Source organism: Streptomyces sp. NBC_01525 (genome assembly GCF_045040405.1).
In the GTDB taxonomy this organism is placed as follows: domain Bacteria; phylum Actinomycetota; class Actinomycetes; order Streptomycetales; family Streptomycetaceae; genus Streptomyces; species Streptomyces benahoarensis.
In genome coordinates this window covers 3733096-3847461 of sequence record NZ_CP109397.1, presented here as the reverse complement: position 1 = coordinate 3847461, position 114366 = coordinate 3733096, and the positions used below count along the sequence as shown (strand labels likewise).

Genomic DNA, 114366 nt, shown 5'->3' with positions numbered 1-114366 from the left:
CCCGGCCGCCCGGCCACTCACCCGTACGCCGCCGGATCGGGCCGGCTGTCAGTGGCTCGCCCTAGGATCCGTCCCATGGCGATTCAGCGGATGGACAACGTCGGCATCGTCGTCGACGACCTGGAGGCCGCCACGGCGTTCTTCACCGAACTCGGCCTGGAGCTGGAGGGCACGGCGCCGATCGAGGGCCCCTGGGTGGACCGGATCCTCGGCCTCCCCGACGTCCGCACCGAGATCGCGATGCTCCGCACCCCCGATGGCCACAGCCGCCTCGAACTGACCGCATTCCACAACCCGCCGCCCCTCACCCCCGACCCGGCGAACCCCCCACCCCACACCCTGGGCTTCTGCCGCCTCATGTTCGCCGTCGACGACATCAAGGACACGGTGACCCGCCTGCACACGCACGGGGCCGAACTCATAGGGGAGATCACGCAGTTCGAGGATGCGTATCTGCTGTGCTACCTGCGGGGGCCGGGTGGGGTGATCGTGGCGTTGGCGGAGGCGCTGGGCTGAGGGGGCCGGGGGCGTGCGTCACTGTCGCCCCCTTCACCCCTTCACCCCTCCGCCCCCCGCCTCCCATCGATACGCCCGCACACGAACTCCCGCACAAACTCAGGCAGTTCCTCGACAATCAGCAGCGATGGCAACAGCTCCGCCTCCGACATCACCGCGCGGAATGTGTAAGCGACGCTCACCCCGTGTCCGGGCCGGTGCACGACCTCCCCCGGGTCACCGGCCCGGATCTCCCCCGGCGCGATCACCCGCAGATACCCACCCGGCAGCCCGGCGCGCGTGAACCGCCGGTTCCAGCCGCTCCGCCCCATCCATCCCTGAAACGTCCCGCACGGAATCCGCGGACACGACACCTCCAGCACCACGTCCGCCCCGACCCGCCACCGCCCCCTCCACCGGCCGCTTGTCGATCCCCGTCCGCCCACCCGTCTCCCGTCTGCTCTTCCACGGATTGGGACGGGGCCTGCCGACGTTGACGGAGAGCAGCTTCATACGCGCGACGGTACGGCCGGGGCCTGGCGCGAGCCAGCGATTTCCCTGGGCCCTGCCCCGCCCAGCGACTCACCGCGATGCGGTTGCCGTCATGGTCGCGGCGTGAGGTCGTCGGAGCGCCCGGCCTCGATGCGGGACCACTGAGGGATGGGGCGTCCGTTGCTCCGCAGGCCGACGTGGTCGACGGGTGTTCCCTGGACACGCGGCCGGCCGGGGGGCGAGTCCTCCCACAGCTCCTGGCGTCCGTACACGGTGAGGTCCATGAGCGCGTAGCTGTAGTCCATCGCCTCCACCCCGCGCAGCGTCGTCCAGTACGTCTCATGGACGCGGTCGCCGTCGCGCAGGTAACAGACCAGGTGCATCATGCCGACGCGGCGTCCCACCAGGAGCTCGTCCTGCGACGGGAGGGCCGAGTACCACGGCACGTCCCAGCCCATGAAGTCCCGGTAGCGGCGGCTCTCCTCGTACGGGCCCTGGCAGAAGACCGCGTAGGTGATGTCGCGGGAGTGCAGGTAGGACAGCTCCTGGACCTGGGTGGTGACCCAGGTGCAGCCCTCGCACTGCCCTGCCGCGTCGTGGCCGTCATGCCACATGAAGTAGTAGGCGATGAGCTGCCGACGCCCTTCGAACGCGTCGAGCAGGGTGACCGGCCCGTCGGGACCGGTCAGTTCGAGGTCGGCGGCCACCTCCACCATGGGCAGCCGGCGCCGGGCCGCGGCGATCGCGTCGCCTTCCCGGGTGTGTGCCTTCTCGCGGACCCGCAGCTTGTCCAGTTCGGCCTGGAAGGCGGCCCGGTCGGCCACCGGCGGCAGCGCCGGCGCGCGGTCGGGGTCCACTGTCCCGCTCTCGGGGTCCCCTGTCCTGCTGTCGTACTCGGTCACGATTCGTGTCCCCTCGTCGTAAGCCATCCGCCGGCTTCCGTCAGCCGGAGGCTCCTCGGGTGTGTGGACCGGGACGCTCCGCCACCTCCTTGATCCGCAGCAGGCGGGTCTCCCAGGAACGGCCGATCCGGTCCAGTTCCCGGGCCAGCGCGCCGAGCCGGGCGCCGACGGCGAGGTGGACGACCTCGCGCCCGCGCTGCTCGGACTCGACCAGACCGACCTCACGCAGCACCTCCAGATGCTTGCCGATCGCCTGCCGGCTCACCGGCAACACCCTGGCCAGCGCGGACGCCGACATCGGGCCCTCGCCGAGCCGGGTCAGGATCTCCCAGCGCGTCGGGTCGCCGAGCGCGGCGCATATGACGGGGAGGGCGGCGGTCACGGGCGCGCCCCCGGGGCCGGCGCGGACTTCTCGACGAACACCTTCGCGGCGGCCAGCTCGGTGAGCCACCCCTGGTCGTTGCCCTCGCGCTCCTTCAGCCACGCGGCCGGGTCGTCGGCGAGGCCGCAGAACCCGCTCTCGACGACGCGCAGCGTCACCCCGCCGCCGTCCCGCTCGTCGACCCAGAACTCGACGAGGGTCGAGGGCGTCGACTCGTCCCGGAACGGGGTGCCGATCCAGCGGAACGCCGCGTAGCGCGGCTTGTCCAGCTCCACCGTCCGGAACCGGAACTCGCCCAGCGTGGGATGGCGCACCACGGCCACGTCACCCTCGCAGCTCAGGTCCGGGTCAGCCGCGACCGCGCCGTCGTTGACATACCAACCGGGGCGCGCGACCAGCTCCCAGACCCGCTCCGCCGGGGCGTCGATGTCGATCTGCCGGGCGATCCGGTCCAGCGCGGCAAGCTCGGCGTCGGTGTAAGTGGCGTCGTTCACGGCTTCCTCCCTCGGGCGTTCCTGCACATCGAACTGCAACTCAACGATTGCACATGGGGGCCACCCCTGCAACCCATCAGTTGCAGCAACATCGCGCCGCCCGGCGTCGCCCTACCCCGCCCCCCGACTCACCGCGATGCGGTGCACATCGCGCAGCGACTCCGCGAGGCGGGCCACGGCGTACCGCAGCCGCTCGGGCGTGACCCGCCGATCGACGTGTTCCAGCAGGTCAAGGGCCATCTCCAGCTGTACGGTCTCCATCTCGTCGGCGACCTGCGCGACGAAGCCGGTACCGTCCCCGACCAGGTAGCAGGGCTTACCCTCGGCCCCCGCCCACGGCAACAGCCGCGGCGCGCCCGCCTCGCCCCTATGCCGCCACCCGCCCGGCGCGCACCGCACCCGGAACGAGGTCGACCCCCAGCGCAGCACGCACCAGCGCCCGCCTGCGCGCCCAGCGCCACTGGGCGCCGGCCGCCAGCTCGCGCTCGTACGCCACGAGCCGCGGCGACAGCAGCAGCCCCTCGGCCAGGGCCGGGCGGCGGGACCGCGGCGGTCGGATCGGCTCCACCCGAAACGCCTCCGGGCCGAGCGGCCGCGCCCCGCCCGCCGCCCGGTGCCGTCCACGCGGCGGCCACCACATCACGACGGCGAGCGGGATCAATGGCGCGAGCGGCGCATAGGGTAGCGACTGCTCCCCGGGGCGGGGGTCGGGGTGGACGTGCTGCTCTGCGACGACGCGGCTCCGCCGTGGCGGCGCAATGCCGATCACACCGACCCGTACGTGGCGCGGATCGGGGCCGCCGGCGGGGCACTGCACCAGGCGGCGGACGCGTGGGACCGGCTGCTCACTCCCTTTCCCGGACGCCTCGGCACGTAGGGCACGGCGTATCCCGGTACCGGCCGCCGCCCCGCCCACGCAAAGACCCCCACCCATCCGCCGTGGGGGCGGGGACGAGGCAGGGGCCTGGATGCGCGCGCGTCGGTGGGGCGCTACCGCTCGGGTGGGGTCAGTGGGCGAAGCCCCAGTCGAGGATCTTCGTCGCGTCGTCGAAGCGGCCCTTGTCGTCGTTGAGGATCGCGCCGACCAGGGTGCGGTTGTCGCGCTCGGCGGCGAAGACGAGGCAGTAGCCGGACTCGGGGCCGCTGCCGGTCTTGATGCCGAGGGCGCCGTCGTAGGTGCTCAGCAGGGTGTTGGTGTTGTTCCAGGTGTAGTAGCGGGTGTGGCCGTTGGCCGCGGGGGCCTCGGCCTTGAACTGCTCGTTCTTGACGACCTCGGCGAACACCGGCTGGAGCATCGCGCGCTGACCGAGCTTGGCCAGGTCGCGGGCGGTGCTGCGGTTGTCGCCGTGCGAGATGCCGTCGAAGGTGTCGAAGTGCGTGCCGGTCAGGCCGAGCTGCTTCGCCTCGTCGTTCATCTGGCGCACGAAGTCGGCGATCCGCTCCTGCTGGGTGGCGCCCTGACCGTAGTTGTCGGCGAGGGCGAGCGCGGCGTCCGCGCCGGAGGGGATCAGCATGGCGTGCAGGAGCTGGCGGACGGTGAGCGTGTCGCCGGTCTGGAGGTCGGCGGTGCTGGCGCCGGCCTTCTGGACGTAGTCCCGGTACTCCTGCTTCACCTGGATCCCGTGCTCCAGCCACTCGGGGTGCTTGAGCACCACGAGGGCCGTCATGATCTTGGTGGTGCTGGCCATCGAGACGCTCTCGTCGGCCTTGGCACCGGCCCACATCTCCCGCTCCTGGCTGCCGTCGCGGGCATCGAGGAGGAAGGCGTGGTCGGCCTTGACCTGCGGAGCGTCCTGGGCCTTCAGGTCCTGGGCGGCGTCGGCGGCGCGCTGCTGGACGGCCTTCTGGGCGGCCTGCTGGCGGTGCGCGTCCTGGTTGTCGTCAGCGGAGTGCGTGGCACCGGGGGTGGCGGCCTGGGCGAGGCCGGTGGCGGTGATCGGCAGGGCGGCGCCGACCATCGCGACCATCGCAATCCGGACCCCGGTGCGGTGTATCCGGTTCGGGCGGGCGTGGGAACCCATGGGTATCCCTTTCTCCCGGCGCAAGAACGCCGGTAGGTGAGGCAACTTGGTTTATACCGAACCTACTTGTGTGCGGACACCGACCGTCAAGCCCGGTATGTCATAGCCCGGTAACGAGCTGCGGTGGAGTGGAGAAGTTGTGTGCGTGGCGGGTGGGACACGTGGGGTTGCTCGCATGGAGTGAACGGATAGCCCCTCCAGGGCATCAGGGTGCCGTCGTCGATGGTGCGTCGCGTTCACCTGACAACTCGGCCGTGACCTGCCCATTTTGCCGTCGGATGCGCCCGCCGCGCCGGGCCGTCGGCCCGTTTCTGCCCGTTCGGCGCGAGCGGATTCCGTGCCGGTCGCTCACGCTCCGTCATGCGTCATGCGTCATGCGTCATGCGTCATGCGTCATGCGTCATGCGTCATGCGTCATGCGTCATGCGTCATGCGTCATGCGTCATGCGTCATGCGTCATGCGTCATGCGTCAACAGGACGGTATGGGTGGACGGTTGAGCTGTACGGAGGCGATCGGAGGCGATCGGGCGGGTTCCGCTCCAGGAACGGCAGCGGGCCCGGGGGCGTAGCCTGCCCCCGGGCCCAGTGGTGCCGCCCTATGCGATTGCCGGCACGGTGAAGAGCGCGGGTCATGTTGAGGTCGTCGTGTTCTGCCTTTGAACTACCGCGCATCGAAAAGTGGCTGCACGGGCCGGACTTGAACCGGCATCCGACGACGCGGGCCCGGCCCGGTCGTTCCGGCGAACGGCGGCGCATACTGAATCTGGAGCAAGAGTCTGAGATTGATCGCGGTGTGCCTCTGCCGATTGGGCCACCGCGGCCCGAAGAGCCGCGGGGAGGACTTGAACCTCCACTGACCACCGCGTTCGTCACGACAAGCCTCAGTTTCAGCTTGCGCTCCTCGCGCACCCCGGGCGCACACAGGCGCCCGGGGAGTTGATGGGGCTACCCGAAGAGGTAGCCGAAGAGGGCGTCACCCACCCTCTGATCGGTGACCTCCGCGCCGTTCGCCTCCTCGCGGGCGAACTTCACGGCGGTCTGCACCTTCTCGACGCGGTCGAGGAGTTCGTTGACCCGGCGGGCGGGCAGCGCGCCGGAGAACTTCACGGTCGTCCAGTACCCGACGGGTATGTCCTCGTAGTACACGTCGACCTGCGCCGGGGGCTTCTCCGTCGCCTCGGCCTTGACGTGGTTGCGGGGCACCTTCTTCGTACGGACGGTGCGGACCGGCTCGGTCTTCCAGGCGTCGGTGGACGGGTCCTGCACCCAGGACTCCGACGCGTCGAGCACCGGGAGCTTGCGGACGAAGGCAGCGAGATCGCCGAGCTGCTTCTCCAGGAAGAGCAGGTACGACACCGGCACCTGGGCGAGGAGGGTGCGGCCCTCGACCGTCACATCGGCGCGGGCGGTGCAGTTGGCCCAGTCCTTGGTGGCGGTCACATCGAACAGCCTGGTCAGGGTGGTGGCCGTCGCCCGCAGGACGTCTTCGGCCTTGACCTGCACCCGGGTGGACTCGGGCGGCAGCTGCTCGCCCTCCTCGTCCTTGGGCTGGTACGTCCGCGCGATGCCGGACAGCAACGCCGGCTTCTGGAGGCCGTGCTGGGCGGCCGTCAGGTCCTGCTGGGACTTGGACTTGACGCCCTTCTCGACCGCGATGATCTGATTGAGTTTCGCCACGTCCCCCACACAACCACGTCGTCGCACGACTGCCGAATGATTTTTCGAGCAGGGGGATTTCGCCTTGCGCAGGGTCCCTGCGCGTTACGGGGTCCCTGCGCGTTACGGGGACGGCCTTCGGGACTCCGCCGGCGCCGGATCGCCTCCCCCGGGCCGCGTCCGCAGCCGGGTGCTCGCGGTGGTCAGCGTGGACAGCCGCTCCGGGTCGGTGGCGGCGCGGACCGCGAGGTACATGCGCAGGGTGAGCGGATCGCCGTCCAGCGGGCGCAGGGTGACGCGGCGGGAGGCCACGGCGTCCGCCGCCGTCGGGTACAGCGGGGTCCAGCCCGGCTCGCCCGCCCCGATGTCGGCCAGGGTGTCCTGGAGGCGGACCGACGGCGGCCCCATGACGGGCGCGAATCCGGCGGCGCGGCAGGCGGTGTGCACCACGTCGAAGAGCACCGGGTTCGTCTCGCGCGGCGCAATCCTCAGGGGCAGGGCGGCGAGGTCGGACAGCCGGAGCGGTTCGCGGGTGGCGAGGGGGTGCGCGGTGGGGAGGGCGACCCTCAGCGGGTCGTCCCAGAGGGGGAGAAAGCGCAGGTCGGGGGTCGCATCCAGGGCGGGATCCGGCTCGCCGATCGAGTGCGGCTCGCCCCCGGGAACGTCCCCCCGCCCCTCCGTCCCAGGCCGCGCCGCCCGGATGAACGCCGCGTCCAGTCGTCCCGCGCGGACCTCCGCCAGGCGGCGCGGCGCCTCCAGGGTGCGGAACACGAAGCGGGTCCCGGCGCCCTGGCCGGGCAGCGCGTCCAGGAAGTCGTCCAGCCGACGCCCCAGGCCCGTACCGATGCCGACGTGCAGGACCGCCTCCTCCCGGGCGGCGAGCCGACGGGCCCCGGCGGTGAACGCGTCCCGGGCCGACAGGAGTTGGTGCGCCTCGGGCAGCAGCTCCCGCCCGGCGGGGGTGAGCGTCACGGTCCGCCCCGAACGGTCGAAGAGCGCGAGGCCCAGCTCCCGTTCCAGCCGCCGCACCTGCTGGCTGACCGCGGGCTGGCCGATGTGCAGCCGCTCGGCCGCCCGCCCGAAGTGCAGCTCCTCGGCGACCGCGACGAAGTACTGGATCTGCCGCAGCTCCACGCCGTCCCGCCCCTTCCACCGGGGCCCCGTGGGCGGTGGCCGCGCCCGTGTCCCGTACCCCGGCTCTCGTGTCCCGCGCCTCCCTGGTCGGGGCGGGCCCGGAAGAGCGTCGCACAGCGGGGTCGGGCGCCATCCGCTGGGACGGTCAGCGGGCGGCGGGCGCTCCCCGGTTCGCCGCCCTCAGGAACATCGCGAAGGCGAGGGCGCCCGCGCCCGCCGCGCCCACCACGAACCAGCCCAGCGCGGCAAGATCACCCGCAGGCAACCTGCTGGATACGCAGATCCCCAGGGACGCGCCGAGCAGTTGGACCGCGCCCATCAGCCCGGACGCCGAACCGGCCGTCTCGCGGAACGACGTCACGCCCGCGCTCATCGACAGCGGCAGCAGGAACCCGTTGCCGAACGTCATCACCGGCATGAACACCAGCACCAGCAGCCCCCACGGCGTGCCCGCGCCGCTCAGCCCGAGGCCCAGCATCAGCAGCGCGCCGCCGCAGAAGAAGGCGTGCCCGCACCACAGCAGCCGGTCCACCGGCCGCCGCCGGACCAGGGCGCGGGAGGTGAGGTTCCCGGCGACGTATGCGAGCGAGACGGTGAGATAGCAGTAGCTGGTGGTCTCGGTGGCCAGCCCCAGCCGGGCGAAGACCAGCGGGGAGGCGGCGAGGTAGCCGAAGTAACCGCCGTACGCCACCGCGAGGTTGAAGGTGTATGCCCAAAACCGCGGCCGGGTCAGCAGCCTCGGGTAGCCGCGCAGCGTGGCGCCGAGGTGGCGGCTGCGTCGCTCCGGCGGCAGGCTCTCGGGGATCGCGGTGACCATCACCACGAGCGTGGCGAGCCCCAGCACCGCGGTCACCGCGAACGGTGCGCGCCAGGAGACGTACGTGGTCAGGTAGCCGCCGATCAGCGGGGCGACGGACGGCGAGACGCCCACGATCGGCATCACCGTCGCGAACATCCGGGCCGCGTCCGTCGCCTCGTACAGATCGCTGATCACCGCCCGGCCGAGCACCATCCCCGCGCCCGCGCCCAGTGCCTGGAGCAGCCGTCCCGCGCCGAACACCTCGACGGTGGGCGCCACCGCACACCCCACGGAGGCGACGGCGAACACCCCGAGCCCGAAGACGATGACCGGCTTCCGCCCGTACGCGTCGGAGACCGGCCCGTACACCGCCTGCGAGACGGCGATGCCGATCATGAACGCGCTGAACGTCCACTGCACGGACGCGACCGGGGTGTGGAACGCGGACGCGGTGGCCGGGACGCCCGGCAGATTGATGTCGGAGGCGAACAGGCCACCGGCGTTCAACGCGCAGAGGACGGCCAGGAGGAGGGCGCGGGAGGTGCGGGGTGCGGTGCGGAGGCCGTCACCGGGGCCGGTACGCGGTCTGACGCCGGTGCGGGTGCGGGCGCCGGATGCCGTGCGGGCGGCGGGGTGCATCGGGGCCTTTCGGGGAGAGGGCGGAGATGGTGCGTTTCCCCGGGGCGGCCCGGCTGGGACGCGTCCCGGGGACGGTCGGGCGGGGCGCGTCCCAGGGACGGTTGGGTGGGCGTGGCGCCCCGGGGGAGGCCGGTCCGGTGGGCGGGATTCGGGCGGTCCCCTGTCCCGCCCGGGGCCCGCCGGTCACCGGGCGCCGTGCGGGGTCCGCCCCGCGGCCGTCAGCGTCCGGCCGCCCGCGCCGCCAGCGTCTCCCCGCCGATGGACCAGCTGTCGGCGCCGATCTCCTGCACCGTGACCCAGACGCTCTCCCGCTTGCCGCCGGTGGCGGTCACATACGCGTCCGTCAGCGCGCGGACCAGCTCGGCCTTCTGCTCGGCGGTCTTCCCGGGGGTCTGCTGCACATGGATGAGAGGCATGGCGTCTCCTGCTCGTACGAGTCGGATGGGGTGGTGTGAAGGGGCGCGGGACGGCGGGAATCGTTCCCGGGCACGCCCCAACGGGGCCTGTACGTCCCACACTTCCGCGTCCGTTCCAGTCCAGCACCGGGCCCCGCACCGGCCAAGGCGCAATCCGCACCGGGAGCGATCAGCAATCGTGATGAGTCGAGGTGAGGGGCGTCCGAAGGCGGCGCGAGGGGCCACGCGGCCGTCGCGCGCCGCCGGGAATTCCGTGTACCGCGGCGCATCCCGCATGCCACGCTCCGCCCCATGCCGACCCCTCCCTCGACTCCCTCGCCCCCGCTCCGCTACCCGGCCCCGCTACGTCCCGGCGACCGCATCGGCGTCACCGCGCCGTCGAGCGGCGTACCGGCCCGGCTGCGCGCCCGCCTGGACGTGGCGCTCGACGACGTACGGGCGCGCGGTTACGAGGTGGTCGTCGGCGCGCGCCTGGACGGTGCCGGGCATCTCAGCGCTCCGGCGGCCGAGCGGGCCGCCGAGCTGACGGCGATGCTGTGCGACCCCGGGATCCGGGCGGTGGTGCCGCCGTGGGGCGGGGAGACGGCGATCGATCTGCTGCCGCGGCTGCGTCGAGACGCTGTGCCACCTCACCGGGACGCCCTACCTGGACACCACCGCGTTCGCCCGGCGCACGGCACCGGAGGGGCTGCTCGTCTACGTCGAGGCGTCCGGCGACGACGCGTTCACCATCTGCCGCGCGCTGCACGGCATGCGGCTCGCGGGCTTCTTCGACCAGGCCACCGCGGTACTCATCGGCCGCACCGCGGCGCCCGACGCCCCCTCGCTCAGCCAGCACGAGGCCGTCCTGGACGCGCTCGGCCCGCTGGGCGTACCGCTCCTCGCCGACGTCGAGTGCGGCCATGTCCCGCCGTTCCTCCCCCTCGTCAACGGGGCGCGCGCCCACGTCGTCCACACCGCGGAGCGCAGCGCGCTGACCCAGATGCTGGAGTGAGGGGAGGACCGGTCAGGCGGCCGGGACAGGAAGGCAGCCAGAAAGATCAGGCACCCAGAGCGATCAGGCACCCAGCCGGAAAGAAACGATCAGGCACCCAGCCGGAAAGATCAGGCGTCCGATGCCGCGGCGCGCACGTCCGCGACCCGGAACAGCCCCATGGACCGCGTCCCCACCCGGAACTTCCGGGACGCCACCCCGGGCACCGGTGGGAACTTCCGCCCCCGGATGCCGATCGCGATGACGCCGCGTTCCGGCAGTACCCGCGCCAGGCTCGTCAGCATGCCGGGCAGCCCGGTGTCGCTCGCGCCCTGCCACTGGACGCGTTCGCCGTACGGGACGTCGGTGACGACGATGTCGGGGGCGAACTCGGCGGCGGCCCGTTCCAGGGCGGACGGGTCGAAGACGTCGGCGTGGTGCACGGTGTGCGGGAGGTCGCCGCCGTCCGCGGCGAGGCGGGCCGCGAGGCGTTCGGCGGCGGCCGCGGCCTCGGTGTAGCCGGGCTTGCCGAAGCGGGCGGCCTTCCCGGCCTGTTCGGCGGCGCGGTCGGCGAGGCCCCGGGCGGTCAGCAGGGCGAGGTTGGCGCGGGCGATCTCCAGGGAGGCGTCGTCGATGTCGGACGCCACCACCGCCGCGATCCGGTCGCGGTGCACCAGCCCCACCACCGTCGAGAGGTACCCCTTGCCGCAGCACGGGTCCCACAAGACGGCCGGTTCGTCACCGCCGCGCAGCGTGAGCGCGCGCTGGAACGTCTCCGAGGCCAGCCGCACCGGGAAGGCGGTGAAGCCGGGCGCGGAGCGCAGGACGAAGCCGCTGGCGAGGTCGGAGTGGTCGACGCGCTCCGTCGCGTAGCGGTAAGCCACCGGTCGTCTCCTCCACTCGCGTCCGGGCTGCCGTGCTCCCGCACCGCGTCCGTCCTGTCCTCTCGCCTCCGCAACGATATCCGCCCTCGTCACACCGCCCGCGGGCGTACGGCGGCGGCCCGGGGGCGGCCCGGCGCTGCCGTAGACTCCCGGGGAGTTTCGGGGCAGGACAGGACACAGAGGGCGGAGGATTCGCGCGTGGGCGTGCGGCTGCTGGCACGGACCCTGCGGGGCACGGAAGAGGTCTGCGCGCAGGAGATCACCGCCCGCGGTCTTGGCACCGTGGAGCGCCTGCGCCACCGCGAGGTGTGGTTCACCACCGACGAGCCGGACGCCCGGCTGCTGGACCTGCGCACCGCCGACGACGTCTTCCTGGTGGCCGCGGTGATCCGCGGCGTCGGCCACACCAAGGCCGACCTCGCCCGCTTCACCCAGCCGTCCCGCACCGCACCGTGGCGCCGCCTGCTGCGGCTGCGCGGCCGGTGCGGCGGGCCCGCCACCGCGAACCGTATCGACGTCGTCGCCTCGTACGTCGGCAAGCGGAACTACAACCGCTACGACATCGAGGACACCGTCGGGGAGCAGGCCGCGGCCGTTCTCGGGCTGCCGCACCACTCGCGGCGGGACGGCGCGGTACCCGATGACGGGCAGCCGTTCCCGATCCGCGTGACCGTCGAGGGCACCGAGGCGGCGCTCGCGGTACGGCTCACCGAGCGCCCCCTGCACCGCCGCGCGTACAAGCAGGAGTCGGTGCCCGGCACGCTGCACCCGCCGCTCGCCGCCGCGATGGCGCTGCTCGCCGGCCTCTCCCCCGGCGACCGGGTCCTCGACCCGTCCTGCGGCACCGGCACCCTCCTCATCGAGTCACGGCTGACCGTCGACGGCCTGCGCACCCTCGGCACCGACCACAACCCGGCGACCCTCGCCTCCGCCGTGGCCAACGCCTCCGCCGCCCAGCCGCCCGGCGACACCGCCATGGCCTGGGCGGTCGCCGACGCCGGACGCCTGCCGGTCGCCGACGGCCTGGCGGACCGCGTCCTGAGCAACCCCCCGTGGGGCCTCCAGGTCGCCCCCGGCGGCACCCTCGCCACCCGCCCCGCCGCGTACTACGACGAGCTCCGCCGCGTCCTCAAGCCCGGCACGGGCCGCGCCGTTCTGCTGCTCCACGATCCGGAGACCCACCTTTCCCTCGCCCGCGCGGCCGGGCTCCGGGTGCAGGACAGCCGTCCGGTGAGTCTGTTCGGGAGCCATCCGGCGGTGGTGACGCTCAGCGGGTGAGGAGGCCGCGGCCGGGCGGTCCGGCTGCCGGTCTCCGGCCGTTGTCAGTGCCCTCGCTTACTGTTCCGGCATGGCGTTGGCAGACCTCACTCCCACGGCGGTGCTCCGGGCGATCGAGGAGTACGACCGCCTCGGGCAGGACGCGTTCCTCGGCAGATACGGCTTCCGGCGTGCCCTGCGGTACGTCCTCGTTCACGACGGCCGGCGGTACGACTCCAAGGCGATAGCCGGCGCCGCCCACGGCCATCTCGACGGCCACGCTCCGCTGCGGCCGCGGGACTTCTCGGGCGGCGCCGAGCACGCCGTCGAGCTGCTGCGCGGCCTCGGCTTCAAGGTCGTCGACGAGGCTGCCCCGGCCGACGACGCCCTCGGTCAACTCCTCGGCCGCATAGGCCGGTTACGGGTGAGCCGTGCCTCCGGGCGTCCGGCCCTCCACCAGCCGATCGTGCTGCTGTGGGCCGTCGGACGGGCCCGCCGCGGTGAGCGGCGGATCCTGCCCTGGGCCGAAACGGAGCACGCGCTCGGCGCCCTGCTGCTCCGCCACGGCCTCCAGCGCGAACGCCCGCGCCCCGACTACCCGCTCGCCGCCCTGCACCGCGCCGGGCTGTGGGAACTGACCGGCCATACGGAGCCGGTGCCCCGCGCGCACGGTGACACCGCGCTGCGCGGATGGTTCCGGCGGCAGCGGCCCGACGGCGGCCTCGACGCGGCGGTGTACGCCCTCCTCGGCCGCTCGGACCGGGCCCGTACCGCCGTCGTCGACACCCTGCTGACCACGTACTTCGTGGATCTGGACCCGGGGCCTCTGCTGGCTGAGGTCGGATGGGGGGAGCTTGGGGCGGGCGACGCCGACCTGCGTGGTGCTGTGCTGGCCGCCGAGTACGACCGCCTGTCCCGGATAGCCGAGCGTCAGCAGACGGAGAACCGCGGCCGCCGTACGGGCCGTTCCGCCGCGCCCGTCCGGTCGGCGGAGGCACGGCGCGCCGTGCTGCTGCGCAGCGGACGCCGTTGCGAGAACCCGCGGTGCACGGGAGCGCCCGACGACGTCACGGTCGGCGGCGAGCCGATACTCGAGGTCGATCACGTCCTCGATCTCGCCGGAGGCGGGCCCGATCTCCCGGACCACATGGTCGCGCTCTGCCCCAACTGCCACGCCATCAAGACGCGGGGCCGCACCGGCGAAGAACTCCGCACCGTCCTCCTCGACGTGGCCCGGACCCGCCACGCCCACCTGCGGCGAGGGGCGGACCGCTGACGCGCGTGCCGCGTACCTGACAGGTTCTTCGGCGGCCACCACGGGCTGCCACCGTGCTCGTCCATGCGCGCCCCGCTGGGCATGGACGAGCACGGCGCCATCGATCTCAAGCCGTCGCCCGCCCTGGGCCTGTCCGACGGGGCGGTCGCCGGGCGAGAATTCGAGCTGATCCGGGAGAAGACGGAACGGCTGGCGGAGACCCTGCCGCCCACCTGCGCGTACTTCGCCGGACTGCGCTGACCCGTCTCGGATCCCGATCGGGAAGGACCCCTGAGCGATGGACGTCCTGTACCTGTTACTGCGGTTCGCACATGCTGTGGCGGCGCTCGCCGTCGTTCTCCTGCTCGCAGCCGCCGGCCGGGCGGCCGCCCGCCGGCTGCGGCAGCCGGAAGTCGTCGGGGAGGTCACGGTGGGCCTGCTGGCCGGGCCCGCCGTGGTCGCGTCCTTCGGCGCCCCCGCCCTCGACGCGGTGCTGCCACGCCCCGTGTTCGGCCTGCTCTCCCTCTTCGCCCAGGCCGGTCTGGTGCTGTTCCTGGTCGGTCTCGCGCACAAGCTGCGGATCGGCCCGGACCGGCCACCGCGCCGGGCCATGGGGTGGGTGATCGCCGGTTCGCTGCTGCCCGCGCTGTGCACCGGGGCGCTGCTGACCGCGTGGGTGACGCTCGTCGCGCCCGCCGCCGTCCGCGGCGACGCCCCGCTGCCCGCGCTGGGCCTGATGATCGCGGTGTCCCTGTCCATCACCGCGGTGCCGGTGCTGTCGCGGATCCTCGCCGACCGTGGCATGACGGAGTCGGCCGCCGGACGGCTCGCGCTGGCCTCGGCCATCGCCATCGACGCCATCGGCTGGCTGCTCCTCACCGTCGCGATCGGCCTCGGCGCCGGGGACGCCTCCGGCACCCTGCACGGCCTGCGGGCCCTGCTGTTCGGCGCCGGATGCGCGCTGGCGGTGCGGTACGGACTGCGCACCCGTGTGGCACGTTCCCTGTGCACCCGGCTGCCGCGGGCCGCGGCCGTCGCGCTCGGCGCCGTGGCCCTGGCCGTGGCACTCGCCATGGAGCACCTGGGCATGACGGCGATCCTCGGCGCGGCCCTCGTCGGCCTGGCCGTGCCGGGCGACGAACGGGCGCCCTGGGCGGGCCCGGTGCATACGGTCTCCCGAGCCGGACGGGCGCTGGCCCCGGCCTTCTTCGTGGTCACCGGCATCACCGTGCTGACCCGGGGGTTCTCCGCCGCGTCCTGGTCGCTGATCGTGGTGGCGGTGGCGCTCGGCTGCGCCGGGAAGCTGCTCGGCGGCTACGCCGGTGCCCGTCTGGGCGGGCTGCGCCGCGCCGAGGCCGGGCGGATCGGCGCCCTGATGAACACCCGCGGACTGACCGAACTCATCGTGCTCCAGGCCGGGTTGAGCACCGGGATCCTGGCGCCGCCGCTGGTCCTGGCGCTGGTCGTGATGGCGCTGGTGACGACGGCGATGACCGGCCCGCTGCTGAACCTGCTCGACCGCCGGGACGCGCACCGCCCCCCGGCCGCGCGCCTGCCCCGGCAGGTCACCGACCCCGGTCAGCTCCCCGAGCCGGGAGCGCTTCCCGTACAGGACGCCGGTGGGCTGCCCTGACGGACACCGACGGACTACCCGTACGGGGCGCCGACGGATTACCCGTACGGGGCGCCGACGGGCTGCCCACGGAGGCAGAAAGCGGAGACGGAAAGCAGTACGCGATGACCGAGCCCGCGTCAGGGGCCCCGCCCCCGCCCCTCTACGGACCGCGGTAGTTCCGCGCCTGATCCGCCGTCCGAAGAAGGCCCACCCTCACCTTTACAGCCCACAAATGCATATGTAAGTCTGAACTTACATGACAGTCAGAACTTACATGCCTCCCGGGAACTCTCCGGCGGCCAGCAGCAGCGCGTTGCCATCGCCCGCGCGCTGATCACCCGGCCCGCCGTCGTCTTCGGCGACGAGCCGACCGGCGCCCTCGACACGTACACCGCCCGCGAGGTGCTGACACTGCTGCGCGAGGCCGTGCGGTGGGGCGGGCAGACGATCGTGATGGTCACCCACGACCCGGTGGCCGCCTCCCACGCGGGCCGGGTGCTGTTCCTCGCCGACGGAAAGATCGTCACCGCGCTGACCGGCGAGTCCGTCGCCCTGCCGACGACGCTGGTCCGCGACGGCGGGTACCAGCTGGGCGACCGGGTGCCGCTGCAGCTCGGCGACGGCACCCCCGTCCGCCTCACCCTGGTGGCCACCCTCGCCGGCCGCCGCGGCTACGAGACGGCGCTGCTCCCGGCCGCCCTGCTGGCGCCGCACACCGGCACCGGTCTGCTGCCGCAGATCATGGTGAAGGCGACGCCCGGGGCGTACCTGACGAAGCTGACCGGCACGCTCTCCGCCCTGGCCGCGGACCATCCGGGCCTGCGGGTCGCCGACCGCGACGCGCTGGCCGTCGCCCGGGCGGACGCCGACGGGACACGGACGTGGATGTCGTATCTGCTGCTCTGCATGGTGGTGGGGTACGCGACGATCGCGCTGGTGAACACGCAGGTGGTCGCCACGACCGAGCGGCGCCGGGAGTTCATGCCGCAACGCCTCATCGGCTCCACGCGCCGTCAGGTGCTCCAGATGATGACGGCGGAGGCGGCGCTGGTGGCGATCGCCGGGATCGTCCTCGGCGTGCTGGTGGCCGCGCTGACGCTGGTGCCGCTGAGCATCAGCGTGCTGGGCTCGCCGATCCCGGACGGCTCCCCGTGGATCTTCATCGGCGTGGTCACCGCGGCCGCCGTCCGACGCCCCCTCCCGCCTAGTCAACGCTGCGCAGCAGACTCTCCACGCCCTTGACCCGCGCATCCAGCTCCGCCAACTGCCCGCGCAGCGACTCCTGTTGGGCGACGGCTTCCTCGGCGAGTTTGCGGTACGAGGCCATCGCCACGGCGTCCGCGCGGTGGCGCTGGAGCCGGAAGTACGCGACCACGCTCCCGGTGATCCCGCCGACGACGATCAGTACGACGGCGATGGCGATGACGGCCCCGGTCATGTGCGTTTCCCCTTCACGTCTTCAGGCCCCTGTCGGTCAGCCGGGGCCTCCCCACCCGCCCGCTCCGACGGGGCCGCGTCGTCCGCCGCCTCGTCGGCCCGTACGGCCGCGAGGATCGTATCGATATTCACGTGCAGGTCGAACGGTGCCAACTCGAAGTACTTCAGCGCCTTGCCGTCCTCGGACAGCTCCAGGTTCCCGGCCACCAGACCGGCCTTCTCCAGACGCTCCAGATGCATGTACAGCAGGGGCCGGGACACCCCCAGGCGGCGCGCCAGTTCACTGACGTACATCCGCCCCCCGGACAGCTCCGCGATGATGCGGAGCCGCTGCGCGTGACCCACCGCGGCGAGCACAGCCAGAAGCTCCTCGCTGGTCACGGCCCACCTCTGACATCCCGGTTGATAGTGGAAACGAGAATTTCCCACGCTCCGCACCCCTGTCAAACGTTGCGCACCGGGCCCCCGGGCCGCCGCGGGCCGCCGGGCCTCGCCACTCGCCGGGGCGCCGATCGCCGATCGCCGGGTGCCCGGTCCGGCTCAGCGGACGCCGGGCCCGGACGGAGCACCGCGCATGCTCCCTCACGGCACCGGGAGGTGCCAGCGGCCGGGGGCCTACGGCGCACCCGGCCCGGCATCCCCCTCCCCCGGCCCGGCGATCAGCGCCCGTACGCCCTCCGGGCTCCAGTGCCCCGCCGCCCCCGGCCGCCCAGCGACATACGCCGCCACCGTCCCGGCATCCCACGCACCGGCCGCCAGCAGCCCCGTACCCACGCACCGCACATACGCGGCGGACGGCACCGTCCACGCCACGTCCCGCACGCCCCAGGGAGCCGTGAGGGTGAGCACGGGCGCGCCGTCCAGCCACCCCGCGCAGACCAGCGTCTCGTACCGCCCGTCCCCCAGCACGGACCTGCCGGAGGCGAGCACCTCGGCCAGATCCAGATCGGCCCCGGGCGTCCGGTACATCTCCTGCGCCGCGATGTCCGCGAACTGCCCCGCCGTCACCAGATGCGCCCGCGCCAGGACCCGCCTCTCGGCCCCGGGGTCGTAGAAGGCACAGCCGCCGCCCCACACCGGCGAACGGGTCGCGAGATACATCTCCCCGGCCAACTCCACCGCGACCGACTCCGCGGGCATCCGCCGGTCCCGGCACCCCGGATACGTCCGCGCCGCCCCCGCGGGCCGCCCGCCCCTCACATAGCAGGCCAGCCGCTCCCACTGCGCGTTCGACCCGTAGGAGGCGTACCAGATTCGCCCCGGGTCACATCCCGCGCCCGCCACCGCCTCCGGAACCCGCACCGTGTCCATGGGGCCCAGTCTCCCCGCACTGCCGGACGCGCACGCCCGCAGCCGCGCGCGCCACCGCCCGAGCACGGTCCACGAGGTCACCGGCAGCGCCTGTTCCCCTGCCTCTCCCCGGGCTCCCGGCGCCCGTCCCGCCGTGCTCCGCCCCGCCGTACGGCACAATCCCGCTCGTGACCATTCGTCTACTGATCGCCGACGACCAGGAAATGGTCCGCCGGGCCATGCGCCGCATCGTGGAGAGCCAGCCCGACATGGAAGTGGTCGGCGAGGCGGCCGACGGCGTCGACGCCGTGGAACTGGCGCGTGCCCTCACCCCCGATGTCGCGCTGGTCGACATCCGGATGCCGCGGCTGGACGGCCTGGAGGTGACCCGCCGCCTCACCGACCCCGCCACGGGCTCACGGGTCCGCGTCGTCGTCGTGACCACCTTCGACCTCGACGAGTACGTCTACCCCGCGCTGCGCTTCGGCGCCTCGGGATTCCTGCTCAAGCGCTCGGGCCCGACGCTGCTGATCGAGGCGGTCCGGGCCGCGATGGCGGGCGACAGCCTGATCAGCCCCTCGATCACGGTACGGCTGCTGGAACACGTCACCGGCCCCCCGGCAGGCCGCCGCCCCCGACGCCGCGACCCGCTGCTGACGGAACGGGAGGTGGAGATCGCCGGAAGGGTCGCCGAGGGCAGAACCAACGCCGACATCGCCCGCGAACTGTTCATCTCCGCGGGCACGGTCAAGACCCACGTCGCCAGCATCCAACGGAAACTCCAGGTACGGAACAGGGTCGGCATCGCGGTACGCGCCTGGGAACTCGGCTACGCGACAGGGCGGACACCGGGCTGAGGCTCTGGGACGGGGGCGGGCCGCGTACCCGGGGCCGGGCCGGCCGGGGCCGGTGTCGGGGGCCGGGGCCGGACACCCTCGGCGTAGTAACTGCCTCCCCCACCCCCGAAACGTCCGTAGCCTCCCCCCATGGACCACGGCATCCCTCCCCGGCAGCGGCGGCGCCGGTGGCGGTGGGCGGGGGCGGGGGCGGCGCTGATGCTCGTCCCCGCCGCCCTGGCTCCGCCGAGCGCGGCCCTCTTGGCGGTCATGGCCGCGCTGGCGCTGGCAGCGGCGCTCGCGACCTGGCCGTGCAGGCGGGTCTCCCTGGCGCAGGCCGCCGGGACCGTGGCGGCACTCTCCCTCGTCACGGACGCCTGCATCTTCGGCACCCCGGGCCTGATGCTCCTGTGGTACCCGTTCGAGACGGTCGCCCTGCTGGTCCTGCTGGAGCGGGTGGTCCGCGGGGTGCCCGGCCCCCGGGTGGCCCTCGTCGCCCCGCTGACCGGCGCCGCCGCGGTCCTGCTGCCGCTGCGCTTCACCCTGCACGCGCCCACCACGGGCCTGAAGGAATCGGCGGTCGCCGCCGCGCTCGCCCTCTTCCCGGCGGCCGTCGCGGCAGGCGTCGGACTGTACCTGCGGACGCTCGACCGCCGCCGGGCGCACGCCGTGGAACTGGCCCGGCGCGAGCAGCGCCTCGAAGTCGCCCGCGACCTGCACGACTTCGTCGCCCACGAGATCACCGGCATCGTTCTGGAGGCCCAGGCGGCGCAGCTCGGCACGGACCCCGGCCCCGAGGAGCACCGGTCCCTGCTGGCACGCGTGGAGCAGGCCGGACTGCGGGCGCTGGACTCCATGGACCACACGGTGACCGCCCTGCGCGGCGCCGATCACCGCCCGTCGGAGCCGCCGCCCACCCGGCTCCACGGCCTGGCCGACCTGCCCGAACTCATCGGCCGCTTCTCCGCCATGGCCACCGCCGAGGTGGCACTGTCGCTCCCCGACGACGCGGCGGGCGCCCTCTCCCGGGAGACCGAGGACACCGCGTACCGGGTGGTGCTGGAGGCACTGACGAACGTACGGCGGCACGCACCGCGAACCGGCCGGATCGAGATATCCGTGATCCGGGCCGCCGCCCCGGCCGTGACGGTAACCGTGGTGAACGACGCGTCCCCCGCAGTGCCCGCGATCGCCCGGCGCGGCGGCGGCACCGGCCTGGCGGGCCTGGCCGAACGGATCGGCGCCCTGGGCGGCACGCTGGAGGCAGGCCCGCACGGCCCGGGCTGGCGGGTCCATTGCCGGCTGCCGGTGCCCGCCCTCGGCTGAGCGATATCTACCGATCGGCAGATGTGCCGATCCCCCGCATCCGGGACCGTCTTGGGAGCGCACCACCTCGCCTCCCTGCCGGGAGCGCACCACTCGTCTCCCAGGAGGAACCGATGTTCTCAGCCACCCCCACGAAACGCCCCGCCGCACTCATCGCCACCGCAGCGGTAACCGTCACCGCCGCCCTCGGCCTGTCCGGCTGCTCCGTGGACGCCTCGAAGGCGAAGCCCACGTCGAAGACCTTCCCTTACACCGGCAGCGCCCTGAAGCTGACGACACACGAGGTCGCCACCAAGGTCGTCGCCACCGACCGCAAGGACATCAAGGTCACCCGCTGGTTCGACGCGGCCGCCGGAACCGAACACCTGGTGTGGCGCCTGACGGGCGACACCCTCGACATCGACTCCGGGTGCAACGGCATCGCCTTCTGCGACGCCAAGTTCAAGGTCGAGGTCCCCAAGGGCATCACGGTGACCAAGGACGGCACGAAGACCTTGGAGGGGCGGCGCTGACCGTGCCGGAACTCGTGGCATCCCCAAGCTCCACCGAGGCGGCAACGCACCGCCGACCACCTTCACACCACAACGGCTCCACGCACCGCTCCGGCCGCCAGACCCGCAACTGAGACCACGGACACCCGCGCGCCCCGGATGCGCCGCCGTCGCCGCATCCGCTGACGCAAAGAACCCCAGGTCACGAGGTGTGTGACCTGGGGTTTCCTTCTGGAGCCGCCTAGGGGAGTCGAACCCCTGACCTACGCATTACGAGGGCCTGCAAGATCGTGATGGGTGCTGCCGGGTGATCACGTCAGATCCTGTTTTGCCTGGTCAGGGGCTTGTCGGCCTTGCGGGCGTGACGCCCGATCCAATGGGTGCTACGCGGTCCGCTCACGCATCGCTCACGCATTCGCCGCTCGATTCACTGCGACGCGGAACTCAATTCAGCCGCCTGACTTCGCCTAAAGGTTGTCCCGTAACGGCGGGGCGCAAGTGAGATGATCTCTCATGCCGTCAGTATGCTCGCGACCACTGACAACGCCCGCGGCGGCCCAGTAACGCCCATCTGGACCTGCCCCGGGCGGGCGGCGACCACCGGCGGGTGCTGGCTGTGCTGAGATTCCCGGAAGGAAACGGCTGACCCCGGGCGCTCGCCGAAGGCCCGGCCGACGCCGGGGCGGCGAAAAAGTTGGTGTGCGGGGCCGGCGGAACCGGGTAACGTCTTTGTCATGTTCTTCCAAACGCCGATTTACGAGTGAGAGCGTGACGGGCCCCTGCTGACGTCCTTCGACGTCGCCGCCCGTCCCCCACCGATGAATCCGTAGATCACTTCACATCATTACCGGGAGAACCCGTGACCGTGAGCAAGAACATCAACAACCCCGTGGGCATGGGCGGCGGCCAGCGCAAGAAGCTGTCCCGCGCCGAACGGCAGAACAACGGTCCGCACCGCAACCTCGACCGCCAGGGTGCAGCCGACCGGAAGGCGGAGCTGGTGCGCAAGATGCGCGAGAAGGCAGGCGCAGCTGAGGGCTCCGGGCAGGCGGGCGACGACACCGCACAGAGCTGACGCACCGCCGCAGCAGGGCGGCACCGCACGGGCAGGGCCCGGACCGCGACGCGCGGTCCGGGCCCTGCTGCCGTACCGGACGCGGCCGGTCCCGATCAGCTCTCGGCCGACCACCCGCGTCTCGGCCGACCACCCGGGGCAGCCGCAGATTCAGCAGCCCCGTCACCGCCACCACCCCGAGCTGCACCAGGAGCGTCACCACCAGCGCGTTCCCCGTGCCCAGCCCGGGCGACACCGCAGCTGTGGGTTGTCCCGTAACTGATCTTCGAACCGGTGCGGGCGAGGTCGGTTGTTGATCCGCCCGTTTGTCTATCCGGCGAGGGCGAGATTGTGCAGTCGTGCGATACCGAGCATGGCGTGGTGGACGCCGTCGCCTTTGAGGCGGCAGTCGCGGAGGATCTTCCAGGTCTTCATGCGGGCGAAGACGCGCTCGACGCGGGCGCGGACCTGCTTGTGGGACTTGTTGTGCACCTGCTTCCAGCTGGGCAACTCCTCGCCTTTGCGGCGCCTGTGGGGCATCGCAAGGCCGGTGCCCGGGTAGCCGCCGTCAGCGATCGTCATGGTGTTGCCGACGGCGGCCTTGGCTCCGGATTCTTCCCATGCTTTGCAGTCGTTGCGGTTGCCGGGAAGGGGACACCCGACCAGGACGATCGGGCGGGTGTCGGCGTGCGAGGACGGCAGCCGACGGTCCGGGTACAGCAGCCTCAAGGCCGCCCAGGCCGACCTTGACCACGTACGCGCCCTCATGGGACTCGCCGAGTCCGACGACCCCGAGGGCACTCAGCTGATCGCCGAGATGCCGGCCGAGGTCAGCGGCGAGAAGTTGCCCCTGCCGGACGTCGAGGAGACCCGGCGGCAACTGAAGGCCGGCCAGGACCTCGTCGGCAGCCTCACCGTGGCCGAGTGGCTGGACCGCTGGCTCGCGGGCAAGCGCATACGGAAGTCGGGCATCAGCCGCTACGAGACCGACGTCCGCGTACACCTCAAGCCCCACATCGGCGACTGCCGCCTCGACCGGCTGCGCGTAAGCCACCTCAGCGAGATGTTCACCGCCATCACCGATGCCAACACCGACATCCTGGAGCAGAACCCCCAGCGGCACGCGGCTGTCGAGGAGTTGGCGACCGTGCCGTGGAAGGGCGTGGAGAACCGGACTCGCCGCAAGACAATGAAGGCAGCGATCGACGCGATGCCGCCCTTCCGCCGCGTCACCGGACCGTCCACGCGACAGCACATCAGGGCCACACTCCGCGCGGCCCTGAACGACGCGATCGGGCAGCAGATCATCACCTTCATTCCGGCGACCCACGTCGAGATCGACCCGGTCCGCAAGCCGAAGGCTCTGGTGTGGACGGACGAGAGGGTCGCCCGGTGGCAGCAGACCGGTGAGCAGCCCTCACCTGTCATGGTCTGGACGCCGGAACAGACCGGCGCCTTCCTCGACTTCGTCGCCGAGGACCGGCTGTATGCCATGTGGCACCTGATCGCCTTCCGCGGCCTGCGTCGCGGCGAGGCATGCGGCCAGCCCTGGTCGGAAACCAACCTCGTCCTGCACTCCCTCACCGTCACTGGTCAACTCGTCCAGGACGGCTGGGAGGGCGAGTCGTCCGAACCGAAGACGGACAGCGGCTTCCGCGTCGTGGCACTGGACGACGACACCGTCGGCGTTCTGGAACGCCACCGCAAGCAGCAGGAGGCCGAGCGCGAGCAGTGGGGAACGGCCTGGGTCGAGACGGGCCTCGTTTTCACCCAGGAGGACGGCTCCTGGCTCCACCCCGGCAAGGTCACCGATCTCTTCGAGCGCCTCGTCACCGCCTCCGGCCTCCCGCCGATCCGGCTGCACGACCTCCGCCACGGTGCGGCCACCCTCATGCTCGCCGCCGGCATCGACGTCAAGATCGTGTCGGACACCCCCGGGCACAGCGACACCCGGATCAAGAAGGCCAAGGCCGGGAAGTCCGGCAAGGGCAAAGGCAAACCGAAGGACGCGACGGAGGCCGAGGCCAAAGCCACGAAAAAGGCCAAGCGGAAGGAGCCCAAGGGGTAGTTCGCCGGGCGGCTCCGCTCACGCATCGCTCGCGCAAGCCCCTCCACGGCATCCCCGTCGTGCGGCTCGGCGTGCCCCGCACATGAAAAAACCCCAGGTCACGGCGAGTGAGTCCTGGGGTTTTTCCGGAGCCGCCTAGGGGAGTCGAACCCCTGACCTACGCATTACGAGTGCGTCGCTCTGGCCGACTGAGCTAAGGCGGCGTGGTGCGCGGCCCAGTCTACACATGCCGGAGGGGTGGTTCGTACGCGGTTGACGGGCTGGTCAGAGGGTGGGTGGGGTCAGGTGCAGCGCTTGTTCTTCGGGGGGACGGTGCCGTCCAGGAGGTAGGTGTTGACGGCCTTGTCGATGCAGGTGCTGCCGCGGCCGTAGGCGGTGTGGCCGTCGCCCTCGTACGTCAGCAGGGTGGCGCTGGAGAGCTGGGCGGCGAGGCCCTTGGCCCAGGCGTACGGGGTGGCGGGGTCGCGGGTGGTGCCGACGACGACGATGGGGGCGGCGCCCTTGGCCTCGATGCGTTCGGGGGCGCCGGTGGGCTTGACCGGCCAGTACGCGCAGTTCAGGGAGGCCCAGGCGAACTCGTCGCCGAAGACCGGGGACGCCTTGCGGAAGCGCGGCAGGTCGGCGCGGACCTGGGCGGGCGAGGTGTACGCGGGGGGCAGGTCGAGGCAGTTCACGGCGGGGTTGGCGTACATCTGGTTGGCGTAGTGGCCGTCCGGGTCGCGCTCGTAGTAGCTGTCGGAGAGGGTCAGCAGGCCGCGGCCGTCGCCCTTCTCGGCCTGGGCGAGGTACTCGCGCAGGGCCGGCCATGCCTTCTCGTCGTACATCGCGGCGATCACGCCGGTCCTGGCGAGCGATTCGGTGAGGCGGCGGTCCTCGCCGGTTTCGAGCGGATGCGCATCGATCTTCTCGAACAGGGCGGACAGCCGTTTGCCGGCGTCCGCGGCGCTCTTGGTGCCGAGCGGGCAGTCGCGGCGTTTGACGCAGTCCTCGGCGAAGGCGGTGAAGGCGGTGTTGAAGCCGGCGGTCTGCTCGATGTTGACCTGGCGGGGGCCGAGCGAGGGGTCCATCGCGCCGTCCAGGACCACCCGGCCGACGCGGGACGGGTACAGCCCGGCGTAGGTCGCGCCGAGGAAGGTGCCGTACGAGGCGCCGACGTAGTACAGCTTCCGGTCGCCGAGCACGGCGCGCAGGACGTCCATGTCGCGGGCCGCCTCGACGGTGGAGACGTGCGGCAGGAGCTTGCCGGAACGGGCCTCGCAGCCCTTGGCGAACTTCCGGTAGGCGGTGGTGAGCTCGGTGACCTCGGCGGCGTCGTCGGGGGTCTGATCGATCTGGGTGTAGCGGTCCATCTCCTTGCCGGAGAGGCACTCCACCGGGACGCTGCGGGCCACGCCGCGCGGGTCCATCGCCACCATGTCGTAGCGCGCACGGACGGCGGCGGGCTCCGGGGCGTACTGCTGGAGGTAGTCGATCGCGGAGCCGCCCGGGCCGCCGGGATTAACCATCAGGGAACCGATGTGTTTCCCGGGGCCGGTGGCCTTCTTCCGGGCGACGGCGAGCTTGAGGTCGTCGCCCGCGCCGGGCCGCGCGTAGTCCAGCGGCGCCTTCATCGTGGCGCACTCGAAGCCGCTGACGCCGCACGCGTGCCAGCTGAGCTTCTGGTCGTAGTGCGGCCGGAGGCCGGCGGGGACGGCGGTGGGCAGCGGGGCGAGGACGGACTTCGGGGCGCCGCTGGACATCCCGGAGGCGTCGGCATCCTCGGCCCGTCCCTGACCGGCCGCGGAGGGCGTGGACGACGGTCCCGAGGAACAGCCGGAGATCAACAGCGCGGTGGCCGCGAAGAAGGCGGCGGAGGTACGGAACAGACGGCTGGTGGCCATGGGCGGTCCCTTGTCCCTGTGGGCCCTGTGGGCGCACGGCGGTGGCGAGCCCCATCGGGGCACGGAGGCTTGGCGGTGCGGGGCGCCGCGGTCGTCGGTCGGTGGCCGGTGGCCGGTGGTGCGGGGTCGGTGGCCGGTGCGGGGTATGGGCGCGGTGCCCGAAATCTTATGAACGGAGGGTAGCGGGGCGAGGGCTGTGTGTGCTGTACGTCGGGGGGAGTGGCCGTGGCGATCGGTCCGCCCGACCCCATGTCAGCCCCCGTACCGAAGCGGCCACGGCCCGTTGGCTCACCGCACAGGACTGGCCCCGGCCGTTGTCTCACCGCACAGGACTGGCCCCGCCAGGACCGCATCACCCCGGCCCCGGTCACCGGCCCACGCACCGCACCGGCCGCTACCGCACCAGGCCCCAGCGGCAACCGCACCGCCCCCGGCCACCAGCCCACGCACCGCCCCGGCCCCGGCCCCAACCGTCCCGCGCCCCAACCCCGACGGCCCCAGCCCCGATGCCCCGGCCCCCTCACCCTGCCCGCAGCGCCGCCGTCATCGCCTCGACCGCCAGAAGCGGCGCGACGTTGCGGTCCAGGGCCTCCCGGCACGCGATGATCGCCTCTATCCGGCGCAGGGTGCGGACCGGCGTCGAGGCGCGAGCGACGCGGTCGAGGCTGTCGCCGACCTCGTCGTTGGCGAGCGGGACGGGGGCGCCCAGCTGGAGGGTGAGGACGTCGCGGTAGAAGCCGGTGAGGTCGACCAGGGCGAGGTCGAGGCTGTCGCGCTGGGTGCGGGTGGCACGGCGCTTCTGGCGGTCCTGGAGTTCCTTCATCGCGCCCGCGGTGCCGCGGGGCAACCGGCCTCCGGTGCCCGCGGCCGCGCCCAGGGCAGCCCGCAGCTCCTCGGTCTCCTTGGTGTCGACCTCCTCCGCGACCTGCTTGGCGTCCTCCCCGGCCGCGTCGATCAGCTCCTGGGCGGCCTTGAGGCAGCCGCCGATGTCGTCGATGCGCAGCGGGAGCTTGAGGACCGCGGCCCGGCGGGCGCGGGCCCGCTCGTCGGTGGCGAGGCGGCGGGCCCGGCCGATGTGTCCCTGGGTGACGCGGGCGGCGGCCGCCGCGGCCTCCGGCGCGATGCCGTCCCGCCGGACCAGGACGTCGGCGACCGCGTCGACCGGCGGCGTACGGAGCGAGAGGTGACGGCACCGGGAGCGGATGGTCGGCAGGACGTCCTCGATGGAGGGCGCGCACAGCAGCCACACGGTGCGGGGCGCGGGCTCCTCGACGGCCTTGAGCAGGACGTTTCCGGCGCCTTCGGTGAGGCGGTCGGCGTCCTCCAGGACGATCACCTGCCAGCGGCCGCCCGCCGGGGAGAGCGACGCCCGGCGCACCAGGTCGCGGGTCTCCTTCACGCCGATGGAGAGCAGGTCCGTACGGACGATCTCGACGTCGGCGTGGGTGCCGACGAGGGTGGTGTGGCAGCCGTCGCAGAAGCCGCAGCCGGGGGCGCCACCCAGGGCGCGGTCCGGGGAGACGCACTGCAGGGCGGCGGCGAACGCGCGGGCGACGGTGGAGCGGCCCGATCCGGGTGGGCCGGTGAACAGCCAGGCATGCGTCATCCGGGAGGCGCCCCCGGACTCCCCAGCCCCCGGCTCACCGGGCGCGGCGGTGTGGAGGGCCCGGTCGGCGGAGACGAGGGCGTCCGCGTCCCGTGCGGCCGCGGCGAGCTCCTGCGTCACCCGCTCCTGGCCGACCACGTCGTCCCATACCGCCATCGCTGACCGCCGTCCCTCTTCCCGCTCCGCACCCGGGGCCGCCGGTCGCGGCCTCCGTTTCTGCTGATCCAGGGGCTGTCGTCACGCTCCCGCCCGCCGGGCGGACGACGGGAGCGTGACGACAGGCCCTGGCGCCGCCACGCCGGGGTGCGGGTGCCGCCGCACGCGCCGTCGTGTCTCGCGCTCGTTCCATTGTGGTGCACCCCACCGACAATCCGGTCCGGGCCGCCGCCCGGCCGGTACGCGAAATGCCCGTGGCCGCAGCGGAGAGGCTGCGGCCACGGGCATTTCGCGGACGGCGGGGCCGTCCGGGGAGGGTCAGCCGCGGCGGCCCCGGTGATCGTTGCCGTCCTCGGGGCGGCCGAAGAGCTCGTCGGAGAGCGTCGGCAGATCGTCCAGCGGGGTCTCCTCCGCCCACTCCGGACGGCGCCGGGCGCGCTGCGGGGGCTCGGCCGGACGGCCCGTCTCCGGGTCCAGCTGCGGCAGCTCGCGGGTGCGCTCGGCGCCGGACTCGGCGGGTGCCGGGTGCTCGCGCAGGGTGCCGTGCGCACCGCCGCGCTCCTCGTCGCGGAAGAGCCACGACGGCACCCGGTCCTCGGGGGCCGCGTCGCGCTCCTCGGGGCGGACCGCCGGGAGCACGCTGGTCTGCTCGGAGTCCGGGTCGTACGTGGCGCGCGGCAGCACCGCGGTCTCGTCCGCCGCGCCGGACACGGAGGTCGTCCCGGGCAGCGGCAGGGCCGCGGTCCGCTCGTTGTCGGAGCCGGACACGGAATCCGTGGCCGAGTGGGAGCCGTGGTCGGAGTCGGGGCGCGCCCGGTCCGAGCCGGAACCCGACGCACCGCCGGACGGCTCCGCCGACGTACCGCCCTCGCGCGCCGTCCGCTTCCGCAGATCGGCGACCGGCGTCTCCGTCGTCGGTGCCTCGGCGGCCGCGGCCGTGGCCCGCGCTTCCGCCGCCGCCCTCGCCTCCGCCGCGGCAGCCGCCTCGGCCGCCGCGATCCGGGCCTGTTCGGCGCGGAGCAGCGCCTCCTCGGCCTTGCGCTGCTTCTCCTTGCGGCGCTCCTCCGCCTCGGCGCGCAGCCGCGCCTCCTCCTCGGCGCGCAGCCGCAGCCGCTCCTGCTCCTCGGCGCGCGTCCGCTCCTCGGCCTCGCGGCGCTTGCGCTCCGCCTCCGCCGCGAGCCGGGCCTCCTCGGCACGCTGCCGGGCCTCCTCGGCCTGACGGGCCGCCTCGCGGGCCTTGGCCTCCTCCAGCTCGCGGCGCTTGCGCTCCTCCTCCTCGGCACGCAGCTTCGCCATCTGCTCCTCGCGCTCGCGCGCCAGGCGCTCCTCCTCGGCCTTGCGCGCGGCCTCCTCCTCGGCCTTGCGGCGGGCCTCCTCCTCGGCCGCCTTACGGGCCTCCTCCTGCGCCTTGACCTCGGCCGCCGACAGCGGCAGCACCTGGTCGAGGCGGTGCCGTACGACGGTGGTGACGTCCTCCGGCTCCTGGCCCGCGTCGACGACGAGGTAACGGGCCGGGTCGGCGGCGGCCAGGGTCAGGAACCCGGCGCGCACCCGCTCGTGGAACTCCGCGGGCTCCGACTCCATCCGGTCCGGCGCCTCGGTGAACCGTTCCCGCGCGGTCTGCGGGGTGACGTCCAGCAGCACCGTCAGATGCGGTACCAGGCCGTCCGTGGCCCAGCGGGAGATCCGGGCGATCTCCGTGGGCGCGAGGTTGCGTCCGGCGCCCTGGTAGGCGACCGACGAGTCGATGTACCGGTCGGTGATGACGACGGCGCCGCGCTCCAGGGCGGGCCGGATGACGCTGTTGACGTGCTCGGCGCGGTCGGCGGCGAACATCAGCGCCTCGGCACGGTCCGAGAGTCCGGAGGTGGAGACGTCCAGGATGATCGAGCGCAGTCGCTTGCCGATGGCGGTCGCGCCCGGCTCGCGGGTCACCACGACCTCGTGGCCCTTGGCGCGGATCCACTCCGCGAGCGCCTCGACCTGCGTGGACTTGCCCGCACCGTCGCCGCCCTCCAGGGCGATGAAGAAGCCGGTGGGCGCGGGCGCCTGCTCCGGGTCGCCGCCGCGCAGCGCCTCCCGCAGATCGCGCCGCAGCGGCACCCCGTTCCGGTCGTCGACCTTGCCGAGCACCCAGGCGGCGACCGGCAGCAGCAGCGCGCCGACCAGCATCAGTGCGAACGCGGCGCCGCCGTGGTCGAAGGCGAACGCGCCGCTCCCGACCCGGTGCGGGCCGATGACCGCGGCCAGCAGCGGCGCGACGATCGCGGCCACCGCGACCGCGAGACGGACGACGGCGTGCAGCTGCCCGGTCGTCCGGGCGTGGTCGGCCTCCTCGGCCTCCTGCTCCAGCAGGACGTGGCCGGTGTTCGCGGCGATCCCGGCGCTCACCCCGGCGAGCAGCGCCAGCAGCACCGCCGTCGTCGCGTCCGTCACCAGGCCCATGACCAGCAGCGACAGGCCCGTCGCGGCGACCGCGAGAGCCAGCAGACGGCGGCGGGACAGCGCCGGGAGCACCCGGCGGGCGCCGCGGATCCCGGCGACCGGGCTGCCGGTCAGCACCAGCACCAGCAGCGCGAAGAGGACCGGGCCGCCGCCCAGATCGGCGGAGTGCAGCACGGCGAGGGAGACCGCGGCGGCGACGGCCGCGGCGACCGCGGCGCAGGCGAGCACCAGCAGCGGGGCGGTGCCGGTACGGCCCTTGTCCACGCCACCGGCGCTCTTGGGACGGCGCAGCCCCTCCAGCGGGGAGCGCGGCCGCGGCGTGGCGCCACCGGGCAGCTCGATGAAGTAGAGGACCGACACGGAGGCGGCGAACAGGCCCGCCGCCACATAGGAGCCCAGGGCCGCCTGATGGCTGTCGAACCACGCGACGCCGGTGCCCAGCAGCTTCCCGATGAGCGTGACGACGACGAGCGCGGTGGCCGCGAGCGGCAGCGAGACGAAGGTGGTGCGCAGCGACAGCCGCCGCAGCGCGGCGAGATTGTCGGGCAGCGGCCGGACGGTGGCGCCCTCGGGCGGCGGCGCGGGCAGCAGCCCCGGCGCCGCGCTCTCCCGCGCGACGGTCCAGAAGCGCTCGGCGACGCCGGTCAGGAACACCGTGACCAGCAGCCAGGCGAGCGCGTTCGCCCGTGTCCAGTCCAGCCACAGCGGCGCGACGACCAGCAGCGCGACCCGTACGACATCGGCGACGATCATCGTCCAGCGGCGGTCGAGCGGCCCGGAGGGCGCCGTCAGCGCCGACAGCGGGCCCAGCAGGACCGCCCCGAAGAGCAGGGTCGCCAGCATCCTGGCCGCGAAGACCACGGTGACCGCGAGGGCGGCGCCCCGGTAGCCGCCGCCGAACACGGCCTGGCCTCCCAGGGGGACGTACAGCGCCGCCTGGAGGGCGAGGAGTACGAGGACCAGCATGGACAGGGCATCGCCGATGGCCCCGACGAACTGGGCGCTCCACAGTCGCTTCAGTGGGGGGAAGCGCAACAGGGCTCGTACGGCGCGCTCGCGGGAATCCGCGGCAAGGGCGCCTGAGGTGGGGGTCTGGGCCGTTGGCTGCTCGGCACGCGTCATCCGCCCAGCCTATCGGCAGGCCGTGCACGCGCGGGCCCCGCCCGAACAAAGGGGCGGGCCCGACGGGTCACCGCCCGCCTTGCCCGCCCTTGTCCCCGTACGACGTGGTGGCCGCCCCGGGCGCGCGAGGTGCGGCCGCGCGCCGGGGCACCGAACGAGCAGCGGACCGTGCCCGCTGCCCGCCCGCTCACTCCTCGCCGGGCGCCGCCTTCGCCGCGGTGGTCTTCTTCGCCGCGGTGGTCTTCTTCGCCGCGGTCGTCTTCTTGGCGGCCGTCGTCTTCTTCGCGGCGGTGGTCTTCTTCGCCGCCGTGGCCTTGGCCGCGGTCTTCTTCGCCGCCGTCTTCTTCGCGGGCGCCTTCTTGGCCGCCTTCTTCGCCGGGGCCTTCTTGGCGGTCTTCTTCGCCGGGGCCTTGGCGCGCTTCTCCGCCAGCAGCTCGTAGCCGCGCTCCGCCGTGACCGTCTCGACGTCGTCGTCGCGGCGCAGCGTCGCGTTGGTCTCACCGTCGGTGACGTACGCGCCGAACCGGCCGTCCTTGACCACCACCGGCTTACCGCTGACCGGGTCGGTGCCCAGCTCCTTCAGCGGCGGCTTGGCGGCGGCCCGGCCACGCTGCTTGGGCTGGGCGTAGATCGCCAGCGCCTCCTCCAGCGTGATCGTGAACAGCTGCTCCTCTCTCTCCAGGGAGCGCGAGTCGGTGCCCTTCTTCAGGTACGGGCCGTAGCGGCCGTTCTGCGCGGTGATCTCCACGCCCTCGGCGTCCGTGCCGACGACCCGCGGCAGCGACATCAGCTTGAGCGCGTCCGCGAGGGTCACCGTGTCCAGCGACATCGACTTGAAGAGCGACGCGGTCCGCGGCTTCACGGCGTTCTTGCCGGTCTTCGGGGTGCCCTCGGGCAGCACCTCGGTGACGTACGGGCCGTACCGGCCGTCCTTGGCGACGATCTCGTGGCCGCTCTCCGGGTCGGTGCCCAGCTCGAAGTCGCCGCTGGGCTTGGCCAGCAGCTCCTCGGCCAGCTCCACGGTCAGCTCGTCGGGCGCCAGGTCGTCCGGCACGTCGGCGCGCTGGTGGCCCTCGGCGTCCTTCTCGCCCCGCTCGACGTACGGGCCGTAGCGGCCGACCCGCAGCTTGATGTCGTCGCCGACGGGGAACGACGAGATCTCCCGGGCGTCGATCGCGCCGAGGTCGGTGACCAGCTCCTTCAGGCCACCGAGGTGGTCGCCGTCGCCGTTCCCGGCGTCCGAGGCGGCACCGGAGGCGCTGTCCTCGCCGCCCTCGCCGAAGTAGAAGCGCCGCAGCCACGGCACGGACTGCGCCTCACCACGCGCGATGCGGTCGAGGTCGTCCTCCATCCGGGCGGTGAAGTCGTAGTCGACGAGCCGCCCGAAGTGCTTCTCCAGGAGGTTGACGACGGCGAAGGAGAGGAAGGACGGGACGAGCGCGGTGCCCTTCTTGAAGACGTAGCCGCGGTCCAGGATCGTGCCGATGATCGACGCGTACGTCGACGGGCGGCCGATCTCCCGCTCCTCCAGCTCCTTGACCAGCGTCGCCTCGGTGTAGCGGGCCGGAGGCTTGGTGGCGTGGCCGTCGGCGGTGATCTCCCGGGCGCCCAGCGCGTCGCCCTCGGCGACCTGCGGCAGCCGGCGCTCGCGGTCGTCCAGCTCGGCGTTGGGGTCGTCGGCGCCCTCGACGTACGCCTTGAGGAAGCCGTGGAAGGTGATGGTCTTGCCGGACGCGGTGAACTCGGCGTCCCGCCCGTCGGCGGCGCGGCCACCGATCTTGACGGTGACGGAGTTGCCGGTCGCGTCCTTCATCTGGGAGGCGACGGTCCGCTTCCAGATCAGCTCGTACAGCCGGAACTGGTCGCCGGTCAGGCGCGTCTCGGCCGGGGTGCGGAAGCGGTCGCCGGAGGGGCGGATCGCCTCGTGCGCCTCCTGCGCGTTCTTGACCTTCCCGGCGTAGCTGCGCGGCTTCTCCGGCAGGTAGTCGGCGCCGTAGAGCTGCGTGACCTGCGCGCGGGCGGCGGAGATCGCGGTGTCGGAGAGCGTCGTGGAGTCCGTACGCATATAGGTGATGAAGCCGTTCTCGTACAGCTTCTGCGCCACCTGCATCGTCGCCTTGGCGCCGAATCCGAGCTTGCGGCTCGCCTCCTGCTGGAGGGTGGTCGTCCGGAACGGCGCGTACGGGGAGCGGCGGTACGGCTTGGACTCGACGGAGCGCACCGCGAAGGCGGTCTCCGCGAGGGCGGCGGCCAGCGCGCGGGCGTTCGCCTCGTCGAGGTGGAGCACCGCGTCGTTCTTGAGGCGGCCGTCGGCGCCGAAGTCGCGGCCCTGGGCGACGCGGCGGCCGTCGACGGTGGCGAGGCGGGCGGTCAGCGTCGACGGGTCGGAGCTGTCCCCGGCCCGGCCGGTGGCGAAGCTGCCGGTCAGGTCCCAGTACTCGGCGGAACGGAAGGCGATGCGCTCGCGCTCCCGCTCGACGACGAGGCGGGTCGCGACGGACTGCACCCGGCCCGCCGACAGCCGCGGCATGACCTTCTTCCACAGGACCGGCGAGACCTCGTAGCCGTAGAGGCGGTCGAGGATGCGGCGGGTCTCCTGGGCGTCGACGAGCTTCTTGTTCAGCTCGCGGGGGTGGGCCACGGCATCGCGGATGGCGTCCTTGGTGATCTCGTGGAAGACCATGCGGTGGACGGGGACCTTGGGCTTGAGGATCTCCTGGAGATGCCAGGCGATGGCCTCGCCCTCGCGGTCCTCATCGGTGGCGAGGAAGAGTTCGTCGGACTCGGCCAGCAGCTGCTTGAGCTTCTTGACCTGGTCCTTCTTGTCGCTGTTGACGACGTAGATGGGCTGGAAGTCTGCGTCGACGTTCACCCCGAGGCGGGCCCACGGCTCGCCCTTGTACTTCGCCGGGACCTCCGCCGCACCGTTGGGGAGGTCACGGATGTGCCCGACGCTGGCCTCGACCACGTATCCGGGGCCGAGATAGCCCTTGATCGTCTTCGCCTTGGCAGGCGACTCGACGATGACGAGTCGGCGGCCGCCGCCCTCTGCGGTCTCGCTGGTCGGGGACAACTTCGCTCTTCTCTCCGGTCGACGCCTGGATACCTCCAGGCGATAGCGCTGGAGGCGGACACTGCGGTGTCGCTTGACGCTGCGGAGTGTGACGGTACCTCCCGCCCCCGTGTCAAACGGAAAATCCCCGCAACGCCACTCGAACGGTAACCCGACTACATGCCTTCCTGCCGCCCGGACCGCATCCCCCGGTGGCGGGGCGGCGCGAGGGCGTGCATGCCCCTGACGCTCCGGAGTCGCGCGGTACCGGTGGCGGTACGGCCGGGACGGGGCCGCCGCCCGGGTCCGGGCGCGATGTCCGCTCACCCGGGCTCCGTACGGCGGCCTACTGGCAGGATGGCCGGGTACGGCTCCTCTTACGGACCGCACACCGCCGTCATCACGCACTCTCGGGGGACAGATCACCCATGGCGAACCAGCATCCCGGCCCTCCCCAGGACGAACCCAACCCGTACGCCGCACCGAGCCCGCCCGCGGGGGCCGATCCGCTGGCCAAGCCGGATCCGTTGGCGAAGCCGGGCGATGCGGCGGGTGCGGCTGGTGTTCCGGGTGCGGCCGGTGCGGCCGGTGCGGCGCCCCAGCCGGGTGCGGCGCCCCAGCCGGGTGCGGCGCCCGGTGCTCCGCCGCAGCCTGGTATGCCGCCGCAGCCCGGTGGCGTACCCGCCGCACCGGCCGGTACCCCGTACGGGTACCCGCAGGGTGGCAGCCCCGGGGAGCCCGGTTACGGGTACCCGCAGGGTGGCAGCCCCGGGGAGCCCGGTTACGGGTACCCGCAGGCCGCGCCGCAGTCCGGGTACGGCTACCCGGGCGGCGCCACGCCCCCGGCACCGCCGACCGCACCGCCGACCGCGCCGCCGCAGCCGCAGGGCGCGCCGGGCTTTCCCCCGCCCGGCGGCGGTTTCGCGCCGGGGCAGCCGCAGGGCGCCGGGGTCGCCTTCTCGATCGGCGACATCGCGATCAGCGGCGACACGATCATGACGCCGTCCGGGCCGATGCCGCTGAAGGGCGCCATCTGGACCGCCACGGACATGTCGCGCACCGAGGAGAAGATCCCCACGCACGCGATCGTGCTGGGCATCGTCTTCTTCTTTTTCTGCCTGCTCGGCCTGCTCTTCCTGCTCATGAAGGAGCGGGTCACCACCGGCTTCGTGCAGGTCACGGTGGCCAGCGGCGGGCGTCACCACGCCACGATGGTCCCCGTGCAGTCCCGGGATCAGGTCATGTACGTGCTCAACCAGGTCAACCACGCCAGGTCGCTGAGCCTGTGACATGACCGCCACCGGACCCGCACCCCACCCCGCCGCCCCGGCCGGACCGCCGACCGGGGCCGCACTCCGCGCCGCCACGCTCCGCCGGGCGACCCTGGGCCTCGGCATCGGCACGGTGGGGGCCGCCTACCTCTGGCACACCAATCCGCACGAGCCGGGCCATCTGCTCCCCGGCTGCCCGCTCCGGTGGGCGACCGGCCTGCTCTGCCCGCTGTGCGGCGGCACCCGCCTCGCGTACGACCTGCTGCACGGCGATGTCGTGGCGGCGTTCCACGACAACGCCGCCCTGCTCGTCCTGGGCGTACCGGCCGCCGCCTACGCCCTCGGACGCTGGCTGACGGCCGGACTGCGCGGCCGCTACTACCGCCTCCGCCTGTCGAGCCGCGCGGGCGCCGCGGTCCTGGGCGTCGCCGCGGTGTGGATGCTCGTCCGCAATCTCGTGGGCTGAGCCGACGGGACCGGATGCACCGGCCGTCACCGCGCAGGGCTTCACCCGATGGGCGGCCCTCCGCGGCGACGGCGCCGTACGGCAGACGTCAGCGCACCGTGACCATGACCTCGGGCGAGACGGTCTTGTCCACGGCCACCCGCAGGTGGTTCACGCCCTTGATGCCGAGCTTCACGCGCACCGAGTAGGCGCCGGTGGCGCTCACCGGGGTCTGCGCGGGGAGCGAGACCCAGCGGGTGCCCTGCTTCTGCTGGACGGTGACCTTGGTGCCCGCCGCGAGGTCGTGGGAGGTGCCCGCGATGCGGAACTCCTCCCACGCCCGCACGGCGGAGACGTTCGCCTTGGCGGTGAGCGACGCCGTGGCCGGTGCCGTCGCCGAGACGGGGGCGGGCGAGTGCAGCTGGGCGGGCGCGGCGAACGCGGCGGCCCCTCCCCCGACGAGCAGGGAAGCGGTGATCACGCTGACGGCGGTCAAACGGAGTGCTCGGTTCATGACAGTCCTCACTGGCTGGGCTGATGGATCTGACGACCGGACGCACAGCGGAGGCCCGTCGCCTGCCCGGCGCCCCCGCCCGTCCTCATCCCGAGTGAGGGTCGGGAACGGCCCCCGGGTTCCGCCGCCACCTCCCGAATTCGGCGTCTCTTCCGATATGGCCGGATCCGGCCCCTGAGCCGGGCGCCGGGCCACGGAGCGGCGATGCCGGGCCACGGAGCGGCGATGCCGGGCGCGCCCACGGCGGAGCCGCCTCCGGCGCCGGGCGCGCCTCGCCTCCGCCGTCCGCGCCCCCCGTACGCGCACCACGCCGTACGCGCACCGAGCGGCCCCCTCCGCGCCCCGAGGCCGGTCAGCCCCGGCCCGCGCTCAGCCCTCCGTCCCCACCGGCTCCAGGAACCCCTGCTCCACCAGCATCCGGATCGCCTCCGGCGTCCGGTCCCGCAGCAACACCGGGTCCTCGCCGACGAGTTGGGCGATGGCGTCCAGGATCCGGCCCGCCGGGAGCGAGCCGTCACAGACCCCGGCGAACCCGGCGCCGACCGTGTCCACCTTGGTGGCGCGGCGCATCCCGCGGTTCTGCCGCAGCACCACATGCTCCGGGTCCTCCGCGCCCGGCAGCCCGACCTGTTCCTGGACCACCTCTCCGGCGAGCCGGAAGTGCCCGGCCAGCAGCGCCGCGTCGTCCGTCCGGCGCAGATAGTCCTGGCGCGCGAAATGCCCGACGACGGCCTCGCCCAGCGGCTGCTCCACCGGGTGCGGCCACTCCTCGACGGTGATTGACGGGTCGTCCGCGCCGGACTTGCGCAGCGTGATCCAGCCGAAGCCGACGGACCGGGTGCCGCGCGCCTCGAACTCGTCCAGCCAGGCGTCGTACCGCGCGGCGTACTCCTCGGGAGACGTCCGGTGATCGCCGCCGTCCCGCAGCCACAGCTCGGCGTACTGGGTGATGTCCTGCACCTCGCGCTGGACCACCCAGGCGTCGCAGCCCCGCGGCACCCACGAGCGCAGCCGGTCCGTCCACTCCTCACCCTCGACGTGCTGCCAGTTGGCCAGCAGCTGGCAGTACCCGCCGTCGTTCAGATGCGCGGCGGCCTGCTGCACCAGGGTGCGGCACAGGTCGTCGCCGCCCATCCCGCCGTCGCGGTACGTCAGCCGGGCGCCCGGCGAGATCACGAACGGCGGGTTGGACACGATGAGGTCGTACCTCTCCTCGCCCACCGGCTCGAAGAGCGAGCCCTCGCGCAGCTCGGCGGGGGACGCCCCGGAGAGCGCCAGCGTCAGGGAGGCGATCCGCAGCGCCCGGGGGTTGAGGTCCGTCGCCGTGACGTGGGTGGCGTGCCGGGAGGCGTGCAGCGCCTGGATGCCGGAGCCCGTGCCGAGGTCGAGCGCCCGGCCCACGGGCGTGGAGACGGTGATCCCGGCGAGCGTCGTGGACGCGCCGCCGACGCCCAGCACCAGCTCGGAGCGGTCCACCTGCCCGGCGCCGCGGATGCCGCCCGCGCCGCCGACCGCGCAGCCCAGATCGGAGACGACCCACCAGTCCTGCCCCTCGGGACCGCCGTACGGCCGCACGTCCACCTGGGCGCGCAGCTCATCGCCGTCCTGGACGAGCCAGCCGTCGGCGAGGCAGTCCCCCACCGGCAGCGCGGCCTCGGCGCGGGCGCGCTCCACCGGGCGCTGGAGGAGGAAGAGCCACACCAGCGTCTCCAGCGGGGAGTCGCCCCGGGTGGCGCGCAGCGCGGGCACCGTCTCGCTGCGGGCCAGCGCAGCGTAGGCGGGCGCACCGAGCAGCTCCAGCAGGCCGTCGGCGGTGAAGTCGGCGGCGAGCAGGGCGTCGCGCATCCGGTCGGTACGGGCGCGGCTGGCGGGGTCGCGGACATCTGTGGTGGGAAGGTGCGTACTCACGCCGTCCATTGTCGACCCCGCCACTGACAATCGGCGACGGCCCGGCACCGCGCGCCTCACGGGCGCGGCACCGAGCCGTGGACCGGTTCCGGGATACGGGATACGGGCCGGACGGCACCACCCCCGTACGGGGCGCGGCCCCCGGGGAGGGCGGCGCGGCCCGCCGCTACGACTTCTTGGACGCCCCACCCGAGGGCGACGCGGGCGCGCTCTGGCTCTGGCAGCCCTTCTGACCGGCCATCGCCTTGCCGACGTCGCCGGACTCCAGCTTCTTGAAGGCGGCCTCGCTCTGCTTGTTGAGCTTGTTGATGCCGTTGGAGAGGTCCCGCAGACCGTCGGCGAACTTCAGCTTGTCGCCGGTGTTGAGGCCGTCGACCTGCTTCTTGAGGTCGGCGTACCCCTTGGAGAGGGCGTTCAGCTCCTTGACCGCGTCCTTCTGGGCCGCCTCGCCGTTCTCGCTCGGCGGGGGGCCCGCCTTGCTCAGGGAGGAGGCGAGGGACGCGTAGGCGTCGGAGATCTTCTGGAAGGCAGCCGAGTCGGTCTGCTGGACCTTCTTGGAGTCCGTGGTGCCGTCATCGGCCGTCTGCATCGCGGCGTTGGCGTCCTGGATCTTCTTGAACTGTGCCTGTGCGGGGTCGCAGAACGTCTTGGCCCAGTCGTCGAGCTTCTTGCTGCTGTCGTCGCTGCACCCGGTCAGCGCGAGCATCAGTGCCGCACCGCCGGACAGCGCGGCCACAAGCTTCTTGTTCACCGGATCGGTCCCTTCCATGGCTCTCGGCCCCGGAACATACACGGCCAAAGGGCCTGGCCCACGAGTGGGCCATCCGCTACGTACCGCAATGAAGCCATTTGCACCAAGGAAGGTGAGGTCTTCCGCACTCGCACGACGACGGGTGGCGGCCGCCCACCCTGGGCACCCGCCACCCGTCTGTCACGCCGTCAAAGACGCTTTCCCCTCAGGACGCGGCGACCGCCTTCGCGGTCTCGGCGGTCTTCGCGGTCTGCTGGGAGTTGTCTTCGTCACCCACGGCGATACCGCGGCGCTTGGAGAGGTACACCGCGCCGACGATGATCAGCAGGGCGAGCACGGCGGCGCCGATGCGCACCCCGGTGTTCTTGTCGGCGCCGAAGCTGAACTTCACGATCGCCGGGGCGATCAGCAGCGACACCAGGTTCATCACCTTCAGCAGCGGGTTGATCGCCGGTCCCGCGGTGTCCTTGAAGGGGTCGCCCACGGTGTCGCCGATGATCGTCGCCTCATGCGCCTCGCTGCCCTTGCCGCCGAAGTGCCCGTCCTCGACGAGCTTCTTGGCGTTGTCCCAGGCGCCGCCGGAGTTCGACAGGAACACCGCCATCAGCGTGCCCGTACCGATCGCACCGGCGAGGAACGAGCCGAGCGCGCCGACGCCGAGGGCGAAGCCGACCGCGATCGGGGTGAGCACGGCGAGCAGCCCCGGGGTGGCCAGTTCGCGCAGCGCGTCCTTGGTGCAGATGTCGACGACCCGTCCGTACTCGGGCTGTTCGGTGTAGTCCATGATCCCCGGGTGCTCGCGGAACTGCCGCCGCACCTCGAAGACGACCGCACCGGCCGACCGGGACACCGCGTTGATGGCCAGTCCGGAGAAGAGGAAGACCACGGAGGCGCCGAGGATCAGCCCGACCAGGTTGTTCGGCTGCGAGATGTCCAGACTCAGCCCCATCCCGCTCGCCGCCTTGCCGACGGCCTGTTTCGCCGTCGCGAGGGCGTCGCGGTACGAACCGAACAGCGCAGCCGCGGCCAGCACCGCCGTCGCGATGGCGATGCCCTTGGTGATCGCCTTGGTGGTGTTGCCGACGGCGTCGAGGTCGGTGAGGACCTGCGCACCGTCGCCGGTGACATCGCCGGACATCTCGGCGATGCCCTGCGCGTTGTCCGAGACCGGCCCGAACGTGTCCATGGCGACGATGACGCCGACGGTGGTGAGCAGCCCCGTACCGGCCAGCGCCACGGCGAACAGCGCCAGCATGATGGAGGCGCCGCCGAGCAGGAACGCCCCGTAGACGGCAAGGCCGATCAGCACCGCCGAGTAGACCGCCGACTCCAGGCCGATGGCGATACCGGACAGCACGACGGTCGCGGGACCGGTCAGCGAGGTCTTGCCGATGTCCTGGACGGGCCGCCGTCCGGTCTCGGTGAAGTAGCCGGTGAGCTGCTGGATCAGCGCGGCGAGCACGATGCCGATGGCGACGGCGATCAGCGCGAGGATCCGCGGATCACCGCCCCGGCCCAGGATTTCCGGGTCGGTGACGCCCGCCAGCCCCTGGTACGTCGACGGCAGGTAGGTGAACGCCGCGGCCGCCACCAGGACCAGCGAGATCGTCGCGGAGATGAAGAAGCCGCGGTTGATGGCGGTCATCCCGCTGCGGTCGGCGCGGCGCGGCGCCACGACGAAGATCCCGATCATCGCGGTGACGACGCCGATCGCGGGCACCAGCAGCGGGAAGGCGAGCCCGGCGTCGCCGAAGGCCGCCATGCCGAGAATGAGCGCGGCGACCAGCGTCACGGCGTACGACTCGAAGAGGTCGGCGGCCATTCCGGCGCAGTCACCGACGTTGTCACCCACGTTGTCGGCGATGGTCGCGGCGTTGCGCGGGTCGTCCTCCGGGATGCCCTGTTCGACCTTGCCGACGAGGTCCGCGCCGACGTCGGCGGCCTTGGTGAAGATGCCGCCGCCGACCCGCATGAACATCGCGATCAGCGCGGCGCCCAGGCCGAAGCCCTCCAGCACCTTGGGCGCGTCGACCGCGTAGACCAGCACCACGCAGGACGCGCCGAGCAGGCCGAGGCCGACGGTGAACATGCCGACGACGCCGCCCGTGCGGAAAGCGATCTTCATGGCCTTGTGCGAGACCGCCGTAAGATCCTTTTTCCCGATCCCGTCGTTCCCGCCCTCGGCCGGAGTGGCTTCCCGGGCCGCGGCCGCCACCCGCACATTGCTGCGTACGGCGAGCCACATGCCGATATAGCCGGTGGCCGCCGAGAATCCGGCGCCGATCAAGAAAAACGCACTGCGGCCCGCCCGCTGCGTCCAATTGTCCGCGGGCAACAGCATGAGCAGGAAGAAGACCACCACGGCGAATACGCCGAGGGTGCGCAACTGCCGTGCCAGGTACGCTTTCGCGCCTTCCTGCACCGCGGCGGCGATCTTCTTCATACTGTCGGTTCCCTCGCCGGCGGCGAGCACCTGACGTACCAGCACCGCGGCGACGGCCAGCGCCGCCAGCGCGATGACGGCGACCACCAGCACGATCCCGCGGTTGCCCGCCGTCAGCGACGGCCCGGCGAGAAGGGAGGGGGAGTTCAGCGACTGAGGGGTGTATGGCCCCGCCATTCGTCCTCCTTGACGTTTGGCACATGGGCGCGCGCGAGCACGCTCAGGCGAACTGAGCAAGATGTGGACGGATTGTAGGGAGCTGCACGTCATCAAAACAGGGCGCCGGAAACGGAATTCGGCCGCAGCCGGGAAGATCAAAAGGGCAGCGCCCGGCAAATTTAGCCCGGACGATGGAAAGCGACTATTCAGCTGACCGCTGAACGATGATCCCAGTTTCCTACTGATCGCCGCTGCTCAAAGACGCCACTCCTGCCTCCGACGCCCATTACGCACCCGCCGTCGCAGCCGTAAGGAACGTTTCTCCGGTCGCCGATACGGCGTGATCGCTTACGGAAAAGCCGGGTTGACGTTACGTCAGATTGCGGCTGGATCGGGATGTCGGCGCGTCCGGGAGCGTGACAGGGGGCCGCGCCGGGGCCTGGAGACGCGGGAGGGGCGTGCGCCGGAGCGGCGCGGCCGGCGCGGCGGCGCGGAAAGCACGACAGGGCGCGGGAGGGAGCGGGCGCCAGGGCGGCGCGGGAGGTACGACAGGACGCGAGCCGGTTCGCCACGACAAGCCCTGGGCGGGCCGGAATCCGAGGAGCCCGGCAAGAGGCCGGAAGCTGAGGAGTCCGACAAGGAGGGCCGGAAGCCCCCTGAGGAGCCCGGCCGGGAAACGCTACGGAGCGGCCGTGGCCGCAGCAGTCGGCCAGCTCATGCGGATGAGCCCGCCGTTCGCGCCCGAGGTGACCTCGACGTCGTCGACCAGTCCGCTGATGACCGCGAGGCCCATCTCGTCCTCGCCGTCCGCCTCGGAGCCGTCGTCGGACGCGTGCTCCCCGGGGCCGCTCGGCACGTCGTCGCCGACCTCGATCGCGAACTTCTTCTCGTCCTCGATCAGGGCGACGTGGACGGGCGCGTCGATGCCGTGCGCCAGATGCAGGCCGACGGCCCGGCTGCATGCCTCTCCGACGGCGAGCCGCACCTCGTCCAGCACGGCGTCGTCCACCCCGGCGCGCCTCGCCACCGCGGCCGCGACCAGACGCGCGGTCCGGACGTGCTCGGGCAGGGCACTGAAACGGAGTTCGACGGTGGCCATGCCATCCCCCTCGATTTGCGGACGGGCAACGCAGGGGGCCGGACGGCTTCGCCCGGTACCCCCCACACTTCTTCCTCACCCGCGCCTGCGCGCGGGCACCGCGGAGCCGTCAGTCGGTCGCTGCGACGGCCTCGTCGACCGAGGTGTGAATCGGGAACACCTTGGTCAGTCCGGTGATACGGAAGATCTTGAGAATGCGCTCCTGGTTGCAGACCAGGCGCAGCGAGCCCTCGTGGGCACGCACACGCTTGAGCCCACCCACCAGCACACCGAGCCCGGTGGAGTCCAGGAAGTCGACACGCTCCATGTCCACCACAAGGTGGTAGCTGCCGTCGTTCACAAGCTCGACCAGCTGCTCGCGCAGCTTGGGCGCGGTGTATACATCAATCTCGCCACCGACCTCGACGACCGTACGGTCGCCAACGGTCCGGGTCGACAGGGACAGGTCCACGGATCCTCCAGCACCTTGCTATCGAGCGGTCGCCCCACCTGGGGCCTCCCCACCGAAGGTAGGGGACGGATCGGCAGCCGCGATGGCATTCAATCACTTACCAGCAGGCGTGCACGACGCCCTTTCAGCATTGTCCGTCACACCGGTGACAGACTCGGTGCCGATGGCCTCCAATCGACTCCCGACGGATGCGGGCGCAAACCCTTCCCCCGGCATCATTCTCGACCGTCTCGCCAGGGGTGCGACCCGCGCTGCACGCATCACTCATACGGAGCACCTGCCCCCGCGTCCGGGCAGCCATGCCGACTGGCCGGCACGGATCAGGCCGGAAGTGATCGCCGCCCTCCGGGACGCCGGAATCGAACGCCCGTGGACCCACCAGGCCATCACCGCCGAGCAGGCACTGAACGGCACCTCCGTCGTCATCGCGACCGGCACCGCCTCGGGCAAGTCGCTCGCGTATCTGACTCCCGTGCTGTCCACCCTCCTGGACGGCGCCCGACCCACCGCTACCGGACGGCTGCCACGCGAACGCGGGGCGCCGCCGGTGGGCGGGCGCGGCGCCACGGCGCTCTATCTCGCCCCCACGAAGGCGCTCGCGGCCGATCAGCGGCGCGCCGTGCGGGAGCTGGCCGCCCCGCTCGGCGACGCGATCCGCCCGGCGGTCTACGACGGCGACACCCCGGTGGAGGAGCGCGAGTGGGTGCGCCAGTACGCGAACTATGTGCTCACCAACCCGGACATGCTGCACCGCGGCGTCCTCCCCGGGCACCCGCGCTGGGCCTCCTTCCTGCGCGCGCTGCGCTATGTCGTCATCGACGAGTGCCACACCTACCGCGGGGTGTTCGGCTCGCACGTCGCCCAGGTCATCCGGCGGCTGCGGCGGCTGTGCGCCCGCTACGGCTCCGAGCCGGTCTTCCTGCTCGCGTCCGCGACCGCCGCCGAGCCCGCCGAGGCCGCGGGTCGGCTCACCGGCCTGCCCGTGGTGGAGATCACGGACGATTCCTCGCCGCGCGGCGAGGTGGTCTTCGCGCTGTGGGAGCCGCCGCTGACCGAACTCCACGGCGAGCAGGGCGCGCCCGTCCGCCGCACCGCCACCGCCGAGACAGCCGACCTCCTCACCGACCTCGCGGTCCAGGGCGTCCGCACCGTCGCCTTCGTACGGTCCCGGCGGGGCGCCGAGCTGATCGCGCTGATCGCGCAGGAGCGGCTCGCCGAGGTGGACCGCGCGCTGCCCGCCCGGATCGCGGCGTACCGCGGTGGATATCTGCCCGAGGAGCGGCGCGCCCTGGAGCGGGCGCTGCACGGCGGCGAACTGCTCGGGCTCGCCGCCACCACCGCGCTGGAGCTGGGCGTGGACGTCTCCGGTCTGGACGCCGTGCTGATCGCGGGCTATCCCGGCACCCGCGCGTCCCTGTGGCAGCAGGCGGGCCGGGCCGGGCGTTCGGGGCAGGGGGCGCTGGCGGTGCTGGTGGCCCGTGACGATCCGCTGGACACCTATCTCGTCCACCATCCCGAGGCGCTGTTCGACCAGCCGGTCGAGTCGACGGTGCTGGACCCCGACAACCCGTACGTCCTCACCCCGCATCTGTGCGCCGCCGCGGCGGAAATCCCGCTCACCGAGGCGGATTTCGCGCTCTTCGGGCCCACGGCGGCCACTCTGATGCCGCAGCTGGAGGCGGCGAACCTGTTGCGGCGGCGCGCCCGGGCCTGGCACTGGACGCGCCGCGAGCGGGCCTGCGATCTGACCGACATCCGCGGGCAGGGCGGTGCGCCGGTGCAGATCGTCGAGACCGGTACGGGGCGGCTGCTCGGCACGGTGGACGCGGCCGCGGCCCATACGACGGTCCACGACGGCGCCGTCCACCTCCATCAGGGCCGTACGTACGTCGTCGAGCACTTCGACCTGGCGGACGACGTCGCGCTCGTCTCGGAGGCCAATCCGCCGTACTCCACGACCGCCCGGGACACCACCGCCATCTCCGTCCTCGAAACGGAGATGGAAGTGCCCTGGGGCGCGGGCAGGTTGTGCTTCGGTTCGGTCGAGGTCACCAATCAGGTGGTCTCCTTCCTGCGGCGCAAGCTCGTCACCGGCGAGGTCCTGGGCGAAAGCAAGCTGGACCTGCCGCCGCGGACGCTGCGAACCCGCGCGGTGTGGTGGACGGTGACCGAGGACCAGCTCGACGCCGCCCGCGTCAACCCCGAACAGCTCGGGGGCGCGCTGCACGCCGCCGAGCACGCCTCGATCGGTCTGCTGCCGCTCTTCGCGACCTGCGACCGCTGGGACATCGGCGGCGTCTCCGTACCGCTGCATCCCGACACCCTCCTTCCCACGGTCTTCGTCCACGACGGCCACCCCGGCGGCGCCGGCTTCGCCGAACGCGCCTTCCACACGGCCACCGACTGGCTCACGGCCACCCGCGACGCCATCGCCGCCTGCGAATGCGAGGCCGGCTGCCCGTCCTGCATCCAGTCCCCCAAATGCGGCAACGGCAACGAGCCACTGCACAAACGCGGGGCGATCCGGCTGCTGACGGAGCTGCTGCGCGGGGCCCCGGAGGGGGCCGGGTAGGGCCCGCATTCCGTCCTTGCGGGGGCCGACGCGTGTCCTGGTGAGGCCGCTGCCGCCCGCGGTGGACGGCCCGGCCTCGGGCGGGCCGGCCTCGGGCGGGTCGACTGTGGGTGGCCCGGCCTCAGGCGGCCCCGCCCGGGAGCGGACCCGGGCCGTGAAGGGGGCCTCCCCCGCCTCGGCCGACACATCGGCGATGGCGGCGTTCAGCGCGCAGCGCACCAGGCGCGCGTGTTGTGCCGTCGCCACCCGCCGGGCCTCGGCGCAGGCCATCGCCGGTCCCCGCGCGGCCCGGTCGGCCGCGGCCAGGGCCGCCAGGTCCGCGGCGCCGCCCGCCCGGTGCCGGGCCACGACGGCCTGGCCCAGGGCGAGCAGGGCGACGAACACCGCGCACAGCGCGGCCGCGGCGAAGACCGTCCACACCGTGGCCGACCCCCGGTCATCACACCGTGTCCTCCGCAAGGGCCACCGCCTCTCCGTCGACACGTACCGTCAGGCGCCCGATCCCCGGCAGCTCCGCCGCGACCCGTACCCGCACCAGATCGCCTTCGCGGGAGACCACGACGCGCGCACCCGACGGCGCCGCGCCGCGGGCCGCCCGGAGCACCGCACCGTGCGGCTCCGACCGGGCCACGGCCCGAGCTCCGGCCCGCGCGGCGTCCACACACTCGATACGGGCACAGGCCGCCATCAGCCCCCAGATGAGCGCCGCCACGACGGCCACCAGCACCGGCATGACCAATGCGGCCTCCGCCGTGACGAAACCTGCGTCGCCGCCCGGAGGGCGCCTGGGGCGGAACGCCTGGTGCGGCGCTTCCTGGGCCCTACCGGAGCGGGCCGCCTGCCCGGAGGAGACCCCTGCCGTACTGTCCGCGTCCCCCTCGCTGACCTCACCCCGCGCACCACCCGCCGACCGGCACCCAGCCCTCCCAACGCTCGCGCCCCCGGGGGCCGTACGGCCACGGGCAGCCGCGCCGGTGCCGGGGAGGCCGTCCCGCCCCGGCTCCTGCGCCCGCCGGGCGACGCCCTTTGGCGTGCCGGCCGCGGGGGCGGAGGCGTGACCATCCGGCCCGGACGCGTCCGCGCCCTTCCTTCGCGGCGGCCGTGTGCCGTGCCCCGACCGCCCGATGCCGTTCGCTCGCCGTGTCCATCCCCGTCCCCGTTCTCCCCAGGCCGCCCGGTGGCGGCCGTTCGTACGTCGTCCGTTCGCCGCTGCTCGGGACCCGTTCGCCGGGCGTCGCGTTCCTCTCGGCGCGCGTCGCCGTGTGTCCCGGCGTGCCTCAGAACTGCACATCGAGCGCCCTCTCGATCAGCGACCGAAGCGCCGTCTGTACCGCCGCGCTGGTCACCACCTTGTAGAGCACCGCGGCCAGCGCACACGCGGCCAAGGTCCCCACCGCGTACTCGGCCGTGGTCATCCCCCGATCGCGTCCCCTGCGCACCGCCGCACGCCACCGTCGCAACATCTCCGCTCTCCTTACGTCCGTACCTTGATGAAGAAGTCAGTTGATGAAGACATCAGTTGTTGAAGAAGTCAGTTGTTGATGGGGCACATTGATGGATTGCCGACGGGAATTGGTGAAGGGGGAATCCGCGCATCTGCGCATCGGTCCGAGGAACGCGCCCCCACCCCGCCGGACACACGTCCCTCCCCGGAACATCACCGGTGCCCCAACAGCCCCCCGGCGAGCCCGATCAGCACCGGCACCACCCCGAGCGTCAGGAACGCCGGGAGGAAGCACGCGGCCAGCGGCAGCGTCACCAGGACGCCCGCCCGACGGGCCCGTGCGGCCGTGGCCCGGGCCGCTTCCGATCGCAGTTCGGCGGCGAGCCGGGAGACCGTGTCCACGGCGGGCGCCCCGGATATCCCGGCGCGCGCCATGCACCGCGCCAGCCCCTCGGCGCCGGGGAGTTCCGCCAACCGCCGCCATACGGCCGCCGGTTCGCCGCCCAGGCGCAGCTCGGCCGCGAGGCGGCGCAGCCGCTCCCCGACCGCGCCGTCCAGCGAGCGGCCGACCGCCTCCGCCGCCTCGCGCGGTCCCGCGCCCGCCGCGAGGCACGCGGCCAGCAGGTCGCCCGCCGGGGCCAGCTCGGCCCGCACCGCGTCCCGCGTCAACCGGTGGGCGTCCGTGGCGCGTTGCCGCAGCCGCCAGCGGTGGGCGGCGTACCCGGCGACGACACCCGCCACGGCGCCGGGCACCCCGTCGACGATCAGAAGCGCGAAGCACGCCACGCCCAACGGCCCCAGCCACTCCCGGAGCCGCCCGGCCCCCGGCGCCCACCGGCGACCGCGCCCCTCGGGACCCCGCCCTTCGGAGAGCCGGTGCCCCAGAGCGCCCGCCCGTCTGCGTACGATCCGCCTCCGGCGCGTGTGCCGGAACCGGTCCCACAACCACTCCCCGGCAAGGACCGTAAGTGTCACCGCCGCAACCATCCACACCCTGTGGACAACTTCTACGCTCACGCCGGGACCCCTTCCGTACGCTGCGCCGACATCGCCGCACCTTCCGGCGGCAGGCCATACCGGGCACCGGGCCTTCGCCCGCCGGACCGCCCGGCAGCCCGCTCGGCAGCCCGCTCGGCAGCCCGACCGCCCGACTCCACGCCCCGCCGTCCGCTCCCCCGCCGCGCCACGGTGGGCGGCAGCGCCCCGGCGACGATCCGGGCCGTCCAGGCGACCCCGGCCCACTCCAGAAGGCCGCCGACCACCAGGCAGCCCCAACCGAACGGGGTGTGCAGCAGGACCCGTAGGGGATCGGCGCCGAGGGCCGTGCCCATCAGCAGTCCACAGGCGGGGAGCAGCGCGAGCATCAGTGCCGTGGCACGCGGGCCCGCCAACTGGGCGTTCAACTCTTCCCGTTGATCCCGCGCGGCCCGGAGCGCCGCGGCGATGCGTTCCAATCCGGCGGCCAGTCCGGCGCCGCCCTCGACCGCGACCCGCCAGCACGCTGCGACGCCGTTCAGCCCGTCGGCGCCCGGGAGGGCCGCGGCGGCCCGGAATGCCCGGGGCACATCGCCTCCGTACCGCGCGGCGGCCAGGATCGCCGAGCCCGCGTCACCCAGCTCCGGTGCGCCGACGGAGAGCAGCGCACGGTTCGGCTGGCGTCCGGCGCGCAGCTCGTTCGCGACGGTCGCGCAGAGCGTGATCACCGCTGCCGCGCGCCGGTCCCGCGCCCGCGCCGCCCGCCGCGCCGCCAGGATCCGGCGGACCACCACCAGCGCCCCCAGGGAGGCGAGCACCGGCAACACCGAACCGCCCATCACTCCGAGCAGCAGTCCGGCGGGCAGGCACCAGATCTCCTGCCCGGCGCCCGGCCACGACGGGCCCCGCCCCGCCTCGCTCCACCATGTGGCGCCGGTCCCCCGCACGCGCCCCGGTGGCGGCCACGCACCCCCAAGGCGCTTACGGGTAGCCCCTGCCGAAGCGTCCGTTCCGGCTGCCGCGGCCAGCGACCGGGCCCGCCGCCGCCACTCCCACCGCCGGGCGGCCGTCGGCCACCCGATGGTGCAGGCCCACCACACCACCGCTCCCGCCGCCATGGAAGCGAGCGCCGCGTCCCCCACGTCCCCCGTCACCGCGCCGCCTCCGTCACCGGCGCACCGGCCGCCGTACGCGCCCCCGCCGGGTCACCGCCCGCCGGCCGGGCACCGTGCCCGCCCCGCTCGCAGAGCCGCATCAACCGCCCCCAGCCGTCCGCCGCCATGAACCCGTCCGGGCTCCACACGGCGGCCGGTCTGGTCACCACGAAGCCGTCGCGGTCCCGCTCCAGGACGTGGATCTCGGCGATCCGCCGCCGCCCTTCCCGGCCCCGCACGAGGTGCAGCACCACCGACAGCGCGGCCGCCAACTGGCTGTGGAGGGCGGCGCGGTCCAGTCCGGCCGTGGAGCCGAGCGCCTCCAGCCGGGCAGGGACGTCGCAGGCGGCGTTGGCGTGGATCGTGCACGAGCCGCCCTCGTGGCCCGTGTTGAGGGCCGCCAGCAGGTCGGTCACCTCGGCGCCGCGCACCTCCCCGACGACCAGCCGGTCCGGCCGCATCCGCAGCGCCTGCCGGACGAGGTCCCGCAGCGTCACCCGGCCGACGCCCTCCTGGTTGGCCGGGCGGGTCTCCAGCCGCACCACATGAGGGTGGACCGGCCGCAGCTCCGCGGAGTCCTCGGCCAGCACGATCCGCTCGGCCGGGCCCACCAGCCCGAGCAACGCGCACAGCAACGTCGTCTTACCGCTGCCCGTTCCGCCGCTGACCAGGAACGAGACCCGGGCCGCCAGCAGCGCCCGCAGCAGCGCGTCGCCACCCGGCGGCACCGTCCCGGCCGCCACCAGCTCCGCCAGGCCGAAGACGCGCGGCCGCAGGACCCGCAGCGACAGGCAGGTGCCCGCCACCGCCACGGGCGGCAGCACCGCGTGCAGCCGGGTACCGTCCGGCAGCCGGGCGTCCACCCAGGGCCGGGCGTCGTCGAGGCGCCGCCCGGCCACCGCGGCCAGCCGCTGCGCGAGCCGCCGCACCTCGGACGCGTCCCGGAAGCGCACCGGCGTCCGCTCCAGCCCGCCGCCGCGGTCCACCCACACCTCGTCCGGGCCGGTGACCAGGACATCCGTCACCTCGGGCTCCGCCAGCAGCGGCTCCAGGGGACCGCTGCCGACCATCTCGGACCGCAGGGCCGCCACCACGCCCAGCACCTCGGCGTCCCCCAGGACGCGGCCCTCCTCCCGGAGGGCGAGCGCCACCCGCGCCGCCGTGGGCTCCGCCCCGGCCTCCGCGAGCCTCCGCCGCACCGCGTCCAGCAGTACGTCACTCATCGCCGTCCCTCCCCCACGTCCCGCACCGGACCCGGCCCCTCCGGCAGGCCGCCCGCCGGACCGCCCGCCTCCGGCAACGCCCGCTCCCAGAACGCGGCGCAGAACCGGGCGAGCGGCCCCCGGGCGCGGGCCCCGGGCGGGACGCCGCGCGCCGTGCCGTCAACGGGCTCGGGATCCCACGGCAGTTCGCCCAGCAGCGGCAGGTTCACAAGGGCGGCGATCTCCTCGTCGCCCAGCCCTGGCGCCGTACCGGGCACGCCCCGGACGACGGCCCGCAGATCGCGCGGCGTACCGGCCGTGCCCGCCACCACTCGCCGGGCCGCGGCGACGGCGCGCAGCTCCGCGGGCACCACCAGCAGCCCCAGGTCCACCTGGTCCAGCGCCTCTGCCACCGCCTCGTCGGCCCGGCGCGGCAGGTCCACCACCACGACCCCGCCGCGCCTGCGGGCCGCCGCCAGCACCGCCCGCATCGCCGCGGGCGGGATCGTCACCTCGGCGCCGCGGTCCCAGCTGAGCACCCGTAAGGAGTGCGCCCGGGGCAGCGCGCCGGCCAGCGCCCCGGACGCGACCCGGCCGCGCGATTCGCGGAACGCCGGCCAGCGCAGCCCCTCCTCCCGCTCGCATCCGAGGAGTACGTCCAGCCCGCCGCCCAGCGGGTCCGCATCCACCAGCATCGTGCGCAGGCCCTTACGCGCCGCCGTCACCGCGAGGGCGCAGGCCAAGGTGGACGCCCCGGCGCCGCCGCGACCGCCGAGGACGCCGACGGTGAGCGCGGCGGGCCCCGTGCCCTCGACCGCGTCGGCGATCCGGTCGGCGAGCCACCGCTCGCCCTCGGGCAGCGTGATCACCCGCTCCGCCCCTAAGGCCACGGCCAGCCGCCAGACCTCTGCCCGGTCCGCGTCCCGCGCGATGAGGACGACGCCGTCGCGACGCCCCGCCCCGCGCAGCCGCGCCGCGCAGTCCTCCCCGATGACCACCAGCGGCGCCTGCGGCCACCGTGCTCCGCGCGGCGGCAGATCCGGCCGCACCTGCGGCACCACACCCGCCGCGGCGCAGAGCCGCACGAGGTCGTCGAGCAGCTGCTCGTCCTCGGTGACGAGGAGCGGTCCCGGACGCTCCTCGTCCGTTACGCCCGCCTCACCGGCCACCATGGATCCAGGCATGTTCCATCCCCCTTGTCGCGTCGCGTACCGCTCTTCCGCGCTGTCGCGGACTTTTAGCGTGCGGCGATCGGGAAATCCGCGTGGATCTTGGTCAAAACCTGTGGACAACTCCGTCTTGTGAATATTCCTGTCACCTATTCCGGCGACCACGCGCGTGCGTCCCGGCGGATTGGCGAGCATCCACAGAGCGGCACGCTGGATACGAAGAGTGACCGGCGAGGCGCCTCGCTCACGACGGCCCGGCAGCGTGAAGGGGAGACAGAAAGAGGGGAGGCGTCCCGGCCGGACGCCGCGAAATGCGTCCGGACATGCGACGACCCCCGCCGGGGGGGAGAGCGGGGGTCGTCTTCCTCGGCCGGCTCGGGGGGGGGGGAGGAGCCGGACCGGGTTAGCACGGTCGCGAACGATCCGTGACTTCCATGGTGTACCCGAGAGCCTTCTCAAGCAAACCCACGCGCGGTCCTTACCCCCGAATGGAGGGAGCCTATGCTCGGCCTGTGGAAAACCCCTCCGTGCGCCACTCGATGCCCCGTACCGCCGCCTTCTTCGACCTCGACAAGACGGTCATTGCAAAGTCCAGCACGTTGACGTTCAGCAAGTCCTTCTACCGCGGTGGCCTGATCAATCGCCGGGCCGCGCTGCGTACCGCATATGCGCAGTTCCTCTTCCTCGCGGGCGGCGCGGACCACGACCAGATGGAGCGGTTGCGCGCCTATCTCTCGTCGCTGTGCCGCGGCTGGGATGTCGCCCAGGTCCGCGAGATCGTCGCCGAGACGCTGCACGATCTGATCGACCCGATCATCTACGACGAGGCCGTCTCCTTGATCGAGGAGCACCACGCGGCCGGGCGCGACGTCGTGATCGTGTCCACCTCGGGCGCGGAGGTCGTCGAGCCGATCGGTGAACTCCTGGGCGCCGACCGCGTGGTGGCGACGCGCATGGCCGTCGGCGCCGACGGCCGGTTCACCGGTGAGATCGACTACTACGCCTACGGGCCCACCAAGGCGGAGGCGGTGCGGGAGCTGGCCGCGACCGAGGGGTACGACCTCGCACGGTCGTTCGCGTACAGCGATTCGGCGACGGACGTCCCCATGCTGGAAGCCGTCGGCCGGCCCTTCGCCGTGAACCCGGACCGGGCGCTGCGCCGGGAGGCGGCCGCCCGGGACTGGCCGGTGCTGTCGTTCAGCCGCCCGGTGCCGCTCACCCGGCCGCTGCCCGCGCTGCCCTCCCGGCCGGTGCTCGCTCTCGTCGCGGCGGTGGGCGCGGCGGCCGTCGGCGCGAGCCTGGTGCGGTACGCGTCGCGGCGGCGCCGGGGCTACGCGGCCTGAGGTGACGGGCGCGGCGGGCCGGAAACCCCGACGCGCCCTGATCCGGACCGGAAAAACCCCTGACGCGCCCTGGGCCGAGCCCCGGAGATCTCCCGGAAAGGCGGCGGCGGGCCGGTGGAATCCCCGGCGGCGGGGCAGCGTATATCCGATGGATCGCCATCCGCTTTACCCTCGCTGCCCGTTATTGAAGGCAAAAGTAAAGATATGAGGCGAAGGGTTCCACTTGTCCGGGGGGTGGGGTACAAAGGAATCACGGCCCGCGAGACCAAGGACGTCCGAGAGGATCACCTGTAACGCAGCAAGGCCCACGGACCGATGCATGAATGCCGCGCACCCACGCGACGCCGACCCGTCGATTACGGGTCAGCCGCACCAGGCAACGGACAGAGTTCTCCGGCCTGATGGGCAAACAGAGTGCACGCATGGTCACGCGGCGGACGTGCCAGCGGCGGTACGTATCAGCAACACGTACCGCCGCAACACCTGTCCGGGCCCGGTCCACGGCGCCGGAAATCCCGATATCGGCAGCCTGGGCTCGTGACTCAGGCGGCGCCGCGCTGCAGCGCCTCGCAGACCGCCGTCGACTCCCGGACGCCCAGTTCCACGGCGCGCCCGCAGTGCGCGATCCAGGCGGCCATCCCGTCGGGTGTGCCGGAGACGTACCCCTCCAGCGCGGCCGCGTAGGCGGCCCGGCCCTGCTCCGCGTGGCCGACCTCGGCCGGGCAGATGGACTTCGGGTCGAGGCCGCTGCCGATCAGCACGATCCGCTCCGCGGCGCGCGCGACCAGGCCGTTGTGCGACCCGAAGGGGCGCAGCGCCAGCAGTTCGCCGTGGACCACGGCGGCGGCCACCAAGGCGGGCGCCTCGCTGCCCGCGAGCAGCAGCCGCGCCAGACCGTCCAGCCGTCCCGCCACCTCCTCCGCGCCGGGCAGCGGCAGTTCGATCAGCGGCTCGTCGACGGTCTCCGCCGCCAGTCGCGGCCGCCCGACGGTGTCGTCCGTGCCGCCGCCACCGGCCGCCACCAGGTGCAGCCGCGCCAGCACCCGCAGCGGCGACTGTCGCCACACGCTGAGCAGTTGGCCCGCCTCGGCGGTCAGCCGCAGCGCCGCGCCGACCGTCGCCGGTTCGCCGACCGCGCTGAAGTCGGTGCGCCGACGGACCTCCTCCAGCGCCCAGTCCGCCCCGGCGAGCGCGGCGGAACCACGCGCTCCGCGCAGCGCCGCCTCGGAGGTGACCTCCACGCTGCGGCGGCGCATGATCCGGTGCCCGTAGAGCCGGTCCGCGCCCTTGCGTACGGATTCCACCGCGTCGACGACGCCCGGGAGCGATGCCAGAGCCGCCAGCGGATCGCCGTCCGCCCGCGGGGTTTTCGGGGCCGCGCCCCGGGTGTCTGCAGCCATGGGTACGACCCTACGCACCCGGTGGCCGCACCCCCCGATGGAGTGGTCTTCTTCACGTGGAGTTCTCACTGAGCGCGATAAGCAGATTACTCTTGGTGAACATGAAGATCGCCTTCGTAGGAAAGGGCGGCAGCGGCAAGACCACCCTGTCCTCCCTGTTCATCCGCCATCTCGCGGCCGCCCGCGTCCCCGTGATCGCGGTGGACGCCGACATCAACCAGCACCTGGGAGCTGCCCTGGGCCTGGACGACGCGACGGCCGCCGCGCTGCCCGCAATGGGCGCCCATCTGCCGCTGATCAAGGAGTACCTGCGCGGCAACAACCCACGTATCGGGTCCGCCGAGACGATGATCAAGACGACGCCGCCCGGGGACGGTTCGCAGCTGCTGCGCGTCGGGGGCGACAACCCCGTCTACCACGCCTGCGCCCGCACGGTGCGCCTCGACGGCACCTCGGTGCGGATGATGGCCACCGGCCCGTTCACCGAGTCCGATCTGGGCGTCGCCTGCTACCACTCCAAGGTCGGCGCGGTCGAGCTGTGCCTGAACCACCTCGTGGACGGCCGGGAGGAGTACGTCGTCGTCGACATGACCGCCGGTTCGGACTCCTTCGCCTCCGGAATGTTCACCCGCTTCGACATGACGTTCCTGGTCGCCGAGCCGACCCGTAAGGGCATCGCCGTCTACCGCCAGTACAAGGAGTACGCGCGGGACTTCGACATCAGCCTGAAGGTGGTGGGCAACAAGGTGCAGAGCGCCGACGACCTCGCGTTCCTGCGCGCGGAGGTGGGCGACGACCTGCTGGTGACGGTCGGCCACTCGGACTGGGTGCGGGCCATGGAGAAGGGCCGACCCGCACCCTTCGCCGAGCTGGAGGACGCCAACCGTCGCGCCCTGGAGGCCCTGTACGGCGCCGCCGACGCGACCTACGCACAGCGCGACTGGCAGCGCTACACCCGCCAGATGGTGCACTTCCACCTGAGGAACGCGGAGAGCTGGGGCAACGCGAAGACCGGCGCGGATCTCGCCGCGCAGGTCGACCCGGCATTCATCCTTTCCGAGAGCGCGGCGACCCCGCAGCCGGCCTGACCCGCCCGCCGGCGGTGGCGACCGCGCCACCGCCGGCCGCACCCCTTCCCGCCTCCCCGCGGGCTCCGGTCGCCCAGGCGGGCCTGGTGGCCGCGACCGTCGGCGGCAGCGTCGCCGGGCTGCTGGGCGGCGTGGCCCGCGGCGCGCTCGCGATCAGCCCGGCCATCGTCCACGGCAGTATGTCCACGTCGGCGAGGCCCAGGCGTACGTCCTGGACGACGTCGGCGGCCACTTCTCCGCCGTACGCGCCGAAGCCTCGCCGATACCGGCCTGACCTGCGGGCTCTACAGGTCTACACCAATTTTTCCCGGCAACCCTTGTCAGGGCGTACCGCGGGCTGATGAGCTATGGCCGGGGACACACCGGACGCCCTGGGAATGGGAGATGTCGTGAGCAACGAGAGCAGTCTGGCCAATCTTCTCAAGGAGGAACGGCGGTTCGCGCCGCCCGCCGAGCTGGCCGCGCACGCCAACGTCACGGCAGCGGCGTACGAGCAGGCGGTGTCGGACCGGCTGGCCTTCTGGGCGGAGCAGGCCAAGCGCCTGAGCTGGCAGACGCCGCCCACCCAGACGCTCGACTGGTCGAACGCGCCCTTCGCGAAGTGGTTCGCCGACGGCAAACTCAACGTCGCGTACAACTGCGTGGACCGGCATGTGGAGAACGGTCTGGGCGACCGCGTCGCGCTGCACTTCGAGGGCGAGCCCGGCGACAGCCGCGCGATCACCTACGCCGAGCTGCAACGCGAGGTCTCCAAGGCCGCCAACGCCCTGACCGAGCTGGGCGTGCAGGCCGGTGACCGGGTCGCGCTGTACCTGCCGATGATCCCGGAGACGGTCATCGCCATGCTGGCCTGCGCCCGCCTGGGCGCCCCGCACTCCGTCGTCTTCGGCGGCTTCTCCGCGGACGCGCTGGCCACCCGCATCCAGGACGCCGACGCCCGCGTCGTGATCACCGCCGACGGCGGCTACCGCCGCGGCAAGCCGTCCGCCCTCAAGCCCGCCGTCGACGAGGCGCTGACCAAGCCGGGCACGGAGAACGTCCGCAACGTCCTCGTCGTCCGCCGCACCGGCCAGGAGACCGCCTGGACCGAGGGCCGGGACCTGTGGTGGGACGAGACCGTCGACCGGCAGAGCGATCAGCACACGCCCGAGGCGTTCGACGCCGAGCACCCGCTGTTCATCCTCTACACCTCCGGCACCACCGGTAAGCCCAAGGGCATCCTGCACACCACCGGCGGCTACCTCACCCAGGTGGCCTACACCCACCATGCCGTCTTCGACCTCAAGCCGGAGACCGACGTCTTCTGGTGCACCGCCGACGTCGGCTGGGTGACGGGCCACTCGTACATCACCTACGGCCCGCTCGCCAACGGTGCGACGGAGGTGCTGTACGAGGGCACGCCGGACACCCCGCACCAGGGCCGCTGGTGGGAGATCGTCCAGAAGTACGGCGTCACGCTGCTCTACACCGCGCCCACCGCGATCCGCGCCTGCATGAAGTGGGGCGACGACATCCCCGCGAAGTTCGACCTGTCGTCGCTGCGCATCCTGGGGTCGGTCGGCGAGCCGATCAACCCCGAGGCGTGGGTCTGGTACCGCAAGCACATCGGCGGCGACACCACTCCGATCGTCGACACCTGGTGGCAGACCGAGACCGGCGCGATGATGATCAGCCCGCTGCCGGGCGTCACCACGACCAAGCCCGGTGCGGCGCAGGACCCGCTGCCCGGCATCGCCGCGACCGTCGTGGACGACGACGGCCACGAGGTGCCCGACGGCTCCGGCGGCTACCTCGTGCTGACCGAGCCGTGGCCGTCGATGCTCCGCACCATCTGGGGCGACGACCAGCGCTACCTCGACACGTACTGGTCGCGCTTCGAGGGCACGTACTTCGCGGGCGACGGCGCCAAGAAGGACGAGGACGGCGACATCTGGCTGCTGGGCCGGGTCGACGACGTCATGCTCGTCTCGGGCCACAACATCTCCACCACCGAGGTGGAGTCGGCGCTGGTCTCGCACCCGAAGGTCGCCGAGGCCGCGGTGGTCGGCGCCACCGACCCGCAGACCACCCAGGCGATCTGCGCCTTCGTGATCCTGCGCGGGTCGGCGGACGCGGAGGACGAGGCACTGGTCGAGGAGCTGCGGGCGCATGTCGCGAAGCACCTCGGCCCGATCGCCAAGCCGAAGCGGGTCATGCCGGTCGCGGAGCTGCCGAAGACCCGCTCCGGCAAGATCATGCGGCGGCTGCTGCGGGACATCGCCGAGAACCGCGACCTCGGTGACGTGAGCACGCTCACCGACTCCTCCGTCATGGACCTCATCCAGGCGAAGCTGCCGGGGGCCTCCAGCGAGGACTGACCGGCGGCGCGGCGACTGCCGCACCCGGCCCGTGGGGGCACCGGCGAGACGGCCGGTGCCCCACGGCGTTCCCGGGCGCCGTGGGGGCACCACGACCCTCCCGATATGTCCGTAAAGCAGGGAACGCCCGCAGCGCCTTGCCCCGCCCGGTACAGTAGGAGCGGCGTCAAGGGAACGCCAAGATCTCAGGGTGCGCCGGGAAGTCTGGTCGGCAACTGCTACAGCCGTGCTCAGCTGCCGAAACCGGAGGTCACCCCCCGTGAGCGCCCCCCGAAACCGCCGTCCCACCTTTCTCGGCCGTCTGCCGTTGCCGGAGCGGAACTTCCTCACCGACGCGCTCCGCACCGAGACCGTCGGCGGCGTCCTCCTCCTCGTCGCCGCCGTCACCGCCCTGATCTGGGCCAACGTCTTCGGCGACAGCTACGAGGCGGTCCGCGGCCTCCACCTCGGACCCGCCTCCCTCGGCCTCGACCTCTCCCTCCAGCACTGGGCGGCCAACGGCCTGCTCGCCCTCTTCTTCTTCGTCGCCGGTATCGAGCTGAAGCGCGAACTCGTCGCCGGGGAGCTGCGCGACCCCAAGGCGGCCGCGCTCCCGGTGATCGCCGCACTCTGCGGCATGGCGATGCCCGCGATCGTCGACCTCGTCGTCAACGGCATCGGGGGCGGCTCGCTCGCCGGCTGGGCGGTCCCCACCGCCACCGACATCGCCTTCGCGCTGGCCGTCCTCGCCGTCATCGGCACGTCCCTGCCGTCCGCGCTGCGCGCCTTCCTGCTCACCCTCGCCGTCGTCGACGACCTCTTCGCCATCCTGATCATCGCGGTCTTCTTCACCTCACAGATCAACTTCCTGGCGCTCGGCCTGGCCGTCGTCGGCCTGCTCGTCTTCCACCTCCTGCTGCGCAAGGGCGTCCGCGGCTGGTACGTCTACGTGCCGCTGGGCGTCGTCATCTGGGCGCTGATGGAGAACAGCGGGGTGCACGCCACGATCGCGGGCGTCGCGATGGGCCTGATGCTGCGCTGCGCCCCGCGTGACGGCGAGATCCACTCCCCCGGCGAGCGCATCGAGCACCTGGTCCGCCCGCTCTCCGCGGGCCTGGCCGTGCCGCTCTTCGCGCTCTTCTCCGCCGGGGTGTCCGTCTCCGGCGGCGCCGTCCGCGAGGTCTTCACCCGCCCCGAAACCCTCGGCGTGGTCCTCGGTCTCGTCGTCGGCAAGACCCTCGGCATCTTCGGCGGTACGTGGCTGACCGCCCGCTTCACCCGCGCCCGGCTCAACCCCGGCCTCAAGTGGCCCGACCTCTTCGCCGTCGCCACCCTCGCCGGGATCGGCTTCACCGTCTCCCTGCTCATCGGCGAACTCGCCTTCGCCGGCGATCCGGCGCTCACCGACGAGATCAAGGCGTCGGTCCTGCTCGGCTCGCTGATCGCCACGGTCTGCGCCACCGTCCTCCTCAAACTCCGCAACAACAAGTACCGCGCGCTCTGCGACGAGGAGGAGCGCGACGAGGACCGGGACGGCATCCCCGACATCTACGAGGAGGGCGACCCCGCGTACCACCTGCGGATGGCCGCGCTGCTGGAGGCGCAGGCCGCGGAACACCGGCGGCTTGCCGAAGTGGCCACCGGCGCCGACGCCGGGGACGATGGTCCGGCATGATCTGAGAGGCTTTGCCTACGCAGCAGACATAAGGGAGACGGCGATGAGTTCAGCCGACGACGGCGCAGACCGCAGCCTCGGCCAGATGGTGGCGACGGCCACCGCCGAGTTGTCCGCACTCGTGCACGACGAGATCGCACTGGCCAAGGCCGAGCTGCGACTGGACGCGAAGCGGGCGGGCATCGGCGGCGCCGCCTTCATCGTCGCCGGGGTCCTGGTGCTCTTCGCCCTCCCGGTGCTGAGCTTCGCCGCGGCGTACGGCATCCACAACCTCGGCCTCGGGCTGGCCTGGTCCTTCCTGATCGTCGGCGGCGCCTTCATCGTCATCGCGCTCCTGCTGGCCCTGATCGCCCTCGCCAAGGTGAAGAAGATCAAGAAGCCGGAGAAGTCGATCACCTCCGCCAAGCAGACCGCTGCCGTCCTCCAGAAGGCCAAGCCGCACCCGCGCCCGGAGCCCGCGGACCACCCGGTCCTGGAGTCCGTGACACGCACCTCGGCATGACGGTCCCCGACAGCACCGCACCGGTCGTACGGCCCGACGGCCCCTGGACGCACCGGGACGTCGCGGCGAACGGCGCCCGTTTCCACATCGCGGAGATGGGCGACGGCCCGCTGGTGCTGCTGCTGCACGGTTTCCCGCAGTTCTGGTGGGCCTGGCGGCACCAGCTGCCGGCGCTCGCCGAGGCGGGCTACCGGGCCGTCGCGATGGACCTGCGCGGCGTCGGCGGCAGCGACCGCACCCCGCGCGGCTACGACCCGGCCAACCTCGCCCTCGACGTCACCGGCGTCATCCGCTCCCTGGGCGAGCCGGACGCCGCGCTCGTCGGCCACGACCTGGGCGGCTACCTCGCGTGGACGGCGGCGGTGATGCGGCCGAAGCTGGTACGCCGCCTCGCCGTCGCCTCGATGCCGCACCCGCGGCTGTGGCGCCGCGCGATGCTCGCCGACGCCCGGCAGACCAGGCGCAGCGCCCACATCTGGAGCTTCCAGCGGCCATGGCTGCCCGAGCGGGCGCTGGTCGCCGACGGCGCCGCCCGGGTCGGCGAGATGCTCCGCGACTGGTCGGGCCCGCAGCCCCCGGATGAGGACGCCGTCACCGTATACCGGCGGGCCATGGGCATCCCCTCGACGGCGCACTGCTCCATCGAGCCGTACCGCTGGATGGTCCGCTCGCTGGCCCGGCCCGACGGCCTCCAGTTCAACCGCCGGATGAAGCTGCCGGTACGCGTCCCGACGCTGCATCTGCACGGCTCGCTCGACCCGGTGATGCGCACCCGCACCGCCGCGGGCTCCGGCGCGTACGTCGAGGCCCCGTACCGCTGGCGGCTCTTCGACGGGCTCGGCCACTTCCCCCACGAGGAGGACCCGGTGGCGTTCTCCACGGAGCTGGTCAACTGGCTCCAGGACCCCGAGCCGGACCGCTGACGGAGCCCGCCCCGCGCCTCGGGGACGGCCCGGCGAACGCGGCGGGGACGGGCGGCGACGTGCCCGGCGCATAGGCCGATTGGCGGGCCGCCCGGCGGTTACGGACCTCGGGCCACGGGCAGAGTCGAGGGTATGGGCTGGACGCACGACTACCGTGACGTGGCACGCAACCACCGCAGCAGTGCCGCTGCCGTGGGTACGCGGGGCAGGGGCACTCCCGACCTCCGGGCCGGCGGGCCCGCGGGTCCCCCGCACCCGGACTCCGCGCACCCGATGGGCATCCCGCGCATCCTGCGCCGCAGAGCGCGGTGGATGAGCGCGCGCCTGCGCCATCCCCGCGGCTGAAACGCCGACGGCGGGCACCGCGCGGAGCCTCCGCCGGTACCCGCCGCCTTCCGGACTCAGATCGCGCAGCCCTCACTGTCGACCGGCCGGGTGGCCTTCCGCCCCTTGACGACGTCCTGGCGGACCTCGTCGGCGGTGAGCGCGTAGCCGGTCTGGGCGTCGTCGAGGGATTTGGCGAACACCACGCCGTAGACCTCGCCCTGCGGGGTGAGCAGCGGGCCGCCGGAGTTGCCCTGCCGCACCGTCGCGTACAGGGAGTACACATCGCGGGCGACCGTGCCCCGGTGGTAGATGTCCGGACCGTTGGCCTGAATGCGGCCGCGGATGCGGGCCCCGCGGACGTCGTAGCCGCCGTTCTCGGGGAACCCGGCGACGATGGCGCTGCGGCCGCTCTCCGCGTCGCTACCGGCGAACGTCAGCGCGGGCGCCCGCAGCGCGGGGACGTCGAGGACCGCGATGTCGCGCTCCCAGTCGTAGAGCACGACCTTGGCGTCGTACGTGGCGCCCACGCCGCCCACCTGCACGGTCGGTTCGGAGACGCCGCCGACGACGTGGGCGTTGGTCATCACGCGGTGCGGTGCGAAGACGAAACCGCTGCCCTCCAGGACCTTGCCGCAACTGGGCGCCGTGCCGACGACCTTGACGATGCTCTGCCGGGCGCGGCCCGCGACGGGGCTGTGCGCCAGCTGCGGGTCGGGCGCCGGGACGGAGGTGATCGGCTCGTTGGAGAACGGCGTGAAGACCTGCGGGAAACCGTTCTGTGCGAGCACCGAGGAGAAGTCCGTGAACCACGTCGTCGCCTGCTGCGGCATCACCCGCGAGACGCCCAGCAGCACCTTGGAGTTGCGGACCTCCTTGCCGAGCGTCGGCAGCGACGTACCGGCCAGCGCGGAACCGATCAGCCAGGCCACCAGCAGCATCGCCACGACGTTGACGAGCGCGCCGCCGGTGGCGTCCAGCGCCCGCGCCGGTGACCATGTGATGTGGCGGCGCAGCTTGTTGCCCAGATGGGTGGTGAGCGCCTGCCCGACCGAGGCGCAGATGATGACGATGGCGACGGCGGAGATGGCCGCGAAGGTGCCGGGGGTGGCGTCGTCGGTGACCTCGTTCCAGATGACGGGGAGTACGTAGACCGCGATCAGGCCACCGCCGAGGAAGCCGAGCACGGACAGGATGCCGACGACGAAGCCTTGCCGATAGCCGACAATCGCGAACCACACGGCGGCGACCAGCAACAGGATGTCCAGGACGTTCACGCCGGACACCGTCTCACGCGCTCCGGTCGAGCGGGACCTGCTTCGTGCGGTCCCACGGAATCTCCCAACCCGCGAAGTGCAGCAGGCGGTCGATGACCCCGGCGGTGAAACCCCAGACCAGGGCCGACTCGACGAGGAACGCCGGACCGGTGTGCCCCAGCGGATGGCGGGCCGTCACCCGGTGGGCCGGGTCCGTGAGATCCGCCACGGGAACCGTGAACACCCGCGCCGTCTCCGCCTCGTCGACCGCGCCGACCGGGCTGGGCTCGCGCCACCAGCCGAGCACCGGCGTCACCACGAAGCCGCTGACGGGGATGTAGAGCCGCGGCAGCACGCCGAAGACCTGCACACCCGCCGGGTCGAGCCCGGTCTCCTCCTGCGCCTCCCGCAGCGCGGCCCGCACCGGACCACTGCCCTCCGGATCCCCGTCCTCCGGATCGAGCGCGCCCCCGGGGAACGAGGGCTGCCCGGCGTGCGAGCGCAGCGTCCCGGCGCGCTCCATCAGCAGCAGCTCGGGGCCGCGTGCGCCCTGCCCGAAGAGGACCAGCACCGCGGACTGCCGGCCGCCGTTCTCGGGCGGCAGGAAGCGGCTGAGCTGGTGCGGTTCGACGGTCTCGGCCGCCCGGACCACCGGGTCCAGCCACTCCGGCAGCCCCTCGGTGCTCACCCGCGCCTGCGGGAGCCGCCCGGCGCCCGGGGCCTGCGGTGCGGCGGGCGGCGCGCCGGCGGTGGCGGGCGGCACGCCAGGCCCGGCCGTCCCCCCGGGACCGTCACCGGGCGGTGTCGGGCCACTCTGCGGCGCCGCTCCCCCGGCGGGCCGCCCCACCTCGGCCCGCCGGTCGCCGGTCCGCTCGCCGTACTGCTCCCGTGCACTCGTCATACGCGCCCCCTCAAGGCCCTGGTTCGGTGTGCGGCGCCCGGCGCGGGCCGGTGCGGCCCGTCCCCGGGACCGCCGGTGCGGCCCGTACCGCCGGTGCGGCCGTGGCCGGTGTCATGAGGCCGGGGCCCCCAGCGGGGGCGCGGGCCTGCCGGGATATCCGGTGGGTGGGTTGAGCCGCTGCCCCGGTTGCCCGCCCAGCTCGTACTTGAGCAGCTTCTTCGCCTTCTCCGGGTCGGTCTCGCCCTCGCCGTACGACGGGCAGAGCGGGGCGATGCCGCAGGCGCCGCAGGCGGGCTTGCGGGAGTGGCAGACGCGGCGGCCGTGGAAGACGACGCGGTGCGAGAGCATCGTCCACTCGCTCTTGGGGAAGAGCGCGGCGACGTCCGCCTCGACCTTCTCCGGGTCCTCCTGGGTGGTCCAGCCGAAGCGGCGCGCCAGACGGCCGAAGTGGGTGTCAACGGTGATCCCGGGGACGCCGAAGGCGTTGCCGAGGACGACGTTGGCGGTCTTGCGGCCGACGCCCGGCAGCGTGACCAGGTCCTCCAGGCGGCCGGGCACCTCACCGCCGAAGCGGTCCCGCAGCGCCGCCGACAGGCCGAGCAGCGACCGTGCCTTGGCCCGGAAGAAGCCCGTCGGCCGGATCAGCTCCTCCAGCCGCTCCGGGTCCATCGCCGCCATGTCCTCCGGGGTGGGGCAGGCGGCGAAGAGCGCCGGGGTGGTCTGGTTGACCCGCAGGTCCGTGGTCTGCGCGGAGAGAACCGTCGCGACCAGCAGCTCGAACGGGTTGGTGAAGTCCAGCTCCGGGTGGGCGTACGGGTACAGCTCGGCCAGCTCACGGTTGATCCGCCGGGCCCGCCGCACCAGCGCGACGTGCGACTCCGGCGTTCGCGCGGGAGCCTTCGCGGCGGTCTTCTTGGTGGCCGTCGCCTTCGCCGTCACCTTCTTGGCCACGATCTTCTTCGCCGCGGTCTTCTTCGCCGCGCCCGCCCCGGCAGCCGTCTTCTTGGTGGCTGTCTTCTTGGCGGTCGCCTTCCTGGCGGGCGCCGTCGTGGCGGTCTCCTTCGTCGCGGCCTTCTTCGCGGCCGCCTTCTTGATCGCCGCCCTCGACGTGGCCACCTCCGCGCCGTTCCGCCCGGCCGGGGGTGCGGCCTCTTCCGTCGTCTTCGCTGGGGTGTGTTTCACGCGGCCCTCTTCCGTACCGACTTGCGTCGTGCCGACTTCCGTACCGGGTCCGCCACCGGGCGCCTCGCGGTGCGCGCCGCACCGGGGGTCCGCGCCGTCCGCGCGCACCTCGGCGGGGCCGACGATTTGGTGCTTACGTTCGCTTCCGGGGCGTTCGCCGACAGCCGTTCGCCCAGAGCGGAATCGCGTTCGGCGGTCACTCGCTCAGCCCCCCTCGTTCCGTGCTCTCACCGGCGTGTTGGACACTCGGCCAGACTACGACCACCCACCGACATCCGACTCGATCACCGGTTTTCACCACCCCGATCGGCCCCCTGGCGTAGGGCTCGGGCCATCGGTCCGGCAAACTTGTGATTGATCGCACTGTTTTGCATTCCGGCATGATGGGGACCACAGTCCCCCGGAGCATGTCGACAAGGAGAGATCTCGTGGACGACGTTCTGCGGCGCGCACCGCTCTTCGCGGCGCTCGACGATGAGCAGGCGGCGGAGCTGCGCGCCTCGATGGGAGAGGTCACGCTCGCTCGCGGCGACGCCCTGTTCCACGAAGGGGACCCCGGCGACCGCCTGTACGTGGTCACCGAGGGCAAGGTGAAGCTGCACCGCACCTCCCCGGACGGCCGCGAGAACATGCTCGCTGTCCTCGGCCCCGGCGAGCTGATCGGTGAGCTGTCGCTCTTCGACCCGGGCCCGCGTACCGCCACCGCCTCCGCCCTCACCGAGGTCAAGCTCCTCGGCCTGGGCCACGGCGACCTCCAGCCGTGGCTGAACGCCCGGCCCGAGGTGGCCACCGCCCTGCTGCGCGCCGTCGCCCGGCGCCTGCGCAAGACCAACGACCAGATGTCCGACCTGGTCTTCTCGGACGTCCCCGGCCGGGTCGCCCGCGCCCTGCTGGACCTGTCGCGCCGCTTCGGCGTGCAGTCCGAGGAGGGCATCCATGTCGTCCACGACCTGACGCAGGAGGAGCTGGCCCAGCTGGTGGGCGCCTCCCGCGAGACGGTCAACAAGGCCCTCGCCGACTTCGCGGGCCGCGGCTGGCTGCGCCTGGAAGCCCGTGCGGTGATCCTCCTCGACGTCGAGCGGCTGGCGAAGCGCTCCCGCTGACCCCCGGGCGCCGCCACTCCGGCGGCGCCCCGCTCCCGGCCCGTACGGCGCCGCGGACCCGCGCGCCACGCCCAGGGCTGTACGGGACCGGGAAAACCGCCTGAGCGGCCGTGTACGGCGCCTCAGCGGCATGTACGCGCCCAGGCCCCGCACTCCCGGCCGGGAAATCCGGTGGCACGCGTACCGGACGCGTCGTCATGCTGACGCCATGACCGACGGCACAGGACCGGGGCTCGACCAGGACGGCTGCTTCCTCCGGGAGGGCGCCCTCGCGCGGATCACCGAGGAGTTCGCCCCCGTGGCGGCGGCCGCGCGGGAGCGGAGTGCCGCACGCTTCGGCGACCGGCTGCACAGCGCGTACCTCTACGGCAGCATCCCGCGCGGCACCGCCGTCCCCGGGGTCTCCGACCTCGACCTCCTGCTCGCGCTCCACGAGCCGCCCACCCCGGACGACCACGCCGCCGCAGACGCCTTGGGCGCGGAACTCGACGCGGCCTTCCCCCAGATCGACGGTGCCGGAGTCCTGCTGGACGGCGCGGCAAGGCTGCTGAGCGACCTGGAGCGGTACGACCTGGGCTGGTTCGTGGCCTGCCTGTGCACCCCGCTCAGCGGGCCCGACCTGGCCGAACGGCTGCCCCGTTACCGCCCGACCTCGCTGCTGGCCCGTGAGACCAACGGGGACCTCTTCCGCGTGCTGCCCGGGATGCGCGCCCGCGCGGCGGCGGCGCGCACGGAGGAGGAGCGGCGGCGGCTGACCCGCGGCATGACCCGGCGTCTGGTGCGTACCGGCTTCACGCTGGTGATGCCGTGGTGGGGCGGCTGGACCAGCGATCTCGCCGAGATGGCCGAGGCGTTCGGCCGCTACTACCCGGCGCGCGCCGAGCAGATGCGCGCCGCGGCCCGCGCCGCCCGCGCCCCGGCGGACCACCCCGCGCTGCTCGACGAGCTGCTGTCCGATCTCGCGCCCTGGCTGGCCGACGAGTACCTGGCCGTCCACGGCCCGAAGGCACCCCGCCCCTGAGGCGCCCCGGCGCGCGCCCGGGTGCCTCAGATCAGCCCGCGCTCCCCCAGGTACTCCAGCTGTGCCCGAACCGACAGTTCGGCGGCGGGCCACAGGGAGCGGTCGACGTCGGCGTAGACCGCGGCGACGACCTCGGACGCCGTCCGGTGGCCGTTCTCGACCGCGGTCTCCACCTGGGCGAGCCGGTGGGCGCGGTGCGCCAGATAGAACTCCACCGCGCCCTGGGCATCGTCGAGCACCGGGCCGTGTCCGGGGAGCACCGTCGTCACGCCGTCGTCGACGGTCAGCGACCGGAGGCGGCGCAGCGAGTCCAGGTACTCGCCGAGCCGCCCGTCGGGGTGGGCGACCATCGTGGTGCCGCGCCCCAGGACGGTGTCGCCGGTCAGGACGGCGGCATCGGCGGGCAGGTGGAAGGAGAGCGAATCGGCGGTGTGCCCCGGGGTGGGCACGACGTGCATCTCCAGCCCGCCGGTGGTGATCACGTCACCGGCCCCCAGCCCCTCGTCCCCCAGGCGCAGTGCCGGGTCCAGGGCGCGTACGGCCGTCCCGGTCAGCTCGGCGAAGCGGGCGGCGCCCTCGGCGTGGTCGGCGTGCCCATGGGTGAGCAGGGTCAGCGCGACGCGTTGACCGGCCTGCTCGGCGGCGTCGGCGACGGCCCGCAGATGGCCCTCGTCGAGCGGCCCGGGGTCGATGACGACGGCCAGCGGGGAGCCGGGCTCGGCGACGATCCAGGTGTTGGTGCCGTCCAGGGTCATCGCCGACGGGTTGGGCGCCAGGACGCACCGGGCGCGGTCGGTGGCCGACCCGGAGACCACCACGCCACGGGGCTGCCCGGGGAGCGCTGCCGCATCGGTCATGACCGGCCTCCGTCCGAAGGACCGCCCGGGCCCGTGTCACCTGGCGCGATGTGCTTGGTGAACTCCTCGTGCCCCGGCCAGCTCAGCTCGATCTCCCCGTCGCGCAGCCGGGCGCGGGCCAGCACCGGCGTCAGATCGCGCCGCCCCGCCGCCTCCAGGGCCGCGGCGGCGGAACCGTACGGCTCCAGGGCGCGCAGGGTCGCGAGGGTCGGCGGCATCATCAGCAGCTCGCCGCGTTCGTATCCGGCGATGGCGTCGGCCGGGCGGGTCCATACGGTACGGTCCGCCTCCGTGGAGGCGTTACGGGTGCGCTGCCCCTCGGGAAGCGCGGCGACGAAGAACCAGGTGTCGTAGCGGCGCGGTTCGAACTCGGGGGTGATCCAGCGGGCCCAGGCACCCAGCAGGTCGGAGCGGAGCACCAGCCCGTGGCGGTCGAGGAAGTCGGCGAAGGAGAGTTCGTGGGCGACGAGGGCGGCGCGACCGGCCTCCCAGTCGTCGCCCGTGGTGTCCGCGACGACGGTCGTCGCCGACGGGCCCGCGAGCAGCACCCCGGACTCCTCGAACGTCTCGCGCACGGCGGCACAGACGACGGACTGCGCGGCGGCCTCGTCCACGCCCAGCCGCGCGGCCCAGGCGGCGCGCGAGGGCCCGGCCCAGGCGACCGGCCGTTCGTCGCGGGGATCCACGGAGCCGCCCGGATAGGCGTACGCGCCTCCGGCGAAGGCCATGGAGGCGCGTCTGCGCAGCATGTGCACGGCGGGGCCGCCGTCGCCGTCCCGCAGCAGCAGGACGGTCGCGGCCCGCCGGGGCTCGGCGGGGGTCAGCTCACCGTTCACGAGCGCCCGGATGAGGCCCGGCCACTCCGGCGGATACCACTGGCCATTGGTCGTCGACGACATGGCCGGATGCTATGCGCTCACGCGCGGATGTTCGAGGGGCTCCTTTCGGCGCCCCGCGCGGACGTCCCGCCCGCCCCGGCCGCCCCGGTCCCCCGGGGCGGCCGGGCGTACGGACGACCGGACGTGCGGACTACTCCGCGATCTCGACCTGGATCTCGACCTCGACGGGCGCGTCGACGGGCAGCACCGCCACGCCGACCGCGGACCGGGCGTGCACGCCCTTGTCGCCGAGGATCTCGCCCAGCAGCTCGCTGGCGCCGTTGACGACCCCGGGCTGGCCGGTGAAGTCGGGCGCCGAGGCGACGAACCCGACGACCTTCACGACCCGCTGGATCCGGTCCAGGTCGCCGATCACGGACTTCACCGCGGCCAGCGCGTTGAGCGCGCAGGTCGCGGCCAGCTCCTTGGCCGCCTCAGGGGTGACGTCGGCGCCGACCTTGCCGGTGGCGGGCAGGGCGCCGTCCACCATGGGCAGCTGGCCGGAGGTGAAGACGTAATTCCCGGAGCGCACCGCGGGCTGGTACGTGGCCAGCGGCGGCACGACCTCGGGGAGCTTCAGCCCCAGTTCCGCGATCCTCGCCTCGACGGCGCTCACGCCTTCTCCCGCTTGAGGTAGGCCACCAGCTGCTCGGGGTTGTTCGGCCCCGGAACGACCTGGACGAGCTCCCACCCGTCCTCGCCCCAGGTGTCCAGAATCTGCTTCGTCGCGTGTACGAGAAGCGGCACAGTCGCATATTCCCACTTGGTCATGGAGCGAGCGTAATGCCTGCCAGGACGGCCTCGGACGCCGCCGCCCCCACCGCCGTGACAACGGTTGGCCTGCGCCGGGAAGGGCCGCGTCAGACGGCCGGAGTGTGCCGTTCCTCCTCTTCCGCCGCTCCGCTCCGTCGGCGCTCCCAGTATTCGAGGAGGGGTACGGCCCCCGCCAGCGCGACGATAAACCCGGCAAGTCATTGCCACGAGTCCCCGATCATCCCCCAGAAACTCCATCTCCCCTCGATGTCGAGATCCTGCTCGATGGGAGGAGTTTCCGCCAGCACCTCCTTCGTATTCTCGTCATACGCGGTGAGGGTGAGGGTGACGCTCACCTTTCCGGCTCCCGGTGTGGCGATCGTCCCATCCCATTCCGTGGAATCCTGCGGCGTGAGCACGGGCTGACGCTCCGAGGAATTCGCGGTGCACGTGAGGTGGCTGCCGGCGCAGCGCAGCTTGGCGCCCATGAGCGCGCCGACCTGCGTGCCCCCGGTTCTGCGCGACGCCCCCCGCCGGGCGGACGGTGCGCCTGGGCGCCCTGAACTGTGAGCCGGAAGGACTGGCCCCCCCTTCCGTCACCTTCCGCACGGTGCTGTATGGGAAGGACCCCTCGAATAATCCCTTACGCGCGCTGACGATCGCATTCCGGTAATTACCCCAGGAAGGGGGTGGGGGCGGGGACGGCTTCATCGCGACGAACAGGAGGGGAAGCAATACGGAAATCCCGGCAACGATCGTCGCCATCACGGCCGTACGCTTTCCCACTCTCATGACAATTCCCCCTGACTGAGGCACCCATGATGCCCGGCCATCTCGCATGCCCTTGTGCCTCCTTGCGAATTCCATGCCCACGGGCCGGACAGCGCCGGGAGCGCACACCGCGGGCGCCCCTCCTCTCCTCGGTGAACCGTCCCGTAGGGGAACGTCTCGGGGACGGATCCGGGGTCGTCCCGTGCGTAGCCGCGGCGGGGACTGGTTAGGCTCCTTGACGTGAGCAGGCTCCATGTCGTCAGCGGCAAGGGCGGCACCGGCAAGACCACGGTCGCCGCTGCCCTCGCCCTTGCCCTGGCCACCGAGGGACGCCGGACCCTCCTGGTCGAGGTCGAGGGTCGGCAGGGCATCGCCCAGGTCTTCGAGACCGAGGCCCTTCCGTACGAGGAACGCAAGATCGCCGTGGCGCCCGGCCCGGACGGCGCCTCGGCCGGTGACGCCGCCCGCGGCGGGCGCCGCCCCGGCGAGGTGCACGCCCTCGCCATCGACGCCGAGCGCGCGCTGCTGGACTACCTCCAGATGTTCTACAAGCTCGGCAGCGCCGGCCGGGCCCTGAAGAAGCTCGGCGCGATCGACTTCGCCACCACCATCGCCCCCGGTCTGCGGGACGTCCTGCTGACCGGCAAGGCGTGCGAGGCGGTGCGCCGCAAGGACAAGCAGGGCCGGTACGTCTACGACGCGGTGGTGATGGACGCCCCGCCCACGGGCCGCATCACCCGCTTCCTGAACGTCAACGACGAGGTGGCGGGCCTGGCCAAGATGGGCCCGATCCACAATCAGGCACAGGCGGTCATGCGGGTCCTCAAGTCCCCCGAGACCGCGGTGCACATGGTGACGCTCCTGGAGGAGATGCCGGTCCAGGAGACCGCGGACGGCATCGCGGAGCTGCGCGCCGCCGGGCTCCCGGTCGGCGGCGTCGTCATCAACATGACCCGTCCCGCCGTGCTCGGCACCGGCGATCTCGACATCGCCGCCCGCGGCGCCCGCGCGGGCGTGGCCAAGGCGCTCTCCCAGGCCGGGCTGGGCGGGGCGCGCCGCGGCGGGCTGGCCGAGCGGCTGATCGACCCGCTGCTGGAGCAGGCACGCGAGCACGCCGAGCGCGTCGATCTGGAGCGCGCCGAGCACGCCGAGCTGACCGCGCTCGGCCTGCCCACCTACGAACTGGAGCTGCTCCCCGAGGGAGTGGACCTCGCCGGTCTCTACCGCCTGGCGAGGGAGCTGCGGAGACAGGGGCCCATATGACCGCCGACGATCCGACGCTGGACGCGCCGGCCCCGTGGCTGGAGGTCGACGCGCTGCTCGACGACCCGGGCACCCGCATCGTGGTGTGCTGCGGCTCCGGTGGCGTCGGCAAGACCACGACGGCCGCCGCCCTGGGGGTGCGCGCCGCGGAGCGCGGGCGCCGGGCCGTCGTGCTGACTATCGACCCGGCCCGGCGGCTCGCCCAGTCCATGGGCATCTCCGAGCTGGACAACGTCCCGCGCCAGGTCAAGGGCGTCGACGGCGCCTCCGGGGGCGAACTCCACGCGATGATGCTGGACATGAAGCGCACCTTCGACGAGATCGTCGAGGGGCACGCGGACGCCGCCCGGGCCCGGGCCATCCTGGAGAACCCCTTCTACCAGTCCCTGTCGGCCGGTTTCGCGGGCACGCAGGAGTACATGGCCATGGAGAAGCTCGGCCAGCTCCGCGCCCGCGACGAGTGGGATCTGATCATCGTCGACACCCCGCCCAGCCGCTCCGCGCTGGACTTCCTGGACGCGCCCAAGCGCCTCGGGTCGTTCCTGGACGGCAAGTTCATCCGGGTACTGATGGCCCCGGCGAAGGTCGGCGGCCGGGCCGGGATGAAGTTCCTCAACGCCGGGATGTCGATGATGACCGGCACGCTCAGCAAGCTGATGGGTGGTCAACTGCTGCGCGACGTCCAGACGTTCGTCGCTGCGATGGACACGATGTTCGGCGGCTTCCGCACCCGCGCGGACGCCACGTACCGGCTGCTCCAGGCCCCCGGCACGGCGTTCTTGGTGGTGGCGGCCCCGGAGCGGGACGCGTTGCGGGAGGCGGCGTACTTCGTCGAGCGGCTGGCGGCCGAGCGGATGCCGCTGGCCGGTCTCGTACTGAACCGTGTGCACGGCAGCGGGGCGGCGAAGCTGAGCGCGGAGCGGGCGCTGGCCGCCGCCGAGGCGCTGACCGACTGCGCCGAGGAGGAGGCCGCCGGCATTCCCCTCGGAGCCGCCGCGGGCGCGGCGGAAAATCTTGAACCGGGCGGCATTGTGGATCACGACGGCGGGAAGGCTGCTTCCGGTACCGCCGACGGCCCCTCTCCCGCCCCGGCGGCGCCTGCCGGACACCCCCCGGTCTCCGCCGAGCAACTCGCCGCCGGTCTCCTCCGCTTGCACGCCGAACGCATGCAGGTCCTCGCCCGCGAACGCCGCACGCGGGATCGTTTCACCGCCCTGCATCCGGAGGTCCCGGTCGCCGAGATCGCCGCGCTCCCCGGTGACGTCCATGACCTCGACGGTCTGCGGCTGATCGGAGCCCGCCTCGCCCTCGACCCCGCCCACACCGACGCACCCGACTGACACCGCTCGCTCCCTCGGCCGGCCCTGACGGACACGGCCCGGTGGCTCGACATGCGAAAGCCGCCGCGGTACGGCTCTGCCCGCGGCGGGGCATCCACTCATGGCGGAGCGTCGGCCCGCCTCACCCGCCTCTCATGCATGGCGCGTTGCCCCCCGTACGGGCACAGCAGACATGACACGCATGACGCCGACGCGACCGACTCACCGCCCGGCCCGCGCCCTGAAGCGTCGCCGGTCCGGCGCCCCTTGAGCGGCCAGGTCAGCTGACCGCCGCGTAGGTGTCGTAGGCCTCGTCCTCGCACTCCACCGGCAGCATGCCGGTGCTGCGCTCGTACTCCGTGCGCGCCGTCTCCAGCAGGCGCCGCCATGACGTCACGGTCGGACGGCGGCGGAGCAGCGCGCGGCGCTCGCGCTCGGTCATGCCGCCCCAGACGCCGAACTCCACCCGGTTGTCCAGGGCGTCGGCGAGGCATTCAGTGCGTACCGGACATCCGGTGCACACGGCCTTGGCACGGTTCTGGGCCGCCCCCTGGACGAAGAGTTCGTCTGGATCGGTGGTGCGGCAGGCTGCTTGTGCGTTCCAGTCGGTTACCCAGCTCATGCTGGCGCCGTCCTCTCCCGAATCGAGGCTCCCCCACGGCGGCAAGCGGCATATTCACCGTTGCCAGTTGAGGACGTTACGGAAGGCAGGCAGGGCGCAACACCCCCTTCGGGCCCAATCTTGAATGGTCCTAACGGACTATGCGTACGCGGCAGATCACCCAACGGAGTGAGCGAGCGGCATACGTCGCTTTTCTCGCATCACGGGGCAGGTCGCCGGGTGCAAACCGGAATTCCGGTGATACGAGCGGATGTTCGGGACACGGCTCCGTGCACGGACGGGCGGAAGGGGGAGGACGGGCACGCCGGGACGGAAAGCTCCGCTGTGACAGATGTGAAACAGCGTAGGCGAACAGTTGCGCCCCTGTCCGGCGATTGAGAACGTAGGGTGCCCTCATGGGTAAGAAGCGCGACGGCGGGGGTCTGAGCAAGACCCAGCAGGCCGCGAAATTCCTGGGTGTCAGCGTGCTGGCCGGAGCCGTTCTCGCGGGTCTCGCCCTTCCCGCCGCCGGAGCACTGGGCCTCACGGCCAAGGGCACCGTCGAAGGGTTCGACGAGATTCCCTCGGACCTCAAGGCGCCACCGCTGAGCGAGCGAACCATCGTCCAGGACGCCGACGGCGCCGAGATCGCGAAGATCTACTCCCGGGACCGCACGGTCGTGGACCTCAAGGACATGTCTCCGTACGTCCAGAAGGCGCTCGTAGCGATCGAGGACGCGCGCTTCTACGAGCACGGCGCGGTCGACATGAAGGGCATCCTGCGCGCGGTCAACAGGAACGCGCAGTCCGGCGGCGTCTCCGAGGGCGCCTCGACGCTCACGCAGCAGTACGTGAAGAACGTCTTCATCGAGGAAGCCGGGAACGACCCCGACAAGGTCGCGCAGGCCACGCAGCAGACCATCGGCCGCAAGATCAAGGAACTGAAGTACGCGATCCAGGTGGAGCAGGAGCTCGGCAAGCGCAAGATCCTGCAGAACTACCTCAACATCACCTTCTTCGGACAGCAGGCGTACGGCGTCGAGGCCGCCAGCCAGCGGTACTTCAGCAAGTCCGCCAAGGACCTCAGCCTCGGCGAATCGGCCCTGCTCGCCGGTCTCGTCCAGTCCCCGACGCGCTACGACCCGCTCAACAACCGCGACGAGGCCACCCGCCGCCGTAACACCGTGCTCCAGCGGATGGCCGACCTGAAGGACATCACGCAGGCGCAGGCCGACGAGGCGGCGAAGCAGCCGATCAAGCTGACCGTCAGCCGTCCCAAGAACGGCTGCATCACCGCGACCGACGGCGCCGGTTTCTTCTGCGACTACGTCCGCAACGTCTTCCTGAACGACAAGACGTTCGGCAAGACCGCCAAGGCGCGCGCGAAGCGGTGGAACCAGGGCGGCCTGACCATCCGCACCACCCTGGACCCGCAGACGCAGAAGGCCGTCCAGGCGTCGATAGGCGGTCATGTCCACAGCGACGACCAGGTCGCGAGCGCCGCGACGATCGTGGAGCCCGGCACCGGCAAGATCCTCGGCATGGGCCAGTCCCGCCCCTACGGGTTCGGCAACCACGAGACGGTGATGAACCTCTCCGTCAACCACGACATGGGCGGCGGCGCCGGGTACCAGCCCGGTTCGACGTTCAAGCCGCTGGTCGCCGCCGCCGCGCTGGACCAGGGCATGAGCCCGTACCAGGAGTACTCCTCGCCGTACCGGATGCAGTATCCGAGCCCGGTGCAGACCTGCGACGGCGAATGGCAGGGCCACGACTCGACGCAGAACGAGAACAAGTCGGAGGTCGGCCCATACGCCATGAAGGAGGCGACCGCGAAGTCGGTCAACACCTACTTCGTGCAGATGATCAGCGACATGGGCATCTGCCCGGCGGTCAAGATGATCGAGAAAATGGGCATCGAGCGCGCCGACGGCAAGCCGATCCAGGAAGTGCCGTCGATGACGCTCGGCGTCCAGGAGATGTCGCCGCTGACCATGGCCACGGCGTACGCCGCCTTCGCCAACGACGGCACCTACTGCACGCCCGTCGCCATCGCCTCGATCACCGACGCGGCCGGGAAGCCGATGGCCGTCCCGCAGACGGATTGCCAGCGGGCGATGTCCGACAACACCGCCAAGACGATAAACGCCCTGCTCAAGGGCGTGGTCGAGGACGGTACGGGTAAGGAGGCCGGTCTCAGCGGCCGCGACAGCGCGGGTAAGACCGGCACCAGCGACAGCCGCTACGCCGCCTGGTTCGTGGGCTACACCCCGAACATGGCCGGTGCCGTGTGGGTCGGCGACCCGATGCACAAGCGGAAGATGTTCAACATCACCATCGGCGGCACCTTCCACGAGAAGGTCTACGGCGCCGACACTCCCGGCCCCATCTGGCGGGACGCGATGTCCGGCGCCCTCGCCGGGCGTCCGGCGCCGTCCCTGCCGACGGTCCAGATCGACGACGCCGGCGACGGCCAGCCGGCGGACGACGACAAGGGCAAGGGGAAGGGGAAGGGGAAGGGCGGCAAGGGCAAGCCCGGGAAGCCCGGCGGCGGCCACGGCAACCGGCCCGGCGGCGGCTGGCACCTCCCCGACATACTGGGCCGCCTCCAGCACTGAGGCCACACCGCGAGCACGCCGAAGGGGCGCCTTCCCACCAGGGAGGGCGCCCCTTCGTGTGCAGGCGACCGGCGTCTTCCGGCCTCTTACTCCGCCAGCAGCTTCTTGACGACCGCGGCGACCCGGCCGCCGTCGGCCCGGCCCGCCACCTTCGGGTTGACGATCTTCATGACGGCGCCCATGGCGCGCGGCCCCTCGGCGCCGCCGCCCACGGCCTCCGCCACCGCGGCCGCCACCAGGCTCTCCAGCTCCTCGTCGGACAGCTGCTTGGGGAGGTAGTCGGCGAGGATCTCGCCCTCGGCGCGCTCGCGCTCCGCCGACTCGGCACGGCCGCCCTTGTCGAACGCCTCCGCGGCCTCGCGGCGCTTCTTCGCCTCCCGCCCGATGATCTTCTCGACCTCACCGTCGGACAGCTCGCGCGCCTCGGTGCCCGCGACCTCCTCCTTGTGGATGGCGGTCAGCGTGAGCCGGAGGGTGGCGGAGCGCAGCTCGTCGCGCGCCTTGATCGCGGCGGTGAGGTCGTCCTGCAGTGTGGACTTGAGCGTGGTCATGCCGTCGAGTATGCCCGCCCCCACCGACAACCGCCGCGCCTTTTCCCCGGCCCGCGGCCCCCTGTCACCCCCATGATCAGCCGGAATGCCGCACGGCACCGGACCGCCGCCCCCTCTGCCGCACCGCTGCTCCCGCACCGCCGCTCCCGGGACCGGCACTCTGCGACGATGGAGCCATGCGCGCGCGATACGGAGTTCCCCTGTCCCTGACCGCAGTCGGCGCGGCCGGCCTGGCCTACGCCGCCGGCTTCGAGGTCCGCTCGTTCCGCCTGCGGCGCGTCACCGTGCCCGTACTGCCCCGCGGCATGCGGCCGTTGCGCGTCCTGCAGGTCTCCGACATCCACATGGTCGGCGGCCAGCGCAAGAAGCAGCGCTGGCTGCAGTCGCTGGCCGGGCTGCGCCCCGACTTCGTGATCAACACCGGGGACAACCTCTCCGACCCCGAGGGCGTCCCCGAGACCCTCGACGCCCTCGGCCCTCTGATGGAGTTCCCCGGCGCCTACGTCTTCGGCTCCAACGACTACTACGGCCCCAAGCTGCGCAACCCGGCCCGCTATCTGATCGAGAAGGTCCAGGGCCACCACGGCCTCAACGGCAACGCGCCCGCCGTCGGCGTCGTCCACAACCCGTGGGAGGAGCTGCGCGACGCGTTCGACGCGGCCGGGTGGGTCGGCCTGTCCAACACCCGCGGCCGCCTCAAGCTGGAGGGCATCGAGATCGCCCTGACCGGCCTGGACGACCCGCACATCAAGCGCGACCGCTACGCCGAGGTGGCCGGCGGCCCCGAGTCCGGCGCCGATCTCTCCCTGGCCGTCGTCCACGCGCCGTATCTGCGCTCCCTGGACGCCTTCACCGCCGACGGCTACCCGCTGGTCCTTGCCGGGCACACCCACGGCGGCCAGCTCTGCATCCCCTTCTACGGGGCACTGGTCACCAACTGCGATCTCGACACCAACCGCGTGAAGGGCCTGTCCACCCACACCACCGACGGCCGGACGTCCTTCCTCCACGTCTCCGCCGGTTGCGGCACCAACCGCTACACCCCGGTCCGCTTCGCCTGTCCGCCCGAGGCCACCCTCCTCACCCTCACCGCCAAGGAGTGACCTCTCGCGGGGCGCCTGACGAACCCCAGGTGAGGCGCCCCGCACCGGTCTCCCGGAACCGGATTTCGCCTCTGGGGATCAGTCCGCTAAAGTAGAGCTCGTTGCTTCGGGGTGTAGCGCAGCTTGGCAGCGCGCTTCGTTCGGGACGAAGAGGTCGTGGGTTCAAATCCCGCCACCCCGACTGAAGGAACACAGATCAGGGGCCTGATCCGCGAAAGCGGGTCGGGCCCCTGAGTGGTTGTGGGGCCATGGGGGCCGAGTTCGGAATCTGACTCCCGGGCAGCTCCCGTTCCTCCCCACTGCGGCGTCCGCACAATGAAGCCGCCGGGCACGGACGCGAGTGAAGTGCGCCACAGCCCGAGCCGGCAACGACGTCACTCCGGCTCCGGGGCCCGATCGGGGCGACGCCCTCACCGGACCCGACCAGCGCGGCACGCGCTGGGCTCTGCCGAAAGGCAGAGTCCGGGTCCGACTTGAGGTCCACGCCCGCGCGCCCGTGGCGACCAATACTGGATGGCGTGCCCCTCATCAGCCGTTTCCGTCGTTCCGCCCGCCCCGCGCCGGACGCCCCGGCGCGTCCGGGCGGAGGTGGCCGGCACGTCGTGGAAACGGCCGGTGCGGCCCTCGCCGCCGTGTGCCTGTTCGCGGTCGCCCAGCGGTTGTGGCATCTGCCGCACGCCGTTTTCCAGCTGTGCGTGGTCGCGGTCGCCGTGCCGCTCTTCCCGCTGAGGCGGCGCCGGCCCGGGGCCGTGCTCCTGGTCCTCGCCGTCCTTGCCGGGGCGGCGCCCGTTGTCGGCCCGGTGATGGCGGCCACCGCGTACACGGTGGCGCTCGACACGGTCCGGCCGCGCCACCGGGTCCGGCTGCTGGGCGGCGCGAGCCTGCTGATCATGGCATCCGCGACCGCGACCGGCCCCTCGCGCGGCCCCGGCTCGGCCGCTTACGGCTTGGAGCTCGGGTTGCTTCTGGCAGTGACCGCCGTGGTCGTGCCCGGCCTGGTCGGGACGGTGTACGGGCAGCAGGCCCGTTTGCTGCGGGCACTGCGCGAACGCGGCGACGCGGCCGAGCGGGCCCGCCGGTTCGCCGACAGCGAGGCCCGCACCCACGAGCGGTCCCGGATCGCCGCGGAGATGCACGACCTGGTGGGCCACCGGCTCAGTCTCATCTCGCTGCACGCCGGCGGTCTGGAACTCGCCCTCGACCAGGCCGCGCCGGAGTTGCGTGAGGAGGCCGTCCTGGTGCGGCGGACCACCCGGGACGCGATGCGCGAACTGCGGCAGGCGCTCGGGGTCCTCGGCCCGCTCGGCCGGGACACCGGCCCGGACGCGCTCACCGACGCCACCGGTACCCGGAGCGACGTCGAGGCGCTGGTCGCGGAGTCCCGCGACGGCGGCATCGCCGTACGGCTGGAATGGAGTGGCCCCGACCTCGGTGCATGCCCGGCGCGGGTGCGGCGCGCGGTGCACCGGGTGGTGCGGGAGGCCCTGACGAACGTGCACCGGTACGCAACGGCCGCCCATGTCACCGTGCGGATCGAGCAGAACGACCCAACCGTGCGGGTGACGGTCCGCAACGGTGCGTCCCCCGCTTCGCCCGGCACACCCTCCGAGGCGGGGACGGGGCGCGGCCTGACGGGCCTGCGCGAGCGGGTCGAACTGCTAGGCGGCACCTTCGAGGCCGGCGCGCTGCCCTCCGGCGGGTTCCAGGTGGTCGCGACCGTCCCGGCGGAACCGGACGACGCCGTCGCGTGGAAACGGTCCGAGGGCGGCGCGGAGGCTTCCCCGTCGGCCGCGCCCGGCGACGCGGCGGCGCTGTCGCGTGAGCCGCGGACGGCCGGGGCGCTGACGCTCGCCCTCGGGGCGGTGGCGCTGTGGGTGCTGATGGCGCTCGCGATCGGCCTGGTGTACGCCCAGCCGAGGCACGTGGCCCGGCCTGTGGAGCCGCGTCTGGGCATGACCTACCAGGAGTTGACGGGGGTCGTTGACATCCCGGCCGTGCGCGCTGCGGCCACCGGGCACGAACCGCCGCGGCCCGCCGGCACGGTGGGCTGCGTCTACTCGCCGGGAGGGTCAGGCGCCCGGCCCGGTTCCTTCGGCGTCACCCGGTACTGCTTCAACGCTTCACAACGGCTCGTCTCCATCAACCGTTTCACCGTCCCGTCCGTACGGGACACCCCACCCTGGGAGACCCCATGACCGAGCCCGCCCGGCCGATCCGTGTCCTGCTCGCCGACGACGAGGCGATGATCCGGCACGGGGTGCGGTTGATCCTGCGGCACGCCGACGGCATCGACGTGGTCGCCGAAGCCGCAGACGGGTACCGGGCGGTCGAGGAGGCCGACGCGCATCACCCGGATGTGGCGCTGGTCGACATCCGGATGCCCGGGTGCGATGGGCTGGCCGCGATCCGGCCGCTGCTTGCGCTCGTTCCGGCGCCGCGCGTGGTGATGTTGACGACCTTCGGTGACGAGGAGAACGTGCTGCGGGCGCTGCGGGACGGCGCCTCGGGGTTCTTGCTGAAGGACGAGGGGCCGCAGGAGCTGATCAGCGCGGTCAGGGCAGCGGCGGCTGGTGACGCGGTGCTCTCCCCCGGGGTCACCGGGGCGGTGATCGCCCGGATGCTGGGCGGCGGCCTCTCCGGCGCCGACGGCGCGGCCCCGCGGGACGAGCGGATCGCCCGGCTGACCGGGCGGGAGCGGGAGGTGCTGGCGATGCTGGGCGAGGGGTTGTCGAACCAGGACATCGCGGAACGGCTGGCCATCGGCATCGGCACGGTGAAGACGCATGTGGGGGCGATCCTGGAGAAGACCGGATCGACGAGCCGGGTGCAGGCGGCCCTCCTGGCGCATCGCGTGGGCCTGCGTCCCTGACCCCGGACCCTTCCGCGTGCCCGCGTGAGGGACGCATGCGGTGGACCGGGTACGTCGTCCACCTCCCCGGAGCACCAGCCGTGCTGCCCGTTGCAGGTCCGGGCAGCGCCGAGGGTCCGGCCAAAGGCAGAGAGGGGTCGGTGAAGGTCTGCCGAAGGGCAGGGACGGGCGGCTCGTCCCTGCCCTTCGGCAGACCGCAACTACCGCCTCCGGGGCGATGTTTGTGCAGGTGAGGGCCGTGAGGATGGGAATGCCCCTCCGGCCCGCGGCGCTCGCGGGCCGTCGTTCCCCCGCCGGAGTACTCATGTCGCAGACGTTCGTTCCCTCCGCTCCCCTCGCCACCGAACCGGCCGCCCGGGCCACGGGCCTGACCAAGGTGTACGGGAAGGGCGAGACCCAGGTCACCGCATTGGACTCGGTGTCCGTGGAGTTCGCGCGGGCGCGGTTCACCGCGGTCATGGGCCCGTCCGGTTCCGGCAAGTCGACGCTGATGCACTGCATGGCGGGCCTTGATCCGGTCACCTCGGGTTCGGCGCAGATCGGCGGTGTCGAACTGGCCCGCCTGAATGACCGTCGCCTCACCGCGCTGCGGCGGGAGAAGGTCGGCTTCGTCTTCCAGGGCTTCAACCTGCTGCCCACCTTGACCGCGCTGGAGAACATGACGCTGCCGCTGCGCCTCGCCGGCCGGCAGCCCGACGCCGCATGGCTGGACACCGTCGTCGCCACCGTGGGGCTGGCCGGGCGCCTTGCGCACCGTCCGGCCCAGCTCTCCGGCGGCCAACAGCAGCGCGTCGCCGTCGCCCGCGCCCTGGTGTCCCGTCCGGAGATCGTGTTCGCCGACGAGCCGACCGGCAACCTCGACTCCCGTTCCGGCGCGGAGGTGCTGGGCTTCCTGCGCGACTCGGTGCGGGAACTGGGCCAGACCGTGGTGATGGTGACCCACGACCCGGTCGCCGCCGCCCACGCCGACCGCGTGGTCTTCCTCGCCGACGGCCGGCTCATGGACGAGTTGCACGCCCCGACCGCCGACGCCGTGCTCGACCGGATGCTCGCGTTCGAGTCCCAGGGCCGCCGCACCCGCTGACCACCCTCACCAGCCCGCCGTTCCCTCCCACACTGTCGAAAGCCCGCCATGCTGCGAACTGCCCTGCGCAACGTTCTCGCGCACAAGACCCGTCTGATCATGACCGTGCTCGCGGTCTGCCTCGGCGTCGCGTTCATCTCCGGCTCCCTGGTCTTCGCCGACTCCACCACCGCCGCCTACCGCGCCGCCATGTCCAGGAACTACGCGGACATCGACGTGAGCGTGGGTCCGAAATCCGTTCCGGGCGCCTCCGCCGACGAGCAGTACGGGGCCCTGGACGACGCCCTGGTACGCAAGCTGTCCGCCGTTCCCGGCGTCGCCTCCGTCCGCCCGACGGCGGGCGGTTCGGTCACCCTGGCCGCCAAGGACGGCACACCGATGCGGGCCGACACCATGGGGGGCAAGCTCGGCGTCGCCTACGTTCCCGGTTCCGACGGCCAGGACAGCCGCTACCCGCTCACGTCGGGCCGCGCCCCCCGCGACGGCGGTGAGGTCGCGCTGGACCGCGGGACCGCGGCGGCCGCCGGCTACTCCCTCGGCGACACCGTGACGCTCGCCACGGAGGGGCCGGTCCTCACCATGCGCCTGGTGGGCCTGGTGTCCACCACGGACAGCCGGGTGAACGCCGGCGGCACCCTGACGGTGTTCGACAAGGCCACCGCCCAGAAGCTGTTCGCCGCCCCGGGGCACTACAGCGGGATGGACCTGACCGCCGCGCCGGGCACCGACCAGTTCGAGCTGGCCAACCGGGTCGGTGCCGTGCTGCCGGCCGACCGGGCCGAGGCCACCACCGCCACCGCCCAGGCCGATCAGCAGTCCGTCTTCATCGCAGGCAAGACCAAGAGCTTCGAACGCCTTCCGCTGCTCTTCGCCGTGGTCTCGCTGTTCATCGGCACGTTCCTCATCGTCAACACCTTCACCATGCTCGTGGCACACCGTTCCCGCGAGATCGCGCTGCTCCGGGCGATCGGCGCCACCCGCCGCCAGGTGGTCCGCTCGGTCCTCGCCGAGGCGGCGCTGGTCGGTCTTGCCGCGTCCGCGCTCGGCTTCGTGCTGGGTCTGGGGGTGGCCACGGTGCTGCCGAACGTGCTGGACACGTCCGGCGATCTGCTGCCCAGCGGGCCGCTGGTGATCGGCCCGGCCGCGATCCTCGCCTCGCTCGCCGTGGGGGTCGGCGTCACCGTGCTCGCCGCCTGGCTGCCGTCACGCCGCGCGGCGCGGATCGCGCCCATCGAGGCGATGCGCACGGCCGAGCAGCCGCCGTCCGCCACGCTCTCCCGCATCCGCGGCGCGGTCGGCCTGGCCATGGTCGTTCTGGGCGTAGGTCTGCTGCTTTCGCTGAGCGACGCGACGAGCGCCACCGACGACAATCTGCGGACCGCGATGTTCGGGTGCGGCATCCTCGTGACCGGCCTGATCGTGCTGGCCCCGCTGCTCGCCGGTCCGGTGATCCGCCTGATCGGCCGGCTCACCACCCGCTTCGGCGTCGTGGGCGACCTCGCCCGCGAGAACACCCTGCGCGATCCGCGCCGTACCGCCGCCACCGCCGTCGCCCTGATGATCAGTACGGCGCTGGTCTCCGGTCTCGCCGTCATCAACCAGTCCACGAGCGAGGCCCTGGACTCCCAGGCCGCCGCCGGGCTGAGCGCCGACTACGTCATCAGCACCCGCAACACCACCACCGCCATCGACCCCGCCGCCGTCCAGCGGGTCGCCGACGTGCCGGGTGTGCGGACCGCCTCCGCCGTGGCGGACTCCACCCTCTCCGCCGGCCCCCTCGTCAAGACGGTCTCCGGGGTTGACCCGAAGACCGTGGACGACGTGCTGAAGCTCCACTTCCTGAGCGGCTCCGTCAAGGGCCTCGGCCCCGGCAAGCTCGCCGTCTCCCACAGCTTCGCCCGCGACCACCACGTCACCACCGGCGAGCAGATCAAGGTGAGCATCGGCCCCGGCGACCGCGACGAGCCCTACACCGTCGTCGGTGTCTACCAGGACAACCCCACCGCTCAGGACGTCCTGGGCTACCGCGCCGATGTGCAGATCCACGGCTACCTGCGCGACTCCGTGCAGCGCATCCTGGTCCGCACCACCGACGGCACGGTCTCCCACGACCTGGAGAAGCGCCTGCGCGCCGCCGTGAGCGACAGCCCGCTGCTGAAGGTCCAAAACCGCGCCCAGCTCGTCCAGGAGCAGGCCGGCGTCGCCGGGGACCTGATGACCCTGATGTTCGGACTGCTCGCCATCGGCGTACTGATCTCCGCGCTCGGCATGGTCAACACCCTTGCCATGTCGGTCTCGGAGCGCACCCGCGAGATCGGCGTCCTGCGCGCCATCGGCATGGACCGCTCCGGCATCCGCGCCATGATCCGCCTGGAGGCCGTCTGCGTCGCCGCCTTCGGCACCCTGCTCGGAATGGCCGGCGGACTCTTCGGGGCGTGGAAGGTCAGCGGACTGGCCAACGGCGCGATCCCGCAGTACTCCTTCTCCCTCCCCTGGGGCACCCTCGCCCTCGTGGTCCTGCTCTCCCTCGCCGTCGGCGCGGTCGCCGCCGCCCTGCCCGCCCGACGGGCCGCCGCACTCAGCCCGCTGGAAGCAGTCGCGCAGGCGTAGGGAAGCGGTGGCCTGCACCCCGCCGTCCCCGGCCCGCGAGCGCCCGGATTCACCTCCGGGCGCCACGGCGTCGAGGGCGGCGGCGCAGGGGTTGCCGGGTACGGTCAGGCGGCCCGCTCAGGGGCGGCGTCCGGCGTCGCAGGAGGCTGCGGGGCGTGCACGAGCGTGGCCCAGGTGCACACGCCCGCGGCAGGTGGCTGCGCTGCGGCGAATCCCCACCCGCCGCGATGACTCTCCGACAGTTCACGAACCGCCGTGAGCGAGACCTTTCGCCTCTCGACGCACTGACCGGCGAGCCGCGGGTGGAAGTGCGGGGCATGCGTGTCGTGCGCCATCGCCTGAAGGACGCCGTCGGTTCGGCGGAGTACGAGATGCACCATCTCCCCCGCCCCGGTGAAACGGCAGGCGTGGAGGGTGAGTTCGTGAACGAGCGCCAGCGTCGGCTCGATCAGCTCGTCCTCGACTCCGTGCACGTCGAGAATGGTCTCCGCCGCTTCCTGCGCGACCACCGGAGTTGCGGCGGCCGAGGGAAGCGTCAGCCCGTAGACGAAACGAGCGGCGGACGGCTCCCCGAGGTCCGGCGGCGGTGGCGGGCACTGGGTCACGCCCGATGCGGCCTGGAGGGCGAACGGTGCGCCGAGAACATGGACGGGGAGGCCGGACCGCGCCCCGCCTCCGACCAGTTCACGGCCCCAGCCGCCCACAGCTTCACGGCAGGCGGCCAGGGTGGGGCTGAGGGCAGGGGTGGGCACGCTTTCGGACATGACGACTCCGCTCGGTGGTGTCGGCGTGGGGACGTGACACGTCGATCGCGACGCGGCGTGGCTTGTCGGGCAGGCTCGCGCGATGCCCTTCTCGTTCGCCTTGCGTGAGCGTCGCGTGACTTACGGTAGGACATACGTGGTGGCATTTACCACCTCGTTGAAGAAATTTGCCCCTCACCGTCTGGCCGGTCGCACCCCCAGGCGTGTCGGCCGCGCACCAACCCAGGAGAATCACCGCATGCCGCCAAGGAGTGTCCCCAGCGAACGCCAGAAACGTCTCGGTGCCGAACTGCGCAGGATGAGGAATGACGCGGGCGAGACCACCGAGTTCGCGGCCCGGCTGCTCGGACTGGACAGAGCGAAGATCTCGAACATCGAGTCCGGCGTCCGCGCCATCACACCGGAGCGGGTTCGCACGCTCGCGACGAACTACGGCTGCAACGATGAGCGATACGTCGAAGCCGTCGTCTCCATGGCCGAACCGCGACCAAAAGACTGGTGGGAGACGTACCGAGGGCAGTTGCCTGCGGGACTGCTCGACATCATCGAACTGGAGTGGCACGCCGCTTCGGTGCGGGCCGGGGCGTTCCTTCATGCCCCCGGCCTGCTTCAGACGGACGGGTACGTCAGGGCCGTGGGCAAAGCCGCTCTGCCACCGCTCTCGGACCATGAGATCGAACTCCGAGTCGCGCTGCGCCTGCAACGGCAGCAGCTGCTCCACCAGTCCGAGCCCATCTCCTACACCGCTTACATCCATGAGGCGGCACTACGGATCGAGTTCGGCGGAATGAAGGTCATGCGGGCCCAGTTGAACCATCTGTGTGAGATGAGCGAACTGAGCCATGTGGAGGTAAGAGTCGTGCCGTTCTCCTCCGGGGCGTTCCCCGGAGCGGGGCAGGCACTCGTCTACGCCGCAGGGATCGTGCCCCAGCTCGACACAGTGCAGCTCGACTCCGCTCATGGGCCGGGGTTCACCCACGCTCCGGCCCAACTCGACAAGTACCGTGCACAACTGGACTGGATGGAAGCCACATCCTTCAGCTCCGGCAAGTCCCGGGACTTCATACTCGCCCTCGCCAAAGCCTGATGGGAGACATCACCGTGCCCGACATCGTTTGGGAAGAACCCTTCTGCGCGGAGAGCTCCAACTGCTTCCGCATCGGCACCGACGCCGACGGCAACGCGTACATAGCGGTCGCAGGGCAGGAGCAGACCTACCTCACGGACACGCACGAAGCCCTGCGCACGCTCATCCGGGACATCAAGGCGGGCAAGGCCGACCACCTGCTGTAGCCGTCCGGGCCGGGACCCGGCAACGGGCCCGGGCCCGTCATCCGACGGACCCGGGCCCGTTGCCCGGATATCGATACTCAGCGGCGCATCACACCCGGTCCGCCGCGATCAGGACGTACTGGAACGAGCCGTCCTCGTACGAGTTGATGAAGGCGTCCTCGATGCCGGTGACGAGGGACGAGGTGGCGCGCAGTTTCCAGTAGGGGAGGGTGGCGGGGGTCAGGTCGATGACGGCCTGGGGGACGAGGCGGTTGTCGGCCATGGCGCGGAGGTATTCGCGGCGGGAGTGGATGTTGCACTCGAAGTGCGCGTTGATCTGGGAGACCCACTTCGAGGGCTGGCCGTAACGCGGGTTCCAGCAGCCGGTGATCGTGACGTAACGGCCGCCGACGCCGAGGATGCGGGAGTGCTCGGCGAAGAGGTCGTGCAGGTCGACGTACATGCTCGACTCGTTGTTCCAGGAGGCGGCGGCCTGCCCGGTCTCGAAGGGGGTGGCGAGCATGTTGCAGACGCGGGCGCGGACGTGGTCCTCGATACCGAGTTCACGGGCACGGTGGTTGGCGAAGTCGGCCTGCTTGGCGGAGAGGGTGACGCCCTCGACCCGGCAGCCGAACCGCTGGTGGGCCATGACCATGGAGCCGCCGCGGCCGCATCCGGCGTCCACGAGGGTGTCGCCGTTCTTGATCGCGCCGAGGTTGTGCAGGAGGACATCGGACTGCGCGGACTCCAGGCGGTGGAGTTCGGCGATCAGCTTCTTCTCGTAGGCACTGTCGGCGGTGTCACCGAGGGCGGCGTGGTCGACGTCGCCGATGCCGTAGTGGTGGTGGTAGAGCCCGTCGACGTCGCCGAGGCGCAGGTTCACGGGCCTGGCCTCCTGGTCCCAGTAGCGGGCGATGTCTCCCTGGTAGGGCGAGGCCGCGCCGGGGATGAACACAGAGGTGCCGGTGGAGAGCTCGGTGCTGGTCACAGAAAAATCCAATTCTTACCAGAAGTCGGGCAGGCTGTATCGGTAGGTGTTGGTCCGGTGCCAGTAGTGGTTGCCGTCGACCCATACGGCGACCCCGCGCAGGAAACGGACCACGGTCGGTACGGGGCAGGCGGCGGCCAGGGCTGCGGCTTCGGCTTCGAAGGCGTGCATGAGGTCGTTGTGGACCTCGACCGCCTTCAGATAGGCGTCCCGGTCGGAGACGCCCTCGCGTTCGGCGATCACCACGGGCAGATTGAGGTGGCGGCCGGGGCTGTTGAGTTCCTTGGTGTACGAGTAGAGGTCGTTGACGATCGTGGTGGCGTTCCCGGCGAGCGCGATGACCCGTTGCATGGCGGGCAGGGCATGCAGATCGGCCGGGAGTTCGTAGCCGCCGACGGTGTCGGTGATGGTGGGGCAGGGGCGGAAGTTGTTGAACTGGCGCATCGCCAGGTACTCCCACACCTCCGGGACGTGGTCCTCCTGGCCCCACGCGGCCTCGGCGAGGTAGCCCAGGTGCAGGCGGGTCATGTCGTGCCGGTACCGGTCGGTCTGGGAGGCGGTGGACTGGCGGACGAAGTACTCCATGGCGGAGCGGTAGGCGCGCCGGGGGGCGTCCGACTGGAGCGAGGCGACCCACGCCGGTTCGTACTCGCCGGTGGTGTGCAGCGGGTCGAGGGCGGTGTGGGCGAGCAGCAGGCGGCTGCCGAGGCCGATGGGTGAGCCGCCGTGGTCCTCGCAGTAGCAGTCGTCGACGGCGTTCTCGGCGACCATCAGCCGGGTGGCGATCATCAGGTGGTCGAGGGTGGGCGCGTCCGGGTGGCAGGCGACCATGTAGCGGCCGACGGAGAACCCGTCGAACTGGTCCTCCCACTCCGGCGGGAACGCCTGGACCTCGTCGGTCGCCCACCGCTTGATCCGCGCACCGATCTCCTCGACGCGCGCCGGGTCGGGCTCCGGCACCGGGTGGTGGTAAAGGCCCGGGATCGGCGACCCCGGGGCGGGCGGCCCCGAGGCGGCAGGGGGCTCCGGTGCCTCCGCCGCCTCGCGGCGGCGCGGGTACAGGCTCGCGGTGCCCAGGCCGCTGGGGCCGCGCAGGATCCGTTCGATGGCGGGCCGGTCCACCGCGGCGGCGCCCTCCCGCGCGGGGCCGGTGACCTGCGCGCCGCCGGGCGTGGGCGCGTCCGTGGGGACGGTCCGTGCGAACGAGGGCGGGCCGGGCAGCGCGGGCCGGGCGCCCGCTTCGGGGCGGGGTACGGCGCGGGCCGCAGCGGCGGAGAGGCCCGGCTGCAGAGGGGAAGGCCCGGGATCGGACATCCGTAGCTCCTTGGTGAGGTGAGGTGGGCTGCCCCGGATCCCGTGCGTGCTCGCCCGGGGCGGGGAGGTCCGGGCCGTCGTGGCCGAAGTGGCCGCCGTCCGCGACGTCCGCCGTCCGCCCGCAGGACCGGACCGGACGCGGCGGCGTCGCGGGCCCGTCCTCGGGCGGCTTCGCGGGCCCGCCCTGTGGCGGATGCGCGGGCCCGTCCTCACGGGGCCTGGGGGTGTCTTTTCGGTCTTCGTGGATCAGGCCGTGGCGTCCGGTGCCGTGCCTCGCAAGGCGGAGTCCCGCCCTCGGACCGGGTGTCCGTGGGCGGGGCGACAACGCGGCGAGGTGCGGTGCCAGGCGTCACGGCCCCGCGGAGACCGGGAAACCGCCCCCTAAGGGCTGTCCCGTAATCCTTGGTGGATCAGCGCGCGGCGTCAGATGCGGTGCATCGCAAGGCGGAGGGACGTCCGGATACTGGGTGTATCCGGACGTTCCGACAACGCGGCGAGGTGCCGTAGCTGTCGTCGCGCGCCCGCCAAGGATTACGGGACAGCCCTTAGCTGCGCCGGTGCGCGATCTGCACGTTCTCCAGCACGCCGAGCGCGTCGGGCACCAGGATCGCGGCGGAGTAGTAGGTGGAGACCAGGTAGGAGATGATCGCCTGCTCGCTGATGCCCATGAACCGCACGGACAGGCCCGGCTCGTACTCCTCCGGCAGGCCGGTCTGGTGCAGGCCGATGACGCCCTGGTTCTCCTCGCCGGTGCGCATGGCGAGGATGGAGCTGGTGTTCTCCTTGGAGATGGGGATCTTGCTGCACGGCAGGATCGGGACGCCGCGCCAGGCCGGGACGGACTGGCCGCCGAGGTCGACGTGGTCCGGGTAGAGGCCGCGGGCGTTGAACTCCCGCCCGATTGCGGCGATCGCCTTGGGGTGGGCGAAGAGGAACTTCGTGCCGCGGCGGCGGGAGAGCAGGTCGTCGAGGTCGTCCGGGGTGGGCAGGCCGGAGTGGCTCTGGATCCGCTGCTTGAAGGCGGCGTTGGGGAGCAGACCGAACTCGCGGTTGTTGATCAGCTCGTGCTCCTGGCGCTCGCGCAGCGCCTCGATGGTGAGCCGGAGCTGTTCCTCGGTCTGGTTCATCGGGCCGTTGTAGAGGTCGGCGACCCGGGTGTGGACCCGCAGGACCGTCTGCGCGACGGAGAGTTCGTACTCGCGGGGGTGGAGTTCGTAGTCGACGAACGTACCGGGGAGTTCGGGCTCACCGGTGTGGCCCGCCAACATCGCGATCTCGGCCTCGCCGTGACGGTTCTGCCGCTGGTGGGGCAGGGAGCGGACCTTCTCGACGTGGGCCTGGAGCTGCGGCGCCGTGGCCATCACCGCGTCGAAGTCGGCGCGGGAGAGGGTGAGGAGGGTACCGGCGGTCTCCGCGGTGGCCGTGGAGTCCCAGATGGCGTCACCGTCCAGGAGGGCCTGCTCACCGAAGTGGCCGCCGTCGGCGACGATGTTGACGGGGACGTCGCTGCCGTACTTGCCCTCGGCGGTCTGGCTGATCCGGCCGTGGGCGACGAGGTGGATGCGTTCGGCGGGTGTGCCGCGCTCGACCAGCACCTCTCCGGCGCGGAAGTCGCGCTGGACGCAGCGGTCGGCGATGGCCTTCAGCGCCTCGACGTCGTCGAAGCCGCGCAGCAGGGCGAGTTCGCCCAGTTCGCGAGGGACCACCCGGACGTCGGCGCCGTCCTGGACGAACTCGATGCACCCGTCGCCGACGGTGTAGGTCAGTCGGCGGTTCACCCGGTAGGCGCCGCCCTTCGCCTCGACCCAGGGCAGCATCCGCAGCAGCCAGCGGGAGGTGATCTCCTGCATCTGCGGCGCGGACTTGGTCGTGGTGGCGAGATTGCGGGCAGCCGCGGTGCTCAGGCTGGTCTGCGGGGAGGTGGCCGGCGGGGCTTCCGGGCCGGTCTCAACGGTCATCTGAGGAGCTCTCCTTCGCAAGGGGTGATCGGCGTACGCGGGCCAACCAAGGAAAGGTGGAAAGAGGGTGGGGGGAGCGGAGAAAATGCGGTAAGCGGACGGTTTTCAGAACTCCGTCCGACTCCCGGAGACCAGTAAAGGGGTAAGAAACCCAGCTCACGCAAATAAGAGCACCGGTGTTACCTCGATGCGGTGACGTTAACTGCCATAAGGTTTAGCAAGCGACCCGAATGTTTTCGGACCACCCGATACAGAGCACGTCAGTCATACGGAAAAAGGGCCCACTGCAATCACTCTTCTGCTATTCAAGGAAGATTTTTGACGTGCCGTCAGATTATTCGGCGGGGTGGGGTGGGATGGGATGGGCGCGGGGGCAGCCGTCGCGGCCACCACGCGCCCGTACCCGGTACACCCCCGCCCCGCATTTGACATCCTCCAACACATCGCGAAAAGTAGATATGACGCGTTCGCGGTGGACGCGCCGACCGGAGCGGAAGGAGCGGCGCCATGGACCCCCTGGCGATCCACAAGGCGCTGGCCAACCCGGCGCGGCTGCGGTTCCTCCAGTGGCTGAAGGACCCGGCCACCCACTTCGACGAGGACGCCTACCGGCAGCAGGGCCTCGGGTTCCACATCGGGGTGTGCGTCGGCGACATCCAGGCCCGGTCGGGCCTCTCGCAGTCCGTGGTCTCCAGCTATCTGCAGACCCTGCGGGACGCAGGGCTGCTGGAGTCCGAGCGGATCGGCAAGTGGACGTACTACCGGCGCAACGAGCGCACGATCGAGGCGTTCGCGGCACACGTCCGCGACGCGCTGTGATCCACCGAGAGCGGTCCAGTCCGGCCCGGCGCGGTTCGTAAGCCCTGAGTGCTGAGCGCTGAGTGCTGAGTGCCGAGCGCTGAGTGCCGAGCCTTGAGCATTGAGCATTGAGCGCTGAACCTTTGACGCTGAGTCCTGATCCCTGCCCCTGACGGGCCGGGGCCCCGCACGGGCAAACATATCGAGAAAATACGATACGTAGATGCACTGGATGTGCTGCCGCGATGCACTACGTACAGGAACCCACCCTGAAGGAAAGGATCCGACGATGAGGAGAGAGGCGGTGGCGCTTCCGGCGCTCGCGCTGGGGGTGTTCAGCATCATCACCACGGAGATGGGGATCGTCGGCGTCCTGCCGGAGATCGCGGACAGGCTGGGGGTCAGCGCCTCCGCCGCGGGGCTGCTCGTGGGCTCGTTCGCGCTGGTCGTGGCGGTGTCCGGGCCCTTCATGACGCTGGCGTCGTCGGCGGTCGACCGGCGGGCCGTACTGGCCGTGACCATGGGCGTCTTCGCCGTGTCGAACGCCGTCTACGCGCTCAGCACGGACTTCGGACTGACGCTCGCCTTCCGCGTCATCCCCGCACTGCTGCATCCGGTCTTCTTCTCCGTCGCGCTGGCGACGGCGGTACGGCTCGGGGAGACGGCGGAACCGGCGCGGGCGACGGCGCGGGTCTTCGCGGGCGTCACCGTCGGCTTCGCCTTCGGCGTACCGCTGACGTCCTACCTGGCCGGCCACTTCTCGCTGCCGGCCGCGTTCTGGTTCGGCGCCGCGGTCAACCTGCTCGGGCTGGTGGGCCTCGTACGGTTCCTGCCCGCGATGCCGGTGGGCGAACGGCTGTCGTACGGCGCCCAGTTGGGGGTGCTGCGGCGCGGGCGGACGTGGCTGACACTCGTCTCCGTCGTGCTCGTCTTCGCGGCGCTGTTCTCCGTATACGGCTACTTCGCGGCGTACCTCGGCGGCGTCAGCGGGATGAACGGCTCCTGGATCAGCGCGATGCTGCTGGTGTTCGGCGTGGTGATGATCTTCGGCAACTTCGCCTTCGCCGCGCTGCTGCGGCGCGGGGTGGGCCGCACCGCGCTCGCCTTCCCCGTCCTGTGCCTGGCCGTCTTCGCGGCACTGTTCGCGCTGGGGGCGCGGCTGCCCGCGGTGGTGGCGCTGGTTCCGGTCTGGGCGATGGTGCACTCCGGGGGGCTGATCGTGTGCCAGAGCTGGCTGGGGCGCGATACGCGACAGGCGCCGGAGTTCGGCAACAGCCTCTTCGTGTCGTTCTCCAATCTGGGCATCACGGTGGGCACGACGGTCGGCGGCTGGTCGCTGGCGGCGCTCGGCACCCGCGCGCTCCCTTGGACCGGTATCGCGTTCGCCCTCGCGGCGCTGGTCACCGTGGTGCTGCGGCTGGCATGGGGCGAGCGGACGGGCGCGGCGCCGGAGCGTGGAACGGGGTCCGTCAGGGTCGGCGAGGAGTCGGTGCCCGTGGGCGAGGTAATTCCCTGACACCGCGATCCGCGGCCGGTACCTTCCTTGGCGACGCCCATGAGATGAGGGAAGAGGCCCTGTGTCCGAGCACCAATGGAACGCCGTCGAAGGCTACTTCGCACCCCTGCTCGCCCCACACGACGACGTCCTCGACGCGGCGCTGCGGGCCAGCGACGCCGCCGGACTGCCCGAGATCGCCGTCGCGCCCACCGAGGGCAAGCTGCTCCACCTCCTCGCGCAGACCCAGGGCGCGCGCCGGATCCTTGAACTGGGCACGCTGGGCGGCTACAGCACCATCTGGCTGGGGCGTGCGCTCCCCGCCGACGGGCGGCTGGTCTCCCTGGAGGCGGACGCGACCCACGCCGAGGTGGCGCGCGCCAACCTCGACCGGGCGGGCCTGTCCGGGGTGGCGGAGGTCCGTGTGGGCCCGGCGCTCGACTCGCTGGCCACGCTGGTGGCGGACGGCACCGAGCCGTTCGACCTGGTCTTCATCGACGCGGACAAGCCCAACAACCCGCACTACCTGGAGTGGGCGCTGCGGCTCACCCGCCCCGGGTCCCTGATCATCTGCGACAACGTCGTACGCGGCGGAAAGATCGCCGACGCGGCCAGCGCCGAGCCCGCCGTCCAGGGCACCCGCCGCTGCCTGGAGATGATGGCCGAGCACCCGAGGCTGTCGGCGACCGCGATCCAGACGGTCGGCAGCAAGGGGTACGACGGCTTCGCGCTGGCCCGGGTGACCTCGTAGGGGATCCCGTCAGGGGCGTCCCCGCTGGGGGCGCCCCTGCTGGTCAGGCGGGCCGAGTGGCCTTGAGGGAGTACATGAGCGGGATGCGGGGGCGGTCGGCGGGGAGGCGGTAGAAGCCGTCGTCGCCGCGTTGCAGCGCGCCGAAGCGCTGGAACATCGTCATGTCGTGCTCATGGAGGAATTCGATCCGCAGCCCGGTCGCGGCGACCGCGCTGACCACGTCACCGATCGGATGCTGCCATTCGACGGTGCGGTTGTGGACCGTCGGGGCGCCGAAGTCCGTATACGTACCGGGGGCTTCGTCCACCCATGCGTCACGGCTGAAGTAGTCGTGCGTGATGCGGGAGCCCGTGGAGTCGTCCAGCGCGTCGCACAACGGGTGGAACTCGGCGAGGTAGAGGAAGCCGCCGGGGGCGACGAGGGAGGCGGCCGTCTCGGCCCAACGTTCCACGTCCGGCAGCCAGTTGAGCGCGCCGATGCCGGTGTACACGACGTCGTAGGCGGAATCGGGCACCGCCTCCGCCGCGTCGTACACATCGGCGGCCACGAACGAGGCGCGGTCGGTGCCGTATCCGAGGTCGGCGGCGGTCTCGCGGGCCGCGTCGACCGCCGGTTCGGAGAAGTCCAGGCCGACGACCTGGGACGCGCCGCGGTGCAGCCACGAGAGGGTGTCCTGCCCGAAGTGGCACTGGAGGTGCAGCAGGGAGCGGCCGGTGACGTCGCCTACCTCCGCCGCCTCGAAGCCGCGGATCGTGTCCTGGCTGCGCCGGAACCCTTCGTGGTCGTAATAATCGCTCGCCATGTGGAGGGGGACCCGCTCGTCCCAGCTCGCGCGGTTGGCCTCGCGCCAGTCGTCGGGGCCCGCATGTCTTCGCATGCCGCGAAGTTATCCACAGGCATGGACGGTCGCCAACACGATTTTTGCGACCGGGCGCAGAATGGGGCCATGACTGACGAGACCACTGACAACGGCCCCGGCACCGCCCCGGCCGACCCGCACAATTCCTCGCTGCCGCACTCCCCCGCGGCTACCGCCGACGGCTCCGGCATGCCGGAGTGGGAGCAGCGGTTCCGCGCCCCGCGGGTCTCCCTGCCGAACTGGGCGCAGGACGCCCCGGACCGCTCACTGTTCGTCTCCAACGCGACCGGCACCTTCGAGCTGTACGCATGGGACCGGGCCTCCGGCAGTCAGCGCCAGGCCACGGACCGGCCGAACGGCACCACGGACGGCACGCTGTCGCCGGACGGCGAGTGGATCTGGTGGTTCTCGGACACCGACGGCGACGAATTCGGGGTGTGGATGCGGCAGCCGTTCGGCGGCGGCGCGGACGAGCCGGCCACGCCCGGGCTGGCCCCCTCCTACCCCGCCGGGCTCGCCCTCGGCCGGGACGGCTCCGCTGTCGTCGGCCGCTCCACGGACGAGGAGGGTTCGACGATCCATGTCGTCCGGCCCGGCGAAGAGCCGGTGGAGATCTACCGCCACCAGGAGTCGGCGGGGGTCGGTGACTACTCCCACGACGGTTCGCTGATCGCGATCGAACACACCGAGCACGGCGACGCGATGCACTCGGCGATCCGCGTCGTCCGCCCGGACGGTTCGACCGTCGCCGAGCTGGACGACACCAAGGGCGGTACCGAGGAGCTGGGGCTGTCCGTGATGGGCTTCGCGCCGGTCGACGGCGACACCCGGCTGCTCGTCGGACACCAGCGGCGCGGCCGGTGGGAGCCGATGATCTGGGACCCGCTGACCGGCGTCGAGACCGCCCTCGACATCGACCTCCCCGGTGACGTGGGCGCCGACTGGTACCCGGACGGCTCGGCCCTGCTGATCGAGCACGAATACCAGGCCCGCAGCGAACTGTGGCGCTACGGCCTCGGCGCAGCGGCCGCCACCGAAGGTGCCACGCCCGCGCTGACGCGGGTGTCCACCCCGGTGGGCACGGTGTCCGGGGCGACGGCCCGGCCCGACGGCGCCGTGGAGTTCCTGTGGTCGTCGGCCGCCCAGCCGCCGGAGGTCCGGTCGACGAGCGGCGCGGTCGTCCTCGACCCGCCCGGGATGAAGGCCCCGGCCTCGGTCGCGGTGACGGACACCTGGGTGGAGGGGCCGGGCGGCCGGATCCACGCCCTGGTCCAGCGGCCCGCGGGCGACGGCCCGTTCCCCACCGTCTTCGACATCCACGGCGGCCCCACCTGGCACGACAGCGATGCGTTCGCCTCCGCGCCCGCCGCCTGGGTGGACCACGGCTTCGCGGTCGTCCGCGTCAACTACCGCGGTTCGACGGGCTACGGACGCGCCTGGACGGACGCGCTCAAGCACCGCGTCGGACTGATCGAGCTGGAGGACATCGCCGCGGTCCGCGAATGGGCCGTCTCCTCGGGCCTGGCCGACCCGGAGCGACTGGTCCTGTCCGGCGGCTCGTGGGGCGGCTACCTCACCCTGCTCGGCCTGGGCACCCAGCCCGACGCCTGGGCCCTCGGCCTCGCCGCCGTCCCGGTCGCCGACTACGTCACGGCGTACCACGACGAGATGGAAGCCCTCAAGGCGATGGACCGCACCCTCCTCGGCGGCACCCCCGAAGAGGTCCCGGAACGCTTCGAGGCGTCCTCCCCGCTCACCTACGTGGACGCGGTACGGGCCCCCGTCTACATCTCCGCGGGCGTCAACGACCCCCGCTGCCCGATCCGCCAGGTGGAGAACTACGTCGAACGCCTGGAACAGCGCGCCCACCCGCACGACGTCTACCGCTACGACGCGGGCCACGGCTCCCTCGTCGTAGAGGAACGCATCAAGCAGGTCCGCCTGGAACTGGACTTCGCGCTGCGGTACCTGAAGGAGGGGGAGAGGGAGGGGGAGAGCTGAGGTGAGGGGAAGCGGCGCGGGCGCCAGGCCGGGCGCCCGCTGCCGGGCCTGGCGCCCACTGCGGGGCTGTCCCTCGGGGGGCGGGGCTCGGAGGCCGGGGGCGGCTGCGGGTGGCGCCGTGCCGTCGTGGGGTTTCGCGCCGTCGCGCCGTCGCGTCGTCGAGCCGTCGCGCCGTCGCGCCGGACGGTGCGGGGCGGTGACGCGGTCGTGCATGCGTGTGCGCGAGGCGGGGTGGGAGGGCGGAGGGGTGGGGGGGGCGGGGGGGGGAGGCCCCCTAGCCAGCCGAAACGCTCTCCCGCTCCCCCTCCCCCACCCCAATCCCCAACGCCTCATCCCGGGCCGCCTCCGCCTCTCGCCGGAAGAGCCGGAACCACATGAAGAGGACGAAGCCGGCGAAGACGAACCATTCGCCGGTGTAGCCGAGGTTCTGGAACGCCTTGAGGTCCAGTCCGCTGCCCTCCGCCGCGGCCGGCGGTACGGCCTTCAGGGGCGCGGAGGTGTCGCCGAGCGTGATCCAGGCGTCGTAGACCGGGTACGGCACGATGTTGACCAGCGAGGCGGCGCTGATCATGCCGAGTTGGCCGCTGGGGAGGCCGCCGCCGGACTGCACGCCGCTGGTGCCGACGTTCTCGGACGCCTGGAGGGCGCCGGTGACGGTCACCTCGCCGGACGGCGGTGCGGGCACCTTGGCGGTGTCGGCGGGGTTGTTCGCGTCGCCGGGGAGCCAGCCGCGGACGACCGGGAGCGCCTTGCCACCGTCGGTGCGCAGCGGCGTCAGGACGTAGAAGCCGGGGCGGCTGCTCGCCTTGCGGTCGAGGGTGCGGTCCGGGACGAGCAGTTGGTGCCGGGTGTCGTACGTGCCGCGGGCGCGGGCCTGGCGGCCGGAGGTGACCTGGTCGACGGGGAGGAGGCTGTCGAGGGGCCGGGCGGCGGCCGTCTCGGCTGCCGCGGTCCGGTCCGCCTGCTGCTGGTGCGAGTTGACGCGGTCCTCGAAGCGGCTGAGCTGCCAACTGCCCATGAAGACGCAGAAGGGGATCGCCAGTACGGCGAAGACGTTGATCCCCCACCACCGCGGGGTCAGCAGGAACCGGTACACGCCGTCAACGGTACGGGGCCCGTCCGGCGCCCCCGCACCGCCCCCTCACGAGGCGCCGCCTCCGTACGGGACCGGGGCCGGCGATCCCTACTTCCCGTTCAGCACGCCGGTCCGGTACACGGTCCCGGCGCAGGCATCGGTGAGGGTGGCGTCGGCGGCGGTCGGTTCGCCGGATTCCGGGGTGTGTCTGAGGACGATGCCGCCGGGCGCCGCGCCGCCGCCTCCCGAACCTCCGCCGTTCCCGCCGGTGGTGTCGCCGCCCCGGCCGCCGCCCGTGTCCTCGCCGTTGTCGGCGGCGGGCGGGGCGGCCGACGGGCTGGACGGCGAGGCCGACGGCGACGGCCCGGACCCGCCGCAGCCGCCGGACGCCGGGATCCACGCGAATTTGATCTCGTACGCCTGGCCCGGCTTGAGAACGAGCTGGTCAGGGGCGGTGGCAGGGTCGGGCAGGCCGGTGGCCTCATCGCCGCTGGTGTGGTCGACGACATGGATGCGGGCGGTGTCGGCGGAGCCCTGCGCCTTGACGTCCACGGTGCCGCCGCCGTCGACGGAGCAGGCCGTGGCGGAGGTGTTGACGACGCGGAAGGCGCCGTAGACGCGGCCCTCGGAGTCGGCGGGGGTGACGCTGCCGGTGCCCTTGCCGAGCTGGTCGCGTCCGCAGGCCGGGGAGGTGACGTCCATCGTTTCGTACGGGTCCGGGCTGGTCGCGCCGGTGCCGTGTCCGGGGTGGTGGGTGCCGGGGGGTTCGCCGTGGCCGTCGTGGGGGTGGCCGGGGCCGCCCTCCGCCGCGCCGCCGCCGGAGGGCTGGCGTCCGCGGTGTACGGGGGCGCCGTCCGGGGCGCCGTCGGCGTCACCGGTCTGCCGGTTCCCGGCGGCGTTCGCGGGCCGGTCGCCGGAGGCGTCGTCGAGGTGGGCGACCTGCACCATCGCCGGGATGGAGGTGCCGCCGAGCAGCAGCGCGGCGGCCGCGCCGACGACGGCGTGGCGGCGGCGCCGGCGCCGGGTGGGGACGGCGTGCCGGATCTGGTCCAGGGCGTCCGGTGCTGGTTCCAGGTCGCCGACGGAGGACTGCAGCAGCCGCCGCAGTGCGTCCTCGCCGTCGAAACCGTCGTCGCCGGGCGCCTCGTCCTGCCGTGGGAAGCCGGGGCCATCGGCTCCCCCGGAACCCGCGCCTCCGCCGTTACGGCCCGCGCCACCGGCCCCTGGGACGTCATCCCCGGGCCCGGCACCCCTGGCGGCCCCCTGGGCCCAGCCGGGCGCCCCGTGACTCCCGCCCGCACTTCCGGAATTCACGAAATCTCCGGCACCGTCCGGGCCGCCGGGATCGCCCGCCCCGGAGTGTGCACGGGCCGGGTCGACGGTGTTGCCGTTCATGCCGGTGCCTCCATCGCGACGCGGAGCGCCGCGATACCGCGTGAGCCGTACGCCTTGACCGAGCCGAGCGATATGCCCAGCGTCTCGGCGACCTGCGCCTCGGTCATGTCGGCGAAGTAGCGCAGCACCAGCACCTCGCGCTGGCGGCGCTGGAGTCCGCGCATCGCCCGGATCAGCTCATCGCGTTCCAGCAGGTCGTACGCGCCTTCCTCGGCGCTGGCCATGTCCGGCATCGGCTTGGAGAGCAGCTTGAGGCCGATGATGCGGCGGCGCAGCGCGGAGCGGGAGAGGTTGACGACGGTCTGCCGCAGGTAGGCGAGGGTCTTCTCCGGTTCGCGAACGCGGTTGCGGGCGGAGTGGACGCGGATGAACGCCTCCTGGACGACGTCCTCGCAGGACGCGGTGTCGTCGAGGAGCAGCGCGGCGAGGCCGAGCAGGGAGCGGTAGTGGGCGCGGTAGGTCTCGGTGAGGTGGTCGACGGTGGTGCCGGTGGCCGCCGCGTCATCGGAGTCGCCGCGCTGGTCGGCGTCCCCGCGCTGGGGCGGGAGTTTGCCGGGCCGCGTGGTGGGCCAGGGCGCGATCACCGGCATGCCCCCGGCGCCACGGGCGTGGGGCGGACGCACTGCCGCGCCCGCTGCGCCCGCCGGGGCGATCGTGAATGCGAGAACCTCTGCCACGCCTGTTGGACACGCATCTCCCCGTCAGGGTTGTACGCGCACGCCGCCGTCTCCGGTGATGCGTGATATGCCCTCATTGCGCCCCAGCTCTTCCTCGGTGCCCCAATTGCCCCGATGTGCGCACCGGCCTCAGTTGCGTCGGGGCACCCGTCGGCCCGCCGCGACCGCCCCCGGCACCGTCCGCCCCAGGGGCCCTGACCGCCCACGACGCCCCGCGGGGCAGCACCCAAGACGCACCACTCCCGATCGCCGGTTCCCTGACGGTTCCGCGCCTCGCGGCCTGGTGCGCCGAGACGCCGCCGACCAGGCACGGGACGCCGAAACCACCGACCCGGCCACAGAACCTTCACACGTTTCGCAAGTATGTCGCAGGGGGTCAAGGCCGCGACACCCGATTCCCGGAACACCTCCCCGCCCGGCCACCGACGTCCGAAAGCCGCCCGCCCCGGGCCGCGCCGCCCACCCCGGGCCGCGCCCCGGACCCGGTCAGCAAAGCGGGCGGCCCGCCCCCGCCTCATGCGCGGGGAGCGGACCGCCCGGTCCGTTCCGGTGGGTCAGCGCCCGGAGCCGCCGTAGACCACGGCCTCGTCGCTGTCCGTGTCGAGACCGAAGGCGGTGTGCACGGCGCGCACCGCCTCGTTGACGTCGTCGGCGCGGGTGACGACCGAGATGCGGATCTCGGAGGTCGAGATCAGCTCGATGTTCACCCCGGCGTTCGACAGCGCCTCGAAGAACGTCGCGGTGACGCCCGGGTTGGTCTTCATGCCCGCGCCGACCAGGGAGATCTTGGCGATCTGGTCGTCGTAACGGAGCGAGTCGAAGCCGACCGCCGCGCGGGTCTTCTCCAGGGCGGCGACGGCCTTGCGGCCCTCGGACTTCGGCAGCGTGAAGGAGATGTCCGTCAGTCCGGTCGAGGCGGCCGAGACGTTCTGGACGACCATGTCGATGTTGACCTCGGAGTCCGCGATGGCGCGGAAGATACGCGCGGCCTCACCCGGCTTGTCCGGCACGCCGACGACCGTGACCTTCGCCTCGGAGGTGTCGTGTGCGACGCCCGAGATGATTGCCTGCTCCATCGGCTGGTCCCCTTGTGGTTCGTTGCTGACCCACGTGCCCTTGAGCCCCGAGAACGAGGAGCGGACGTGGATCGGAATGTCGTAACGGCGTGCGTATTCGACGCAGCGGTGCAGCAGCACCTTGGATCCGGAGCTGGCCAGCTCCAGCATGTCCTCGAAGGAGATCCAGTCGATCTTCCGGGCCTTCTTGACGACCCGGGGGTCGGCGGTGAAGACGCCGTCAACGTCGGTGTAGATCTCGCAGACGTCGGCGTTCAGCGCGGCGGCCAACGCGACCGCCGTGGTGTCCGAGCCACCACGACCCAGCGTCGTGATGTCCTTCTTGTCCTGGGATACACCCTGGAATCCGGCGACGATGGCGATGTTGCCCTCGTCGACGGAGGTCTTGATGCGGCCGGGCGTGACATCGATGATCCGTGCCTTGTTGTGCACGGAGTCGGTGATCACACCGGCCTGGCTGCCGGTGAAGGACTGCGCTTCATGACCGAGGTTTTTGATCGCCATCGCCAGCAGCGCCATGGAGATTCGCTCTCCGGCGGTCAGCAGCATGTCGAACTCGCGCCCCGATGGAATCGGGGACACTTCCTGAGCGAGATCGATCAGCTCGTCCGTCGTGTCGCCCATCGCCGAAACCACCACGACAACCTGGTTGCCGTTCTTCTTGGCCTCGACGACTCGCTTGGCAACGCGCTTGATGCCCTCGGCATCCGCAACGGATGAGCCGCCGTACTTCTGCACGACAAGGCCCACGTGCGCTCCTCGCAACTGTCTCTTCGGGAGTTTCCTCCCGGACCCCCGGAAATGGGGGTACTGCGGTCGACTCAGTTTAACGAGCAGGCGGAAACCGCCTCGCCGATACCGCATGGTGAGACACAACTCTCAACCATCGATCATCTTTCGTACGCAGATGATCACCGTGTCTCGCGGCGGCTCCGCGCGGCGCCCCGTCGCGCCCGCTCGGCCAGCACATGCCCGCTCCTGCACGGAGCACACGGGAACGTAAGCCAGGTCACACACCGCCGCGGCCGCACCGCATACGGTTTCCGCCACCTCGGCAGCGCCTCGGGAACCCCTCCGGCACCGCCCCGCCCACCGGCCACGCGCCACCGGTGGCGGCGCGCGCCTGTCCGACGGCGGGGCGCCCCGGATCACGCCCTGTGCAGCCCCAGCGGCCCGGCGATCTCCGCCGCCATGACCTTGCCCGCCTCCTCGGCGAGCCGCTCCTCATCGCCGCCCGCCCCAGTGTCGGTGTCCAGCCCGTTGAGCGCGTCCAGTGGCTGATCGAGGCGTACGTGCGCGACCAGCGACTGGAGCGCGCGCAGCGCCGCCGACGCGGTCGGACCCCAGTTGGTGAGGTAGGAGAACTGCCACCACCACAGCGCCTCGCTGACCCGGCCCGCCCGGTAGTGCGCCAGCCCGTGCCGTAGATCGGTGACGATGTCGGCGAGGTCGTCGGAGATCCGGCAGGCCACCGGCTCGCTGCGCGGCACGTACGGGTCGAAGACCTCGGAGTACACATCGACCGGATCGAGGAGGCGGGCGAACCGCTCGCGCAGCTCGTCGGCGTCCGGCTCCGGGCCGCTGTCCGGTTCGTATCGCTCGGCCGGGACGATGTCCTCGTGGGCGCCGAGACGTCCGCCGGTCAGCAGCAGCTGGGAGATCTCCAGCAGCAGGAACGGCACCGCGCTGTCCGGTTCGTCGCCCTTGGCGACCTCGGTCACCGCGACGATGAAGCTCTCGATCGAGTCGGAGATCGATACGGCGAAGTCGTCGGGATTCTGCGTCGCGTTGTGCAGCGTGGCATCAGACATCAAGAAGTCTCCTCCCTTCGAAGGCCCGCCCGAGCGTGACCTCGTCGGCATACTCCAGGTCGCCCCCGACCGGCAGTCCGCTGGCCAGTCGCGTCACCCTCAGCCCCATGGGCTTGATCATGCGCGCCAGATACGTGGCGGTGGCCTCGCCCTCCAGATTCGGGTCGGTGGCCAGGATCAGCTCGGTGACGGCGCCGTCGGCGAGCCTGGCCAGCAACTCCCGGATCCGCAGATCGTCCGGGCCGACGCCCTCGATCGGGCTGATCGCCCCGCCGAGCACGTGGTACCGGCCGCGGAACTCCCGCGTCCGCTCGATCGCCACGACGTCCTTGGGCTCCTCCACGACGCAGATGACCGCCGAGTCGCGGCGCGGGTCCAGGCAGACCCGGCACTGCTCCTCCTGTGCGACGTTGCCGCACACGCTGCAGAACCGGACCTTCGCCTTGACCTCCATCAGCGCGTTCGCGAGCCGGCGGACATCGGTCGGCTCGGCCTGCAGAACATGGAAGGCGATCCGCTGCGCGCTCTTGGGACCGACGCCGGGCAGCCTGCCCAGCTCGTCGATCAGATCCTGAACCACGCCTTCGTACACGGAACGTCTTCTTTCTCTTCTGCCCTGCTCAGTACGCTAGTTGGCCACCGCCGGAAAAGGGAGACCGCGATCAGGCCCCGGGCCTCAGAAGGGCAGGCCGGGGATTCCGCCGCCGCCCAGGCCCTGCGCCAGCGGGCCGAGCTTCTGCTGCTGGAGCTGCTGGGCGCTGGCGTTCGCGTCCCGGACGGCCGCGAGCACCAGGTCGGCGATGGTCTCGGCCGTCTCCTCCGCGGAGTCGACGTCGACCGCCTTCGGGTCGATGACCAGGCTCTTCAGCTCGCCGGAGCCGGTCACCGTCGCCTTGACGAGGCCGCCGCCCGCCGACCCGTCGACGGGCGTCTCCGCCAGCTCCTGCTGGGCGGCCGCAAGGTCCTGCTGCATCTTCTGGGCCTGCTGAAGCAGCTGCTGCATATTGGGCTGACCACCGGGGATCACGACGTGACTCCTGCCATACGACAACGATTGGTGCGGTAGCCCGAGCCTACGTGCTTCCCGGGACCCGCGCCTTACGCCGTACGGACGAGCCGCCACACATACGCCCGGCCTGCTCCGCCTTTCCCATCCTGCCCCTTTGGGGTGAACGGAGCGGGGCCGCCCCGCGGCGCAGCAAAGCGTTGGGGGCCCCGGCGACATCACTCGTTACTCGTTGTTGAACTCCTCCACCACCGTCGCGCCCAGCTCCCGGACGATGAGGTCGTGGCCGCTCAGGGCGGAGTCGACGAGATCCGGGTCGTCCTCCTCCGGCATGTCGTACTCGACGGACATCGGCGGCGGCTCGGGGGACACCTCGGGCTCCGGGGTGCGGCCGCCCGGCCCGCCGGACGACGGCGATGACACGGCCTCCCGCGCCATCCGGGCGCCCTGGCTGCCGCCGGAGGCGCCACCCCCGGCCGCCGGGCCGCCCTGCGACGGCGCGGGCGACGCCGGAGCGGACTGCGCCGGGCCGCCGTAGCCACCGCCCTGACCTGCGCCGTAACCGCCGCCTTGGCCACCGAAGCCGCCTCCGCCGCTGCCGCCGCGGGCGCCACCGGCCGGCGGATTGGCGCCGCCCGACGGGTCGACGATGGCCTCCACCCGCCACTGCACCTGGAACGTCTCGGCAAGCACGTCCTTGAGGACGTCCTCGCTGCCGCCGTTGGCGAAGCTGTCGCGCGCCCCGGCGTTGGGGAAGCCGATCTGGAGCGTGGTGCCGTCGAAGCCGGAGACCTGGGCGTTCTGGCTCAGCAGGATCCACGTGAAACGTCGGCGGCCCTTGACCGCGTCCAGGATCTGCGGCCACATCTGCCGCACCTGCGCCGCACCCACACCCTGCCCGCCCCCGGCCGGGGCCTGCGGTGCGGGCGCCTGCGCCGCGGCGGGCTGCTGCGGCGCCGCTGCGGGCGCCGGGGCGGACGGACGTGCCCCCTGCCCTGGAGCCGCGGCCGACGGCCAGCCCCCGGGCCGCCGCCCGGCCTCGCCCTGACCTGCGCCACCGCCACCGGGCCAGGCACCGGGCCGCGCGGGACCGCCCTCGCCGGTCGCGGCGGGCGCCGCGGGCCCCGCTTCCGGCGCACCGGCCGCCGGGCCGCCGCCCGCGCCCGCACCGCCGGGCCAGGCACCGGCGGGCCGCGCCTGCTCCCCGGCCCGCTCGGCCGCATGCGATCCGCTCCGCGGCGCCGCGCCCTCCGCCGGTACGGCGGCCGGGGCCGCGGGCGCCGCCACGGGCTGAGCCGCCGGAGCCTGAGCCACCGGAGCCTGGGCCACCGCAGGCTGGGCCGCCGCGGGACCGGCCGGACTGCCGCCGGTCGCCCCGCGCACCGCCGCCCGCGCCGCCGCCGGGCCCGCGGGACCGGCGGGCGGACCCACCGGGTGGGCCTCCGGTCCGGGCACATATCCGACCGCGGGCCCGCCACCGGCGACCACCGGCGCACCGCCGCCCGCGAACGCGGCCCCGCCGCCCCCGGCGAGCCCGGCCGCGCCGATGCCGCGCTCCAGCCGGTCCAGCCTGCTCTGCACCGACCGCTCGTCGTCGTACGCCGCGGGCAGCAGCACCCGGGCGCAGATCAGCTCCAGCTGCAGGCGCGGCGAGGTGGCGCCGCGCATCTCGGTCAGCCCGGTGTTGACCAGGTCGGCGGCGCGGCTCAGCTCCGCGGCGCCGAAGACGGACGCCTGCGCCGTCATCCGCTCCACGACATCGGCGGGCGCGTCGATCAGCCCCTTCTCCCCCGCATCGGGCACCGCGGCGAGAATGACCAGGTCACGCAGCCGTTCCAGCAGGTCGGCGACGAAACGGCGTGGGTCGTTGCCGCCCTCGATCACCCGGTCGACGACCTCGAAGGCCGCGGCGCCGTCCCCGGCCGCGAACGCCTCCACGCTCGCGTCCAGCAGCGACCCGTCCGTGTACCCCAGCAGCGCCGTCGCCATGGCATACGTCACACCGTCGTCACCGGCACCGGCGAGCAGCTGGTCCATGACGGACATCGAGTCACGCACCGAACCGGCACCGGCGCGCACCACCAGCGGCAGCACGCCGTCCTCGACGGTCGCGGACTCCCGCTCGCACACCTCGGAGAGGTAGTCCCGCAGCGTCCCGGGCGGCACCAGACGGAAGGGGTAGTGGTGGGTACGTGAGCGGATCGTCCCGATGACCTTCTCGGGCTCCGTCGTCGCGAAGATGAACTTCAGATGCTCCGGCGGTTCCTCGACCACCTTCAGCAGGGCGTTGAACCCCGCCGAGGTGACCATGTGCGCCTCGTCGATGATGTAGATCTTGTACCGGCTGGAGGCGGGCCCGAAGAACGCCTTCTCCCGCAGGTCACGGGCGTCGTCCACGCCACCGTGCGAGGCGGCGTCGATCTCGATCACATCGATCGAGCCCCTGCCGTTCCGCGCCAGGTCCACACAGGACTGGCAGGTGCCGCACGGCGTCGGGGTGGGACCTTCCTCACAGTTCAGACAGCGCGCCAGGATGCGCGCACTGGTCGTCTTGCCGCAGCCGCGCGGGCCGCTGAACAGATACGCGTGGTTGACGCGGTTGTTCCGCAGGGCCTGCTGCAGGGGATCGGTCACGTGCTCTTGCCCGATGACCTCGGCGAAGGTCTCGGGTCGGTAGCGGCGGTACAGCGCGAGGGACGACACGCATACGACGATATCGGCCCCCACTGACAATCGAGCCGCCCGCAAACGCAAACGCCCCTCACGCACCCGCCAGAGCCGACCTACCCTTGCTGCCTTCCGGCCCTGGGGGAGTTCAGTCAGATAGCGCCACGTGAGGGGCTGTGCACCACAGTAGCCGATCCCCCACCCCGAACACGACCCGCCCCCACCTGCGACTCCCCACCCTCCGGATCATGGTCGCGAGCACCCCACGGCGTCTTGTATTGTTTGCGGCGGAGGATTCGCCTAGTGGCCTAGGGCGCACGCTTGGAAAGCGTGTTGGGGGCAACCCCTCACGAGTTCGAATCTCGTATCCTCCGCCAGTGCCTCACCGGGCACTAACGTTGAAGGGCCCCACCGCTTGCGGTGGGGCCCTTCAACGTTAGTGGTCTCGACGAGTCGGAGCGCCCGGCGTCAGGTCGGGCGCTCCGGTCGTTTTCCCCACATGCACTCGGTGTGGTTCAGCGGCACAGGGCGGTGTCCACGGTGCGTTCGAGATTCCTCCGGCCCGCCTCGTCGGTGAGCTGCCGGGTGACCGCGACGTGGGCGGCGCGGCCGTCGTCGGTGGCGCCGCCCCGGGTCTCGTACCCCGGGAAGCTGCCGCCGTGGCCCCAGGAGAGGCCGCCGCACGGCAGTGGCCTGCTGACGAGTCCGAGTCCGTAGCGGGCGCCGGGGCCGAAGGTCCCTTCGGCGGGGACGGTGGAGCGCATCTGGGCGAGCTGGGCCGGGGGCAGGAGGCGGCCGGCCAGGAGTGCGGTGAAGAAGCGGTTGAGGTCGGAGTTGGTGGAGATCATCTGGCCTGCCGCCCAGCCCCAGGAGGGGTCGATCTCCGTGATGTCGCGCAGCGGCGCGTTCGCCGATTCCTGGTAGTAGCCATGGGGGTGGGGCTCCCGGATGCGTGCGTCACCGGGGGCGGGGAAGGAGGTGTGGCGCAGCCCGATGCGCTTGATGACGCGCCGGTCGATCTCCTCGGCCAGGGGGCGGCCGGTGACCTTCTGGACGATCAGGCCGGCGAGCACGTAGTTGGTGTTGCTGTACTTCCACCTCGTCCCGGGGGCGAAGTCGGCCGGGTACCGGAGGGCTGTGGCGAGCAGTTCGCGGGGGGTGTAGTAGCGGACGTCGTCCCCGAGGTGGTCGCTGTAGTTGGGGAGTCCGCTGGTCTGCTGGAGGAGCTGGCGGACGGTGATGTGGCGCCCGTCGATCCCCTTGCCGCGGACGAGTCCGGGCAGGTAGCTGTCGACGGTGGCGTCCAGGTCCGCCCTCCGCTCCGCGACGAGCTGGAGGACGACGACCGCGACGAAGGTCTTGGTGTTGCTGCCGATCCGCACCTGCCCGTCGACGGGTACCGGGGCGCCGGTGGTCAGGTCGCCGACTCCCGCGGTGTAGGTGCGGGTGCGGCCGTCGCGGTCCTCGACGCTCGCCAGCGCGGCGGGCACTCCGCCGTCGCGCACCAGCGTGTTCAGGCTCTGCCGGACGGCGTCCGGCCTGGCGGCGGAGGCGGCGGGCGGGGCGAGGGCGCCCAGTGTCATGACGCCGATGGCGGCGGCGGTCGCGGCGGCCAGGGCCTGGCGCCGGGTGCCGTGGCTCCGGCCCGGCGAGCGGAGCCCTTGCGGTGTCTGCCCACGCATGGGCCGCCTCCTGAGGAATCGTTGGATCGTGGTGCGGGTTGCCCGGTTGCCGGGTGCGTGGGTCATCCGCACAGGGCCTTGTCCACGGCGTCCTTCATGTGCTGCACGGCCGCCTCGTCCGTCGGGATGCTGGTGACCGCGACGTTGGCGGCGCGGCCGTCGTCGGTGACCCCGCCCCGGGTCTCGTACCCCGCGATGTCGCCGCCGTGGCCCCAGTAGACGCCGCCGCACGACAGCGGCCTGCTCGTGAGCCCCAGTCCGTAGCGGAGGCCGGAGGTCCCGGCGGGGACGGTCGTGCGCATCTCGGCGAGCTGGGCCGCCGGGAGGAGGCGGCCGGCGAGGAGCGCGGTGAAGAAGCGGTTGAGGTCGGAGTTGGTGGAGATCAACTGGCCTGCGGCCCAGCCTGCGGAGGGGTCCAGCTCCGTGAAGTCGCGCAGTGGTCCGTCCGCCGGGTTGCGGTGGTAGCCGTGGGGGTGCGGCCCCCGGATGGTCATGTCGCCGGGGGTGGGGAAGGAGGTGTGGCGCAGCCCGATGCGCTTGATGATGCGCCGGTCGATCTCCTCGGCCAGGGGGCGGCCGGTGACCTTCTGGACGATCAGGCCGGCCAGGACGTAGTTGGTGTTGCTGTACCCCCACTTCTTCCCCGGGGCCGCGTCGGCCTTGTACCGGAGGGCGATGTCGAGCAGTTCGCGGGGCTCGAAGTACCGGTGCTTGATCTCGTCGTCGTCGAGGTGGATGCCGTACTCGGGGAGTCCGCTGGTGTGCTGGAGGAGCTGGCGGACGGTGATGTGACGCCCGTCGATCCCCTTGCCGCGGACGAGTCCGGGCAGGTAGCTGTCGACGGTGGCGTCGAGGCCGATCTTCCCCTCGCCGACCAGCTGCAGCACCACGACCGCGGTGAACGCCTTGGTGTTGCTGCCGATCCGTATCCGGCCGTCTCTGGGCACCTTCGAGCCGGTGGTCAGGTCGCCGGCTCCCGCGGTGTAGGTGCGGGTGCGGCCGTCGCGGTCCTCGACGCTCGCCAGCGCGGCGGGCATCCCGCCGTCGCGCACCAGCGTGTTCAGGGCCTGCTGGACGCCGTCCGGCTTGGCGGAGGCAGCGGAATCGGAGGCGGAGGCGACGGCCGGGACGAGGGCGCCCAGCGTCACGATGCCGAGGGCCGCCGCGACCGCGGCCGGTACGGCTCGTCGCCGCCTGCCGCCCTGCCGCCGGGACGAGGAACGAAGGACCTGCCGGGTCTGAGCACGCATCAGTCAACTCCTGGGGATCGTGTGGTCAGGGCACGATCCTGGTTTCCGGGACCCTGCGGGCACATCGCGGAAAGGCGGGAGATCTCGCTCCCCCGATCGGGGGAGGCTGCCGGTGGGCCGACCGGTGATACTGGCGCCCATGATCAGGGGAATTGGGCCGCTGCTGCGCGGCTCCACATATGCGGGTGCGCTGTTCGCCTACTGCGGCGCGCTGGCGAGCCTTCCGCTGCTGCCTGTCGCCCTGTTGCCGGCGCTGTCGTGGCGGTCCGCACCCGAGAGCGTGCAGATCGTCCTGGTCCTGCTGGTGTGGGCGGTGCTGGTCGGCGTGGCCGGGCTGGCGCGCCCCGTACGGCGGGCGCTGGTCGTGTCCGCCCGCCGGCTGCTGCGGGTGCCGCTGCCGAATCCGGTGGCCGGTCGCCGGACTTCCGGTTCACCCGGCCTCGACCGCTGGCGGACCCCGCTCTGGCTGGTGCTGCACGTGGCCGTCGGGTGGACGGGGGCGCTGGCGAGCGGGGTGCTGTTCGTCATGGGCCTCTCCCTGCCGGGGAACTGGCTCGGCGGCGAGGCGCGGGCGAGTCTGTTCGGCACGTCGGTCCGGGTGTCGGGCGGGTGGAGCTGGGTGGTGGCAGCCGTGTGCCTGCTGCTGGCGGTGGCCGTCTGCGTCGTGGTGACGAAGACCCTGCGGTGGTCGGCGCCGCGGCTGCTGGGACCATCGGCGGCCGAACGGCTCGCGCTGGCCGCCGAGCGGGAACTGCTGCTGGCCGAACGCAACCGGGTGGCCCACGAGTTGCACGACTCGATCGGGCACACCCTGACGGCGGCCACCATCCAGGCGGCGGTGGCGGGCGAGGTGCTCTCGGCCGACCCGGCGGCGGCGCGGGCCGCCATGCGCAGCATCGAGGAGTCGACGCGGGCCGCGCTGGAGGACCTGGACTACGTACTCGGAGTGCTGCGGGAGGAACAGTCGGGGACGGCGCCGGCCCGGACCCTGGCCGACCTCCCCGAGCTGCTGGACCGCCTGCGGCACGCGGGGGCGGTGGTCGAGCCGGAGCTGTCGGGCGAGCCGGCGCAGGTGCAGGGGACTCTCTCCCGGGCGGCGTACCGGATCCTCCAGGAGGGGCTGACGAACGCGCTGCGCCACGGGGCGGGCGGCCCGATCACCCTCAAGGTGGCGGCCGGGCCGGACGGGCTGGAGCTCACGGTGGTCAACCGGACCGGGGCACGGACGGGCCCGGGCGCGGGTGCCTTCCCGACCTCCGGCCACGGTCTGCCCGGACTGGCCGAGCGCGTCCGGCTGTTGCACGGTGAGTTCCAGGCCGGTCCGGACGGGACGCAGCACTGGCGGCTGACCGTCCGGCTGCCGGTACCGGTGTCGGCGTGAGGGAATCCGACGTGGGCGAAGGCGCGGGCGAAGGCGCGGGCGGCGGCGCGGGCGGAGGCATGGCCCTCCCCGCCGTCACGCACCCCGATGTCACTCTCCTGATCGCGGACGACGACGAGGTGACCCGCAGCGGCCTGCGCATGCTGCTCGCCGCGCAGCCGGGGATCACGGTGGTCGGCGAGGCCGCCGACGGGATCGAGGCGGTCGAACGGGCGCGGAGCCTGCGGCCGGACGTGGTCCTGATGGACGTGCGGATGCCGCGTCGCAACGGGATCGACGCCACCCGCCAGCTGCTGGCCGAAGCGGCCGCCCCGCCGAAGGTCGTGGTGATCACCACCTTCGAGAACGACGGCTACGTCACCGCCGCCCTCAGCGCGGGCGCCAGCGGCTTCGTCCTCAAGCGCCTCCCGGTCCGTCAGATCGCCGAGGCGGTCCGGGTGGTCGCGGCGGGCGAAGCGATCCTCTTCCCGGCCGCACTGGGCCGCATGGTCGCCGCCCGCCCGCTGGGCTCCGCCGAGGCCCTGCCGCAGGCCGACCTGACCGGCCGGGAGGAGGAGGTGCTGCGCCTGATGGCCACCGGGCTCTCCAATCCGGAGATCGCGGAGTCCCTCACGGTGAGCCTGGAGACGGTCAAGACCCACGTCGGAAACGTGCTGACCAAGCTCGGCGCGCAGAACCGGACCCATGCGGTGGTGATCGCGTACGAGTCCGGCCTGATGGTCCCGGGCTTCGCCGGCTGACCGGCTTCCGCTCCTCCTACGCCCCCGGAGCGGGAGCGGGGGCCGGGAGCGGGACGGCGGCGCCCCTAGGGAGCTCCGGGCGGGGCGGCGCTCACTCGTGGGAGCTGATCTGACCGCCGGCGGTGAGCACGATGTAGATGCCGTTGGCGTCGAGCCCGGCGGCGTCGTTCTCGTCCGCCTCCACCGTGGCGTTCACCGAACCGTCCTCGCCGAGGATCTCCGCGCGGTAGTGCAGCTCACCGAGCTTCGTGACCTTGGCCTTCCAGCCGCCCTCAAGGGTGAAGGTGCCCGGGCCGGTCTGCTCGCCGCCCATCCAGGAGTGGACCTCGCCGCCCAGCGTGAGCACCACGTACATGCCGTTGAGGTCGGCCCCGGCGTCCGTGTCCTTCGTCTCCAACGTGGCCAGGACGTCACCGTCATTGACGATCTTGGCGCGGTAGTTCTGGTTGCCGAGGTCGTAGATCTCGGCCGTGCTGCCGTCCTCCAGGGTCACGGTGTTGTCCGGGGCTCCCGCCTCGTCGGCGGCGTCGACGGCGGCGTCCGACTTGGTCTCGGCCTTGGCCTCGGAACCGGACTTGGCACCCGAGCCGGACTTGGCGTGGGAGTCCGCCACCCCGGCGGAGGAGCCCGCACCGCCGGACTGCGCGGCGGCCGCGTGGCCCGCGGGCTTCGCGTCGGCGGCGTCCCCACCGGAGCAGGCGGTCAGCGTGAGACCGGCGACGGCGGTCAGGGCCGCGAGAGCGACGCGCAGGGTGCGGCGACGGGCGGTGCGGGCGGTGGTGTGGGTGCTCATTTCGGGGTCCCCCCGGGGGAAGTCGGTGGCGTGATCTCCTCGGTACGACCACCACTCTGCTCGGGGCCGCTAGCGCCGGACTGCCCCGCTGCTAACACCCGGCTAATACGGGGATGACAGCCGTCCGCCGGGGGCCGGACACCGGCGGAACAAGGCCTTGGCCGATCGGGCCGATACCCCGACTGCCTTGCAGGAGAAGGGGGTTCGAGATCCCTAGGGGCCTTCCGGGGCCTCCGTCTGCCGGGTGCTGGCGAAGCGTTGGCGGTAGTGGGTCGGGGTGGTGCCCAGGTGGCGGGCGAAGACGCGGCGGAGGGATTCGTCGGTGCCCAGGCCGCTGTGGCGGGCGGCGGCGGTGACGCTGTGGCCGTCAAGGAGGAGTTGCCGGGCGCGGTCGAGGCGGACGCGTTCGACCCAGCGGGCGGGGGTGGTGCCGAGTTCGGCGCGGAAGCGGCGGGTCAGATGGCGGGGGCTGACGGCCGCGGCGGCGGCCAGCGCCGGGAGGCTGTGGTCGGCGGCCGGGTCGGCGAGGACGGATTCCAGGACCGGACGGAGCAGGTCGCCGCGGGCGGGCGGGGTGTCAAGCGCCGCGGAGAACTGCGACTGGCCGCCGGGCCGGTGCAGGAAGACGACCATTTCCCGGGCGACGTCGCGGGCCACCTCCGCCCCGTGATCGTCCTCCACCAGGGCGAGGGTCAGGTCGATGCCCGCGCTGATGCCCGCCGAGGTGACGTACCGGCCGTCGCGGAGGTGGAGGGCGTCCGGCTCGACGCGTACCCGCGGGTGACGGCGGGCGAGGGTGGCGGCGTGCCGCCAGTGGGTGGTCGCGCGGCGGCCGTCCAGCAGGCCGAGCGCGGCGAGGACGAAGGCGCCGGTGCAGACGGACGCGATGCGTGCCGCCCCGGGGACAAGCGTGCGGACGGCCGCCAGGAGGGCGTCGTCGGGCGGCCGCTCGGCGAGGCGGTCACCGCCGGCGACCAGCACGGTGCCGACGGGCCCGGCCGCGTCCGCCGTGACGGTGCCGGTCAGGGCCGGCCCGGCGGCGGTGGTGACCGGCCCGCCCCCGGGCGAGACGAGCACCAGCTCGTACGGGTACCCGAAGCGGCCCGCCTGGTGCAGTACCTCCGACGGGCCACTGACGTCGAGGAGAGTCACCCCGTCGAAGACGACGAGGGCCACCCGGGACGGCCCGGCCGCGCCTGGGGGTGCCCCGTCGGCGCTCCGGCGGGATGTCCGAATCTGTGGTTCATCCGGCCGTGAGGACATGGCATCAAGGTAGGTCCCCGGGCGAATCTGGGGGAAGCACGGCGGGCGCGGCGGCCGCCGTCGACCGGCCGCCATCGACCGGCCTCCGGCGCGGGGCCCGCGCACCGGGCCCGTCCGTTCCCGTCCGTTCCCGTCCGTTCCCATCCGATCCACCCCCGCCCCATCCCCCCATCCCCCCATCCCATCCCATCCGAGAGGACGTACCCATGAGTGCATCGATCGCAGGAGTGGAGATCCCGGACAGTGCCCTGGCGCGGGAGGCCACCGAGTTGGTGCGGGAGGCGGCGCCGCCGCTGCTCTTCGACCATTCGCGGCGGGTGTTCCTGTGGGGGGCGCTGCGCGGCCGTGAGCTGGACCTCGACTTCGATCCCGAGTTGCTCTACGTCGGGGCGATGTTCCACGACCTGGGGCTGACCGGGTGGTTCCGCCGGACGGATCAGCGGTTCGAGATCGACGGTGCCGACGAGGCCCGCCGGTTCCTGCACGCCCACGGCATCACCGGCGAACCGGCCGACCGCGTCTGGACGGCCATCGCGCTGCACACCACGCCCGAGATCCCGCTCCATATGGCGCCGGAGATCGCGCTGGTCACCCGGGGTGTGGAGCTGGATGTGCTGGGCATCGGCTACCACGCTGTCTCCGACGAGCAGCGGGCCGCGGTGGTCGCGGCGCATCCCCGGCCGGATTTCAAGAACGGCATCCTCGCCGCGTTCACGGAGGGCATCAAGGACCGTCCGGAGACGACGTTCGGCAACGTGAAGGCGGATGTGCTGGCCCATTACGTGCCCGGGTTCGTGCGGGGGGACTTCGTGGAGGTGATCAAGGGCTCCGACTGGCCGGAGTGAGCGCCCGTTCAGCTTCCTCCGTTCAGCTCCCTCCGTTGATCTTCGCCCGCGTCACCGCGCCCGCCGCCACTCCCCATGTGCCGAGGATCTTCTCGTAGGAACCCTCCATGATGAGGCGGTCCAGGGAGGCGCGGACGGCGTCGCGGAGGGCCGGTTTGCTCTTGGCGACGGCGATGCCGCAGGGGCGCGGGGCGATCTGGCGGCCGGTGACGGCGAGGGTGGCGTGGTCGGCGACGGTGCGGACGGCGACGGGGTAGTCGTCGAGGCAGGCGTCGGAGCCGCCCTTGGTGACGTCGGCGTAGACCTCGTCGGCGGTGGCGAACGCGCGGATCTTGGGCTTCTGCGGGCCGAGGCCGGCCAGATGGTCGCGGGCGGCCGTGCCCTGCTGTACGGCGACCACCCTGCCGGTCAGGTCGTCGAGCCCCTTGATCGTCATGCG

101 protein-coding genes, 3 tRNA genes, 1 other RNA gene and 5 pseudogenes (1 of these 110 only partly in view) are annotated in these 114366 nt (G+C 72.6%); 45 read left to right on the top strand and 65 right to left on the bottom strand.

The window, feature by feature from the left end:
• Nucleotides 1–75: 75 nt before the first annotated feature.
• Entirely contained in the window at nt 76–516 is a 441-nt protein-coding gene (locus OG422_RS17300; RefSeq protein WP_405743615.1) for a VOC family protein, read from the top strand.
• A gap of 41 nt (nt 517–557) precedes the next feature.
• Here OG422_RS17300 and OG422_RS17295 read toward each other — a convergent pair whose 3' ends face one another.
• The 6 genes from OG422_RS17295 to OG422_RS17270 form a co-directional block, all read right to left on the bottom strand.
• Nucleotides 558–881, bottom strand: coding sequence for an MOSC domain-containing protein (locus tag OG422_RS17295; protein ID WP_405743614.1), 324 nt, complete (start codon nt 879–881; stop codon nt 558–560).
• A gap of 216 nt (nt 882–1097) precedes the next feature.
• Entirely contained in the window at nt 1098–1844 is a 747-nt protein-coding gene (locus OG422_RS17290; RefSeq protein WP_405747844.1) for a DUF899 family protein, read from the bottom strand.
• An 85-nt stretch (nt 1845–1929) separates the two neighbouring features.
• Entirely contained in the window at nt 1930–2271 is a 342-nt protein-coding gene (locus OG422_RS17285; protein WP_143944804.1) for a metalloregulator ArsR/SmtB family transcription factor, read from the bottom strand.
• Nucleotides 2268–2765 (bottom strand): ATPase, encoded by a 498-nt coding sequence (locus OG422_RS17280; RefSeq protein ID WP_405743613.1) that lies wholly within the window; start codon nt 2763–2765, stop codon nt 2268–2270. Before OG422_RS17280 ends, OG422_RS17285 begins: the two co-directional genes overlap by 4 nt.
• Before the next feature lie 111 nt (nt 2766–2876).
• Nucleotides 2877–3164 carry a hypothetical protein gene (locus OG422_RS17275; RefSeq protein WP_405747842.1) on the bottom strand — a complete coding sequence of 96 codons (288 nt, stop codon included), beginning with the start codon at nt 3162–3164 and terminating at the stop codon, nt 2877–2879.
• Complete coding sequence (locus OG422_RS17270; protein WP_405743612.1) at nt 3133–3333, bottom strand: hypothetical protein; 201 nt, start codon at nt 3331–3333, stop codon at nt 3133–3135. The genes OG422_RS17275 and OG422_RS17270 overlap by 32 nt, the downstream gene beginning before the upstream one ends.
• Before the next feature lie 144 nt (nt 3334–3477).
• Between OG422_RS17270 and OG422_RS17265 the strand changes: the two genes are divergently transcribed.
• Nucleotides 3478–3642: a hypothetical protein gene (locus tag OG422_RS17265; protein ID WP_405743611.1), complete on the top strand. Its 165-nt coding sequence runs from the start codon at nt 3478–3480 to the stop codon at nt 3640–3642.
• A 130-nt stretch (nt 3643–3772) separates the two neighbouring features.
• Here OG422_RS17265 and OG422_RS17260 read toward each other — a convergent pair whose 3' ends face one another.
• The 6 genes from OG422_RS17260 to OG422_RS17235 all read right to left on the bottom strand — a co-directional run bounded on the left by OG422_RS17260 (nt 3773) and on the right by OG422_RS17235 (nt 9920).
• The gene (locus OG422_RS17260; protein ID WP_405743610.1) at nt 3773–4786 is read right to left on the bottom strand and encodes a D-alanyl-D-alanine carboxypeptidase family protein; all 1014 of its coding nucleotides are present in this window, start codon (nt 4784–4786) and stop codon (nt 3773–3775) included.
• A gap of 946 nt (nt 4787–5732) precedes the next feature.
• Complete coding sequence (locus OG422_RS17255; RefSeq protein WP_405743609.1) at nt 5733–6464, bottom strand: hypothetical protein; 732 nt, start codon at nt 6462–6464, stop codon at nt 5733–5735.
• 102 nt (nt 6465–6566) lie between these two features.
• Nucleotides 6567–7577, bottom strand: coding sequence for a LysR family transcriptional regulator (locus OG422_RS17250; RefSeq protein WP_405743608.1), 1011 nt, complete (start codon nt 7575–7577; stop codon nt 6567–6569).
• 145 nt (nt 7578–7722) lie between these two features.
• Nucleotides 7723–9015 carry a multidrug effflux MFS transporter gene (locus tag OG422_RS17245; protein ID WP_405743607.1) on the bottom strand — a complete coding sequence of 431 codons (1293 nt, stop codon included), beginning with the start codon at nt 9013–9015 and terminating at the stop codon, nt 7723–7725.
• Nucleotides 9016–9233: 218 nt separating this feature from the next.
• Nucleotides 9234–9431, bottom strand: coding sequence for a 4-oxalocrotonate tautomerase family protein (locus OG422_RS17240; protein ID WP_143942850.1), 198 nt, complete (start codon nt 9429–9431; stop codon nt 9234–9236).
• 342 nt (nt 9432–9773) lie between these two features.
• Entirely contained in the window at nt 9774–9920 is a 147-nt protein-coding gene (locus OG422_RS17235; RefSeq protein WP_405748083.1) for a hypothetical protein, read from the bottom strand.
• On the opposite strand from OG422_RS17235, the pseudogene OG422_RS17230 reads away from it, so the two are divergent.
• Nucleotides 9849–10425, top strand: a pseudogene (locus OG422_RS17230) (LD-carboxypeptidase). The gene OG422_RS17235 and the pseudogene OG422_RS17230 sit on opposite strands and share 72 nt — an antisense overlap.
• A 110-nt stretch (nt 10426–10535) precedes the next feature.
• Here the strand turns inward: OG422_RS17230 and OG422_RS17225 are convergent.
• Nucleotides 10536–11288, bottom strand: a complete 753-nt coding sequence (locus OG422_RS17225) for an rRNA methyltransferase (RefSeq protein ID WP_405743606.1) — start codon at nt 11286–11288, stop codon at nt 10536–10538.
• Nucleotides 11289–11486: 198 nt separating this feature from the next.
• On the opposite strand from OG422_RS17225, the gene OG422_RS17220 reads away from it, so the two are divergent.
• From OG422_RS17220 to OG422_RS17195, 6 genes and pseudogenes are all read left to right on the top strand, one after another.
• Complete coding sequence (locus OG422_RS17220; RefSeq protein WP_405743605.1) at nt 11487–12566, top strand: methyltransferase domain-containing protein; 1080 nt, start codon at nt 11487–11489, stop codon at nt 12564–12566.
• 70 nt (nt 12567–12636) lie between these two features.
• Entirely contained in the window at nt 12637–13821 is a 1185-nt protein-coding gene (locus tag OG422_RS17215) for an HNH endonuclease signature motif containing protein (protein WP_405743604.1), read from the top strand.
• Between the two features lie 63 nt (nt 13822–13884).
• The gene (locus OG422_RS17210) at nt 13885–14061 is read left to right on the top strand and encodes a hypothetical protein (RefSeq protein ID WP_185993978.1); all 177 of its coding nucleotides are present in this window, start codon (nt 13885–13887) and stop codon (nt 14059–14061) included.
• A 37-nt stretch (nt 14062–14098) separates the two neighbouring features.
• The gene (locus OG422_RS17205; protein WP_143942846.1) at nt 14099–15433 is read left to right on the top strand and encodes a cation:proton antiporter; all 1335 of its coding nucleotides are present in this window, start codon (nt 14099–14101) and stop codon (nt 15431–15433) included.
• A gap of 255 nt (nt 15434–15688) precedes the next feature.
• Nucleotides 15689–15964 (top strand): annotated as a pseudogene (locus OG422_RS17200) (ATP-binding cassette domain-containing protein); the annotation flags it as partial.
• A 192-nt stretch (nt 15965–16156) separates the two neighbouring features.
• Nucleotides 16157–16657 (top strand): FtsX-like permease family protein, encoded by a 501-nt coding sequence (locus OG422_RS17195; protein WP_405747840.1) that lies wholly within the window; start codon nt 16157–16159, stop codon nt 16655–16657.
• On the opposite strand, the gene OG422_RS17190 is transcribed toward OG422_RS17195, so the two are convergent.
• From OG422_RS17190 to OG422_RS17180, 3 genes are all read right to left on the bottom strand, one after another.
• Nucleotides 16620–16853 carry a hypothetical protein gene (locus OG422_RS17190; RefSeq protein WP_405743603.1) on the bottom strand — a complete coding sequence of 78 codons (234 nt, stop codon included), beginning with the start codon at nt 16851–16853 and terminating at the stop codon, nt 16620–16622. The genes OG422_RS17195 and OG422_RS17190 overlap by 38 nt on opposite strands.
• Entirely contained in the window at nt 16850–17233 is a 384-nt protein-coding gene (locus tag OG422_RS17185) for a winged helix-turn-helix domain-containing protein (RefSeq protein WP_143942844.1), read from the bottom strand. Before OG422_RS17185 ends, OG422_RS17190 begins: the two co-directional genes overlap by 4 nt.
• Nucleotides 17234–17467: 234 nt before the next feature.
• The gene (locus OG422_RS17180; RefSeq protein ID WP_405743602.1) at nt 17468–18163 is read right to left on the bottom strand and encodes a histone deacetylase; all 696 of its coding nucleotides are present in this window, start codon (nt 18161–18163) and stop codon (nt 17468–17470) included.
• 167 nt (nt 18164–18330) lie between these two features.
• On the opposite strand from OG422_RS17180, the gene OG422_RS17175 reads away from it, so the two are divergent.
• From OG422_RS17175 to OG422_RS17160, 4 genes are all read left to right on the top strand, one after another.
• On the top strand, nt 18331–18999 hold the full coding sequence (locus OG422_RS17175; RefSeq protein WP_143942842.1) for a response regulator transcription factor: 669 nt from the start codon (nt 18331–18333) through the stop codon (nt 18997–18999).
• Nucleotides 19000–19128: 129 nt separating this feature from the next.
• A complete protein-coding gene (locus tag OG422_RS17170; protein ID WP_405743601.1) occupies nt 19129–20304 on the top strand; it encodes a sensor histidine kinase in 1176 nt (391 codons plus the stop codon).
• 113 nt (nt 20305–20417) lie between these two features.
• Nucleotides 20418–20816: a hypothetical protein gene (locus OG422_RS17165; protein WP_143943868.1), complete on the top strand. Its 399-nt coding sequence runs from the start codon at nt 20418–20420 to the stop codon at nt 20814–20816.
• Between the two features lie 838 nt (nt 20817–21654).
• Nucleotides 21655–21870, top strand: coding sequence for a DUF6243 family protein (locus tag OG422_RS17160; protein ID WP_185994011.1), 216 nt, complete (start codon nt 21655–21657; stop codon nt 21868–21870).
• Nucleotides 21871–22179: 309 nt separating this feature from the next.
• Here the strand turns inward: OG422_RS17160 and OG422_RS17155 are convergent.
• Nucleotides 22180–22536, bottom strand: a pseudogene (locus OG422_RS17155) (transposase); the annotation flags it as partial.
• Here OG422_RS17155 and xerC point away from each other — a divergent pair.
• On the top strand, nt 22529–23917 hold the full coding sequence (gene xerC, locus OG422_RS17150) for a tyrosine recombinase XerC (protein WP_405743600.1): 1389 nt from the start codon (nt 22529–22531) through the stop codon (nt 23915–23917). The pseudogene OG422_RS17155 and the gene xerC sit on opposite strands and share 8 nt — an antisense overlap.
• Nucleotides 23918–24046: 129 nt before the next feature.
• On the opposite strand, the gene OG422_RS17145 is transcribed toward xerC, so the two are convergent.
• The 5 genes from OG422_RS17145 to topA form a co-directional block, all read right to left on the bottom strand.
• Nucleotides 24047–24120: transfer RNA gene (locus OG422_RS17145), tRNA-Thr, on the bottom strand.
• 78 nt (nt 24121–24198) lie between these two features.
• Nucleotides 24199–25797: an alpha/beta hydrolase gene (locus tag OG422_RS17140; protein WP_405743599.1), complete on the bottom strand. Its 1599-nt coding sequence runs from the start codon at nt 25795–25797 to the stop codon at nt 24199–24201.
• Nucleotides 25798–26317: 520 nt separating this feature from the next.
• The gene (locus tag OG422_RS17135) at nt 26318–27559 is read right to left on the bottom strand and encodes a DNA polymerase III subunit delta' (protein ID WP_405743598.1); all 1242 of its coding nucleotides are present in this window, start codon (nt 27557–27559) and stop codon (nt 26318–26320) included.
• A 318-nt stretch (nt 27560–27877) separates the two neighbouring features.
• On the bottom strand, nt 27878–31126 hold the full coding sequence (gene tmk / locus OG422_RS17130; protein ID WP_405743597.1) for a dTMP kinase: 3249 nt from the start codon (nt 31124–31126) through the stop codon (nt 27878–27880).
• Nucleotides 31127–31313: 187 nt separating this feature from the next.
• Nucleotides 31314–34199, bottom strand: coding sequence for a type I DNA topoisomerase (gene topA, locus OG422_RS17125; protein WP_405743596.1), 2886 nt, complete (start codon nt 34197–34199; stop codon nt 31314–31316).
• A gap of 635 nt (nt 34200–34834) precedes the next feature.
• Between topA and OG422_RS17120 the strand changes: the two genes are divergently transcribed.
• Nucleotides 34835–35467, top strand: a complete 633-nt coding sequence (locus OG422_RS17120; RefSeq protein ID WP_405747838.1) for a hypothetical protein — start codon at nt 34835–34837, stop codon at nt 35465–35467.
• Nucleotide 35468: 1 nt separating this feature from the next.
• A complete protein-coding gene (locus OG422_RS17115; protein ID WP_405743595.1) occupies nt 35469–35915 on the top strand; it encodes a DUF2752 domain-containing protein in 447 nt (148 codons plus the stop codon).
• Nucleotides 35916–36003: 88 nt separating this feature from the next.
• Here the strand turns inward: OG422_RS17115 and OG422_RS17110 are convergent, their stop codons facing one another.
• The 6 genes from OG422_RS17110 to bldG all read right to left on the bottom strand — a co-directional run bounded on the left by OG422_RS17110 (nt 36004) and on the right by bldG (nt 43219).
• Entirely contained in the window at nt 36004–36408 is a 405-nt protein-coding gene (locus OG422_RS17110; RefSeq protein WP_405743594.1) for a hypothetical protein, read from the bottom strand.
• Between the two features lie 369 nt (nt 36409–36777).
• Nucleotides 36778–38316: a methyltransferase gene (locus OG422_RS17105; RefSeq protein WP_405743593.1), complete on the bottom strand. Its 1539-nt coding sequence runs from the start codon at nt 38314–38316 to the stop codon at nt 36778–36780.
• A 166-nt stretch (nt 38317–38482) separates the two neighbouring features.
• The gene (locus tag OG422_RS17100) at nt 38483–39067 is read right to left on the bottom strand and encodes a small secreted protein (RefSeq protein WP_143939722.1); all 585 of its coding nucleotides are present in this window, start codon (nt 39065–39067) and stop codon (nt 38483–38485) included.
• 205 nt (nt 39068–39272) lie between these two features.
• Nucleotides 39273–41687 (bottom strand): sodium-translocating pyrophosphatase, encoded by a 2415-nt coding sequence (locus OG422_RS17095; protein WP_405743592.1) that lies wholly within the window; start codon nt 41685–41687, stop codon nt 39273–39275.
• 661 nt (nt 41688–42348) lie between these two features.
• Nucleotides 42349–42768 carry an ATP-binding protein gene (locus OG422_RS17090; protein WP_405743591.1) on the bottom strand — a complete coding sequence of 140 codons (420 nt, stop codon included), beginning with the start codon at nt 42766–42768 and terminating at the stop codon, nt 42349–42351.
• Nucleotides 42769–42877: 109 nt separating this feature from the next.
• Nucleotides 42878–43219 (bottom strand): anti-sigma factor antagonist BldG, encoded by a 342-nt coding sequence (bldG, locus tag OG422_RS17085; RefSeq protein ID WP_004571875.1) that lies wholly within the window; start codon nt 43217–43219, stop codon nt 42878–42880.
• Between the two features lie 82 nt (nt 43220–43301).
• Here bldG and OG422_RS17080 point away from each other — a divergent pair, with 82 nt between their 5' ends.
• Nucleotides 43302–45791, top strand: a complete 2490-nt coding sequence (locus tag OG422_RS17080; protein ID WP_405743590.1) for a DEAD/DEAH box helicase — start codon at nt 43302–43304, stop codon at nt 45789–45791.
• A 186-nt stretch (nt 45792–45977) separates the two neighbouring features.
• Here OG422_RS17080 and OG422_RS17075 read toward each other — a convergent pair.
• The 7 genes and pseudogenes from OG422_RS17075 to ssd form a co-directional block, all read right to left on the bottom strand.
• Nucleotides 45978–46175, bottom strand: a pseudogene (locus tag OG422_RS17075) (Rv3654c family TadE-like protein); the annotation flags it as partial.
• 55 nt (nt 46176–46230) lie between these two features.
• Nucleotides 46231–46524 carry a TadE family type IV pilus minor pilin gene (locus OG422_RS17070; RefSeq protein ID WP_251076388.1) on the bottom strand — a complete coding sequence of 98 codons (294 nt, stop codon included), beginning with the start codon at nt 46522–46524 and terminating at the stop codon, nt 46231–46233.
• Nucleotides 46525–47068: 544 nt separating this feature from the next.
• Nucleotides 47069–47254: a DUF4244 domain-containing protein gene (locus tag OG422_RS17065; RefSeq protein WP_143939727.1), complete on the bottom strand. Its 186-nt coding sequence runs from the start codon at nt 47252–47254 to the stop codon at nt 47069–47071.
• Nucleotides 47255–47448: 194 nt separating this feature from the next.
• Nucleotides 47449–48021 (bottom strand): type II secretion system F family protein, encoded by a 573-nt coding sequence (locus OG422_RS17060; protein WP_405743589.1) that lies wholly within the window; start codon nt 48019–48021, stop codon nt 47449–47451.
• Between the two features lie 413 nt (nt 48022–48434).
• Nucleotides 48435–49328, bottom strand: a pseudogene (locus OG422_RS17055) (type II secretion system F family protein); the annotation flags it as partial.
• Between the two features lie 32 nt (nt 49329–49360).
• Nucleotides 49361–50587, bottom strand: coding sequence for a TadA family conjugal transfer-associated ATPase (locus OG422_RS17050; RefSeq protein WP_405743588.1), 1227 nt, complete (start codon nt 50585–50587; stop codon nt 49361–49363).
• Nucleotides 50584–51750, bottom strand: a complete 1167-nt coding sequence (ssd, locus tag OG422_RS17045) for a septum site-determining protein Ssd (RefSeq protein WP_405743587.1) — start codon at nt 51748–51750, stop codon at nt 50584–50586. Before ssd ends, OG422_RS17050 begins: the two co-directional genes overlap by 4 nt.
• Nucleotides 51751–52223: 473 nt before the next feature.
• Here ssd and OG422_RS17040 point away from each other — a divergent pair, with 473 nt between their 5' ends.
• On the top strand, nt 52224–53078 hold the full coding sequence (locus OG422_RS17040; RefSeq protein WP_143939729.1) for an HAD family phosphatase: 855 nt from the start codon (nt 52224–52226) through the stop codon (nt 53076–53078).
• 542 nt (nt 53079–53620) lie between these two features.
• Here the strand turns inward: OG422_RS17040 and OG422_RS17035 are convergent.
• The gene (locus OG422_RS17035; RefSeq protein ID WP_405743586.1) at nt 53621–54478 is read right to left on the bottom strand and encodes an oxidoreductase; all 858 of its coding nucleotides are present in this window, start codon (nt 54476–54478) and stop codon (nt 53621–53623) included.
• 101 nt (nt 54479–54579) lie between these two features.
• On the opposite strand from OG422_RS17035, the gene OG422_RS17030 reads away from it, so the two are divergent.
• The 6 genes from OG422_RS17030 to OG422_RS17005 all read left to right on the top strand — a co-directional run bounded on the left by OG422_RS17030 (nt 54580) and on the right by OG422_RS17005 (nt 61347).
• Nucleotides 54580–55566 carry an ATP-binding protein gene (locus OG422_RS17030; protein WP_405743585.1) on the top strand — a complete coding sequence of 329 codons (987 nt, stop codon included), beginning with the start codon at nt 54580–54582 and terminating at the stop codon, nt 55564–55566.
• Nucleotides 55567–55955: 389 nt separating this feature from the next.
• Complete coding sequence (acs, locus tag OG422_RS17025) at nt 55956–57923, top strand: acetate--CoA ligase (protein ID WP_405743584.1); 1968 nt, start codon at nt 55956–55958, stop codon at nt 57921–57923.
• Nucleotides 57924–58182: 259 nt separating this feature from the next.
• Nucleotides 58183–59577, top strand: a complete 1395-nt coding sequence (gene nhaA / locus OG422_RS17020; protein WP_405743583.1) for a Na+/H+ antiporter NhaA — start codon at nt 58183–58185, stop codon at nt 59575–59577.
• Between the two features lie 43 nt (nt 59578–59620).
• Nucleotides 59621–60079, top strand: coding sequence for a phage holin family protein (locus OG422_RS17015; protein ID WP_405743582.1), 459 nt, complete (start codon nt 59621–59623; stop codon nt 60077–60079).
• Nucleotides 60076–61002, top strand: coding sequence for an alpha/beta fold hydrolase (locus OG422_RS17010; RefSeq protein WP_405743581.1), 927 nt, complete (start codon nt 60076–60078; stop codon nt 61000–61002). The genes OG422_RS17015 and OG422_RS17010 overlap by 4 nt, the downstream gene beginning before the upstream one ends.
• A gap of 132 nt (nt 61003–61134) precedes the next feature.
• Complete coding sequence (locus OG422_RS17005) at nt 61135–61347, top strand: hypothetical protein (RefSeq protein ID WP_405743580.1); 213 nt, start codon at nt 61135–61137, stop codon at nt 61345–61347.
• A 56-nt stretch (nt 61348–61403) separates the two neighbouring features.
• Here OG422_RS17005 and OG422_RS17000 read toward each other — a convergent pair whose 3' ends face one another.
• The 3 genes from OG422_RS17000 to nth form a co-directional block, all read right to left on the bottom strand.
• Nucleotides 61404–62603, bottom strand: a complete 1200-nt coding sequence (locus OG422_RS17000; protein ID WP_405743579.1) for a MarP family serine protease — start codon at nt 62601–62603, stop codon at nt 61404–61406.
• Between the two features lie 13 nt (nt 62604–62616).
• On the bottom strand, nt 62617–63270 hold the full coding sequence (locus tag OG422_RS16995) for a CoA pyrophosphatase (RefSeq protein WP_143939765.1): 654 nt from the start codon (nt 63268–63270) through the stop codon (nt 62617–62619).
• A gap of 324 nt (nt 63271–63594) precedes the next feature.
• Nucleotides 63595–64437 carry an endonuclease III gene (nth, locus tag OG422_RS16990; protein WP_405747835.1) on the bottom strand — a complete coding sequence of 281 codons (843 nt, stop codon included), beginning with the start codon at nt 64435–64437 and terminating at the stop codon, nt 63595–63597.
• A gap of 656 nt (nt 64438–65093) precedes the next feature.
• On the opposite strand from nth, the gene OG422_RS16985 reads away from it, so the two are divergent.
• The gene (locus OG422_RS16985; RefSeq protein WP_006604164.1) at nt 65094–65768 is read left to right on the top strand and encodes a Crp/Fnr family transcriptional regulator; all 675 of its coding nucleotides are present in this window, start codon (nt 65094–65096) and stop codon (nt 65766–65768) included.
• Between the two features lie 208 nt (nt 65769–65976).
• Nucleotides 65977–66789: a nucleotidyltransferase domain-containing protein gene (locus OG422_RS16980; protein ID WP_143939738.1), complete on the top strand. Its 813-nt coding sequence runs from the start codon at nt 65977–65979 to the stop codon at nt 66787–66789.
• A gap of 26 nt (nt 66790–66815) precedes the next feature.
• Here the strand turns inward: OG422_RS16980 and OG422_RS16975 are convergent, their stop codons facing one another.
• The 5 genes from OG422_RS16975 to OG422_RS16955 form a co-directional block, all read right to left on the bottom strand.
• A complete protein-coding gene (locus tag OG422_RS16975; protein ID WP_405743578.1) occupies nt 66816–67646 on the bottom strand; it encodes an MBL fold metallo-hydrolase in 831 nt (276 codons plus the stop codon).
• Nucleotides 67643–68545 (bottom strand): NUDIX domain-containing protein, encoded by a 903-nt coding sequence (locus OG422_RS16970; protein WP_143939740.1) that lies wholly within the window; start codon nt 68543–68545, stop codon nt 67643–67645. Before OG422_RS16970 ends, OG422_RS16975 begins: the two co-directional genes overlap by 4 nt.
• 130 nt (nt 68546–68675) lie before the next feature.
• Nucleotides 68676–69140, bottom strand: a complete 465-nt coding sequence (locus OG422_RS16965) for a RidA family protein (protein ID WP_384594321.1) — start codon at nt 69138–69140, stop codon at nt 68676–68678.
• Nucleotides 69137–69295, bottom strand: a complete 159-nt coding sequence (locus tag OG422_RS16960; protein ID WP_003967454.1) for a DUF4177 domain-containing protein — start codon at nt 69293–69295, stop codon at nt 69137–69139. Before OG422_RS16960 ends, OG422_RS16965 begins: the two co-directional genes overlap by 4 nt.
• Nucleotides 69296–69495: 200 nt before the next feature.
• Nucleotides 69496–69765 carry a hypothetical protein gene (locus tag OG422_RS16955; RefSeq protein WP_405743577.1) on the bottom strand — a complete coding sequence of 90 codons (270 nt, stop codon included), beginning with the start codon at nt 69763–69765 and terminating at the stop codon, nt 69496–69498.
• 523 nt (nt 69766–70288) lie between these two features.
• On the opposite strand from OG422_RS16955, the gene OG422_RS16950 reads away from it, so the two are divergent.
• Complete coding sequence (locus OG422_RS16950; RefSeq protein ID WP_143939743.1) at nt 70289–71311, top strand: ArsA-related P-loop ATPase; 1023 nt, start codon at nt 70289–70291, stop codon at nt 71309–71311.
• On the top strand, nt 71308–72651 hold the full coding sequence (locus OG422_RS16945; RefSeq protein ID WP_405743576.1) for an ArsA family ATPase: 1344 nt from the start codon (nt 71308–71310) through the stop codon (nt 72649–72651). Before OG422_RS16950 ends, OG422_RS16945 begins: the two co-directional genes overlap by 4 nt.
• Nucleotides 72652–72910: 259 nt before the next feature.
• On the opposite strand, the gene OG422_RS16940 is transcribed toward OG422_RS16945, so the two are convergent.
• Nucleotides 72911–73252 carry a WhiB family transcriptional regulator gene (locus tag OG422_RS16940; RefSeq protein WP_143939745.1) on the bottom strand — a complete coding sequence of 114 codons (342 nt, stop codon included), beginning with the start codon at nt 73250–73252 and terminating at the stop codon, nt 72911–72913.
• A 395-nt stretch (nt 73253–73647) separates the two neighbouring features.
• On the opposite strand from OG422_RS16940, the gene OG422_RS16935 reads away from it, so the two are divergent.
• On the top strand, nt 73648–75849 hold the full coding sequence (locus tag OG422_RS16935; protein WP_405743575.1) for a transglycosylase domain-containing protein: 2202 nt from the start codon (nt 73648–73650) through the stop codon (nt 75847–75849).
• An 86-nt stretch (nt 75850–75935) separates the two neighbouring features.
• Here OG422_RS16935 and OG422_RS16930 read toward each other — a convergent pair whose 3' ends face one another.
• A complete protein-coding gene (locus tag OG422_RS16930) occupies nt 75936–76400 on the bottom strand; it encodes a GatB/YqeY domain-containing protein (RefSeq protein ID WP_143939747.1) in 465 nt (154 codons plus the stop codon).
• Nucleotides 76401–76576: 176 nt separating this feature from the next.
• On the opposite strand from OG422_RS16930, the gene OG422_RS16925 reads away from it, so the two are divergent.
• From OG422_RS16925 to OG422_RS16900, 6 genes are all read left to right on the top strand, one after another.
• Nucleotides 76577–77503: a metallophosphoesterase gene (locus tag OG422_RS16925; protein WP_143939748.1), complete on the top strand. Its 927-nt coding sequence runs from the start codon at nt 76577–76579 to the stop codon at nt 77501–77503.
• A gap of 107 nt (nt 77504–77610) precedes the next feature.
• Nucleotides 77611–77684, top strand: a tRNA-Pro gene (locus tag OG422_RS16920).
• A 622-nt stretch (nt 77685–78306) separates the two neighbouring features.
• A complete protein-coding gene (locus OG422_RS16915) occupies nt 78307–79698 on the top strand; it encodes a sensor histidine kinase (protein ID WP_405747833.1) in 1392 nt (463 codons plus the stop codon).
• Complete coding sequence (locus OG422_RS16910) at nt 79695–80372, top strand: response regulator (RefSeq protein ID WP_405743574.1); 678 nt, start codon at nt 79695–79697, stop codon at nt 80370–80372. Before OG422_RS16915 ends, OG422_RS16910 begins: the two co-directional genes overlap by 4 nt.
• 304 nt (nt 80373–80676) lie before the next feature.
• Nucleotides 80677–81456 (top strand): ABC transporter ATP-binding protein, encoded by a 780-nt coding sequence (locus tag OG422_RS16905; protein ID WP_405743573.1) that lies wholly within the window; start codon nt 80677–80679, stop codon nt 81454–81456.
• 48 nt (nt 81457–81504) lie between these two features.
• On the top strand, nt 81505–84066 hold the full coding sequence (locus OG422_RS16900; RefSeq protein ID WP_405743572.1) for an ABC transporter permease: 2562 nt from the start codon (nt 81505–81507) through the stop codon (nt 84064–84066).
• A 104-nt stretch (nt 84067–84170) separates the two neighbouring features.
• On the opposite strand, the gene OG422_RS16895 is transcribed toward OG422_RS16900, so the two are convergent.
• Nucleotides 84171–84830 (bottom strand): ATP-binding protein, encoded by a 660-nt coding sequence (locus tag OG422_RS16895; protein WP_405743571.1) that lies wholly within the window; start codon nt 84828–84830, stop codon nt 84171–84173.
• A 238-nt stretch (nt 84831–85068) separates the two neighbouring features.
• Between OG422_RS16895 and OG422_RS16890 the strand changes: the two genes are divergently transcribed.
• Both OG422_RS16890 and OG422_RS16885 read left to right on the top strand, forming a co-directional pair.
• Nucleotides 85069–85917 carry a helix-turn-helix domain-containing protein gene (locus tag OG422_RS16890; protein WP_405743570.1) on the top strand — a complete coding sequence of 283 codons (849 nt, stop codon included), beginning with the start codon at nt 85069–85071 and terminating at the stop codon, nt 85915–85917.
• A 14-nt stretch (nt 85918–85931) separates the two neighbouring features.
• Nucleotides 85932–86123 carry a hypothetical protein gene (locus tag OG422_RS16885; RefSeq protein ID WP_143939753.1) on the top strand — a complete coding sequence of 64 codons (192 nt, stop codon included), beginning with the start codon at nt 85932–85934 and terminating at the stop codon, nt 86121–86123.
• Between the two features lie 88 nt (nt 86124–86211).
• On the opposite strand, the gene OG422_RS16880 is transcribed toward OG422_RS16885, so the two are convergent.
• The 3 genes from OG422_RS16880 to OG422_RS16870 all read right to left on the bottom strand — a co-directional run bounded on the left by OG422_RS16880 (nt 86212) and on the right by OG422_RS16870 (nt 90362).
• Nucleotides 86212–87090 carry a geranyl diphosphate 2-C-methyltransferase gene (locus tag OG422_RS16880; RefSeq protein WP_405743569.1) on the bottom strand — a complete coding sequence of 293 codons (879 nt, stop codon included), beginning with the start codon at nt 87088–87090 and terminating at the stop codon, nt 86212–86214.
• Nucleotides 87091–87105: 15 nt separating this feature from the next.
• Entirely contained in the window at nt 87106–88404 is a 1299-nt protein-coding gene (locus OG422_RS16875; protein ID WP_405743568.1) for a family 2 encapsulin nanocompartment cargo protein terpene cyclase, read from the bottom strand.
• A gap of 545 nt (nt 88405–88949) precedes the next feature.
• Complete coding sequence (locus OG422_RS16870) at nt 88950–90362, bottom strand: family 2B encapsulin nanocompartment shell protein (protein WP_143939756.1); 1413 nt, start codon at nt 90360–90362, stop codon at nt 88950–88952.
• 507 nt (nt 90363–90869) lie between these two features.
• Here OG422_RS16870 and OG422_RS16865 point away from each other — a divergent pair.
• The 3 genes from OG422_RS16865 (at nt 90870) to OG422_RS16855 (ending at nt 93406) form a co-directional block, all read left to right on the top strand.
• The gene (locus OG422_RS16865) at nt 90870–91181 is read left to right on the top strand and encodes a helix-turn-helix transcriptional regulator (RefSeq protein WP_143939757.1); all 312 of its coding nucleotides are present in this window, start codon (nt 90870–90872) and stop codon (nt 91179–91181) included.
• 268 nt (nt 91182–91449) lie between these two features.
• The gene (locus OG422_RS16860; RefSeq protein ID WP_405743567.1) at nt 91450–92676 is read left to right on the top strand and encodes an MFS transporter; all 1227 of its coding nucleotides are present in this window, start codon (nt 91450–91452) and stop codon (nt 92674–92676) included.
• 61 nt (nt 92677–92737) lie between these two features.
• The gene (locus OG422_RS16855) at nt 92738–93406 is read left to right on the top strand and encodes an O-methyltransferase (protein ID WP_405743566.1); all 669 of its coding nucleotides are present in this window, start codon (nt 92738–92740) and stop codon (nt 93404–93406) included.
• Nucleotides 93407–93449: 43 nt separating this feature from the next.
• Here OG422_RS16855 and OG422_RS16850 read toward each other — a convergent pair whose 3' ends face one another.
• Entirely contained in the window at nt 93450–94283 is an 834-nt protein-coding gene (locus OG422_RS16850; protein WP_405743565.1) for a class I SAM-dependent methyltransferase, read from the bottom strand.
• A 69-nt stretch (nt 94284–94352) separates the two neighbouring features.
• On the opposite strand from OG422_RS16850, the gene OG422_RS16845 reads away from it, so the two are divergent.
• Nucleotides 94353–96266, top strand: a complete 1914-nt coding sequence (locus tag OG422_RS16845) for a prolyl oligopeptidase family serine peptidase (RefSeq protein ID WP_405743564.1) — start codon at nt 94353–94355, stop codon at nt 96264–96266.
• A 274-nt stretch (nt 96267–96540) separates the two neighbouring features.
• On the opposite strand, the gene OG422_RS16840 is transcribed toward OG422_RS16845, so the two are convergent.
• From OG422_RS16840 to ffs, 9 genes are all read right to left on the bottom strand, one after another.
• Nucleotides 96541–97362: an SURF1 family protein gene (locus OG422_RS16840; protein WP_405743563.1), complete on the bottom strand. Its 822-nt coding sequence runs from the start codon at nt 97360–97362 to the stop codon at nt 96541–96543.
• A gap of 87 nt (nt 97363–97449) precedes the next feature.
• A complete protein-coding gene (locus OG422_RS16835; RefSeq protein WP_405743562.1) occupies nt 97450–98736 on the bottom strand; it encodes a hypothetical protein in 1287 nt (428 codons plus the stop codon).
• Nucleotides 98733–99413 carry a SigE family RNA polymerase sigma factor gene (locus OG422_RS16830; RefSeq protein WP_405743561.1) on the bottom strand — a complete coding sequence of 227 codons (681 nt, stop codon included), beginning with the start codon at nt 99411–99413 and terminating at the stop codon, nt 98733–98735. The genes OG422_RS16835 and OG422_RS16830 overlap by 4 nt, the downstream gene beginning before the upstream one ends.
• 554 nt (nt 99414–99967) lie before the next feature.
• Complete coding sequence (locus tag OG422_RS16825) at nt 99968–101239, bottom strand: aspartate kinase (RefSeq protein ID WP_405743560.1); 1272 nt, start codon at nt 101237–101239, stop codon at nt 99968–99970.
• A 398-nt stretch (nt 101240–101637) separates the two neighbouring features.
• Nucleotides 101638–102300 (bottom strand): DUF5063 domain-containing protein, encoded by a 663-nt coding sequence (locus OG422_RS16820; protein ID WP_143944047.1) that lies wholly within the window; start codon nt 102298–102300, stop codon nt 101638–101640.
• A complete protein-coding gene (gene recR / locus OG422_RS16815) occupies nt 102293–102892 on the bottom strand; it encodes a recombination mediator RecR (RefSeq protein WP_143944048.1) in 600 nt (199 codons plus the stop codon). Before recR ends, OG422_RS16820 begins: the two co-directional genes overlap by 8 nt.
• Before the next feature lie 84 nt (nt 102893–102976).
• On the bottom strand, nt 102977–103327 hold the full coding sequence (locus tag OG422_RS16810; RefSeq protein ID WP_143944049.1) for a YbaB/EbfC family nucleoid-associated protein: 351 nt from the start codon (nt 103325–103327) through the stop codon (nt 102977–102979).
• 204 nt (nt 103328–103531) lie between these two features.
• Nucleotides 103532–106009 carry a DNA polymerase III subunit gamma and tau gene (locus tag OG422_RS16805; RefSeq protein ID WP_405743559.1) on the bottom strand — a complete coding sequence of 826 codons (2478 nt, stop codon included), beginning with the start codon at nt 106007–106009 and terminating at the stop codon, nt 103532–103534.
• A gap of 44 nt (nt 106010–106053) precedes the next feature.
• An RNA gene (ffs, locus tag OG422_RS16800) (signal recognition particle sRNA small type) lies at nt 106054–106152 on the bottom strand.
• A 110-nt stretch (nt 106153–106262) separates the two neighbouring features.
• On the opposite strand from ffs, the gene OG422_RS16795 reads away from it, so the two are divergent.
• A tRNA-Ser gene (locus OG422_RS16795) sits at nt 106263–106350 on the top strand.
• Between the two features lie 138 nt (nt 106351–106488).
• Here the strand turns inward: OG422_RS16795 and OG422_RS16790 are convergent.
• A complete protein-coding gene (locus OG422_RS16790) occupies nt 106489–107655 on the bottom strand; it encodes a serine hydrolase domain-containing protein (protein WP_405743558.1) in 1167 nt (388 codons plus the stop codon).
• Between the two features lie 62 nt (nt 107656–107717).
• Nucleotides 107718–108905: a serine hydrolase domain-containing protein gene (locus OG422_RS16785; protein WP_405743557.1), complete on the bottom strand. Its 1188-nt coding sequence runs from the start codon at nt 108903–108905 to the stop codon at nt 107718–107720.
• Nucleotides 108906–109044: 139 nt separating this feature from the next.
• Here OG422_RS16785 and OG422_RS16780 point away from each other — a divergent pair, with 139 nt between their 5' ends.
• Together OG422_RS16780 and OG422_RS16775 are read left to right on the top strand one after the other, a co-directional pair.
• Nucleotides 109045–110286, top strand: coding sequence for a sensor histidine kinase (locus tag OG422_RS16780; RefSeq protein ID WP_143943827.1), 1242 nt, complete (start codon nt 109045–109047; stop codon nt 110284–110286).
• 59 nt (nt 110287–110345) lie between these two features.
• Nucleotides 110346–111026: a response regulator transcription factor gene (locus OG422_RS16775; RefSeq protein ID WP_143943830.1), complete on the top strand. Its 681-nt coding sequence runs from the start codon at nt 110346–110348 to the stop codon at nt 111024–111026.
• Nucleotides 111027–111117: 91 nt separating this feature from the next.
• Here OG422_RS16775 and OG422_RS16770 read toward each other — a convergent pair whose 3' ends face one another.
• Nucleotides 111118–111819 carry a hypothetical protein gene (locus OG422_RS16770; RefSeq protein WP_405743556.1) on the bottom strand — a complete coding sequence of 234 codons (702 nt, stop codon included), beginning with the start codon at nt 111817–111819 and terminating at the stop codon, nt 111118–111120.
• A 213-nt stretch (nt 111820–112032) separates the two neighbouring features.
• Nucleotides 112033–113082 carry a GlxA family transcriptional regulator gene (locus OG422_RS16765; RefSeq protein WP_405743555.1) on the bottom strand — a complete coding sequence of 350 codons (1050 nt, stop codon included), beginning with the start codon at nt 113080–113082 and terminating at the stop codon, nt 112033–112035.
• A 206-nt stretch (nt 113083–113288) separates the two neighbouring features.
• Here OG422_RS16765 and OG422_RS16760 point away from each other — a divergent pair, with 206 nt between their 5' ends.
• On the top strand, nt 113289–113927 hold the full coding sequence (locus OG422_RS16760; protein ID WP_405743554.1) for an HD domain-containing protein: 639 nt from the start codon (nt 113289–113291) through the stop codon (nt 113925–113927).
• 22 nt (nt 113928–113949) lie between these two features.
• On the opposite strand, the gene OG422_RS16755 is transcribed toward OG422_RS16760, so the two are convergent.
• Nucleotides 113950–114366, bottom strand: the 3' end of a protein-coding gene (locus OG422_RS16755) for a protein kinase domain-containing protein (RefSeq protein WP_405743553.1). It continues 1821 nt past the right edge of the window; 417 of the gene's 2238 nt are visible here — the last part of the coding sequence; its start codon lies off the right edge, out of view — the gene reads right to left on this strand; the stop codon is at nt 113950–113952.

Bases quoted from the DNA above. Each gene is read 5' to 3' on its own strand.
- OG422_RS17180 (WP_405743602.1), bottom strand. From the start codon at position 18,163: ATGGACACGGTGCGGGTTCCGGAGGCGGTGGCGGGCGCGGGATGTGAC.
- OG422_RS16860 (WP_405743567.1), top strand. From the start codon at position 91,450: ATGAGGAGAGAGGCGGTGGCGCTTCCGGCGCTCGCGCTGGGGGTGTTC.
- OG422_RS17140 (WP_405743599.1), bottom strand. From the start codon at position 25,797: ATGGCCACCAGCCGTCTGTTCCGTACCTCCGCCGCCTTCTTCGCGGCC.
- OG422_RS17120 (WP_405747838.1), top strand. From the start codon at position 34,835: ATGCCGCCGCAGCCCGGTGGCGTACCCGCCGCACCGGCCGGTACCCCG.
- OG422_RS16775 (WP_143943830.1), top strand. From the start codon at position 110,346: ATGGCCCTCCCCGCCGTCACGCACCCCGATGTCACTCTCCTGATCGCG.
- OG422_RS17195 (WP_405747840.1), top strand. From the start codon at position 16,157: ATGGTGAAGGCGACGCCCGGGGCGTACCTGACGAAGCTGACCGGCACG.
- OG422_RS16820 (WP_143944047.1), bottom strand. From the start codon at position 102,300: ATGTCTGATGCCACGCTGCACAACGCGACGCAGAATCCCGACGACTTC.
- OG422_RS17090 (WP_405743591.1), bottom strand. From the start codon at position 42,768: ATGGCCACCGTCGAACTCCGTTTCAGTGCCCTGCCCGAGCACGTCCGG.
- OG422_RS16780 (WP_143943827.1), top strand. From the start codon at position 109,045: ATGATCAGGGGAATTGGGCCGCTGCTGCGCGGCTCCACATATGCGGGT.
- OG422_RS16945 (WP_405743576.1), top strand. From the start codon at position 71,308: ATGACCGCCGACGATCCGACGCTGGACGCGCCGGCCCCGTGGCTGGAG.
- OG422_RS16785 (WP_405743557.1), bottom strand. From the start codon at position 108,905: ATGCGTGCTCAGACCCGGCAGGTCCTTCGTTCCTCGTCCCGGCGGCAG.
- OG422_RS17080 (WP_405743590.1), top strand. From the start codon at position 43,302: ATGGCATTCAATCACTTACCAGCAGGCGTGCACGACGCCCTTTCAGCA.
- OG422_RS17215 (WP_405743604.1), top strand. From the start codon at position 12,637: ATGGCGTTGGCAGACCTCACTCCCACGGCGGTGCTCCGGGCGATCGAG.
- OG422_RS17300 (WP_405743615.1), top strand. From the start codon at position 76: ATGGCGATTCAGCGGATGGACAACGTCGGCATCGTCGTCGACGACCTG.
- OG422_RS16890 (WP_405743570.1), top strand. From the start codon at position 85,069: ATGCCGCCAAGGAGTGTCCCCAGCGAACGCCAGAAACGTCTCGGTGCC.
- OG422_RS16765 (WP_405743555.1), bottom strand. From the start codon at position 113,082: ATGTCCTCACGGCCGGATGAACCACAGATTCGGACATCCCGCCGGAGC.
- OG422_RS16960 (WP_003967454.1), bottom strand. From the start codon at position 69,295: ATGACCAAGTGGGAATATGCGACTGTGCCGCTTCTCGTACACGCGACG.
- OG422_RS16870 (WP_143939756.1), bottom strand. From the start codon at position 90,362: ATGACCGTTGAGACCGGCCCGGAAGCCCCGCCGGCCACCTCCCCGCAG.
- OG422_RS16760 (WP_405743554.1), top strand. From the start codon at position 113,289: ATGAGTGCATCGATCGCAGGAGTGGAGATCCCGGACAGTGCCCTGGCG.
- OG422_RS17245 (WP_405743607.1), bottom strand. From the start codon at position 9,015: ATGCACCCCGCCGCCCGCACGGCATCCGGCGCCCGCACCCGCACCGGC.
- OG422_RS17260 (WP_405743610.1), bottom strand. From the start codon at position 4,786: ATGGGTTCCCACGCCCGCCCGAACCGGATACACCGCACCGGGGTCCGG.
- OG422_RS17115 (WP_405743595.1), top strand. From the start codon at position 35,469: ATGACCGCCACCGGACCCGCACCCCACCCCGCCGCCCCGGCCGGACCG.
- ssd (WP_405743587.1), bottom strand. From the start codon at position 51,750: ATGCCTGGATCCATGGTGGCCGGTGAGGCGGGCGTAACGGACGAGGAG.
- OG422_RS16770 (WP_405743556.1), bottom strand. From the start codon at position 111,819: ATGAGCACCCACACCACCGCCCGCACCGCCCGTCGCCGCACCCTGCGC.
- OG422_RS17015 (WP_405743582.1), top strand. From the start codon at position 59,621: ATGAGTTCAGCCGACGACGGCGCAGACCGCAGCCTCGGCCAGATGGTG.
- OG422_RS17030 (WP_405743585.1), top strand. From the start codon at position 54,580: ATGAAGATCGCCTTCGTAGGAAAGGGCGGCAGCGGCAAGACCACCCTG.
- OG422_RS17210 (WP_185993978.1), top strand. From the start codon at position 13,885: ATGCGCGCCCCGCTGGGCATGGACGAGCACGGCGCCATCGATCTCAAG.
- OG422_RS16835 (WP_405743562.1), bottom strand. From the start codon at position 98,736: ATGAACGGCAACACCGTCGACCCGGCCCGTGCACACTCCGGGGCGGGC.
- OG422_RS16955 (WP_405743577.1), bottom strand. From the start codon at position 69,765: ATGGGCGCCAAGCTGCGCTGCGCCGGCAGCCACCTCACGTGCACCGCG.
- OG422_RS16915 (WP_405747833.1), top strand. From the start codon at position 78,307: ATGGCGGCCACCGCGTACACGGTGGCGCTCGACACGGTCCGGCCGCGC.
- OG422_RS16975 (WP_405743578.1), bottom strand. From the start codon at position 67,646: ATGACCGATGCGGCAGCGCTCCCCGGGCAGCCCCGTGGCGTGGTGGTC.
- OG422_RS17235 (WP_405748083.1), bottom strand. From the start codon at position 9,920: ATGCCCGGCACCGTCCAGGCGCGCGCCGACGACCACCTCGTAACCGCG.
- OG422_RS17095 (WP_405743592.1), bottom strand. From the start codon at position 41,687: ATGGCGGGGCCATACACCCCTCAGTCGCTGAACTCCCCCTCCCTTCTC.
- OG422_RS17010 (WP_405743581.1), top strand. From the start codon at position 60,076: ATGACGGTCCCCGACAGCACCGCACCGGTCGTACGGCCCGACGGCCCC.
- OG422_RS16970 (WP_143939740.1), bottom strand. From the start codon at position 68,545: ATGTCGTCGACGACCAATGGCCAGTGGTATCCGCCGGAGTGGCCGGGC.
- OG422_RS17170 (WP_405743601.1), top strand. From the start codon at position 19,129: ATGGACCACGGCATCCCTCCCCGGCAGCGGCGGCGCCGGTGGCGGTGG.
- OG422_RS16905 (WP_405743573.1), top strand. From the start codon at position 80,677: ATGTCGCAGACGTTCGTTCCCTCCGCTCCCCTCGCCACCGAACCGGCC.
- OG422_RS17035 (WP_405743586.1), bottom strand. From the start codon at position 54,478: ATGGCTGCAGACACCCGGGGCGCGGCCCCGAAAACCCCGCGGGCGGAC.
- OG422_RS16935 (WP_405743575.1), top strand. From the start codon at position 73,648: ATGGGTAAGAAGCGCGACGGCGGGGGTCTGAGCAAGACCCAGCAGGCC.
- OG422_RS16850 (WP_405743565.1), bottom strand. From the start codon at position 94,283: ATGCGAAGACATGCGGGCCCCGACGACTGGCGCGAGGCCAACCGCGCG.
- OG422_RS17135 (WP_405743598.1), bottom strand. From the start codon at position 27,559: ATGGCGGTATGGGACGACGTGGTCGGCCAGGAGCGGGTGACGCAGGAG.
- OG422_RS17110 (WP_405743594.1), bottom strand. From the start codon at position 36,408: ATGAACCGAGCACTCCGTTTGACCGCCGTCAGCGTGATCACCGCTTCC.
- OG422_RS16875 (WP_405743568.1), bottom strand. From the start codon at position 88,404: ATGTCCGATCCCGGGCCTTCCCCTCTGCAGCCGGGCCTCTCCGCCGCT.
- OG422_RS17065 (WP_143939727.1), bottom strand. From the start codon at position 47,254: ATGTTGCGACGGTGGCGTGCGGCGGTGCGCAGGGGACGCGATCGGGGG.
- OG422_RS16895 (WP_405743571.1), bottom strand. From the start codon at position 84,830: ATGTCCGAAAGCGTGCCCACCCCTGCCCTCAGCCCCACCCTGGCCGCC.
- OG422_RS17040 (WP_143939729.1), top strand. From the start codon at position 52,224: ATGGAGGGAGCCTATGCTCGGCCTGTGGAAAACCCCTCCGTGCGCCAC.
- OG422_RS17190 (WP_405743603.1), bottom strand. From the start codon at position 16,853: ATGACCGGGGCCGTCATCGCCATCGCCGTCGTACTGATCGTCGTCGGC.
- OG422_RS16980 (WP_143939738.1), top strand. From the start codon at position 65,977: ATGACCGACGGCACAGGACCGGGGCTCGACCAGGACGGCTGCTTCCTC.
- OG422_RS16910 (WP_405743574.1), top strand. From the start codon at position 79,695: ATGACCGAGCCCGCCCGGCCGATCCGTGTCCTGCTCGCCGACGACGAG.
- OG422_RS17240 (WP_143942850.1), bottom strand. From the start codon at position 9,431: ATGCCTCTCATCCATGTGCAGCAGACCCCCGGGAAGACCGCCGAGCAG.
- OG422_RS17165 (WP_143943868.1), top strand. From the start codon at position 20,418: ATGTTCTCAGCCACCCCCACGAAACGCCCCGCCGCACTCATCGCCACC.
- OG422_RS17005 (WP_405743580.1), top strand. From the start codon at position 61,135: ATGGGCTGGACGCACGACTACCGTGACGTGGCACGCAACCACCGCAGC.
- OG422_RS17205 (WP_143942846.1), top strand. From the start codon at position 14,099: ATGGACGTCCTGTACCTGTTACTGCGGTTCGCACATGCTGTGGCGGCG.
- OG422_RS17070 (WP_251076388.1), bottom strand. From the start codon at position 46,524: ATGCCGGTGCTGGTGGCCGTCGTGGCGGCGCTCATCTGGGGGCTGATG.
- tmk (WP_405743597.1), bottom strand. From the start codon at position 31,126: ATGACGCGTGCCGAGCAGCCAACGGCCCAGACCCCCACCTCAGGCGCC.
- OG422_RS16940 (WP_143939745.1), bottom strand. From the start codon at position 73,252: ATGAGCTGGGTAACCGACTGGAACGCACAAGCAGCCTGCCGCACCACC.
- OG422_RS17050 (WP_405743588.1), bottom strand. From the start codon at position 50,587: ATGAGTGACGTACTGCTGGACGCGGTGCGGCGGAGGCTCGCGGAGGCC.
- OG422_RS16790 (WP_405743558.1), bottom strand. From the start codon at position 107,655: ATGCGTGGGCAGACACCGCAAGGGCTCCGCTCGCCGGGCCGGAGCCAC.
- OG422_RS16930 (WP_143939747.1), bottom strand. From the start codon at position 76,400: ATGACCACGCTCAAGTCCACACTGCAGGACGACCTCACCGCCGCGATC.
- OG422_RS16865 (WP_143939757.1), top strand. From the start codon at position 90,870: ATGGACCCCCTGGCGATCCACAAGGCGCTGGCCAACCCGGCGCGGCTG.
- OG422_RS16845 (WP_405743564.1), top strand. From the start codon at position 94,353: ATGACTGACGAGACCACTGACAACGGCCCCGGCACCGCCCCGGCCGAC.
- OG422_RS16925 (WP_143939748.1), top strand. From the start codon at position 76,577: ATGCGCGCGCGATACGGAGTTCCCCTGTCCCTGACCGCAGTCGGCGCG.
- OG422_RS16900 (WP_405743572.1), top strand. From the start codon at position 81,505: ATGCTGCGAACTGCCCTGCGCAACGTTCTCGCGCACAAGACCCGTCTG.